The sequence below is a fragment of the Anaerostipes amylophilus genome (assembly GCF_025567365.1).
In the GTDB taxonomy this organism is placed as follows: domain Bacteria; phylum Bacillota; class Clostridia; order Lachnospirales; family Lachnospiraceae; genus Anaerostipes; species Anaerostipes amylophilus.
Genome location: NZ_JAOQJG010000005.1, coordinates 119,836 through 235,178, shown reverse-complemented (window position 1 = coordinate 235,178; position 115,343 = coordinate 119,836). Strand labels below are relative to the sequence as shown.

Annotated in this window: 107 protein-coding genes, 1 tRNA gene and 2 pseudogenes (2 of these 110 only partly in view); 87 read left to right on the top strand and 23 right to left on the bottom strand. The window is 36.9% G+C overall.

The window, feature by feature from the left end; all coding sequences use genetic code 11:
• From rpsR to OCV53_RS08905, 26 genes are all read left to right on the top strand, one after another.
• A protein-coding gene (gene rpsR, locus OCV53_RS09030) for a 30S ribosomal protein S18 (RefSeq protein WP_055197783.1) crosses the window boundary here: on the top strand, positions 1 to 142 show its 3' portion. It extends 113 nt beyond the left edge of the window; 142 of the gene's 255 nt are visible here — the last part of the coding sequence; its start codon lies off the left edge, out of view; its stop codon occupies positions 140 to 142.
• 220 nt (positions 143 to 362) lie between these two features.
• Positions 363 to 2,438, top strand: a complete 2,076-nt coding sequence (locus OCV53_RS09025) for a DHH family phosphoesterase (protein WP_055197782.1) — start codon at positions 363 to 365, stop codon at positions 2,436 to 2,438.
• 3 nt (positions 2,439 to 2,441) lie between these two features.
• Positions 2,442 to 2,885 (top strand): 50S ribosomal protein L9, encoded by a 444-nt coding sequence (gene rplI / locus OCV53_RS09020; RefSeq protein ID WP_055197781.1) that lies wholly within the window; start codon positions 2,442 to 2,444, stop codon positions 2,883 to 2,885.
• 12 nt (positions 2,886 to 2,897) lie between these two features.
• Positions 2,898 to 4,238, top strand: a complete 1,341-nt coding sequence (gene dnaB, locus OCV53_RS09015) for a replicative DNA helicase (protein ID WP_055197780.1) — start codon at positions 2,898 to 2,900, stop codon at positions 4,236 to 4,238.
• An 86-nt stretch (positions 4,239 to 4,324) separates the two neighbouring features.
• Complete coding sequence (locus tag OCV53_RS09010) at positions 4,325 to 5,035, top strand: ComF family protein (RefSeq protein ID WP_055197779.1); 711 nt, start codon at positions 4,325 to 4,327, stop codon at positions 5,033 to 5,035.
• A gap of 118 nt (positions 5,036 to 5,153) precedes the next feature.
• The gene (mutY, locus tag OCV53_RS09005; RefSeq protein WP_055197778.1) at positions 5,154 to 6,194 is read left to right on the top strand and encodes an A/G-specific adenine glycosylase; all 1,041 of its coding nucleotides are present in this window, start codon (positions 5,154 to 5,156) and stop codon (positions 6,192 to 6,194) included.
• 77 nt (positions 6,195 to 6,271) lie between these two features.
• The gene (locus OCV53_RS09000; RefSeq protein ID WP_055197777.1) at positions 6,272 to 7,066 is read left to right on the top strand and encodes a basic amino acid ABC transporter substrate-binding protein; all 795 of its coding nucleotides are present in this window, start codon (positions 6,272 to 6,274) and stop codon (positions 7,064 to 7,066) included.
• A 25-nt stretch (positions 7,067 to 7,091) separates the two neighbouring features.
• The gene (locus OCV53_RS08995) at positions 7,092 to 7,769 is read left to right on the top strand and encodes an amino acid ABC transporter permease (protein WP_055197776.1); all 678 of its coding nucleotides are present in this window, start codon (positions 7,092 to 7,094) and stop codon (positions 7,767 to 7,769) included.
• The gene (locus OCV53_RS08990) at positions 7,756 to 8,478 is read left to right on the top strand and encodes an amino acid ABC transporter ATP-binding protein (RefSeq protein ID WP_022374224.1); all 723 of its coding nucleotides are present in this window, start codon (positions 7,756 to 7,758) and stop codon (positions 8,476 to 8,478) included. Before OCV53_RS08995 ends, OCV53_RS08990 begins: the two co-directional genes overlap by 14 nt.
• Before the next feature lie 237 nt (positions 8,479 to 8,715).
• The gene (locus tag OCV53_RS08985) at positions 8,716 to 10,014 is read left to right on the top strand and encodes a diguanylate cyclase (protein ID WP_055197775.1); all 1,299 of its coding nucleotides are present in this window, start codon (positions 8,716 to 8,718) and stop codon (positions 10,012 to 10,014) included.
• 49 nt (positions 10,015 to 10,063) lie between these two features.
• Positions 10,064 to 12,073 (top strand): hybrid sensor histidine kinase/response regulator, encoded by a 2,010-nt coding sequence (locus tag OCV53_RS08980; RefSeq protein WP_055197774.1) that lies wholly within the window; start codon positions 10,064 to 10,066, stop codon positions 12,071 to 12,073.
• Positions 12,074 to 12,094: 21 nt separating this feature from the next.
• The gene (locus tag OCV53_RS08975) at positions 12,095 to 12,919 is read left to right on the top strand and encodes a substrate-binding periplasmic protein (RefSeq protein WP_055197773.1); all 825 of its coding nucleotides are present in this window, start codon (positions 12,095 to 12,097) and stop codon (positions 12,917 to 12,919) included.
• Complete coding sequence (locus OCV53_RS08970) at positions 12,909 to 15,050, top strand: response regulator (RefSeq protein WP_055197772.1); 2,142 nt, start codon at positions 12,909 to 12,911, stop codon at positions 15,048 to 15,050. The genes OCV53_RS08975 and OCV53_RS08970 overlap by 11 nt, the downstream gene beginning before the upstream one ends.
• A gap of 50 nt (positions 15,051 to 15,100) precedes the next feature.
• Positions 15,101 to 15,592 (top strand): P-loop NTPase family protein, encoded by a 492-nt coding sequence (locus OCV53_RS08965; RefSeq protein ID WP_055197771.1) that lies wholly within the window; start codon positions 15,101 to 15,103, stop codon positions 15,590 to 15,592.
• Between the two features lie 51 nt (positions 15,593 to 15,643).
• Positions 15,644 to 15,982, top strand: coding sequence for a PD-(D/E)XK nuclease domain-containing protein (locus tag OCV53_RS08960; protein ID WP_055197770.1), 339 nt, complete (start codon positions 15,644 to 15,646; stop codon positions 15,980 to 15,982).
• Positions 15,983 to 16,429: 447 nt separating this feature from the next.
• Complete coding sequence (locus tag OCV53_RS08955; RefSeq protein WP_055197769.1) at positions 16,430 to 16,741, top strand: hypothetical protein; 312 nt, start codon at positions 16,430 to 16,432, stop codon at positions 16,739 to 16,741.
• A gap of 12 nt (positions 16,742 to 16,753) precedes the next feature.
• Entirely contained in the window at positions 16,754 to 17,821 is a 1,068-nt protein-coding gene (locus OCV53_RS08950) for a V-type ATPase subunit (RefSeq protein WP_022375608.1), read from the top strand.
• Positions 17,818 to 19,767: a V-type ATP synthase subunit I gene (locus OCV53_RS08945; RefSeq protein WP_055197768.1), complete on the top strand. Its 1,950-nt coding sequence runs from the start codon at positions 17,818 to 17,820 to the stop codon at positions 19,765 to 19,767. The genes OCV53_RS08950 and OCV53_RS08945 overlap by 4 nt, the downstream gene beginning before the upstream one ends.
• 18 nt (positions 19,768 to 19,785) lie before the next feature.
• Positions 19,786 to 20,220, top strand: coding sequence for an ATP synthase subunit C (locus tag OCV53_RS08940; protein WP_055197813.1), 435 nt, complete (start codon positions 19,786 to 19,788; stop codon positions 20,218 to 20,220).
• A gap of 17 nt (positions 20,221 to 20,237) precedes the next feature.
• The gene (locus tag OCV53_RS08935) at positions 20,238 to 20,546 is read left to right on the top strand and encodes a V-type ATP synthase subunit F (protein WP_022375611.1); all 309 of its coding nucleotides are present in this window, start codon (positions 20,238 to 20,240) and stop codon (positions 20,544 to 20,546) included.
• Positions 20,547 to 20,564: 18 nt separating this feature from the next.
• Positions 20,565 to 21,161 (top strand): V-type ATP synthase subunit E, encoded by a 597-nt coding sequence (locus OCV53_RS08930; RefSeq protein WP_081020094.1) that lies wholly within the window; start codon positions 20,565 to 20,567, stop codon positions 21,159 to 21,161.
• A complete protein-coding gene (locus tag OCV53_RS08925; protein WP_055197767.1) occupies positions 21,154 to 22,920 on the top strand; it encodes a V-type ATP synthase subunit A in 1,767 nt (588 codons plus the stop codon). The genes OCV53_RS08930 and OCV53_RS08925 overlap by 8 nt, the downstream gene beginning before the upstream one ends.
• Positions 22,921 to 22,935: 15 nt before the next feature.
• Entirely contained in the window at positions 22,936 to 24,321 is a 1,386-nt protein-coding gene (locus tag OCV53_RS08920) for a V-type ATP synthase subunit B (protein WP_055197766.1), read from the top strand.
• Between the two features lie 15 nt (positions 24,322 to 24,336).
• On the top strand, positions 24,337 to 24,957 hold the full coding sequence (locus tag OCV53_RS08915) for a V-type ATP synthase subunit D (RefSeq protein WP_022375615.1): 621 nt from the start codon (positions 24,337 to 24,339) through the stop codon (positions 24,955 to 24,957).
• Positions 24,958 to 25,263: 306 nt separating this feature from the next.
• Positions 25,264 to 25,674 (top strand): sortase, encoded by a 411-nt coding sequence (locus tag OCV53_RS08910; RefSeq protein ID WP_055197765.1) that lies wholly within the window; start codon positions 25,264 to 25,266, stop codon positions 25,672 to 25,674.
• Positions 25,675 to 25,787: 113 nt separating this feature from the next.
• A complete protein-coding gene (locus tag OCV53_RS08905) occupies positions 25,788 to 26,984 on the top strand; it encodes a chloride channel protein (RefSeq protein ID WP_055197764.1) in 1,197 nt (398 codons plus the stop codon).
• A 208-nt stretch (positions 26,985 to 27,192) separates the two neighbouring features.
• Here OCV53_RS08905 and OCV53_RS08900 read toward each other — a convergent pair whose 3' ends face one another.
• Positions 27,193 to 28,077 carry a putative ABC transporter permease gene (locus tag OCV53_RS08900; RefSeq protein ID WP_055197763.1) on the bottom strand — a complete coding sequence of 295 codons (885 nt, stop codon included), beginning with the start codon at positions 28,075 to 28,077 and terminating at the stop codon, positions 27,193 to 27,195.
• A 170-nt stretch (positions 28,078 to 28,247) separates the two neighbouring features.
• Here OCV53_RS08900 and OCV53_RS08895 point away from each other — a divergent pair, with 170 nt between their 5' ends.
• The gene (locus OCV53_RS08895; RefSeq protein ID WP_055197762.1) at positions 28,248 to 28,643 is read left to right on the top strand and encodes a MerR family transcriptional regulator; all 396 of its coding nucleotides are present in this window, start codon (positions 28,248 to 28,250) and stop codon (positions 28,641 to 28,643) included.
• A gap of 116 nt (positions 28,644 to 28,759) precedes the next feature.
• Here the strand turns inward: OCV53_RS08895 and OCV53_RS08890 are convergent, their stop codons facing one another.
• A complete protein-coding gene (locus OCV53_RS08890) occupies positions 28,760 to 30,127 on the bottom strand; it encodes an MATE family efflux transporter (RefSeq protein WP_172674553.1) in 1,368 nt (455 codons plus the stop codon).
• Positions 30,128 to 30,289: 162 nt separating this feature from the next.
• On the opposite strand from OCV53_RS08890, the gene OCV53_RS08885 reads away from it, so the two are divergent.
• The 10 genes from OCV53_RS08885 to fucO all read left to right on the top strand — a co-directional run bounded on the left by OCV53_RS08885 (position 30,290) and on the right by fucO (position 41,122).
• Positions 30,290 to 31,576: a 2-hydroxyacyl-CoA dehydratase subunit D gene (locus OCV53_RS08885; protein WP_055197760.1), complete on the top strand. Its 1,287-nt coding sequence runs from the start codon at positions 30,290 to 30,292 to the stop codon at positions 31,574 to 31,576.
• Entirely contained in the window at positions 31,569 to 33,227 is a 1,659-nt protein-coding gene (locus OCV53_RS08880) for an acyl-CoA dehydratase activase (RefSeq protein ID WP_008391811.1), read from the top strand. The genes OCV53_RS08885 and OCV53_RS08880 overlap by 8 nt, the downstream gene beginning before the upstream one ends.
• A 77-nt stretch (positions 33,228 to 33,304) precedes the next feature.
• Positions 33,305 to 33,493: a homocysteine S-methyltransferase family protein gene (locus OCV53_RS08875; protein ID WP_055197759.1), complete on the top strand. Its 189-nt coding sequence runs from the start codon at positions 33,305 to 33,307 to the stop codon at positions 33,491 to 33,493.
• The gene (locus OCV53_RS08870; protein WP_055197758.1) at positions 33,463 to 33,735 is read left to right on the top strand and encodes a DUF1294 domain-containing protein; all 273 of its coding nucleotides are present in this window, start codon (positions 33,463 to 33,465) and stop codon (positions 33,733 to 33,735) included. Before OCV53_RS08875 ends, OCV53_RS08870 begins: the two co-directional genes overlap by 31 nt.
• Before the next feature lie 173 nt (positions 33,736 to 33,908).
• The gene (locus OCV53_RS08865; RefSeq protein ID WP_055197812.1) at positions 33,909 to 35,819 is read left to right on the top strand and encodes a GGDEF domain-containing protein; all 1,911 of its coding nucleotides are present in this window, start codon (positions 33,909 to 33,911) and stop codon (positions 35,817 to 35,819) included.
• A 158-nt stretch (positions 35,820 to 35,977) separates the two neighbouring features.
• Entirely contained in the window at positions 35,978 to 37,210 is a 1,233-nt protein-coding gene (locus OCV53_RS08860) for a dicarboxylate/amino acid:cation symporter (RefSeq protein WP_055197757.1), read from the top strand.
• Positions 37,211 to 37,593: 383 nt separating this feature from the next.
• On the top strand, positions 37,594 to 38,037 hold the full coding sequence (locus OCV53_RS08855; protein WP_008392176.1) for an Hsp20/alpha crystallin family protein: 444 nt from the start codon (positions 37,594 to 37,596) through the stop codon (positions 38,035 to 38,037).
• A 79-nt stretch (positions 38,038 to 38,116) separates the two neighbouring features.
• A complete protein-coding gene (locus tag OCV53_RS08850) occupies positions 38,117 to 39,133 on the top strand; it encodes a DnaJ C-terminal domain-containing protein (protein WP_055197756.1) in 1,017 nt (338 codons plus the stop codon).
• 155 nt (positions 39,134 to 39,288) lie between these two features.
• Positions 39,289 to 39,837 (top strand): TetR/AcrR family transcriptional regulator, encoded by a 549-nt coding sequence (locus OCV53_RS08845; protein WP_055197755.1) that lies wholly within the window; start codon positions 39,289 to 39,291, stop codon positions 39,835 to 39,837.
• A gap of 136 nt (positions 39,838 to 39,973) precedes the next feature.
• The gene (fucO, locus tag OCV53_RS08840; protein ID WP_055197754.1) at positions 39,974 to 41,122 is read left to right on the top strand and encodes a lactaldehyde reductase; all 1,149 of its coding nucleotides are present in this window, start codon (positions 39,974 to 39,976) and stop codon (positions 41,120 to 41,122) included.
• Between the two features lie 77 nt (positions 41,123 to 41,199).
• Here the strand turns inward: fucO and OCV53_RS08835 are convergent.
• Positions 41,200 to 41,394, bottom strand: a pseudogene (locus OCV53_RS08835) (YbjQ family protein); the annotation flags it as partial.
• A 115-nt stretch (positions 41,395 to 41,509) separates the two neighbouring features.
• On the opposite strand from OCV53_RS08835, the gene OCV53_RS08830 reads away from it, so the two are divergent.
• Positions 41,510 to 41,582, top strand: a tRNA-Gly gene (locus OCV53_RS08830).
• Between the two features lie 95 nt (positions 41,583 to 41,677).
• Here OCV53_RS08830 and OCV53_RS08825 read toward each other — a convergent pair.
• From OCV53_RS08825 to OCV53_RS08805, 5 genes are all read right to left on the bottom strand, one after another.
• A complete protein-coding gene (locus tag OCV53_RS08825; RefSeq protein ID WP_055197753.1) occupies positions 41,678 to 42,856 on the bottom strand; it encodes a tyrosine-type recombinase/integrase in 1,179 nt (392 codons plus the stop codon).
• Between the two features lie 89 nt (positions 42,857 to 42,945).
• The gene (locus OCV53_RS08820) at positions 42,946 to 44,265 is read right to left on the bottom strand and encodes an FtsK/SpoIIIE domain-containing protein (RefSeq protein ID WP_055197752.1); all 1,320 of its coding nucleotides are present in this window, start codon (positions 44,263 to 44,265) and stop codon (positions 42,946 to 42,948) included.
• Positions 44,262 to 45,233, bottom strand: a complete 972-nt coding sequence (locus OCV53_RS08815) for a hypothetical protein (RefSeq protein WP_055197751.1) — start codon at positions 45,231 to 45,233, stop codon at positions 44,262 to 44,264. The genes OCV53_RS08820 and OCV53_RS08815 overlap by 4 nt, the downstream gene beginning before the upstream one ends.
• A 110-nt stretch (positions 45,234 to 45,343) precedes the next feature.
• Positions 45,344 to 45,673, bottom strand: coding sequence for a hypothetical protein (locus tag OCV53_RS08810; protein WP_055197750.1), 330 nt, complete (start codon positions 45,671 to 45,673; stop codon positions 45,344 to 45,346).
• Between the two features lie 688 nt (positions 45,674 to 46,361).
• Positions 46,362 to 46,940 (bottom strand): hypothetical protein, encoded by a 579-nt coding sequence (locus tag OCV53_RS08805; protein ID WP_148368946.1) that lies wholly within the window; start codon positions 46,938 to 46,940, stop codon positions 46,362 to 46,364.
• Positions 46,941 to 47,406: 466 nt separating this feature from the next.
• Here OCV53_RS08805 and OCV53_RS08800 point away from each other — a divergent pair, with 466 nt between their 5' ends.
• The 5 genes from OCV53_RS08800 (at position 47,407) to OCV53_RS08780 (ending at position 50,944) form a co-directional block, all read left to right on the top strand.
• Positions 47,407 to 47,991, top strand: coding sequence for a hypothetical protein (locus OCV53_RS08800; RefSeq protein WP_055197748.1), 585 nt, complete (start codon positions 47,407 to 47,409; stop codon positions 47,989 to 47,991).
• A gap of 14 nt (positions 47,992 to 48,005) precedes the next feature.
• Complete coding sequence (locus tag OCV53_RS08795; protein ID WP_148368944.1) at positions 48,006 to 48,185, top strand: hypothetical protein; 180 nt, start codon at positions 48,006 to 48,008, stop codon at positions 48,183 to 48,185.
• A 269-nt stretch (positions 48,186 to 48,454) separates the two neighbouring features.
• Positions 48,455 to 48,772, top strand: coding sequence for a hypothetical protein (locus OCV53_RS08790; protein WP_022374570.1), 318 nt, complete (start codon positions 48,455 to 48,457; stop codon positions 48,770 to 48,772).
• Positions 48,773 to 48,917: 145 nt separating this feature from the next.
• Positions 48,918 to 49,805: a C40 family peptidase gene (locus OCV53_RS08785; RefSeq protein ID WP_242852145.1), complete on the top strand. Its 888-nt coding sequence runs from the start codon at positions 48,918 to 48,920 to the stop codon at positions 49,803 to 49,805.
• Between the two features lie 215 nt (positions 49,806 to 50,020).
• Positions 50,021 to 50,944: a C40 family peptidase gene (locus OCV53_RS08780; RefSeq protein ID WP_055197746.1), complete on the top strand. Its 924-nt coding sequence runs from the start codon at positions 50,021 to 50,023 to the stop codon at positions 50,942 to 50,944.
• 154 nt (positions 50,945 to 51,098) lie between these two features.
• On the opposite strand, the gene OCV53_RS08775 is transcribed toward OCV53_RS08780, so the two are convergent.
• A complete protein-coding gene (locus tag OCV53_RS08775; protein WP_022374573.1) occupies positions 51,099 to 52,463 on the bottom strand; it encodes an NCS2 family permease in 1,365 nt (454 codons plus the stop codon).
• Positions 52,464 to 52,874: 411 nt separating this feature from the next.
• On the opposite strand from OCV53_RS08775, the gene carB reads away from it, so the two are divergent.
• Complete coding sequence (gene carB, locus OCV53_RS08770) at positions 52,875 to 56,102, top strand: carbamoyl-phosphate synthase large subunit (protein ID WP_022374574.1); 3,228 nt, start codon at positions 52,875 to 52,877, stop codon at positions 56,100 to 56,102.
• 565 nt (positions 56,103 to 56,667) lie between these two features.
• Positions 56,668 to 57,633: a D-2-hydroxyacid dehydrogenase gene (locus tag OCV53_RS08765; RefSeq protein ID WP_055197745.1), complete on the top strand. Its 966-nt coding sequence runs from the start codon at positions 56,668 to 56,670 to the stop codon at positions 57,631 to 57,633.
• A 494-nt stretch (positions 57,634 to 58,127) separates the two neighbouring features.
• Here the strand turns inward: OCV53_RS08765 and OCV53_RS08760 are convergent, their stop codons facing one another.
• Positions 58,128 to 59,852, bottom strand: coding sequence for an ABC transporter ATP-binding protein (locus OCV53_RS08760; protein WP_022374576.1), 1,725 nt, complete (start codon positions 59,850 to 59,852; stop codon positions 58,128 to 58,130).
• Positions 59,853 to 60,548: 696 nt separating this feature from the next.
• Here OCV53_RS08760 and aroF point away from each other — a divergent pair.
• The 9 genes from aroF (at position 60,549) to OCV53_RS08715 (ending at position 71,265) form a co-directional block, all read left to right on the top strand.
• Positions 60,549 to 61,556: a 3-deoxy-7-phosphoheptulonate synthase gene (aroF, locus tag OCV53_RS08755; RefSeq protein ID WP_022374659.1), complete on the top strand. Its 1,008-nt coding sequence runs from the start codon at positions 60,549 to 60,551 to the stop codon at positions 61,554 to 61,556.
• Between the two features lie 134 nt (positions 61,557 to 61,690).
• On the top strand, positions 61,691 to 62,263 hold the full coding sequence (pth, locus tag OCV53_RS08750) for an aminoacyl-tRNA hydrolase (protein ID WP_022374660.1): 573 nt from the start codon (positions 61,691 to 61,693) through the stop codon (positions 62,261 to 62,263).
• Positions 62,264 to 62,266: 3 nt separating this feature from the next.
• Positions 62,267 to 65,788: a transcription-repair coupling factor gene (mfd, locus tag OCV53_RS08745; RefSeq protein WP_022374661.1), complete on the top strand. Its 3,522-nt coding sequence runs from the start codon at positions 62,267 to 62,269 to the stop codon at positions 65,786 to 65,788.
• A gap of 63 nt (positions 65,789 to 65,851) precedes the next feature.
• Complete coding sequence (locus tag OCV53_RS08740; protein WP_022374662.1) at positions 65,852 to 66,961, top strand: peptidylprolyl isomerase; 1,110 nt, start codon at positions 65,852 to 65,854, stop codon at positions 66,959 to 66,961.
• A 212-nt stretch (positions 66,962 to 67,173) separates the two neighbouring features.
• Positions 67,174 to 67,422, top strand: coding sequence for a Veg family protein (locus OCV53_RS08735; RefSeq protein WP_022374663.1), 249 nt, complete (start codon positions 67,174 to 67,176; stop codon positions 67,420 to 67,422).
• A gap of 66 nt (positions 67,423 to 67,488) precedes the next feature.
• Complete coding sequence (locus OCV53_RS08730) at positions 67,489 to 69,051, top strand: DUF3794 and LysM peptidoglycan-binding domain-containing protein (protein WP_022374664.1); 1,563 nt, start codon at positions 67,489 to 67,491, stop codon at positions 69,049 to 69,051.
• Between the two features lie 92 nt (positions 69,052 to 69,143).
• Entirely contained in the window at positions 69,144 to 70,010 is an 867-nt protein-coding gene (gene ispE / locus OCV53_RS08725; RefSeq protein ID WP_022374665.1) for a 4-(cytidine 5'-diphospho)-2-C-methyl-D-erythritol kinase, read from the top strand.
• Positions 70,011 to 70,084: 74 nt separating this feature from the next.
• Entirely contained in the window at positions 70,085 to 70,759 is a 675-nt protein-coding gene (locus OCV53_RS08720) for a GntR family transcriptional regulator (protein WP_055197811.1), read from the top strand.
• A 23-nt stretch (positions 70,760 to 70,782) separates the two neighbouring features.
• Positions 70,783 to 71,265: a GNAT family N-acetyltransferase gene (locus OCV53_RS08715; RefSeq protein WP_022374667.1), complete on the top strand. Its 483-nt coding sequence runs from the start codon at positions 70,783 to 70,785 to the stop codon at positions 71,263 to 71,265.
• A gap of 167 nt (positions 71,266 to 71,432) precedes the next feature.
• On the opposite strand, the gene OCV53_RS08710 is transcribed toward OCV53_RS08715, so the two are convergent.
• On the bottom strand, positions 71,433 to 73,157 hold the full coding sequence (locus tag OCV53_RS08710) for a phospho-sugar mutase (RefSeq protein WP_055197744.1): 1,725 nt from the start codon (positions 73,155 to 73,157) through the stop codon (positions 71,433 to 71,435).
• 59 nt (positions 73,158 to 73,216) lie between these two features.
• Positions 73,217 to 74,194, bottom strand: a complete 978-nt coding sequence (locus OCV53_RS08705) for a protein kinase family protein (RefSeq protein WP_055197743.1) — start codon at positions 74,192 to 74,194, stop codon at positions 73,217 to 73,219.
• A 121-nt stretch (positions 74,195 to 74,315) separates the two neighbouring features.
• On the opposite strand from OCV53_RS08705, the gene OCV53_RS08700 reads away from it, so the two are divergent.
• The 15 genes from OCV53_RS08700 (at position 74,316) to OCV53_RS08630 (ending at position 86,413) form a co-directional block, all read left to right on the top strand.
• Complete coding sequence (locus tag OCV53_RS08700; protein ID WP_022374670.1) at positions 74,316 to 74,780, top strand: hypothetical protein; 465 nt, start codon at positions 74,316 to 74,318, stop codon at positions 74,778 to 74,780.
• A 166-nt stretch (positions 74,781 to 74,946) separates the two neighbouring features.
• Complete coding sequence (locus OCV53_RS08695) at positions 74,947 to 75,858, top strand: transglutaminase-like domain-containing protein (protein ID WP_022374671.1); 912 nt, start codon at positions 74,947 to 74,949, stop codon at positions 75,856 to 75,858.
• Positions 75,859 to 75,870: 12 nt separating this feature from the next.
• Positions 75,871 to 76,911, top strand: coding sequence for a type II secretion system F family protein (locus tag OCV53_RS08690; protein WP_055197742.1), 1,041 nt, complete (start codon positions 75,871 to 75,873; stop codon positions 76,909 to 76,911).
• 12 nt (positions 76,912 to 76,923) lie between these two features.
• Entirely contained in the window at positions 76,924 to 77,259 is a 336-nt protein-coding gene (locus tag OCV53_RS08685) for a hypothetical protein (RefSeq protein ID WP_055197741.1), read from the top strand.
• A 23-nt stretch (positions 77,260 to 77,282) separates the two neighbouring features.
• Entirely contained in the window at positions 77,283 to 77,738 is a 456-nt protein-coding gene (locus OCV53_RS08680; protein WP_022374674.1) for a DUF4860 domain-containing protein, read from the top strand.
• Between the two features lie 9 nt (positions 77,739 to 77,747).
• Complete coding sequence (locus tag OCV53_RS08675) at positions 77,748 to 78,188, top strand: hypothetical protein (RefSeq protein WP_055197740.1); 441 nt, start codon at positions 77,748 to 77,750, stop codon at positions 78,186 to 78,188.
• On the top strand, positions 78,175 to 78,660 hold the full coding sequence (locus OCV53_RS08670) for a hypothetical protein (protein ID WP_055197739.1): 486 nt from the start codon (positions 78,175 to 78,177) through the stop codon (positions 78,658 to 78,660). Before OCV53_RS08675 ends, OCV53_RS08670 begins: the two co-directional genes overlap by 14 nt.
• Positions 78,661 to 78,674: 14 nt before the next feature.
• Positions 78,675 to 79,733, top strand: coding sequence for a type IV pilus twitching motility protein PilT (locus OCV53_RS08665; protein WP_055197809.1), 1,059 nt, complete (start codon positions 78,675 to 78,677; stop codon positions 79,731 to 79,733).
• A 136-nt stretch (positions 79,734 to 79,869) separates the two neighbouring features.
• A complete protein-coding gene (locus OCV53_RS08660; RefSeq protein ID WP_022374678.1) occupies positions 79,870 to 80,805 on the top strand; it encodes an anthrax toxin lethal factor-related metalloendopeptidase in 936 nt (311 codons plus the stop codon).
• Positions 80,806 to 80,886: 81 nt separating this feature from the next.
• On the top strand, positions 80,887 to 81,684 hold the full coding sequence (locus OCV53_RS08655; RefSeq protein WP_022374679.1) for an FAD binding domain-containing protein: 798 nt from the start codon (positions 80,887 to 80,889) through the stop codon (positions 81,682 to 81,684).
• A 2-nt stretch (positions 81,685 to 81,686) separates the two neighbouring features.
• Positions 81,687 to 82,160 (top strand): (2Fe-2S)-binding protein, encoded by a 474-nt coding sequence (locus tag OCV53_RS08650; protein WP_022374680.1) that lies wholly within the window; start codon positions 81,687 to 81,689, stop codon positions 82,158 to 82,160.
• The gene (locus OCV53_RS08645; RefSeq protein WP_055197738.1) at positions 82,157 to 84,442 is read left to right on the top strand and encodes a xanthine dehydrogenase family protein molybdopterin-binding subunit; all 2,286 of its coding nucleotides are present in this window, start codon (positions 82,157 to 82,159) and stop codon (positions 84,440 to 84,442) included. The genes OCV53_RS08650 and OCV53_RS08645 overlap by 4 nt, the downstream gene beginning before the upstream one ends.
• 1 nt (position 84,443) lies before the next feature.
• A complete protein-coding gene (locus tag OCV53_RS08640) occupies positions 84,444 to 85,049 on the top strand; it encodes a nucleotidyltransferase family protein (RefSeq protein ID WP_055197737.1) in 606 nt (201 codons plus the stop codon).
• A 39-nt stretch (positions 85,050 to 85,088) separates the two neighbouring features.
• A complete protein-coding gene (locus OCV53_RS08635; protein WP_055197736.1) occupies positions 85,089 to 85,664 on the top strand; it encodes a xanthine phosphoribosyltransferase in 576 nt (191 codons plus the stop codon).
• 104 nt (positions 85,665 to 85,768) lie between these two features.
• Positions 85,769 to 86,413, top strand: a complete 645-nt coding sequence (locus OCV53_RS08630) for a Crp/Fnr family transcriptional regulator (protein WP_242852144.1) — start codon at positions 85,769 to 85,771, stop codon at positions 86,411 to 86,413.
• A 153-nt stretch (positions 86,414 to 86,566) separates the two neighbouring features.
• On the opposite strand, the gene OCV53_RS08625 is transcribed toward OCV53_RS08630, so the two are convergent.
• The 3 genes from OCV53_RS08625 to bioB form a co-directional block, all read right to left on the bottom strand.
• Positions 86,567 to 87,700 carry a pyridoxal-phosphate-dependent aminotransferase family protein gene (locus tag OCV53_RS08625; protein WP_055197732.1) on the bottom strand — a complete coding sequence of 378 codons (1,134 nt, stop codon included), beginning with the start codon at positions 87,698 to 87,700 and terminating at the stop codon, positions 86,567 to 86,569.
• Between the two features lie 25 nt (positions 87,701 to 87,725).
• Entirely contained in the window at positions 87,726 to 88,247 is a 522-nt protein-coding gene (locus OCV53_RS08620; protein WP_055197730.1) for an ECF transporter S component, read from the bottom strand.
• Positions 88,248 to 88,491: 244 nt separating this feature from the next.
• Positions 88,492 to 89,445 (bottom strand): biotin synthase BioB, encoded by a 954-nt coding sequence (bioB, locus tag OCV53_RS08615; RefSeq protein ID WP_022091725.1) that lies wholly within the window; start codon positions 89,443 to 89,445, stop codon positions 88,492 to 88,494.
• Between the two features lie 191 nt (positions 89,446 to 89,636).
• Between bioB and OCV53_RS08610 the strand changes: the two genes are divergently transcribed.
• From OCV53_RS08610 to OCV53_RS08590, 5 genes and pseudogenes are all read left to right on the top strand, one after another.
• Positions 89,637 to 90,119, top strand: coding sequence for a MarR family winged helix-turn-helix transcriptional regulator (locus tag OCV53_RS08610; RefSeq protein ID WP_055197728.1), 483 nt, complete (start codon positions 89,637 to 89,639; stop codon positions 90,117 to 90,119).
• The gene (locus tag OCV53_RS08605) at positions 90,112 to 91,845 is read left to right on the top strand and encodes an ABC transporter ATP-binding protein (RefSeq protein ID WP_055197726.1); all 1,734 of its coding nucleotides are present in this window, start codon (positions 90,112 to 90,114) and stop codon (positions 91,843 to 91,845) included. The genes OCV53_RS08610 and OCV53_RS08605 overlap by 8 nt, the downstream gene beginning before the upstream one ends.
• A complete protein-coding gene (locus OCV53_RS08600) occupies positions 91,838 to 93,733 on the top strand; it encodes an ABC transporter ATP-binding protein (RefSeq protein WP_055197724.1) in 1,896 nt (631 codons plus the stop codon). The genes OCV53_RS08605 and OCV53_RS08600 overlap by 8 nt, the downstream gene beginning before the upstream one ends.
• 434 nt (positions 93,734 to 94,167) lie before the next feature.
• Positions 94,168 to 95,496: a dicarboxylate/amino acid:cation symporter gene (locus OCV53_RS08595; protein WP_022375566.1), complete on the top strand. Its 1,329-nt coding sequence runs from the start codon at positions 94,168 to 94,170 to the stop codon at positions 95,494 to 95,496.
• 135 nt (positions 95,497 to 95,631) lie between these two features.
• Positions 95,632 to 95,883: pseudogene (locus OCV53_RS08590) on the top strand (AAA family ATPase); the annotation flags it as partial.
• Between the two features lie 29 nt (positions 95,884 to 95,912).
• On the opposite strand, the gene OCV53_RS08585 reads toward OCV53_RS08590, so the two are convergent.
• From OCV53_RS08585 to OCV53_RS08575, 3 genes are all read right to left on the bottom strand, one after another.
• Positions 95,913 to 96,239 carry a PTS sugar transporter subunit IIA gene (locus tag OCV53_RS08585; protein ID WP_055197722.1) on the bottom strand — a complete coding sequence of 109 codons (327 nt, stop codon included), beginning with the start codon at positions 96,237 to 96,239 and terminating at the stop codon, positions 95,913 to 95,915.
• Positions 96,193 to 96,678, bottom strand: a complete 486-nt coding sequence (locus OCV53_RS08580; protein ID WP_055197720.1) for a PTS sugar transporter subunit IIA — start codon at positions 96,676 to 96,678, stop codon at positions 96,193 to 96,195. Before OCV53_RS08580 ends, OCV53_RS08585 begins: the two co-directional genes overlap by 47 nt.
• 87 nt (positions 96,679 to 96,765) lie before the next feature.
• Positions 96,766 to 96,873: a hypothetical protein gene (locus OCV53_RS08575; protein WP_207642837.1), complete on the bottom strand. Its 108-nt coding sequence runs from the start codon at positions 96,871 to 96,873 to the stop codon at positions 96,766 to 96,768.
• Positions 96,874 to 97,103: 230 nt separating this feature from the next.
• Between OCV53_RS08575 and OCV53_RS08570 the strand changes: the two genes are divergently transcribed.
• Together OCV53_RS08570 and OCV53_RS08565 are read left to right on the top strand one after the other, a co-directional pair.
• On the top strand, positions 97,104 to 98,672 hold the full coding sequence (locus OCV53_RS08570; RefSeq protein WP_055197717.1) for an AAA family ATPase: 1,569 nt from the start codon (positions 97,104 to 97,106) through the stop codon (positions 98,670 to 98,672).
• A 13-nt stretch (positions 98,673 to 98,685) separates the two neighbouring features.
• Entirely contained in the window at positions 98,686 to 100,359 is a 1,674-nt protein-coding gene (locus OCV53_RS08565) for a glycoside hydrolase family 13 protein (protein WP_055197716.1), read from the top strand.
• 57 nt (positions 100,360 to 100,416) lie between these two features.
• Here OCV53_RS08565 and OCV53_RS12545 read toward each other — a convergent pair whose 3' ends face one another.
• On the bottom strand, positions 100,417 to 100,623 hold the full coding sequence (locus tag OCV53_RS12545; protein ID WP_349110089.1) for an FCD domain-containing protein: 207 nt from the start codon (positions 100,621 to 100,623) through the stop codon (positions 100,417 to 100,419).
• Between OCV53_RS12545 and OCV53_RS08555 the strand changes: the two genes are divergently transcribed.
• From OCV53_RS08555 to OCV53_RS08530, 6 genes are all read left to right on the top strand, one after another.
• Complete coding sequence (locus OCV53_RS08555; protein ID WP_330654898.1) at positions 100,622 to 100,990, top strand: hypothetical protein; 369 nt, start codon at positions 100,622 to 100,624, stop codon at positions 100,988 to 100,990. The genes OCV53_RS12545 and OCV53_RS08555 overlap by 2 nt on opposite strands.
• Positions 100,991 to 101,253: 263 nt before the next feature.
• Positions 101,254 to 102,591 carry a TrkH family potassium uptake protein gene (locus OCV53_RS08550; RefSeq protein ID WP_055197714.1) on the top strand — a complete coding sequence of 446 codons (1,338 nt, stop codon included), beginning with the start codon at positions 101,254 to 101,256 and terminating at the stop codon, positions 102,589 to 102,591.
• Between the two features lie 19 nt (positions 102,592 to 102,610).
• The gene (locus tag OCV53_RS08545) at positions 102,611 to 103,258 is read left to right on the top strand and encodes a potassium channel family protein (RefSeq protein WP_022091482.1); all 648 of its coding nucleotides are present in this window, start codon (positions 102,611 to 102,613) and stop codon (positions 103,256 to 103,258) included.
• A gap of 25 nt (positions 103,259 to 103,283) precedes the next feature.
• Positions 103,284 to 103,418, top strand: a complete 135-nt coding sequence (locus tag OCV53_RS08540) for a hypothetical protein (protein WP_009204217.1) — start codon at positions 103,284 to 103,286, stop codon at positions 103,416 to 103,418.
• A 63-nt stretch (positions 103,419 to 103,481) separates the two neighbouring features.
• Positions 103,482 to 105,458 (top strand): ATP-binding protein, encoded by a 1,977-nt coding sequence (locus tag OCV53_RS08535; RefSeq protein ID WP_055197712.1) that lies wholly within the window; start codon positions 103,482 to 103,484, stop codon positions 105,456 to 105,458.
• Positions 105,451 to 106,149: a response regulator gene (locus OCV53_RS08530; protein ID WP_008392170.1), complete on the top strand. Its 699-nt coding sequence runs from the start codon at positions 105,451 to 105,453 to the stop codon at positions 106,147 to 106,149. The genes OCV53_RS08535 and OCV53_RS08530 overlap by 8 nt, the downstream gene beginning before the upstream one ends.
• 132 nt (positions 106,150 to 106,281) lie before the next feature.
• On the opposite strand, the gene sdaAA is transcribed toward OCV53_RS08530, so the two are convergent.
• The 3 genes from sdaAA to OCV53_RS08515 are packed head-to-tail and all read right to left on the bottom strand — an operon-like array spanning position 106,282 to position 109,066.
• Entirely contained in the window at positions 106,282 to 107,151 is an 870-nt protein-coding gene (gene sdaAA / locus OCV53_RS08525; RefSeq protein ID WP_055197710.1) for an L-serine ammonia-lyase, iron-sulfur-dependent, subunit alpha, read from the bottom strand.
• Between the two features lie 19 nt (positions 107,152 to 107,170).
• On the bottom strand, positions 107,171 to 107,839 hold the full coding sequence (gene sdaAB / locus OCV53_RS08520) for an L-serine ammonia-lyase, iron-sulfur-dependent subunit beta (protein WP_055197708.1): 669 nt from the start codon (positions 107,837 to 107,839) through the stop codon (positions 107,171 to 107,173).
• 3 nt (positions 107,840 to 107,842) lie between these two features.
• On the bottom strand, positions 107,843 to 109,066 hold the full coding sequence (locus tag OCV53_RS08515) for a dicarboxylate/amino acid:cation symporter (protein WP_008392174.1): 1,224 nt from the start codon (positions 109,064 to 109,066) through the stop codon (positions 107,843 to 107,845).
• Between the two features lie 172 nt (positions 109,067 to 109,238).
• Between OCV53_RS08515 and OCV53_RS08510 the strand changes: the two genes are divergently transcribed.
• The gene (locus OCV53_RS08510; RefSeq protein WP_055197705.1) at positions 109,239 to 110,114 is read left to right on the top strand and encodes a LysR family transcriptional regulator; all 876 of its coding nucleotides are present in this window, start codon (positions 109,239 to 109,241) and stop codon (positions 110,112 to 110,114) included.
• 710 nt (positions 110,115 to 110,824) lie between these two features.
• On the opposite strand, the gene ymfI is transcribed toward OCV53_RS08510, so the two are convergent.
• The gene (gene ymfI / locus OCV53_RS08505) at positions 110,825 to 111,550 is read right to left on the bottom strand and encodes an elongation factor P 5-aminopentanone reductase (RefSeq protein ID WP_022375361.1); all 726 of its coding nucleotides are present in this window, start codon (positions 111,548 to 111,550) and stop codon (positions 110,825 to 110,827) included.
• Between the two features lie 133 nt (positions 111,551 to 111,683).
• Here ymfI and OCV53_RS08500 point away from each other — a divergent pair, with 133 nt between their 5' ends.
• The 4 genes from OCV53_RS08500 to ftsX all read left to right on the top strand — a co-directional run.
• The gene (locus OCV53_RS08500; RefSeq protein ID WP_022375360.1) at positions 111,684 to 112,943 is read left to right on the top strand and encodes an LCP family protein; all 1,260 of its coding nucleotides are present in this window, start codon (positions 111,684 to 111,686) and stop codon (positions 112,941 to 112,943) included.
• A 251-nt stretch (positions 112,944 to 113,194) separates the two neighbouring features.
• Positions 113,195 to 114,280 carry a PucR family transcriptional regulator gene (locus tag OCV53_RS08495; RefSeq protein WP_022375359.1) on the top strand — a complete coding sequence of 362 codons (1,086 nt, stop codon included), beginning with the start codon at positions 113,195 to 113,197 and terminating at the stop codon, positions 114,278 to 114,280.
• Positions 114,281 to 114,287: 7 nt separating this feature from the next.
• Complete coding sequence (ftsE, locus tag OCV53_RS08490; protein ID WP_055197808.1) at positions 114,288 to 114,968, top strand: cell division ATP-binding protein FtsE; 681 nt, start codon at positions 114,288 to 114,290, stop codon at positions 114,966 to 114,968.
• Positions 114,958 to 115,343, top strand: the beginning of a protein-coding gene (ftsX, locus tag OCV53_RS08485) for a permease-like cell division protein FtsX (protein WP_055197701.1). Its footprint extends 523 nt past the window's final position; the window shows 386 of its 909 coding nt (coding positions 1-386); its start codon is at positions 114,958 to 114,960; the stop codon falls past the right edge of the window. Before ftsE ends, ftsX begins: the two co-directional genes overlap by 11 nt.

Here is a 115,343-nt window from a genome sequence, read left to right as displayed (position 1 = left end):
AACATTAAAGAAATATGTATCTGAAAGAGGAAAAATCCTTCCAAGACGTATTACTGGAACATGTGCTAAACATCAGAGAGCTGTTACAGGAGCTATTAAGAGAGCTAGACATTTAGCTTTAATGCCATATACAGCTGAATAATTTTAAGCAGATAATGAAGAGCTATATTGTGACGAATGTTGCGATATAGCTCTTTTTTCTTTATATTAAAATATATTGTTTTGTAGAAAAAACATGTCGTAATGATTAAGAAAATTGCAGAAATTGAACAAATATCTCGCTTTCGTTAAATACAATGTACAAATTCATACAATTGAGTTATAATAAAGGATAATTGTAATAACTGAATCAGGAGAAAAAAATGGACATTATGAAGAAAACAAAGATAGAACAGTATCTTCAAAGACCATTATGGGTATTGCTCATTTTGGTTTTTATAGATGTAGAGTTCTTTTTCTTGGATATTCGATGTGCAGTAATCTTAGCTGTCGTTATCATTGCATTTGCAATTTTTCAAATGGTCATTTATTCCAGAAGTAAGCAAGCAATCGTGAAAGAATGTATGAACTTTATGTTTGAACAGAGTCAGGTGCAGAATTATCTGCTTCAGCAGCTTCCAGTGCCATATGCTTTGCTTGATGGGAATGGGATGATCATTTGGTCGAACGAGGCATTTCAAAAAATTGCAGGAGATAACAGAGGAAAGTCGATTCAGCAGATTTTTAATAATCTGAATCGTAATCTGATTCCATCTGATGTCAGCCATGCGATTTCACATATTGAATACCAGAAGAAATACAAAGATGGTGACCAAGAAAAGGAACAGACGCTGTTCTATAAGGTAGAGATGAATCGTATTCGTGTGGAAGATTTCTCAGATGAGAATGATAACAGCTGTTCCAGACAGATGCTGAAAGATAATGACCTGATCGCAGCTTATTTCTTTGATCAGACACTGCTTAAGAAATATATGGAGCAGAATGAGAACCAGAGAATGGTTATTGGATTGATTTATATTGATAATTACGATGAGATCCTTGATGATATTGATGCAGTGAAACGTTCAATGTTGATCGCAGTTGCAGATCGAAAGATCAATAAATTTATCCAGAATGTTTCTGGTGTTGTGAAGAGAACAGAGAGAGATAAATATTTTGTTGTGTTTGAACAAAAATATCTGGATAAGATCAAAGAAAACAAGTTTTCAATTCTTGATGAAATCAAGACGATCAACCTTGGAAATTCTATGCATATGACATTAAGTATCAGTTTTGGAATTAATGGAAACACGTATCAGGAAAGCTACGAAGCAGCTTGTGCTGGTATGGATCTTGCTTTGGGACGTGGTGGTGATCAGGCAGTTATCAAAGATGGAGAAGATATCTCTTATTATGGTGGTAACTGTGAGGTTATGGAACGTACAACAAGAGTCAAAGCACGAGTGAAGGCACATGCATTAAAAGAATTGTTGGAATCTAAAGAGAATGTTGTGATCATGGCTCATAAGATCCCAGATCCAGATGCGATCGGTGCAGCTGTTGGGTTATACAGACTGGGACTTTCTCTGGGAAGAAAGGCACACATCGTTATGAACGAAGTGACGATTTCTGTCAGAGCAATGGTTGATGAACTGAATAAGAGCGGTATTTACGATGAAGATATGTTTATTGATAATGAACAGGCCATTGATATCACAGATGAGAATACACTTTTGATCGTTGTAGATGTAAATCATGCGAATTATACAGAATGTGAAGAATTGCTAAATCGGACTAAAACGATCGTGATCTTAGATCACCATAGAAAGAATAAAGATATGATCAGAAATCCAGTTCTTTCTTATGTAGAACCATATGCTTCTTCTACTTGTGAGTTAGTTGCAGAGATTCTTCAATATGTAGATTCTAAGCCAAAGCTGGAACCAATGGAAGCGAATGCTATGTATTATGGTATGCTTGTTGATACCGATAATTTTGTGAATAAAACAGGAGTCAGAACATTTGAGGCAGCGGCATATTTGAAACGTAATGGGGCGGATCTTACAAAGGTAAGAAAGATGTCAAGAGAGAGTATAGAAACCTACAGGATCAGAGCCAAAGCAATCAGCGAGGCAGAGATTTTGTATGGAAGATTTGCAATTGCAACACTTGTAGGAATCGGAGTGGACAGCCCTACAGTCATTGGTGCGCAAGTATCGAATGAATTGCTAGATATAGATGGAATAGAAGCGTCATTTGTTTTAACAAGTGTTCATGAGAGAGTTTATATCAGTGCAAGATCGATCGATGAAGTAAATGTCCAGAAGATCATGGAAGAATTCGGTGGTGGTGGCCATTTGACAGTTGCAGGAGCACAGCTTGTCGATGTATCATTAGATGAAGCAAAAAATATTATCCGTGAGACATTAAAATATTTGGAATCAAAAGGAGATATATAAACAATGAAAGTTATTTTATTAGAAGATGTAAAATCAGTTGGAAAAAAAGACGAAGTAGTAGAAGTTAACAACGGATATGCAAGAAATGTATTATTCCGCAAAAATTTAGGAATCGAAGCTACAAAGAAAGCTTTAAATGACTTGAAATTAAGAAAAGCAAATGATGACAAACTGGCAGCAGAAGCATTAGCAGAAGCGAAAGTTTTAGCAAAAGAGATTGAAGAAAAACAGTTAGTATTAAAGATGAAAGTCGGAGAAGGTGGAAGAACATTTGGATCTATTTCCACAAAAGAGATCGCAGCAGAAGCAAAGAAACAGTTAGGGTATGACTTAGATAAGAAGAAAATGCACTGCGAACCGATCAAGAATCTTGGATTCCATGATGTTACAATTAAAGTTCATCCACAGGTAACAGCAACATTAAGAGTCAAAGTAGAAGAAAAATAAGAGGGCATATTTATGGATGAAGCATTTATCAAGAAAGTGCAGCCAAACAGCCCAGAGGCAGAACAGTCTGTGATCGGTGCAATGATCATGGATAGAGACGCGATCGCTGATGTTATTGATATTGTAAGTGCGGATGATTTCTATCAGAAGCAGAATGGCATTTTATTTGAAGCGATGACAGAATTATATCGGGAAGGAAAGCCGGTGGATCTGGTAACGCTTCAGAATAAATTAAAGAAAAAAGATGTGCCGGAATCTATGAAATCTCTTGAATTTATCAGAGATCTTCTAGAAGCAGTCCCAACGTCTGCGAATGCGAAACAATATGCAAAGATTGTCAGTGAAAAGGCAACACTTCGTAAACTGATCAAAGTCACAGAGGACATCACAACGGAATGTTATCTCGGCAAAGATGATGTGACAGAGATTCTTGACCATACAGAGAAGAATGTGTTTGGACTTCTTCAGCAGGCAAGTGGAAGAGAAGATTTTGTACCGATTGATAAAGTCGTGTTAAATACGCTGGACGCGATCGAGGAGGCAGCAAGCTCTGAGGGACGAGTGACGGGTATTGCAACAGGATTTACAGATCTGGATTACAAATTATCTGGATTACATCCATCCGAGCTTATCATCGTGGCAGCACGTCCTGCTATGGGTAAGACAGCATTCGTATTGAATATTGCACAGAGAGCGGCAGTCAGAGATCATGTTCCAACTGCGATCTTTAGTCTGGAGATGTCAAAGGAACAGCTTGTAACCCGTATGATGGCGATGGAAGCGATGGTTGATTCTCAGTCCATCCGTACTGGTGATCTTCAGGAAACGGACTGGGAGAAGATCATGGAAAGTGCCGGAACGATCGGACGTTCTCCATTGATCATTGACGATACACCGGGTATTACAATTGCGGAGTTGCGATCTAAGTGTCGAAGATACAAACAGACACACGGACTTGATCTGATCATTATTGACTATCTGCAGCTGATGTCAGGAGGAAAACGTTCCGAATCAAGACAGCAAGAGATTTCTGAGATTTCCAGATCGTTAAAAGCACTGGCAAGAGAGATGAATGCGCCAGTGATCGCATTATCTCAGTTAAGTCGAAGAGTAGAAGAGCGAAAACCAGCCAAACCAATGTTATCTGACCTTCGTGAGTCAGGATCGATCGAGCAGGATGCCGACGTTGTAATGTTTATTTACCGTGATGAATACTATAACGAAGATTCTGAGAAGAAAGGAATCGCAGAGATCATCGTGGATAAACAGAGAAATGGTTCAACGGGTAGTGTAGAGCTTGTATGGCTAGGACAATACACTAAATTTGGAAATAAAGAAAGAGCACCACATTAATGTCTGGTGCTTTTTCTTACGCATACAACTGGATAAAATATACAATTTAAATAAAATAATACAATTCAATAAAAAGGGGGTATCTTATGTTATCATTTCTATTTCCTCCAATTTGTCCATTATGTGCAAAAGAATTGTTGGACAAAGGAGAGCATATCTGTAAATCTTGCAGTAAAAAGCAGATCTTTATCAAAGAACCGACCTGCTATTCCTGCGGAAAACCAATGAAAAATCACGAAAAAGAATACTGCAGTGACTGCAGACAACACCCGAAAAACTTTGAACGTGGAATGGGATTATGTATTTATCAGAAACCAGTCACGAATTCTTTGGCTGCGATCAAATATAAGAATGAAAGGAAATTTGCAAAATATTATCTTGAAGAGATTCAAAAAAGAAAATACAGAGATTTGTTACAGTTAAAAATAGATGTCATCATTCCTGTGCCGATCCATAGAAAAAAGAGAAGAAAAAGGGGCTTTAATCAGGCAGAAATTTTTGCAAATGGAATTGCAGAAATGTTAAACAAACCTATGTATACAAAGATTGTAGAAAGAATTCATGATACGAAACCGCAGAAACAATTAAACCCAGGAGAGAGAAAAAGCAATTTAAAGAAAGCATTTCGTGGAAATTTAAAAGAATATCAGAGAGCAGGAATGCCAAAAAGAGTGTTATTAGTAGATGATATTTATACAACAGGATCAACCGCAGAAGCGGTAACAGTAGCTTTGAAACAACTAGGAATCAGAGAGGTTTATGTATTTTGTATAGCGATCGGAAAAGGATTTTCCTGATATTTCCGTCATGGTATTTTGTAGAAAGGTCTGTTATAATGAGGTCTGGCTGATCCATGAAGATTTGAAAAAGATATGGATCAGAGGGAAGAAGATAGAGTTAGAAAGAGGCAAATAGATGGAAAATCGATATGACTTAAGTGGATCTCTGCTTCACTGGTATGATTATAATAAACGTCTGTTACCATGGAGAGAAAATAAAGATCCTTATAGAATCTGGATTTCAGAGATTATGCTGCAACAGACAAGAGTAGAAGCAGTGAAACCGTATTTTGACCGTTTTATGGAGGCATTGCCAACGGTTTATGATCTAGCCGAAGTAGAAGATGATCGACTGATGAAACTATGGGAAGGCCTTGGCTATTACAATCGTGCAAGGAATCTAAAAGCAGCAGCCCAGACGATCGTTCAAGAATATGGTGGACAACTGCCTGCAGATTATGATAAATTATTATCGCTGAAGGGCATTGGAATGTATACAGCAGGGGCGATCGGATCGATCGCATTCGAACTACAGGTTCCTGCAGTTGATGGAAATGTTCTTCGTGTGCTGGCTAGATTATGGGGAGATGACTCTGATATTCTCAAAGATAAAACAAAGAAAGATATGGGAAGAAGGATCATGGAATTTATGCCGGAAGACCGACCGGGAGATTTTAATCAGGCATTGATCGAACTGGGTGCGACAGTTTGTGTGCCAAATGGGAAACCATTATGTGATCAGTGTCCATGGGATACGGTTTGTAGAGCTTACAAAGAAGATCTTATAGACAAATTACCGGTCAAAACGCCGAAGAAGGCAAGAAAGATCGAGCATAAGACTGTATTTTTATTAGAATGCAACGATCAGATCGCAATCCATAAACGAGGAGACAAAGGATTGCTTGCCGGATTATGGGAGTTCCCGAATGAAGATAAGAAAATGGATGCCGAAGATATCAAGGAATGGATGACTGCGCATCATATGGAAGATGCCAAGGTAGAAGCAGCAGGGAAAGGAAAACATATCTTCAGTCATGTGGAATGGCACATGGAAGGAGTAAAAATTTCCTTAAAAACACCGATAGAAAGCAAAGATTACGTTTGGGTACTAAAAAAAGAACTAGAAAATACGTATGCATTGCCGTCAGCATTTGAAATATTTCGTAAGATATTGTAAAATAGAAGTTATGTATATAATTACAAACTTATAAAATCCCGTAAAGGGCAAATTCATTTTTAAAAGGAGAAAAGATTATGAAAAAGTTTTTAACAGTCGCATTAGCCGGTGTACTGGCAGCTTCTATGCTGTTCACAGGATGCAGTAAAAAAGCAGAAAGTAAAGTTCCAGATAAACTGATCGTAGGAACAAACGCAGAGTTCCCACCATTTGAATACATGAACGATAAAAAACAGCCAGAAGGTTTTGATATCGCTATGATCAAAGAAATCGGAAAACGTATGGGTAAAAAAGTTGAGATTAAAAACATGGAATTCAAATCTCTGATCGGTGCTATGGAATCTGATTCTATCAATGCGATCATTGCTGGAATGACAAAGACAGAGAAACGTGAAAAAGCTGTAGATTTCTCTGACAGCTACTATACAACAAATCAGGCGATCATCTTAAAGAAGGATAGCAAGATCACAAAATTAGCTCAGCTTGATGGAAAGAAGATTGGTGTTCAGGAAGGAACAACAGGAGATTTAATTTCATCTGGAGATAAATTTGGAGATGGTAAGAAAGCGAAAGTCCTTGTCAAAGGTGCAAAGGTAAAACGTTTTAAGAAGGGCGTTGATGCTGTCATGGATCTGAAAAATGGATCAGTTGATGCAGTAGTCATCGATGAATTAACAGCAAATGAATTTGTGAAAAAGAATGCGAAGAAGTTAAAAATAGTGATCGATTCTGCAGGATCTGAATACTATTGTATCGCACTTACAAAAGGTAATACAGCTTACAAAGAAGAGGTCAATAAACAGATTAAAGCAATTAAAGAAGATGGAACATATGATAAGCTGAAAGCTAAATATATTGATTCCAAAAACTAGAAAATAGGAAGGTAAGGTTTCAAAAATGTTAGATTCATTTTATACCGCATTTATTGAAGAACAACGTTACCTGCTATACCTCGATGGACTAAAGATGACAATTCTTGTGTCAGTCATTGCGATCATCATAGGTGTGGTACTTGGTACATTGTTAGCATTAATGCGTTTGACAGCAGAGCAGAAAGGAAAGAGTACACTTTTATCAAAAATCGCATACGTGTACATTGATATCATTCGTGGAACACCAACGTTGACACAGTTGATGATCATGTATTTCGTTATTTTAAAAGGTCAAAGTGGACTGCTTGTAGGTTCCTTAACCTTTGGTCTAAACAGTGCAGCTTATGTTGCGGAGATCATCCGTGCAGGAATTCAGGCTGTTGATCAGGGACAGATGGAAGGTGGACGTTCTCTTGGATTATCCTATGTACAGACAATGAAAGATATTATCCTGCCTCAGGCGATTAAGAACATTCTTCCTGCCCTTGGAAATGAATTTATCGTACTGGTAAAAGAAACTTCTATTTTAGGATATGTAGCGATCGTCGATCTGACAAAGGTATCAGATTTCGTAATTTCAAGAATCTTCGAAGCACTGGCACCATTGCTTGGAACAGCACTGATCTACTATGTGATCGTTAAGTTCCTGACATTAGGATTAAACGCATTAGAAAGGAGACTGAGACAAAGTGATAGACGTTAAAAATTTGCATAAATATTTCGGATCTCTGGAAGTGTTAAAAGGCATTGACTGTCATATTGACAAAGGAGAATGCGTTTGTGTGATCGGACCATCTGGATCTGGAAAGAGTACATTTTTAAGATGCTTAAACTTATTAGAGACTCCTACAAAGGGAGATATTGTCATTGATGATATGCATTTAACAGAGAAGAATTTCGATGTTGATGCAATGAGAAAACGAGTTGGAATGGTATTTCAGCATTTTAACTTATTCCCACATCTGACAATCCTTGAGAATGTTACATTAGCTCCGATCCGTCATAAGATGATGACAGAAGAACAGGCAAAAGAAAAAGCCATGGAATTGTTAAATCGTGTCGGTGTCGGTGACAAAGCTGACAATTATCCAGCACAGTTATCTGGTGGACAGAAACAGCGTGTAGCGATTGCAAGATCTCTGGCATTGTCACCAGAAGTCATGTTGTTTGACGAACCAACTTCCGCACTTGATCCAGAGATGGTTGGAGAAGTATTAGAAGTTATGAAACAGCTTGCCAAAGAAGGTATGACCATGGTTGTTGTAACTCACGAGATGGGATTTGCGAGAGAAGTGGCCAATCGTGTATTTTTCATGGATGGCGGAGGAATCCTTGAAGAAGGAACACCAGAACAGATTTTTGACCATCCACAGGAAGAACGAACAAAGACATTTTTAAGTAAAGTGTTATAAGAAGATGATGAAGGAGCAGATACTGCGATATTGTAGGATCTGCTCCTTTTTTGGTACTACCAAAGAAAAAGATTGTAAAAATCAGCATTCTCGATGGAAAACGACAAAAGTATGTGATATCATGAAAATATATGTTAATAAAGTGTATTGTTAACATAAAGGGAGTATAGATAGGGTGACGCAAGTAAAATGTATAAAAAAATAAAAGTTATTATGAATTAGGGGTGAAAGTTGTACGTGAATACAAATGTTAAGATGACCAGACAAGAGGTAGAAGAAGAGATAAAAGTACTAGAGAAAATTTTTGATGTTGTTAGAATTTTGGATGGAGAATTTTTATCTAAGATGCAAGAGAATCCCTGTGTGAGAGTACAGCTTGGAATGTGTAAATGTTATGAATTTTGGAAGAAGAATAAGCCATGTGAGAATTGCATATCAGTAAAAGCGTATACAGAGAAACGGCAGAAGACAAAACTAGAGTTTCTTGATACAGACATATATCTTGTGATCTCAAGATATATGGAAATTGATGATGAACCATGTGTTATGGAACTTGTCAGATATCTTGCGGATGATACATTAATTGATATGGATGGAAGAGATAAACTTGTCGGCAAATTAAAAGGTTATCAGGATAAATTATACAGTGATCCTTTGACGGGAATCTATAATCGAAGATATTTTGAGGATGAGATTAGAGATATGCAGAATCCTGCTGGGGTTGCAATGATCGATCTGGATGATTTTAAATTATATAATGATATTTATGGACATGATATGGGAGATCGTGTATTAAAAACCGTAGCCGATGCAATCAACCACTGCATACGAAAGACGGATAAACTGGTTCGTTATGGAGGAGATGAGTTTTTACTGATCCTTCCGAATATGGTCAGAGGCACTTTGCGTGGGAAATTACTGCAGATTCAGGAAGCAATTCAGAATGCGAAAATTCCAGAATGTTCAAGACTAAGACTGACAGCAAGTATCGGTGGTGTTTTGTCTGAGAATGAAACCATCGATGAAGCAATCGCAAGGGCAGACCATTTGATGTATAAGGCAAAAGATTATAAAGCGATAGTAGTGACCGAATGTGATAAAAAGATGCCGGATGATGAAGAAACTAAGAATAAACCAAGAATTATGATCGTAGATGATTCAGAATTTAATCGGGAAATTCTGTCAGAGATCCTGCAGGAAGACTATGAGATCGTAGAAGCGGAAAGTGGAAGAGAAGCTCTTCATAAACTGGGTGAGTATGGACTGGGAATTTCTCTGGTACTGTTAGATATTATTATGCCAGAGATGGACGGTTTTGAGGTTTTAAAACATATGACAGAAGAAGATTGGATATCAAATGTTCCAGTCATCATGATCTCAAGCGAGGATTCAGAGAATTATATCAGACGTGCCTATGAGATGGGTGTTACCGATTATATTAACCGTCCATTTGATGCAAATATCGTCTATCAGCGTGTATCAAATACAGTAAAATTATATGCAAAACAAAGAAGACTAATGGCACTGGTTACATGAACCGTGCAGAGGGAGCGTTAAACACAGAATAGATAAATGGTGAGAAAATATGAAAAAAGAATACGATGCAGACATTTTAAAGGCTTTTAGCCAAAGCTATTTTGCAGGAATTTTAGTAAATGTCGGAGAAGACCGTTATGAGGTATTGCATCTTGCTTCTTGGATGAGACATATTTCAAAGGAAGGAAGTTATACAGAATTTTTAGAAGAGATTCTGAATGATTCGATCATGCAGGATTATCAAGGACAATTAAGAGAAAAATTGGATCCTTCTTATATCAAAAAAACTTTGAATGAGGATGAACTTACAGAAATCGATCGAAGCTATTATATAGATTATAAAGTAATCAGGGAAGAACAACGCAGATGGTGTCGTGCTTCGGTTGTGATCGTGGATCTTTGCGACGATGGAAGTCCAAATCATGTACTTGTATTATTCAAAGATATTACAAAGCAAAAAGAAAAAGACATGGAATATCAGAGAACATTAAAAGAAGCTTATCAGCTGGCAGAACGTGCGAATCAAGCCAAGACGACATTTTTAAACAATATGTCACATGATATCCGAACACCAATGAATGCGATCATAGGATTTACATCACTTGCAGCAACACATATCGATGAAAAAGAACGATTGAAAGATTATTTAAGCAAGATCATGACATCAAGTAATCATTTGCTGTCATTGATCAATGATGTTCTGGATATGAGCCGGATTGAAAGTGGGAAAGTTAAAATTGAAGAAAGCCCATGTAGTATTCCTATAGTTATACACGATCTTAGGAATATTCTGCAGACAGATATCAAGGCAAAACGTCTTGATTTCTTTATAGATACAGTTGATGTGGTCGATGAGAATGTCATCTGTGACAAATTAAGACTAAATCAGATTTTATTAAATTGTATGAGTAATGCGATGAAATATACAAAGGCAGGGGGAACAGTAGGCTTTCGCATTATTCAGAAAGGGCATGCACCAGAAGGCTTTGCAGATTACGATTTTGTTGTAAAAGACAATGGAATTGGAATGAGTGAGAAATTTGCAGAACATATTTTTGAACCATTTACGAGAGAAGAAACTTCTACAGTCAGCCGAATTCCAGGTACAGGACTTGGAATGGCGATTACAAAGAATATTGTAGATATGATGGGTGGAACTATCAAAGTAAAAAGTGAATTAGGAGTGGGATCGGAGTTTACGATCTCTCTTAGATTTAAGACAACCCAGCAAAACAGCAAGAGAGGAGTTATCAAGGAATTAAATGGTTTTCGTGCATTAGTAGCAGATGACAGTATGGATAGTTGTGCTAGTGTTGAGAAGATGCTGAGAACGATCGGACTTCGTTCAGAATGGACAACGTCTGGTAAAGAAGCGATATTCAGAGCCAAATATGCATCCCAGGAAAAAGATCCATTTCAAGTTTATATCATCGACTGGCTGATGCCAGATATGAATGGGATTGAAGTGGTACGGAGAATCCGTATGGAGATCGGGGATGAAGTACCGATCATTATCTTGACAGCATATGACTGGGCAGATATCGAGCAGGAAGCAAGAGAAGCTGGAGTTACAGCATTTTGTGCGAAACCGTTGTTTGTATCAGAATTATACGATGTACTGCAGAACGCAAGCCGTCCTGTGAAGACAAAAGATAAAACCATTTTAGAAGTTGAAGCATTCAAAGGAAAAGAGATTCTGCTCGTAGAAGATGTAGAATTAAACAGGGAGATTGCTGAGACGATTCTTACAGAAGCAGGATTCCATGTTAATAGTGTCGAAGATGGAAAACAGGCAGTAGATTATATGGAATCAGAGAAAGGAAATATGATCGACCTGATTCTGATGGATGTTATGATGCCGGTCATGGATGGATACGAAGCTACACAAAAGATAAGGCAATTAGAGGATAAGACAAAAGCAGACATTCCGATCATTGCAATGACAGCGAATGCATTTGAGGAAGATGCAAAGGCTGCAATCGAAGCTGGAATGAATGCACATATGGCGAAACCTATCCGAATTGAAAGTTTGTATGAGATTATAGAACGATACTTATAGACAAATCATACGAGGTGAACTATGCATTTAAAGAAACTTATGACTGGAGTCATGGTCTTTTTTCTGTTAGGATGCTTTCTTTGCGCATGTGGAAAGACAAAAGATCAGACTAGAAAAATAATAAAGGATACGAACAAGAAGATTATTATCGGTGGAGATAACTACCCTCCATTTAACTATACGGATGAGAATGGCAATCCGGCAGGGATCGATGTAGAACTTGCCAAGGAAGCTTTTTCTCGTATGGGTTACAAACCAGTCTTTGTAAATATTGATTGGGAGAATAAGAAAAATCTTGTAGAACAAGGGAAAATAGACTGCATATGGGCGTGTTTTTCAGTGACTGGAAGAGAAAATGATTATCACTGGGCAGGGCCTTATATGCTGAGCCATGAGGTTGTCGCAGTGAACAACAGCAGCAAGATCTATAAGCTGTCCGATCTTAAGAATAAAGTCATTGCGGTTCAGTCTACAACCAAACCAGAAGAACTATTTCTAAAACAAACAGACCCCCAAATACCGAAAGTAAAACAAGTCTACAGCATGGAAAACAGAGAACTGATCTACACTTCTCTGGGCAAAGGATATGTAGACGCTATTGCAGCACATGAAATTTCAATCAGACAGTATATGTCCGATTATGAAGCAAAATACAGGATCCTTGATGAAGACATTCTTGAGACAGGGATTGGCGTTGCATTTGCAAAAAATGATCAAAGAGGAATTGAGAAAGAATTGTCAAAGACATTAAAAGCAATGGTCAAAGACGGAAGTGCCAAGAAGATTCTGAAAAAGTATGTTTCTGATGCAGAGAAATATCTGGAGGTGAGCAGCCTTGAGAAATAAAGCAGATAAAAGATTATGGACATTGAGTATCGTTGGCTGTGTGATCGTTGTTCTGACAGTTCTTTTCGTGTCTATAAAAGTGGAGACAAACAATGTCAAAAACAGAATTCATTCAACGATAGAGTACATTAGGGATCAATATTCCATGTATAACAGCTTCAATGATGCGGTTGAAGCAAAAAGCCTTGTAAGAATGGTTGAAAAAGTCCAGCAGACCGCAAGAAATTTTAAAGCAGATGATCAGGCGTTGGAAAAAGAGCATTTAAAACAATATGCAGGGGAACAAAAACTTACAGGTATCATTGTATTAAATGATAAAGATCAGCAGATTGCACAATATCATATGGGATCAAGATTTCAAAAAGTGATGGACTATGTCATGGAAAAAGAAACACTTCGTGATGTAAAAAAATATCCACAAAAATCATATATGGCAAGAATTGATCTGAAAAATGGAGGTTACATTGATCTGGCATCTTATGGAAGGATTGATGCAAAAGGAACGATCATAGGATATCAGTATATAAAAGCTGAGTATGCCAAAAACAGTGAACTCACAATCAAAAATGTGCTTGCCGGATATAAGCAGGAAAATGATGGAACGATCGTGATTACAAATGGAAATGACATCATAGCATCAAATGACAAGAAACTGATCAATACAAAGGCACAGAATAATCCTGTCGTCAATGAGATACGCAAAAGCGTGAAATCAGGACAATTTGCGGTCATCCAAAATGGCATCAAACGATATTTTACAAGTCTGGATAAGGGACGAAATTATTACATTTATATGTATGCAGAGGACAAGGATCTTGTAAAAACATTGATGAGTAACATAGGGATCGCACTTATTTTATATGGAATTTTTGTAACCATTTTAATGACGATCAAGGCAAAATCAAACCAGCAGTATGAACTCATTCAAAAACAGCGGGAAGAAGAGTATAAGAAAGAGCTGGAAAAATCAGCAAGAGAAGCAAAGAAAGCAAATATTGCAAAAACAGAGTTTTTACAGAGAATGAGTCATGATATCAGAACTCCGATCAATGGAATCCGGGGAATGGTGGAAGTCGGTGATTATTACAAAGATAATCTGGTAAAACAGGCAGAATGCCGTAAAAAGATATGGGAAGCATCTGGATTCTTGCTGGAATTGATCAATGAAGTTTTGGATATGGGAAAATTAGAATCAGAAGAAGTAATCTTAGAGGAAAGAAGTTTTAATTTTTTTGGATTATTTAAAGAGATTCGGATGGTCATTGAAAAGCAGGCAAAAGAAAGAGGAATTCAGATCGTTGTACATAAATACAGAGTGATTCACGAAAATTTGATCGGAAGTCCTTTACATGTGAAAAGAGTTGTAATGAATATTCTGACGAATGCAATTAAATATAATAAAGATAATGGAAAGATTATCATGGAATTTCAGGAGGTACAAGAAGATCAGGATACAGTTAGGATTCAATTCAAATGCAAAGATACAGGAATCGGAATGAGTGAATCCTTCCAGAAGAAGATTTACGAGCCATTTGCACAGGAAAAGGCATGGGCAAGAACCGTTTACGGCGGAACAGGGCTTGGAATGCCGATTACGAAAAGTCTTGTAGAGAAAATGGGCGGAACGATTTCATTTGAAAGTGAACAAGATGTAGGAACAACATTTGATATTGAGATTCCATTCCAGATTGATCATAATAAACAGTGTGAAGAACATAAGAAAAAAGAAGTAAAGGAAACATCAATCAAAGGTGTTAATGTATTGCTTGCAGAAGACAATGAATTAAATATGGAGATCGCAGAATTCGTGTTGGAAAGTGCAGGGGCGAAAGTGATTAAGGCATTTAATGGGAAAGAAGCGTTGGAAATCTTTAAAGCATCCGAACAGGGAGAAATTGATGTGATTTTAATGGATGTGATGATGCCGGTTATGGATGGATTAGAAGCTGCGAGATATATCAGGCGGAGCAATAAAGAAAATGCTAGAGATATTCCAATCATTGCGATGACTGCCAATGCATTTACGGAAGATCGGCGAAGAGTTTTGGAAGCAGGGATGAATGAGCATTTGGCGAAGCCGTTGGAATCTGAGGTGTTGATTGAGATGATTGCGAAGTATTGTGGGAAGTAGTAGATTACAAATAGAAAGGAGGGAAGAGCAATGACAGCCTTGAATTTGCAGTGATCACAGGGTGCCTAAGAGTCAGCAAAGAAAGCATTTTTACAGGACTTAACAATTTAGAAATCATATCAATTCTAAATGAGAATTATGCAAGATATTTTGGATTTACACAACCAGAAGTAGAAGAAATGCTGTATTATTACGGAATATCAGAGAAAAAAGAAGAATTAAAACGATGGTATGATGGCTACTTGTTTGGAAATACAGAAGTTTACAATTCATGGAGTGTCGTAAATTATATCAAAACAGCGATCACAAACCAGATTGCATTTCCAAAGCCATACTGGTCCAATACATCATCAAATAGTATTATAAAAGAACTAATTGAAACAGCAGATTCTAGTGTCAGAAAAGAAATTGAAGAATTGATCGCAGGCAAAGAAATAAAAAAACCAGCGCATGAAGATATTACCTATGCTGATATCAAAGAATCACAAGATAATTTATGGAACTTTTTATTCTTTACAGGATATCTAAAAATGACAGGTTAGCTGCTTGAAGGAAATACAGTTTATCTGAAACTGGTAATTCCAAATGAAGAAGTGAGATATATCTATCAGAATACGATACAGGAATGGTTTAAAAAGAGTGTAAGATCAAAAGATTTAAGCAGTTTGGAAGACTATGAGATTCTTTCAAACAGAGAAAGCGGAAATGGAAGACCAGATATTTTATTAAAACCTTATGATGAAAAGAAACCGGCAGTGATTCTGGAACTTAAGTATGCTGAGAAATTTACGCAGATGGAAGAGAAATGTAAAGAGGCATTAAATCAGATCGATGAAAAAGGATATGCAGATGGTTTGACCAATGAGGGATATGAAAAGATATTGAAATATGGAATCTGCTTTTGCCAGAAAAGCTGCCGTGTGTTTATATAATGATGAGAGTGTTAAAGGTATAAATTAAAAATTAAAACGAGAAAAGAGACAAGTGTGAAAAATATCAAAATCACAACTTGTCTCTTTTTAACATATTAAAAAATACATGGTATAACTCTTGCTTATTCATAAGGGGATAGAGGCGATGGGAGCATCGCCTCTTGTAAGTATTCAGATTAATGTACTACAAAAATCTATTACCAGTATACAATATTTTCGGGGGGGGTGCAAGCTTTTTTTCTGGCTATAGGAAAATTCTATAAAGCAGAAATATTTGTTGAGAGAATAAAATTTCAAGAAATGAGAGAGGCTATAACACACAACAGATCATGAAAAATTGTCGGAAAATTGTGAATAATTGCTAAATTAATGAAAAAAATCAGATAAAATACTGGTAAAAATAAACGCAAAGGACTACAATGGTTGGTATGAAAGGAGGTTTAACTGATGGAGAGAATTGCAGAGAAACTTTCAGAGATCGAAATGACAGCGCGTTCGATCGTAGATGGCGCGCAGGAACAAAAGCATCAGATGGAAATGAAAATGCAAAAGCAGCGGGATACATTTGATGCGGATATGGAAAAGGACACAAATGAGAAGATATTAAAGATTCAGTCGGATCTTGCAACAAACATGGAAAATCTTCTAAAGAAACAGGAAGAACAAAATAACAATGAAATAGAAGTTTTAAAACAAGACTTCAAAGAACATCGCAGCGAGTATGCAAGGCAGATACTAGAGCGGGTGATCAAAGTATAGGAGGCGGTGTCATTGAGAGATGTGATGCGCTACAGCGGAATTGTGACGAAAGTCGCAGCAATGCGTGCAAAGCTTTTAAAGCCGCAGGATTATGAACGGCTGGCTTCCATGAATACAGTGACAGATATTATCGAATATCTGAAACAGACGAAATCGTACGGAAAATTTATCAATCAGATGGATGAATCACTGTATCACAGAGGAAATATCGAAAAAGTTCTGATCCAGTCATTGTATGATGATTATACAAGACTTTACCGTTTCGCAGATATGCAGCAAAAAGAGTTTTTAAAGATTTTTATGAAACGCTATGAAGTTGACTTGATTCGATATTGTTTAAGGATTGTATTTAATCACAGCAATGTACCATTTGATCTAAATTACAAAAAGCCGTTTTTTGATAAGTATTCAAAGATTCGAATCGATCAGCTGGTAACGGCAAAGAATATCGACCATCTGGTTGATTATCTGAAGAATACAGAATATTACGCTCCACTTTCAAGGATCAGGGAATCAGGAGCATCGACATTAGCGGATTATGAGCTGGCATTGGATTTATATTATTTTTCCATGATGTGGAAAGCACGCAAAGGAAACTGGAACAAAAAAGATCAGGAGATGCTCACAAAAGAATTAGGAGCCAAGATCGATCTATTAAATCTTCAATGGATTTACAGGGCAAAGAAATATTACCATATGCTCGCACCAGACATTTATACATTGTTAATTCCGATTCAACATAAACTAAGCAATCAGGAATTTAAAGATCTGGTTGAAGCACCATCGGTGGAAGAATTCACAAGAAGATTAAATGAAACTTATTACGGAAAGAAATATGAGTTCGGAGAACAGGTGCAGATGGAAAGCGTGGTAAATGAATGTGTAGAACATATCCTAACGATCGCTTACAGAAACCATCCATATTCTCTGGCGAGTATACAACAATATTTATTTTTAAAGGAGGAAGAGACTTATAAGATCACCACGGCACTGGAATGTATCCGCTACGGATTATCACAACGAGAGACATTACAGTATTTGGTGAGACAACAACGACGTCAAGGAGGTAATGCATCATGATCGTAAAGATGAAATTCTTAAGCATTTCCGGTCCGAGAACTGATATTGACAGGGTAAGTGCATCTTATCTTTCCAAATACGAAATGCAGCTGGAAAATGCGATCACAGAATTGAAGACGACAGATAACCTCATGCCGTTTATGGATGTGAATCCTTACAAAGAACCGCTTTCCAAAGCGGAACAATATGTAGCGATGCTTGCACAGCCAAAAGGGGAGATGGATACCTCTCTTACGGCAGATGAGATCCTTACAATGATCCGGGATCTCAATCATGATTATCTGGATCTTAAGGCGAGAGAAGACCGGTTAAAGAAGCAGAAAGAAGAATTCTTAGAAAGGCTTCATGAACTTGAACCGTTTCAGCCTTTAGAGTTAAATTTAAAAGAAGTTTACGGTTACCAGTATATGAAAGTCAGATTTGGACGGGTAAACGTAGAGTATTATCAGAAACTTGAAAAATATTTATTTGATGATCTCAATGCGATCTTTTTGGAGGGAGTCCGGAATGAAAATTATGTGTACGGATGCTATTTTGCAGCACATAAAGAAATGGGAAAAATCGATTCAACGTTTAAATCTCTGCATTTTGAAACGATATCACTCCCAGATGATTACGAGGGAATGCCAGCAGAAATCTGCAGGAATCTAAGAAATCAGATCGATGAGATTGAAAAAGAAATTAAAAATGTCCAGAAACAGATGAAAGATTTCTTATCTGTGAAGGCAAAGAAGATCCGAGGTGCCAGATATAAGTTAGAGGAATTATCCAACAACTTTGATGTTCGTAAAATGGCAGCCTGCATGGAAAATGAAGAACAGGAAGATTACTACATTCTCTGTGGCTGGATGAGTGAAAAAGATACGCAGGCATTTATCGAAGAGACAAAAGATGATGATCGAATCACGATCATCGTCGAAGAAGGCCGAGAAAAATTCTTCGGTGATCCACCGACAAAATTACAGAACCCAAAATTCTTTAAACCGTTTGAAATGTTTATCAGAATGTATGGACTGCCATCCCATGATGAGATGGACCCAACCATTTTTGTGGCACTGACTTATACCTTTATTTTTGGAGCCATGTTTGGTGATGTTGGTCAGGGATTGTGTTTGTTTATCGGTGGGGGATTACTATATAAGATCAAGAAATGGAATCTTGCAGGAATCATTTCGATAGCTGGAATCTTCTCTACATTCTTTGGATTTATGTTCGGAAGTTTCTTTGGATTTGAAGGAACGATTATCAAGCCGATGTGGTTATCGCCAATGCATGCAATGATGAAATTACCATTTGTCGGACAGTTAAATACCGTATTTATCGTGGCGGTTGCATTTGGTATGGCACTGATCCTGCTTGCGATGGTATTTCAGATCATCAATGCAAAGAAACGAGGGGATAAAGAAAATTTATTTTTTAGTCCAAATGGAGTTGCAGGACTTGTATTTTATGGATTCCTTGTCTTAACGATCGTGCTTTATATGACAGGACACAAAACACCAGGAAATATCATGATGGTCATTTTCCTTGGAATTCCAGTCATACTGTTTTTGTTAAAGGAACCATTAGGACAGCTGGTCGAAGGAAAGAAACCAAAAGCAGAAGGCGGTGTCGGAATGTTTTTGGTACAGGGATTTTTTGAACTGTTTGAGACGATGTTAAGTTTCTTCTCCAACACAATCTCATTTGTGCGTATCGGAGCATTTGCAGTGAGCCATGCGGCAATGATGGAAGTTGTTTTGATGCTTGGAGGCATCACAGACGGGGCAGGAAATCCAAACTGGATCATCATTGTTCTTGGAAATATTATCGTGTGCGGACTGGAAGGTCTGGTTGTCGGAATTCAGGTATTACGTCTGGAATATTATGAGATGTTCAGCCGTTTCTACACGGGATCAGGAAGAGAATTCCATCCATATGACAATCATGCAGGCAAGGAAAATTAGGAGGTATCGGTTATGGTTATGACATTAGCAATCAAATTAGTGATCATCGCAGCATTAATTTTAAGTATATTTATTCCTTTTGGTTATTTTCTTCATGGAGAGAGAACAAAGAAACGTTATAAACGAAGCATTGCATTTAACGCATTTTTCTTCTTCGGAATCATTGTAATCGCCGGAGTGATGATGTTTATCACAGATCCGGTACAGGCAGCGCAGGCAAGCTCTGATGCTGGAATGAGTACAGGATTAGGATATCTGGCAGCAGCATTATCAACTGGACTTTCCTGCGTTGGTGGGGGTATCGCCGTAGCGAGTGCTGCAAGTGCAGCCTTAGGTGCGATCAGCGAAGATCCAAGTGCATTAGGTAAATCCTTGATCTTCGTAGGTCTGGCAGAAGGTGTGTGTCTGTATGGATTGATCATTTCATTTATGATCATCGGTAAACTTGGATAGATCAGGAAGTGATATTTATGAAAATGTATTTGATCAGTGATAACGTAGATACATTGACAGGAATGCGGTTAGCCGGAGTTGATGGAGTCGTGGTTCATGAGAGGGATGAACTAAAAGAAGTGATTGAAAAAGCTATGAGCGATCCAGAGATTGGGATCGTGCTTTTGACAGAGAAGTTTGGAAGAGAATTTCCAGAACTGATCGATGAGATCAAACTGGAACGCAAGATGCCGCTTCTGATCGAGATTCCTGACCGGCACGGAACTGGGCGGAAGAAAGATTTTATCACGTCTTATGTCAATGAGGCGATCGGATTGAAATTATAAGCCGGCTGTAGAAGGAAGGTGACGAATGTGACAGTAGAAGAAAAGATTTCACATATCAGGGAAGCTGCCATGGAAGAGGCGAGAGCCAGAGGAAATGAAATCATAGACCAGCATCAGAAGGCTTTGGAAAGCGTGTTCAAGACACATAAACAAGAAGCTGTGATGCAGGCAGATACGAGAATTAAGACCGAAACAGCATCGGCAAGGCAGCAGTTAAATACAGCAACATCCAAAGGACAATTAAAACTTCGAAGGCAGTTAAGCCGTGTTCAAAATGAACTGAAAAACAAGCTGTTTGAGGAGGTCCGTGAGATGACCGATGAATATATGAAAACGGAAGAATACAAAGAATTGCTCGTATCCTATATTGCCAAAGCAGCAAGATTTGCAGATGGGAATCCACTGACGATCTATATTAACAGCTCCGATCAGGATAAGAAAGAATTTCTTGAAAAACGGACAGGAATGACAGTCACAGTTAGTGAGGAAGATTTTATCGGAGGAATCCGTTCAGTCATTCCGGGAAGAAATATTTTGATCGATCACTCATTTTCGGGAGCCTTGGAGAAAGAATACGAAGAATTTACCTTTAAAGGGGGTGTGACAGGTGAGTAAGACTGGAACAATTTATGGAATCAACGGACCTGTCATTTATCTGGCTGGAAATACTGGATTTAAGATGTCAGAAATGGTTTATGTCGGCAAAGAAAAGTTAGTCGGAGAAGTCATTTCGCTGGATAAAGACCGAACAACGATACAGGTCTATGAGGAAACATCTGGGTTAAGACCGGGAGAGATCGTGGAAGCAAGCGGAGAAGCAGTATCTGTTACATTGGCTCCCGGAATCTTAGATAATATTTTTGATGGAATTGAACGCCCGCTTGAGAGAATTGCTGAAAATGCAGGTGCATTTATCACAAGAGGTATCAGTGTAGATTCGCTTGATATACAGAAGTTGTGGGATACAAAACTGGTTGTCAATGAAGGAGATGTTCTTCATGGAGGAGACATCTATGCCGAAGTGCAGGAGACAAGAGCGATCGTACACAAATGCATGGTACCTCCAGATCTTACAGGAACGGTTACCTTTGTGGCATCTGATGGAGAACATACGATCAAAGATCATATGATCACATTAAGATTAGATGATGGAACAGAGAAGATTTTAACAATGATCCAGAGATGGCCAATTAGGGTTCCAAGGCCAGTATACGATCGAATTCCGGCATGTGTGCCATTGGTCACAGGACAGAGAATACTGGATACCATGTTTCCAATCGCAAAAGGTGGAACAGCAGCGATCCCAGGCGGGTTTGGTACTGGAAAGACAATGACCCAGCACCAGATCGCCAAATGGTCCGATGCGGATATCATTATTTATATCGGATGCGGGGAACGTGGAAATGAAATGACGCAGGTATTGGAAGAATTCTCAGAATTAGTCGATCCAAAGAGTGGAAATCCATTGATGGACCGAACAACACTGATCGCTAATACGTCTAATATGCCAGTGGCAGCACGTGAAGCGTCTATTTATACAGGGCTTACACTGGCAGAATATTACCGCGATATGGGTTATGATGTCGCGATCATGGCGGATTCTACCTCAAGGTGGGCAGAAGCATTAAGAGAATTATCTGGTCGTCTGGAAGAAATGCCAGCAGAAGAAGGATTCCCGGCATATTTGGCATCGAGATTATCTGCTTTTTATGAGCGAGCTGGGATGATGCATAACTTAAATGGAACCGACGGTTCCGTAACGATCATCGGTGCGGTATCACCACAGGGAGGAGATTTTTCTGAGCCAGTAACGCAGAATACAAAGCGATTTGTCCGCTGTTTCTGGGGATTGGATAAATCGTTAGCCTACGCAAGACATTTCCCAGCGATCCACTGGCTGACAAGCTACAGTGAATATCTTACAGATCTTGGAGGCTGGTACAGAGATCATGTATCACCGAACTTTGTGGACTATCGAAACCGGCTGATGGCAATCCTGAATCAGGAAAGCAGTCTGATGGAGATCGTAAAACTGATCGGTGGAGATGTTCTCCCAGATGATCAGAAATTAACGTTAGAGATTGCAAGGGTAATTCGATTAGGATTTCTGCAGCAAAATGCATTCCACAAAGACGACACCTGCGTATCTATGGAGAAGCAATATAAAATGATGGAAGTCATTTTATATCTATACCAAAAGAGCAGAGAATTAGTGGCAAGAGGAATGCCGATGAGTGTGTTAAAAGCAGAAGGAATCTTTGAGAAAGTCATTGCGATCAAATATGATGTTCCAAATGATAATCTGCAATTACTGGATCTTTACCATAAACAGATTGATGATTTTTATGACGCAGTACTGGAAAAGAATGCATAAGGAGGCGGATAGATTATGGGAATTGAATATTTAGGCTTAAGCAGCATCAATGGTCCGCTTGTCATTCTGGAAGGGGTACAAGACGCATTTTTTGATGAGATCGTGGAATTTACGGTCGATGGAAAGACAAAGAAAATTGGAAGGATCATTGAATTATACGAAGATAAAGCAGTCATTCAGGTATTTGAGGGAACCGAAAATATGTCCCTTGACAATACAAGAACGAAACTGACCGGACATCCGATGGAAGTTTCTCTTGCACCAGATATGCTTGGAAGAACATTCAACGGGATCGGAAAACCAATTGATGGATTAGGCCCATTGATCACGGATGTAAAACGAGATGTCAATGGACTTCCGTTAAATCCAGTCCGAAGAAAATATCCAAGAAACTATATCCGCACAGGTATTTCAGCCATTGATGGATTAACAACGCTGATTCGTGGACAGAAGCTTCCTATCTTCTCAGGAAACGGATTGCCACACGATCAGTTGGCAGCACAGATCGTAAAACAGGCATCCTTAGGAGATGGTTCTGATGAGCCATTTGCGGTAGTTTTTGGAGCAATGGGTGTCAAACATGATGTTGCGGATTTCTTTCAGAAAACATTTGAGGAAAGCGGTGTTGCAGATCATGTATGTATGTTCTTAAATCTTGCAAATGACCCAGTTGTCGAACGACTGATCACACCGAAAGTAGCCTTAACGGCAGCAGAATATCTGGCATTTGACTGCAACATGCATATCTTGGTAATTCTGACCGATATGACATCATTTGCAGAAGCGATGCGTGAGGTATCTTCATCCAAAGGAGAAATTCCATCCAGAAAAGGATACCCAGGATATTTATACAGCGAACTTGCGACACTTTACGAACGTGCAGGAATTATTGAAGGAGCGGAAGGTTCTGTAACACAGCTTCCAATCCTTACAATGCCCAATGACGATATCACACATCCGATTCCTGACTTAACTGGATATATTACCGAAGGACAGATCGTACTGGATCGTAACTTAAATGGACAGTCTATTTATCCGCCGATCAGTGTCTTGCCGTCACTTTCACGTCTGATGAAAGATGGAATTGGTGAAGGATACACAAGAGAAGACCATCAGGATCTTGCAAACCAGTTATTTTCTGCCTATGCAAAGGTGGGAGAGGCAAGGAACTTAGCCTCTGTCATCGGTGAAGATGAATTATCACCGATCGATAAAAAATATCTGGAATTCGGAAAGGAATTTGAAGAACGATATATCGGTCAGGGATCAGAAGAAAATCGTTCTATGATTGAGACTTTGGATTTTGGATGGGAATTATTAAAGATTCTGCCAAGGGAAGAATTAGACCGAATCGACACGAAGATCATCGATAAATACCTGCCGAAAAAGCAGGAAAGCTAAAAAGGTGGTGAGATTATGGACCCACGAGAATTCCCAACCAAAGGAAATCTGATCGCAGCCAAGAACTCGCTTGCATTAGCAAAACAAGGCTATGATCTGATGGATAAAAAAAGGAATATTCTGATCCGTGAGCTGATGGATCTGATCGATGAGGCAAAAGATATTCAGGAAGAGATCGATACGACATTTACAAGAGCATATGCATGTCTTCAGAGAGCAAATATCCAGCATGGGATTAGTAAGGTCGAAGAACTTGCCTATACGGTTCCAATCGAGGATTCGATTCAGATTCAGACCAGAAGCATCATGGGAACGGAGATACCACATGTAAAATATGATGCACATGAAAACCAGCTGACTTATGCGATGGATGGGACATTTGAGTCAATTGATGTTGCAAGAGAAGCGTTTCGACAAGTGAAAGATCTGACAATCAAATTGTCGATGGTCGAAAATGCAGCTTATCGGCTGGCGACGAGTATTAAGAAAACACAGAAGAGAGCGAATGCGCTGAAAAATATTACGATTCCGACTTATACTGGGTTTGTTTATAAGATTTCAAATGAGTTGGAAGAGAAGGAGAGGGAGGAATTTACGAGGCTTAAGGTTATTAAGAGGATGAAGCAGAAAGGATGAGATGTATAAAATAAATAAACTAAACTAAGGGGTGAAAAACTGGGGGGGGGTGTGTACTATAATTAGTACAAAGAATAAAAAAATTTATCAATCTTGGCATAAAATAACAAAAAATCACGTATAGGTAACACAGCCTGTGTTAACGTTTTTACAAAGAAAGCAAGCGGGGGTGCTTTATATTTGGAGAGCCAAAGGAGGAAAAATGAGAGATTCTGAAAAAGTGTACTCCAAAGAAGAGTTACTAAATTATTTGTATAAATATGGAAATATCCCTGTTATATTATTTGCAAAAGATAAAGAAGGGAAATGCAGACAAAGACGATCGATGGAATCAAGTATATTGGAGTTTTGGAAGTACCGGAATTATCACTGCAGCTTCCAGTAATGTCACACTGGAGCCTGGCTGGATTAAAAATTGCACCAGGAAGATACAAAGGAAGTGTCTACAAAAGAAATATCATCATTGCAGGTCATAATTACCGAAGTCATTTCAGTCGATTAAAGACGTTGGACATCGGAAGCAAGATCTGGTTTATTGATGTAGAAGGGAATCGATTTGAATACAAAGTTTCTGATATAGAGATCATTAAAGGAACCAATGTAAAACAAATGGAAAAAGGCAAATGGGATATGACACTATTTACCTGTACCTATGGTGGCCAAAACAGAATGGCACTGCGTTGTACACTTATAAATGCAGTGGCTGGTGAAAATTGACACGATCAAAAAGATATGATATCTTAACAAAATAAGCTGATGACATCTGTGTAATGGACACAGGGGTTATCAGCTTTTTATTTTACTCTATAGAAGAAAGGAATTTATAAAAAATGGACAAGAAAAGCTATATTTTGCAGTTGTTGAAATATTTTGTTATGGCAGTGATCGTGGGGATCATCGTAGGAGCAATTGATGCCCTGTTTGGAAGAGTACTGATCGCAATCTCTGATTTTAGAACCATACATTATCAATACTTACTTCCATTCCTGCCAATTGCCGGATTAGTGATTACGGCAATGTATTATGCATTCAGTAAAGCAAGCTTAAAAGGAATGAAACTTGTCTTTGAAGCTGGACAGCAAAAAACAGATGCTATCCCATTATTATTAATTCCATTGGTAATGATCGGGACATGGTTGACGCATTTATTCGGAGGAAGTGCAGGAAGAGAAGGGGTTGCTGTCCAGATTGGAGCGACATTATCTCATGCAATCGGAAGAAAATTCAAATTTCCAGAGAATGGAAGATTAATGTTAGTGATCGGTATGGCAGCAGGATTCGGAGGTCTGTTTCAGACACCACTAAGTGCAACTTTTTTTGCCATTGAAGTGATTGTCATAGGGAAAATGGATTATGAAGCGTTACTTCCAGCGTTAGCATCCGCATATACAGCAGCATTTACATCACATAGTCTTGGATTGGAAAAGTTTTCAGTTGTAATGAAAGATACAGTAAATCTGTCAGGAACAAAGACGATTGCAGCTGTGATCTGCCTTGGGATTATTTTTGGACTGACAGGACGATTATTTTCATTCTCACTAAGCAAATTAAAAGCATTTATGGGTGAAAAGATTATGAATCAGTTTTTGAGAATCGGATTTATGGCGATTCCATTGGCGGTATTATTATTTGCTGTTCATGGATCAAGATACAGCGGACTCGGAACAAACCTGATCTCAGCAGGATTTACAGGACAGACGATCTACGGGTATGACTGGATCCTAAAATTGCTATTTACGATCTTTACATTAGCAATTGGATTTCAGGGCGGAGAAGTTACACCATTATTCTCAATCGGAACATCTCTTGGAGTAATTCTAGGTGGACTATTCGGACTGCCACCAATGTTATGTGCAGCATTAGGATATGCAGCAGTTTTTGGAAGTGCCACAAATACACTGATCGCACCGATCATGATCGGACTGGAAGTATTTGGAGGAGCTAATATGGTACTATTTGTGATTGTTTGTGCGATTGCTTATGGAGTGAATGGGGATTTGTCTATTTATGCACAGGAGAAATTATAATATTCAATAATTTCAGTTATCCAAACCACTGGGGTGCGTATAATGTCCTAATGAAATATTTCACGCTATATAAGTAACATTTTTCAACAAAATTATATTTTTATACTAAGAATACTTATCTATCAGCTTATCAATAAATAATAAATTATATGTAAAGACAGTACAAAAAGGAACTGCAAACAACTAAGCAATTCCTTTTAAAATCCAGCTATTTTTTCTTCAATTCATCTCTTCGCTTCTTCAAAATCCGGCACAACTGTCCAAATTCTCTTACATGCTCACGAGGCATCATCTTAGGGAATGCACGCAAGATACGACGAGATGTGAATGTAGGAAGCTTTGCCATGTTTTCATATCTAGTGCGAAGTTCAAATGCACGTTGCTTCATAGAATCCATACGAGCTTTGACTTCTTCAGTATTTTCCTGTTTCACTTCATCTACTTTCTCACGAATAACATCCGCACGAGCTTTCATTCGATCCTGAGCTTCCAAGCCATCCATCATACTGTCATAAATATTCTCACCGATCTGATCAGAAATATTACGCAATTCTTTCGCAATATCCTCCATAAGAGCCAGACGTTTGTTGAACTTTAAAATACCCTGAACAGTAATACAAACATCAACGAAAATCGTGATCGTTAATAATACAAGCAGGAATTTACCAAACCATACTGGAAGAAATGAAACCAGTTTATCCGTAAAAGGATAAATAAGCTTCACGATCAACACACAAGCGACACCCCAGATCGCAGAAAATAAAGGACATACATAACCGCCAATATTCAAAGGCAGCTCAGAATAATCCCACCATCTATGATGAAATAACTTCTCAAGCAGAAATCCAGTCAGCCATTCAAGAAATGTAACAAGAATGGTAGAAGTAATATAAAGTAAGATCAGATTCCCAACATAAGGTTGCAACAAAGCAACGACAACGGTCACGCCAATCCCATAGATCGGACAGATTGGACCATTTAAGAATCCACGGTTTACAAAAGAATGTTGTTTAAAAGCAGCATATGCAACTTCGGTACACCAACCAAGAAAACCATAGATAAAGAAACTAAATAAAATATCATAATAAGTCATAGAAATCTCCTTCTAAATCTTTTCAGATTAAAAGTGGTATCCAAATCATTTTAACAAATTATCATATAAAAGACCAGATATACATGAGGAGATCAGAAAAATCTTGACTTAAACCCTGCTCCAAGGATTAAAATAAACTCAGAAATAAGTAGAAAGGAGCAAGCAATACTATGACGATTAAAGAAGTAGCAGAAAAATATGATATCTCTGCAGATACCTTAAGATATTACGAAAGAGTCGGAATGATCCCAAAAGTAACGAGAAGGCCAAATGGAATCAGAGACTATCAGGAATCAGACCTGGGATGGGTAGAATTAGCCATTTGTATGAGAAGTGCAGGACTTCCAATAGAGGTTATGATCGAGTATGTAAAATTATATAAAGAAGGAGATAATACGATTCCTGCAAGATTAGAGTTATTGCAGGAGCAGATGAATGTTTTGAAAGAACAAAAAGCACAGATTGAAAGTACGGTGGAGAGATTAGCTTATAAGATATCGAAGTATGAAGAAGCCATGGAGACTGGGGTATTGGTTTGGGATGAAAGTGGAGATTGTCATGATTAGATTTTAACTTGTAAAAACAGAGGTGTATTGAGTATAAATAGAAAATTTCTATCTGTCCGAAAGATGACCAAAATTCAGAAAAATATTTAATATACTCAAAGTCTATGTTTGACCAATTACTGTCCACGGATTGCAGACAAAGCTTTCTTAAATTGAACAGAAAATAAGATTGCTGTAAATGTCACCGCAATAAAATCAGCAACTGGTTCTGCCATGTAAACAGCCGTTGTCTGATCAGCTGTGAAAATATGTGGCATGATATAAATGAGTGGAATCAAAAGCACAAACTTTCTCATAACCGCAACAACAATAGAAGAAATTGCTTTTCCAAGAGAGTTAAATGCCATCTGGCATGAAATCTGAATTCCGAACATGAACATGACTGCCATATAAACACGAAGTGCATTTTTGGTAAATGCAACTAATGCAGGATTGGAAGTAAAGATACCTGCAAATACCTGAGGAAATACCATGACAAGTACCCATAAGATCACAGAATAAGTCAAACTTGCCTTTAATAAAAGGAAGAAAGTGCTCTTTACACGATCTGCATTTTTGGCACCATAATTATAACTCATGATTGGCTGTGCACCCTGTCCAAGTCCCTGAAGAGGAAGCATTGCAAACTGCATGACACTTGTAAGGATCGTCATTGCACCAACTGCAACATCTCCACCATATCTTAATAAGGAAGAATTAAAACATACAGAGATAATGCTTTCACTTGCCTGCATGATAAATAGGGAAAGCCCAAGAGCCAGACAAGGCAGGATCACCGGAGCACTCAAAGGCATATGCTGTTTCTTGATACGAAGTGTAGATTTTGGCCCAAATAAGAAACTCAACACCCAGATACAAGAACAAGCCTGAGAAATGATCGTAGCCAGTGCAGCACCACGAACACCCATATGGCATGCAAAGATAAAAATTGGATCTAGAATAATATTGATCACAGCCCCGATCAAAACAGAATACATTCCAGTCTTTGCAAATCCCTGTGCCGTGATAAACGCATTCATTCCAAGTGTTAACTGCACAAAGATCGTACCAAGTGAATAAATATTCATATAACTAACCGCATATTCGATCGTATTTTCACTAGCTCCAAATGCCATCAAAAATGTACGGTTTCCAAAGAACATGATCAAAGTCAGGATCACAGAGATAATGATCTGCATCGTAAAACAATTTCCAAGAATATTTTCCGCAGAATCAAGATCTTTCTTACCCATCAAGATCGAAGCACGAGGGGCACCACCATTTCCAACAAGAGCGGCAAATGCCGAAATGATCATGATCAGCGGCATACAAACTCCAACTCCAGTCAGAGCTAAAGCGCCACTTCCAGGAATATGTCCAATATAAATACGGTCAATAATATTGTAAAGCATATTGATCATCTGAGCGGCCAAAGTCGGAATTGCCAGTCTTAAAAGCAGTTTCTCAATGGGTTCCGTTGCTAAAAATTCTTTATCATTATTCATAATAAAATTACCAAATCCTTTCTTAAGCATAAAAGTTCATTTTATCACAAAAATCCGTAAAATGTATACATATATATGTATTGTGCCAAATTTAATCGTTGATTTTTTGAAAAATAACAAGTAATATAGTTCTTTAGAACAAAAAAAGGACGTGAAATAAATATGCAGATCATAGAGACATACGGAAAATATATCGAGAAATGGGCAAATACAAATCCAGACAGAGCAAGAGTATTATTAAAACTTGGATGGGAAGCTCAGAACTTAAAATATAAATTTACACCAGACAAACGATTACTGCCAGCAGATAGATATCTCGCACATCTGATGATGAACACGATGCTGATGCCACTTAAGAATCCTCAGGAATGTGCGATCGTCAGTATCTTTACACCATGTGAGATCTTACACGAAGCAGGATTACATCCATATAATGTAGAAGCATTTTCCTGCTATCTTTCCGCATCAAATGCAGAACGAGCATTTTTACAGCAGGCAGAGAACACAGGAATTTCAGAAACACTATGCAGCTATCATAAGACATTTTTGGGAGCGGCACAGAAGAAGATCCTTCCAAAGCCCAAATGTATCGTATACACAAACCTTACTTGCGATGCAAATCTGCTAACATTCAAAACATTAGCAAAACTATATGATGTACCAGCATTTGCGATCGATGTACCGATGCAGCAAAATGAAGATAACGTCAAATATGTCGCAGATCAGATCAGAGATCTGAAAGTATTTTTGGAAAAATGTACTGGAAAGACGATTACAGAAGATGGACTAAAAGAACGAATGAGACGAAGCAAACGTACGATGGATAAGTTCATTGAATGTCAGAAAAAATCCGCAGATAAAGATATCAAAACAGATCTTGTCACACCGCTTTTTGCAGGAATGACAAATAATATTTTGTTGGGAACAAAAGAAGAAGAGAAATATGTGGATCAGTTATTAAAAGATATCGAAAAAGCACCAAAGAAAAAAGGAAAGAAGATCTACTGGATGCACACGATCCCATTCTGGTCAGGTGCAGTACAGGAAGCACTGGCATTTAATGAGAATGCACAGATCGCAGGATGCGAGTTAAGTCGTACATTCGAACCTGATTTTGATCCAGAAGATCCATACGATGCGATGGCGAGAAGAATGGTCTATCATGGATTAAATGGAAGTGCGGTAAGAAGAATTGAAGCCGGAATCCGCCATGCAAAAGATGTGAAAGCAGATGGAGCTGTCTGGTTTGGACACTGGGGATGTAAACATACACTTGGAGCAGCACAGCTTGCCAAGAAGAAGTTTGAAGAAGCAAGAATTCCAATGCTGTTATTAGACGGAGATGGATGTGACCGAAGCCACGGCGGAGAAGGACAGACTTCAACAAGACTAGGAGCATTTTTAGAGATGCTTGGAGCTGAAGAAATGGAAGGTGGACAAGATGAGTAAGACATATTACGTTTGTAAATATACACCAATTGAATTATTGCAGGCATTTGGCGGGGAATGTGAGAATTTAAACCAGATGCCGGAAGGATTTGATCTCGCAGATCAGATCGCACATCCAAATATCTGTGGATTTGGAAAAGCTGTCTTAGAAGCAGTTATGACTGGGAAAGTAAAAGAACTGGTTTTAGTAAACTGCTGTGATACGATCCGAAGTGTCTATGATATTCTGGAAGACAGTGGAAAACTTGATTTTTTATATATGATCGATATGCTGCACTGTGACGGAGAATGCAGCAGGGAACGAACTGTTTTACAGTTAAAAGGACTTGCAAGAGCCTATGGAGCCTACAAAGGATCTGAATTTGATCAAAAAAAATTTGTTGAAGCATTTAAAGAACCAGAAAAGCAGAAAGAACCATATATCAGTGTTCTTGGGGCAAGAATGGGAAATGAATTATATGAAATGGTCAAAGAATCCATGCCATATTCAGTGGAGAATGATACTTGTGTCAATAACCGAAGCGTCGGTGAAGTAAAGCCACCAAAGACAGATGATTTTAATGAATTAATGGAATGGTATGCGGCAGAACTTTTAGGACAGACACCTTGTATGCGTATGATGGATAACAGCGGAAGAAAACGTTTGTATAATGATCCAAACTTAAAAGGGATCATTTACCATACGGTCAAATTTTGTGATTTCTACAGTTTTGAGTATGCACAGGTAAAACAAAACATTACAGTGCCATTATTAAAGATCGAGTCAGACTATACAGTGCAGAGCAGCGGACAGTTACTGACAAGATTAGAAGCATTTGCAGAAAGCATGAATATGGACAATTTAGAAAGTGGTGAGAAGAAAATGGGAAAAGGATATTTTGCAGGAATCGACAGCGGATCTACAAGTACAGACGTTGTTATTTTGAATAAAGATGGAGAAATCGTGACAGGAATCATTCTGCCAACAGGTGCTGGAGCAGCGATGGGAGCAGAACGAGCTTTGGAAGAGGCCCTAAAACAGGCAAAACTTCAGAGAGAAGATATCGATGCTATGGTAACAACAGGATATGGAAGAACGGCAATCACCGATGGAGATAAAAGTATCACAGAGATCACATGCCATGCAAGAGGAGCACATTTCTTAAATCCAGAAGTGAGAACGGTCATTGATATCGGTGGACAGGACAGCAAGGTCATTCGTCTTGACGAAAATGGAGCGGTTGCAAACTTTGTTATGAATGATAAATGTGCAGCTGGAACCGGACGATTTTTAGAGATGATGGCAAGAACAATGGAAATGGATTTGGACCAGATGAGTGAAGCAGGACTTACATACAAAGAAGATATCACAATCTCCAGTATGTGCACGGTATTTGCAGAATCAGAAGTCGTATCCTTGATCGCGCAGAACAAAGAAACCGATGACATTGTTCACGGATTAAATAAAGCCGTTGCATCCAAAACAGCAGCTCTTGCAAAACGAGTTGGAGGAGAAGAACGCTATATGATGACAGGTGGTGTATCTAAGAATAAAGGTCTGGTAAAGACACTGGAAGAAAAACTTGGAACAACTCTTGTGATCAGTGATAAAGCTCAGTTATGCGGGGCACTTGGAGCAGCTTTATTTGCAATGGATATGGTTCAGAAGTAACAAAAGTATGCTATGATAAAGAAAAATAGCTTTGAGAGAAAAGAGTGAATCATAGATGAAAGAATACTACCGAATCGGTGAGACGGCAAGTCTGGTTTGGAAAACAGTCTGCATTATCTTTCGAAGAATATGCATATAGCTACATGAAAGCAGGAGCAAGTGCAGTCGGAGGATGCTGTACGACGGTTGCGAAACATGTGGAAGAAGTTGTGAGAGCAAAAGAGGAGACTTACAAATGCAATCGGCATATATACATTTATATCTGATCATTATAAATATTATAACATTTGCCTTATACGGCCTAGATAAATGGAGAGCGATGACAAGACAATGGCGCATCAGAGAGAAAAAACTGATCGGTTTAGTACTGATCGGCGGTTCGATAGGAGCCATGATCGGGATGACAGTCTTTCATCATAAGACAAGAAAATGGTATTTTAAATTAGGGATTCCTGGAATCTTCGTATTACAGATCATGTTTGCCATACATTTTATATTGAAATCATGATTCCCCTATGTATTTTAGAATGATATACTAAAATACATAGGGGAAAACATAAAATTTCAAGGGGAATATTAGAATTGGAGTTATAAGGCTGCCATATGTGTCTGTTGGTTATGCAAGATTTGACCCGAAGGAAACTATCATAAAAAGCAAGAAGAGAAGAAAGAGTGGGGGAAATGATTCAATATAATATGGACTTTTTGATCGCAGGATTGATATTTCTCTTGATCCTTTTTGTTCATTTTGTAAGATACAAACAATTAACAGGAATTAGTGGAAAGCTTTTCTGGATCTTTATCGTTGGAGCTGTGCTATGCAGTATTTCAGATCTGGTCAGCTGTATGTTGATCCAGAAGAGGAATCCAGCATATAATTCGCTGATCATTGGGGTTACGACATTTTTATATCTGATGGAAGTATTGATCCCATATGTGTTTTATGGGTTGATACAAATCTTGAGATATTGTGAGCATAAGATGAAAAAAAGAAATATCATGCTTGGTATGATTCCAGTCATTTTTATGGAGTCTCTTGTGATCCTTAATATCTTTCATGGGCAGTTTTTTTATTGTAATACAAATGGAGAATATTTATATGGGCCATGGTATTTGATGATATATATCTATACGTTCTTTTTTGTTGTGATAGCAATGTATAATTTCATTTTCCATCAAGATGAGTATGGGAAAAATGAACTTCGTGCTGTTTGGGAATTTGTTGTAGTTGGATTCGTATGTACAGCGATCGAGGCTGTTTATTCACAATATTTGTTGACGGAATTTGGTCTGATCATTGGTATTTTTATTATATTTTGGACACTTTATAATCCACAGACAGTTGTTGATAGTCTAACGGGCGTATTTGCCAAAGGATATTTAAATCAGTGGATTCCAGAACAGATGAAACGAGGACAGAAATTCCATGTATTACAGATCAGTATATGGAAGTTAAAACAAGTGAATAAATTATATGGAAACAGTGTAGGAGACAAGTTGCTGCTCGATGTTGCAGATGAATTAAATCAGATTACAGAGGGAAATTATATTTTTCGAATTCATGGGAATCAGTTTTTGATCTTTTCTATGAGTCAAGCAGATTATGAAAAAACAAAACAAGAAGTAATGGAGCTGTTTCAGACACCATTTGATATTGGAGATGAGATGATTGATTTTCCAGCAACGATCTGTGGAATAACAGATGCTGAAGAACTTGTGGACAATGATATGATGTTGGCATACCTTGAATATCTGATCTTGTTAAAACCAAAATCAGATAAGACAACGTTGATAGAGAATAGCGAAACAACAAGACAGGGATTCTTATATGAACAGCGTGTGAAGAAATATATGAATACTGCGATTGAGGATGATCTGTTCGAAGTATATTATCAGCCATTATATTCGGTAAAAGATGGCCATTATGTGACAATGGAGGCATTAAGTCGTTTAAAACATCCAACCTTGGGAATGATCCCGCCAGATATCTTTATTAATCTTGCAGAGAAGAATGGACAGATCATTGAACTTGGAAAACTGCAATTTCGAAGAATCTGTCGCTTTATGAAGAGTCATACGGCACTTATGAAACAGATTGGAAGCATCAAGATCAATCTTTCACCATTAGAGTTGTTGAAAACTGGATATAGTCAGGAACTGTTTAAGATCATCAATGAATTAGAACTTCCATACAGCTGGTTTCAGTTTGAAGTGACAGAAACAGTTGCAACAGAGTACAGTGAGGAATTATACAAGACAATTTCAGATTTTCGAGAAGTTGGAATCGAAATCTGTCTGGACGATTTCGGATCAGGGTATGCGAATTTGAATACTATTTTGAAATTGCCATTTTCAACAGTGAAACTTGATCGTTCTATGTTAGATGGTATTTGTGAAGACCAGCAGATCGCATTATTATACAAGAATATGGTATCGATCTTGCAGAATCTTGGGCATAAAGTTGTTGCAGAAGGTGTAGAGACACAAAAAGAAGTTGCACTATTAGAAGAATGGGGTGTAGACTTGATTCAAGGATATTATTATACAAGACCGTTAAGTAGAGATGATCTTCTTTCATTTAAAGTAAGTTAAAAAGAAGTTTTATCATGCTTTCCAAGTATAAATATATTGATTTCACAAGATGATTATGATAAAATCATCAAGGAAAAATGCAAAAAATAAGGCATTGCAATGGAGCAGTGCCTTATTTTTGAGCCTATTAAATTTTTGAGTTTAGAAAGAGAGATACTATGAAAGAAAAGAAAAAAATGTCTTTGGCAATGCAGATTTTCATTGCGTTAGTCTTAGCTATCGCAGCAGGACTTCTGATGCAGAATCATGCAACATTTGCAAACACGTATATCAAACCATTTGGAACAATCTTCCTGAATCTTGTAAAATTCATCGTCGTTCCAATCGTATTATTCTCTATTATGTGTGGAATCATTTCTATGCGTGATATCAAGAAGGTTGGATCTATCGGATTAAAAACAGTTGTATATTATATGTGTACAACAGCATTTGCGATCACGATCGGTCTGATCGGGGGAAACCTTTTTAAAGGAATGTTCCCAGTTATCGCAACAACAAACTTGTCTTATAAAATGGGAGAAACAACATCTTTAATGGATACACTTGTAAATATCTTCCCATCAAACTTTGTATCACCAATGGTTGAAGCCAATATGTTACAGGTTATCGTTATGGCGGTTTTACTTGGATTCGGAATCATCCTGATCGGAGAAGAACAGAACCATCGTCTGGTTACAGCATTTAACGATCTGAATGCAGTCTTCATGAAATGTATGGAAATGATCTTAAAATTATCACCAATCGGTGTATTTTGCTTATTATGTCCAGTAATCGCTGAAAACGGAGCAATGATCATCGGATCTTTAGCAATGGTATTATTAGCAGCATATATCTGCTATATTGTACATGCAGTTGTTGTTTACTCTATGGCAGTCAAAACAATGGGTGGATTAAGTCCATTACAGTTCTTCAAAGGAATGTTACCAGCAATCATGTTCGCATTTTCCAGTGCATCATCTGTAGGAACACTTCCGATCAACTTAGAATGTGTAGAAGAATTAGGATCAGATCGTGAGATCGCATCTTTTGTACTTCCATTAGGAGCAACGATCAATATGGACGGAACAGCCATTTATCAGGGCGTTTGTGCAATTTTCATTGCATCTTGTTACGGAATTAACTTAACGCTATCTCAGATGTTAACAGTCATTTTAACAGCAACTTTAGCATCCATCGGAACAGCAGGAGTTCCAGGAGCTGGAATGGTCATGCTGGCTATGGTATTAACATCTGTAGGACTTCCAGTAGATGGTATTGCGTTAGTTGCAGGAGTTGACCGTATTTTTGATATGGGACGTACTACTGTTAATATTACTGGAGATGCTAGTTGTAGTATTATTGTTTCTAATTTAGAGAAGCGACGTGAAGCTAAATTAGCTAAGAAATTATAATTTGTATCTTGGTCAACTGAAGTTTTTCAGTATATGATAAAAAATAAATGATCGTCTGGAAAGACAGCTAGAGAATTTTCTAATGCTGTTTTTCTAGACGATCATTTTTTATTTCATAGGAAATTTTGATGAAATCCCCTATGAAATAAAAAATTTTAAAAAAATTAGCACTCACCTCTTGACAGTGCTAATAATAGGTGTTATATTACAACTAGAGCAAGAGGGAAGGGCTTAAGAGAGAAGCCAAAGAACCGAAGGCCCAACAAGATACAACAAGTCGTATTGAGAACTTCTCAATACGCTTCACATAAAAGGCAAGTGTCAGGAATCCAAACCTGACACGCCAAAACATTATTATAAAGAAAAAGGAGAGATGACTTATGATGATGATGCCTAGTATTTTTGGAGGAAACTTATTTAATGACGACTGGATGGATTTTTCTTTCCCAGATATTGATAAAGAACTGTATGGTAAACACGCAAAGAACCTGATGAAGACAGATGTGAAGGAAAAAGACGGTAACTACGAAGTAGCGATCGACCTTCCAGGATTCAAGAAAGATGAAATTACAGCGGAACTGAAAGATGGTTATTTAACGATCAGTGCAGCCAAAGGACTTGATAAAGACGAGAAAGACAAAGAAGGTAAATACATCCGCCGTGAGCGTTATGCAGGCAATATGAGCAGAAGCTTTTATGTTGGCAAAGATATCACAGAAAAAGATATCCACGGTAAATATGAGAATGGTATTCTGATGCTGGATATTCCGAAGAAAGCTCCGGAGAAGAAAGTGGAAGAAAAGAAATTCGTCACGATTGAAGGATAAAAGAACTTTCCCCGGGATGATCAGATTCCCGGGGAATTCTTTATATCTGAGGAGAGAAAGGAAAAGAAGGTGAAACAAAATGGCAGCAAAACGTGATTTATATGAAGTTCTTGGAATCAGCAAAACTGCAGATGAGAAAGCCATCAAGAAGGCTTATCGTAAACTGGCAAAAAAATATCACCCAGATATGAATCCTGGAGATAAAACAGCAGAACAGAAATTCAAAGAAGTGACGGATGCCTATAATATTTTAAGTGATCCAGAGAAACGAAAACTGTACGATCAGTATGGCCATGCTGCCTTTGACGGAACCGGTGCAGAATCTGAATTTTATAAAAATTATCAGAACTATGGTGGAAATCATGGAGGATATCAGGAGTTCCATTTTGAAGGTGGAGATGGTGATGATATCTTTAGTGATATCTTCGGAAGTATGTTCGGAGGTAGCAACAGAAGTAAAGGATTCCATCGAAGCAGTTTCCATCAGGGTGGTTTTGGATCTTCTGGTGGATTTGGTGGCAGTGGATTCAGAAGTGGTTCATTTAAACAGAAAGGTTCTGATGCTCATGCCGATATTTCCATCAGCTTTGACGAAGCAGTAACTGGCTGTGATAAAGTCATTCATCTGCAGGATCAAAATGGTGTAACCCAGTCACTGCAGGTTCACATTCCAGCCGGAATTGATACTGGAAAAAGCGTCCGTTTAAGAGGAAAAGGTAATCCAGGAATGGGCGGTGGAGAAGCAGGAGATTTATTCCTGAAAGTAACCGTTGGTGAAAAACCAGGATTTGAACGAAAAGGAAATGATGTGTATACAACGATCAATGTTCCGTTTAGCACCGCAGTATGTGGAGGAGAAGCTGTGATCAAAACATTATATGGAAATGTTATTTGCAAGATCAAAGAAGGAACTCAGTCAGGATCTAAGATCAGACTACGTGGCAAAGGTATGCCACTGATGAAGAATCCATCCCAGAAAGGAGATCAATACGCAGTAGTTCAGATTCAAGTTCCAAGAAATGTTTCACAGCAGGCAAAAAATAAATTAAAAGAATTTGATAGTTTATGTGGTGGAAGAGGAAAAGCCGCTTATTAAGCATGAAGTTTTTTGATAATAAATAAAAAGACGATGATCTGTGATAAGAAATGCATTTTAAAAATGCAGAAAAAACAGATAATCGCCTTTTTGTCTTTCGTAAATATAAGTAATAAGGTAAAATAGAATCATATACGAAAGAAGGTGGGAATAAGATGGATGCATCAGAGAAGATGAAATATAAATTAGCAAATGGAATGAAAGAATTACTGGTACATACTCCAGTAGACAAGATCACGATCAAACAGATTGTAGATCAGTGTGATGTAACTCGTCCCACTTTTTACCGACATTTTAAAGACAAATATGATCTGATCAACTGGTATTTTGATGTGTTGGCACAGATGTCATTTAAACAGATGGGTATCAGTATGACGTTGAGGGAAGGTCTTATTAAGAAGTTTGAATTCATCAAAGGTGAAGGACAATTTTTTGCTGCAGCATTTTCAAGTGAAAGTCAGAATTGTCTGATGGAGTACGATTATCAGTGTATTTATCAGTTTTATTGTGATATCATTCACAAACAGGGCGCTGATAAAATTCCAGAGGAATTAGAATTCTTATTGAGAATGTATTGCAGAGGGTCGATTGCAATGACTGTAGAATGGGCGACAACAGGAATGAAGATGTCACCGGAACAGCTGGCAGATCAGTTGATCGAAGCGATGCCACCGAAACTTTATGATTTATTTAAAGATATATAAAGATAAGAAAATGTTACACTTTTGATAATGTGTAACATTTTTTACATTTTGCTAAATGTGTAACTTGTTTTCGTGAAAAAACAATTTTATAATAAAGATAGTTAAAAAATTGTCAAGGAAAAAAGGAGTGTACAAAATGGTAAATCGTATCGTATTAAATGAAACATCATATCACGGAGCAGGAGCAATTCAGGAAATCGCAACAGAAGCAACAAAACGTGGATTCAAAAAAGCGTTTGTCTGTTCTGATCCAGATCTTGTAAAATTCGGAGTTACAAAGAAAGTAACAGATGTCTTAGATAACGCAGGACTTGCTTATGAAGTATATTCACAGATCAAACCAAACCCAACGATCGAAAATGTACAGACAGGAGTTGCAGCATTTAAGGCAGCAGAAGCTGACTATCTGATCGCAATCGGTGGTGGATCTTCCATGGATACAGCAAAAGCTATCGGAATCATCATCAACAATCCAGAATTTGAAGATGTAAGAAGCTTGGAGGGAGTTGCAGATACTAAGAAGCCTTGTGTACCAATCATCGCAGTACCAACAACAGCCGGAACAGCAGCTGAAGTAACGATCAACTACGTAATCACAGATGTAGAAAAGAAACGTAAATTCGTATGCGTAGATCCACATGACATTCCAGTTATCGCAGTGATCGACCCAGAAATGATGTCTTCTATGCCAAAAGGATTAACAGCAGCAACAGGTATGGATGCATTAACACATGCGATCGAAGGATACACAACAAAAGCAGCATGGGAAATGACAGATATGTTCCATATCAAAGCGATCGAACTGATCTCTGAGAACTTAAGAGGAGCAGTTGAAAATACACCAGAAGGAAGAGAAGGAATGGCAATGGGACAGTACATTGCAGGAATGGGATTCTCAAACGTAGGACTTGGAATTGTACATTCTATGGCTCACGCATTAGGTGCAGTTTATGACACACCTCATGGAGTAGCTAATGCAATCTTACTTCCAACAGTTATGGAATACAATGCAGATGCAACAGGAGACAAATACAAATATATCGCAAAAGCAATGGGTGTTGAAGGTGTCGAAGATATGACACAGGAAGAATACAGAAAAGCAGCGGTTGATGCGGTTAAGAAATTATCAGCAGATGTCGGAATACCAGCAGACTTAAAAGAAATTGTAAAAGAAGAAGATTTACAGTTCTTAGCAGAATCAGCTTATGCAGATGCATGCGCACCAGGAAATCCTAAAGATGCAAGTGTAGAAGATATTATTGGATTATATAAATCTTTATTATAATTTATAGAGAGAAAATAAATAAAAAGGTATTGAATTCCAATTTAGACAGAAGAGGAATTCAGTACCTTTTTGTTAGTTTATAAGAATTTTACAGCTGTTCCATAAACAATGATCTCAGCTGCACCCTGCATAACTGCGGAAGAAGAATACCTGACATTAATAACAGCATCAGCTCCCATATTTTGAGCATCTTCGATCATTCGATCAGTTGCAAGATCTCTGGCTTCATTCATCATTTTCGTATAGGATTTTAATTCTCCACCAACGATGGATATATGTTAGTTTTATTTTACTATAGTGGATGAATTATGACAATAAAATAAAAATAGATGTTGACAAGAAAGGATAAATACGATAATATATTATCTGTTCCGAAAAAATAAATATGCGATAGTGGCGTAGTTGGTAACGCGCGACCTTGCCAAGGTCGAGACCGCGGGTTCGAGCCCCGTCTATCGCTTTCGGTTAAAAGTCTCGAAACCACGCATTTATGCGGGTTTCGGGATTTTTTCATTTCTATGTTTTCTTGCGATTTTGCATAAATTTGCATAAACTCTATAAAGCTTCCAGATATTGTAAAGAATTTTCGTTATCAATACCAATCTTTATATAATATTTTTGCGTTGTGGCAATGTCTGAATGTCCCATCAGTTTTTGTAGTTCATAGATTGACATTCCTTTTAATGCAAGTTCGGTACAAAAAGTCTTTCGTAAACAATGGATACCGCCATTACCTGAATCTAAATCAAGACGTTTCCATAATCTGCGATACTTTTGTTCAAGGATACTGGCAGTGATACGTTGACCGTCAGTGTTGACAAAAAGCCAATCTGTATGGATGTTATGTTCTTTTTGCCAATCCTTTAATAGATGTAAGACTTTCAAAGCATTTTTGGACAATGGAAGATTACGTCTTGAATTTTTGGTTTTGACATCTCCAATGATATAATCATAACCTTTGATTTTTTCGCCTTGCTCATTGCGTTTGGAATGACGACTCTCCGCACGACGAATGGAAATAATTCCTTTCTTGAAAGAAATATCAGACCATTTCCATGCGACTACCTCGCCAGCACGAGCACCAGTATAAGCATCCAGTAAGATGGCGAAAGCAGTTGAATATTTTGGAAAATCTTCAATTTCTCGAAAAAGTTCCTTTTGTAAAAGTTTAAATTCAAAGGAATTTAAAACAGATTCTTCAACATCTTTATCGTATTCTCGAACAAAATAAGAGTCAGGAATTGAAAATTCAGTCATCGGATTATTTACACGATAATCTTTGGAAACAGAACGATGAAATACCTCTTTTAAGATATTCAATATTTTTTGAGTCTGCTTACGAGTCATTTTTTTATTTACGATAGGGTAAACAAAATCTTCAATGTCGCCTAAAGAATATTGACTTATTGGTTTTTGAATAAAAGGATTATTCGCAAAATAAGTATTCCATGTACAATCCCACCTGTCACGAGTTGAATTGCTTTCTGTTCCAAATCTTAATGAGTAATAATCAAAATATAAATCTTCAAAGGTAGATTCATTTGCATGGTAATGTTTAATTACTGCTTTATCTAATGCTTGTTTAGTTGGTTTAGATAGTAGTTTACGATGATTTTTATATGCTTCATCATAAACATATACAAGATATCTTCCAGAGGTTTTATCCTTTCGCCAGTTGTGACCTTTTGTATTATAAAATTCCTCTAAAAATTTTTTTTCTGTTAAAGTTTGCATTTCTTTTTTAACAGGGTTCTCTTCAGGAATAATTATAACAGGTCTGAACAGTTGGCGAAAGTAGATTGATAAAAGTTCTTCCCTAGTTGTTATTGTTCCGTGTGCATACGACCACCGCCTTGTATGTCTGTTGTTTCATCAAAAAGGTATGCCTTGAATAATGTGCCATCTTGATTTAGAAACAATCCTTTTGAATCTGATGGAATATATATCGAGGCATCGGTATTATCAAGAATAATCTGACTTAAAACTTGGTCAGCACGTCCGCAGATTTTATAACTGATATTATTTTTTATCTGTCCACTAATGATATTAGCGTCTGGACGTTGTGTTGCAAGAATCAAATGAATTCCGAATGCTCGACCTAAACGTGCTAGACTACTTAGCTGATTTTGAATTTTTTTAATTGGCTCTTTTTCTCTCGGTGATAATCCAGTGGTATCAAGAAGTTCTGCCAATTCATCACAAGCGAATATAATTCGCTTGTGTTTGATGAGTTCATGATTGTTGTATTCAGAGATGTTTTTATAACCATTTTTGGCATATAATTTTTTCCTGTTTTCTAGTTCAGAAATGATTTCATCTAGTTTTTTTGTCGTATTTGAGATGTCAGTAACAAACATACAATGATTTTCCCAGATACGTCCAAAATCGACACCGCCTTTAAAATCTGCGATATTAACAATAAATCCGTTATTGATGCACTGCATTAGTATTAGCTTTAAAAGCAATGTCTTTCCTGAACCTGTTGCTCCACCAATGAGGATATGAGGATAATCATTTAAAGAGACATATATTTTATTAAATAAAGACTCTCCTATTAAGAGAGAGCCTTTATTTTGTGGATGATTTTCGTCATTCCAATAAATATCTTTACTATAATCAAATTTTCCATGACATGCGTTAATAATAATTTGCCGATTATTTTTTCCAATTTTAATTGAAGAAATAGAAATATTTAATATACTTTCCAACTCTTCTTTATGATTTTGCCAATATGAAAAAGGTATACCAACATTGTCAAAAATTAATTGGATTGAATTATCTATACATTCCTGCGATATCAATATAGGCGGAATGTTAGCAGAATTTTTAAATCCTATTGAGAAAAACAAATCATAGTATTTTCTGTCAAGAAATCCATCGCTGTATTTAAAAAATAAAACTAATAAAAGTAGTCCTCCAAATACTAGCATAGAAACCTTAGATTCCATCATTTTGATAGAATTATTAACGGTAACATTGATAAAAAGATTGCAAAATAACATAATGATTATATACATAAAGAATACTTTTTGCACTTTGAAATCATTTCTTAATCTTCGCATAAATGTTTGTATACGATATGCAATTCTTAAGGGGATATAATTATCCCCTAATTGTTGTTGAGTCCTGTTTTTTTGTGTCATAGCAGATACTCCTTCTTGTCATGGTCAATAATTATGGTAGATACGCCATTACGTTTGAACTCCTTAATAGATGTGATACGTCGAATAAAAGCGTTCCATGTTTCTTTATCATAAGCTTGATAATCAGCGTATTGAGCATCTAGGGGCAGATTTGACACAATATAGACATTGCTATAACATGCAATGTGGTCATTATATCTGGCCGGAAGTTGCAATGGGTAAATGTCTAATATATTGAGCATTTCCGGTAAGGAAATCTGCGAATGGTATTCTTCAAATACCAATGTATTTTGGCCATGGTAGGAATCAAATTTTGTCGAATTTAATTTGTTACCATAACTTGTGATACGGCAGATGTCAAGCGGAGAATGGTGGTCAAATATATAGTGACTTTTCCCAGCACCAGTACTACCGAAGATGTACGTGACATTTAACTCACGATTAACACGTGAGTATTTATCAGACAGTAGAGTCTCTCGCAATACATTAATATCGTTTGTTTTGAACGCATAATTTGGATTGCTAAGAATGATTTCACTCGTTGTCATGCCAGACTGAATTAACTCAATTAATTTACTCTTTTGTGGATTAGTTTCTTTCCCTTCTGCTGGGATTGTTCCCCATTCCTGAAAACTGCCTTTTATGCTAGTTTCTGCTTTTTCCGTTGATGCCCATTTTCCCTCTTTTAAGAGATAAGCATGGTTTTCGGCGCAAGTTCCGAGAGCTTTATCTAAATGACTCATTGGGAATCGCTTTTTAGCCGTTGAAAATCGGATTGGGGAGTGACTGTAAATGAATATATGCATGTGTTCAGAACCTGTTTTTGCAATCTCACGGCAGAAACAATAGTAATCTACTGTCATTAAGCCTTGCAATACAGAATGAACATATTCATTTGATAAGCCACATTGAGATGGTTTTTGAATGGTAAATAACCATTTTCGTGATTGAGAATTTGGATTCTTCATTCAATTATCACTCCTTTCTATATGTGTGATGCTACAAGCTACTTGTAACGTAAAAGGTAATACTACCTTTTACGCTAAGATAGTAGAAAGGGATTAGACATCCCTTTCTACTATCCTTTCTTGTAGGTCTGTATGTTAGTAGCCGTGGCGGATATCTCGTAAGTGCCAGTTTTCCATTGATAATAAACATGAAGTTCAAGATTTTCAAATTGGACTGGAAGTCCACCTTCATCTTCATTAAAAGGAATACGCTGGTCGCCTGCAATTTTGACAAATAGTCGTTCATATTTGCGTTGACAGAGAACGATTTCGTAACGATAACCCTCAATCTTATCTACTTTTTTTCCATCCTCATATTTATAATAAGGACGGATGCCAATGAGTATAAGTTCTGTACCTACTGTTTTGACGGCATCAATACAGACGTTCAGTATATTCATGATTACCCCCTTTCGTTTGATTGTGCTAATTGACTTGTAACTCTAACATCGATGTTGAGCTTAGTTTAACGCATATTGATTATTCATATTGAGTAAAAAAAACTTTATTTTGTATATAAATTAATACAATTTAAAAAGGCAAATTTTAAGAATTGTAGATAATAAAATAAATAAGTATGTTTGTAAAATATGAATAAGAATAGATTTGTGTTATTATTGACATGAAGAAAAATAATTTATAATAGATTATCAATTAGAAATATCGGAGGAATTGATATGGCAAAAATAAAAGAAATGATATTGGGTATAGGCATATTAAGTGCTGTGGGAGTATATAATTTTATTTAAAAAAAAGAAGCTCCTAAGTATAGTTATGAAAGAATAAAAAAATTAACGGATAAGGAATGGGAAATAGAAAGAAAAATTGTACAAGATAAGTACAGAAATCCTCAATATGATATTGATAAGAGAGTAGAATTTTGGAATATATTGAAATTATATGATAAAGTAAGAAGTGATAAGTATTGGAATGGTAAAAAGCCACAAGGACCAGCTTACCATCGGGAACATGGTTTTGGTTTATATAAACCAGATTAAGATTTAAAATTATAATAAATACAGCTATATATTAATTAAAAATATATAGCTGTATTTATATATAAAGAATATCATTTTGTTCTTGTTTCTGTTACTTTTTATTTCGGTCTCTTGGATATAATGCACCTAAATGATGAATTTGTGAATAAAGGTCAGCCTGATATAATCTTTCGTGAACGTCAGAAACTTCTAATGAATGACCAGACTTGATACAGTATTTACGCAAAAGTTTTGCAAACTCCTCACATTGATATGCATCAGATGATAAATCATATCCCCAAGCAAGATACCAGTCATATGCGTCCTCAAAAGTAAGAGAAAGTGCAATTGATAACCGAAATAGAGCCGCTGGTGTTACTTTATAATGGTCTCCATTAAATAATGCTTTTAATTTTTTATCATTTTCGTGTACAGTAGAACGTAAACAAAGAAGTTTTTTATCTTCTGTTACAATTTGATATTTCCGGTTTCCTTTTGCATTTCGTTTTAAGACAATTTTGTAATTGTGAGAAATCAAAAAGTATAATCCTATTTTTAAATTGTTTCTTTTTTCGTTTTTTATCAATGCAAGTGACTGCATTGAGTTGATTTTTTCATTAATGTTAATTAATCTTGAATTGTGTTTAGAAGCAACGTTTTGTACATAGGAAGCAAATTCTTCCATATACATATATAGTAGTAATGTTGCGATTGACAGACAGGCAGTTGATAGTTATATAAATTAAATGATATGCTAATATTAAGTATAAATTGATGTCGACAATAGAAAATTTTATCATAAAAACCTCCTTTCGTAGAGCCTGTCAAGGATTCAAGAATTTTCCTTTCTGAAAACAAAAAAGCAATCAATAATTTGATTGCTTTTTATATATATAAATATAATTTGATTCTAAAATAATAAAGTAAAAATTCTTGATTAGAAAGGCGGCAAACCCCAGCTCTCTACTGCCGACAAAGACTAATAGCATATCCTCTATCTACTAGTATCTACAGTCTAAATCATTTTGATAAAAAAATCAATACCATTAAAACAATTAGTTTTGTATATAATAATAAACAAAAAACTATTGACATAAAAAATTGGTAGGACTAATATGGTTGATGAAATAACAATCTAGCAATAGGGAGGGACATCTATGAATTTTAAATTTCAAAAGAATGTAGCAATTGTTTTATCTTCAGTTATTATTGGAACTACGGCTCTTTCAGGAGTTAATGTTTATGCTGATGAAATTACAGCAACGGAGGAAGATGTATCGTTGAATGATGATATTTTTAATGAAAATGATATCATATACGGAATAAGTACACAATCATCTGATGCAGAAACTACATTAACTAAAAGTGAAATGAGTGCATTTGCTCAAGCCTTTAATGATTCATTAAAGGAAGATAATATCAATGTGAGTAATGGCTATGGAAGAGGGGTAAAATCAAAGGCTGCAAAGATAGCAGCTAAAGCAATGTTAAAAAAACTTAAACATATAGGAGCTAAAGCATTTGAGAAGGCAATTCGAAAGGCTGCAAAAAAATTACCAAAAGCAGCAGCAGAAAAGGTTGAGAAGTATCTTACATATCAAAAAGTATCAGCAGTTCTTAATATCGCAGCTAATGCAGAGGGGACAATTACAGACGCAATTCAGCATGCATTACAAAAAGTAGGAATTCCAAAAACATTTGCAGGAATAGGAGCGAGATTAATTGTATTTGTTTTGTTTTAGGTAGGTGAAATGAATTGAAAAATAAAAAAAATAATAGATATTTAATTATAGGAATTGGTTATCTTATTTTATTTTTTATTGTTCTAACTCCAGATATTAATAATGCAGTAGGAAGAGGAATACAAGCATTATTATTTTGTATTTTAGGATATAGATGTGAGGAAAATATTAGAAGATTTATAAAAAATAGATAATAAAAGGATTTTAATCAAGCAGAGAATTTATTTGAGATATTTTCTGCTTGATTTTTTATTTTGCTAGGAGCAAAGGTTTAATTTTATAATATATTAATTGAAATTATGGTAAAATACAATAGCATAAATTTTGCATAAATCGAAAAAAGAGAACCCTGAAACCCTCCTTTTTACGTGCTTTAGCGACACGTAGGATTATTCGAGCCCCGTCTATCGCTCTTCTTACAAAGGTCTTAGAACTTAGGAGTTACCTAGGTTTTAGGGCTTTTTTGTTTTGTTATACAGTTTTAGCCAAAGTTTTTGAAAAGATAATTCAGGATAATAATAAAAATCTGAGGATTTTAAAAAAAGTTGTTGAAGAAAATATTCATCCAAAAAATAAAATATTTATTTCTGCCTCACAATATGTCGATGTGAAAAATGGATATAAGAAAAATATCAAAGCATGTATTTTTTATCAAAGCTATAATATTCAACTTTATGAAAAAGATTTATTTTTTGATGATAAAATCACAACAGGAAAAATGAAAGTACCAATGGGAATTGTCTTTATTGTTAGTAAAGATATAAAACAATTACAGAATTAGAAATATATCATAATTGTAAATACGATTTTTGCACAAATTTTGCATAAATCGGAATATTAAAAACATTACAAAAATATTACAAAAATATTTGCAAAAAATGAAAAATGTAGTATTATATATAAGAAATCAAAAAATGGGAGGAAATATGAGACATAAAATCAAAAAAATAGTGATTTCTTATATTTTGAGTATTTGCTGTATTTTATCGTTTACGATAGGAAGCTTTAAATCGCATAATGTATATGCTTCATATTCAAGATATATAACAGCAAGATCCTTAACAGTTCGTAAGAAAGCATCTATCAAAGGAAAAGTTGCAGGATATTATAAAAAAGGGACAAAAGTTACTTGCTATAGCAAGAGTGGAAACTGGACGAAAGTTAAATATGGAAGTCACAAATATTATGTATCTACGAAATATCTTTCTACAAAGAAACCATCAACGGCTACAAAAAGTAGTACATATATCCGTTATGTAACGGCAAGTTCTTTAACAGTTCGTAAAAAGGCAACAACAAGCTCAGCGAAACTGGGTTCTTATAAGAAAGGTACAAGTATTACCTGCTATGGAAATAAATCTGGATGGACAACGATAAAATATAGTGGAAAGAGTGCTTATGTAAGTTCTATTTATTTATCTTCGACTAAGCCATCTAAAACAAATTCAACAGTATCAAAAGGACGGCAGGTAGCTAACTATGCCAAACAGTTTATAGGGAATCCTTATAAATGGGGTGGAGAGAGCCTTACAAGGGGAGCAGACTGTTCTGGATTCACGATGAAAGTTTACCAGCATTTTGGATATTATCTTCCACATAGTTCTATTTCACAAAGAAGCTATGGAAAGTCTGTTTCATGGAGTAGTAAACAGGTTGGGGACTTAATCTGTTATAATGCTATCAATGGAGTTGGACATGTAGGAATTTATATTGGTAATAATAAAGTGGTTCATGCCGGAAGTACAGCAACAGGGATTCATACATCCACAGCCAATTACAGATCTGTTAATTGCGTTAGAAGAATTGTAAAATAGTTAATACATAAAATCTTAAATACAATAGATAGAGGAATCAGTGATATCAAGCAGATAACACTGATTCCTTTTTCGTTATGGGCTTATAGCCCTAGAGCAAACCACCCGTTGGACGGGTGGTCCTGATTTTGGATATTAAAAATATTAAGGAGTTATTACAAAGATATTTACAAGTTAAGAAAAGAATAGTAGAATAAGAAAGAAAAGGAGGATTTATGAAAAATAGAATAATCAAAACTACAATAACTTTTGCATTAAGCTTATGTTGTATATTTTCATTTTTAACAATTTCTAAGGCGCATGAAGTATATGCATCTTATTATAGATATGTAAATGCCAATTCACTTATTGTCCGCAAGACTGCATCATCAAAAGGTAAAGTTATGGGCTCCTACAAGAAAGGAACAAAATTAAAATGTTATAGCAAAAAGGGAGATTGGACAAGAATTAAGTATAAAAATTCTAAGTATTATGTAGCAACAAGATATCTGGCAACAAAGAAGCCAGCAGTGGCAACAACTACTACAGCTTTCAGTACAAAGACAAGTACATATACCCGCTATGTAACAGCCAGTTCTTTGACGATCAGAAAGCAGGCATCAACAAGTGCAGCTAAGGCTGGTTCTTATAAGAGAGGGACAAGCATTACATGTTATGGAAACAAATCAGGATGGACAACTGTAAAATACAGAGGAAAGTACTGTTATGTAAGTTCAGATTATTTATCAGAAACAAAACCATCCACAACAAGTAGTTCATCACAGACAACAAGTACAGCAGCAAAAGGTGAAGAAGTCGCAAAATATGCATTGAGATTTAAGGGGTTAGCATATAAATGGGGCGGAGAAAGCCTGACAAGCGGAGTTGACTGTTCTGGATTTACAATGAAGATTTATGAACATTTTGGATATTCACTTCCACATAGGTCTACAGAACAAAGATACAGTGGAACAGCTGTTTCATGGGCAAATAAACAGCCAGGAGATCTGATCTGTTATGAGATGATCAAAGGAGTCGGACATGTAGGAATCTATATCGGTAATAATCAGGTGGTTCATGCAGGAAGTACTTCAACAGGAGTTCACGTATCTGCAGCGAATTACAGAGCAGTGAATTGTGTACGAAGAATCGTAAGATAAGATTTAAGAATAAAAGAATAAGAAGAGATAATAATGGCCGTATCAGTAATAAGTTGATACGGCTATTTTTAATTTGTACGAAAATCCTATAAAGTATAAAAAGGAAATCCTGTTAATTCAGAATTTCCTTTTAAATATTAATTTATATTGTTCTCTACAGAACTGCGTATTTTAAAATAAATAATACTGCAAGTACATACATCAAAGGTGTAATCTTCTTCGCTTTTCCGCAAGCTACATTTAAGATCACATAAGAGATGATTCCAATAGAGATTCCCTCAGAGATACTATAGAATAATGGCATAGCGATGATGCAAAGGTAGGCAGGTACCGCTTCTGTCATATTATCATCTGTAAATTTGATGTCAGAGATCGCTCCGAACATTAAAAATCCAACCATGATCAGCGCTGGAGCTGTTGCAAAGGATGGGATTGCTGTAAAGATCGGTGCAAATAATGTTGAGATCAGGAATAAGAATCCTGCGACAACAGCTGTTAAACCAGTACGTCCACCAGCAGCAACACCTGAAGAAGATTCAACAAAGGTTGTAACTGTAGATGTACCAAGTACGGCACCAGATGTAGTAGCAATAGCATCAGCCATTAATGCTGGTTTGATTCCAGGAAGTTTACCTTCTTCATCAAGCATTCCAGCTTTTGTGCTGACACCAACTAAAGTTCCAAGTGTATCAAACAGATCGACAAATAAGAAGGATAATACAACGGCAATAAAGTTAAAGATTCCAACTTTGCTTAAGTCATACTGGAAACATTTACCGAATGTTTCTCCCAATTTTGAGAAGTCTGTCATTTCAAATGTAGGGAACAGGCTGTAATATTCTGCGTTGATATCTGGAACATAGATTCCTGTTACCTGACAGATCATTCCAATGATCCATGTAGCAAGGATTCCGATCAGGATAGATCCAGGTACTTTTTTGATGTAAAGAATGACTGTGATCAGTAATCCAATGACTGCGAGTAAGGAACAGATTCCAGCAGAATGGAAGTCCTTTGTAAAGTCAGTGATCGTTAATAATGTTGAGTCATTTCCAACAATAAGTTTTGCATTCTGAAGACCAATGAAAGCAATAAAGATACCGATTCCGACAGAAACACCTTTTTTTAGGTTTAATGGAATCGCATCAAAGATTGCTTCACGAACATTTGTTAAAGATAATACGATAAAGATCAGACCTTCAACAAATACAGCAAGTAAAGCAACTTGCCAGTGATATCCCATTACGCCAACAACTGTGTATGCAAGATAAGCATTTAATCCCATACCAGCAGAAAGTACAAATGGCAGGTTCGCAGTAAGCCCCATACATAATGTTCCGATAAAGGAAGCGATACATGTAGCCAATAAGACGGCAGTAGGGTCCATACCAGCTGCAGAAAGCACACTTGGGTTTACCGCAAGGATGTAAGCCATTGTCATAAATGTAGTAATACCAGCGATGACTTCAGTTTTTACGGAGGTATGATTCTCCTTCAATTTAAATAAGTTTTCCAACATAGTTTTTCCGCATGTAAAAACATACGCTCCTTTCTTTATTAAAAATCGATAAAAAAGTGACAATCTAAAAGAAAACCACCTGGGGTATGATGGTTTTCTTTTTTGAAAAGAGAGGATTAAAAATATATATGAAAAAACTATACCTGTAGGATGTTTCCTGAAATTCTTTTTTGTCTTATCTTTTAGGTTTTTCCTTGAGGTATGGTTATAGTATAGTCATTTCCATTTCGAGATTCAATATACAGAATATAAACAAATATAAATGATTTATAAAATGACATTAAGAAATTCTTATCCGCAGTGAAAAAAGGATATGAATATTCTATTTTTTACAAAAACCTCACAAAATGATTCCGATTTTGATGATTTTCTTATATAATAATAACAAAGTCTAAAGGAGGAATTATTTTTATGCCAAAGAGAACAGATATTAACAAAGTGTTGATCATTGGATCTGGACCGATCATCATCGGCCAGGCATGCGAATTTGACTATTCGGGGACACAGGCGTGTAAAGCGCTTCGTAAACTTGGATACGAGATCGTATTGGTTAACTCCAATCCAGCAACGATCATGACAGATCCGGAAACAGCTGACGTAACTTACATTGAGCCACTGAACGCAGAACGTTTAGAGGAGATCATTGCGAAGGAACGTCCAGATGCCTTACTTCCAAACTTAGGTGGGCAGTCCGGATTAAATTTATGTGAAGAGTTATATAAAAAGGGTATTTTAGATAAGTATAATGTCAAAGTAATTGGTGTACAGGTAGATAGTATTGAACGTGGAGAAGACCGTATCGAGTTCAAGAAGACAATGGATGAACTTGGAATCGAGATGGCACGAAGCGAAGTTGCTTACAGCGTGGAAGATGGGCTAAAGATCGCTGATGAGCTTGGTTATCCAGTGGTACTTCGTCCAGCTTACACAATGGGTGGAGCCGGTGGAGGACTGGTGTACAACAAAGAAGAATTAAAGACCGTTATGGCAAGAGGACTTCAGGCAAGTTTAGTTGGGCAGGTACTTGTTGAAGAATCTATTCTTGGATGGGAAGAATTAGAGTTAGAAGTAGTTCGTGATGCAGAAGGAAATATGATTACAGTCTGTTTCATCGAGAATATCGACCCATTAGGTGTTCATACAGGAGACTCTTTCTGTTCTGCACCAATGCTTACAATCTCCGAAGAATGCCAGCAGAGATTACAGGAACAGGCATACAAGATCGTAGATTCTGTACAGGTTATCGGTGGAACAAACGTTCAGTTTGCACATGATCCAGTGACAGATCGTATCATCGTGATCGAGATCAATCCAAGAACGTCAAGATCTTCAGCATTAGCATCCAAAGCAACAGGATTCCCAATCGCTTTAGTTTCCGCAATGCTTGCTGCAGGACTTACATTAAAAGATATTCCATGTGGAAAATATGGAACATTAGATAAATATGTACCAGACGGTGATTATGTCGTTATCAAGTTTGCACGCTGGGCATTTGAGAAATTCAAAGGTGTTGAAGACAAACTTGGAACACAGATGCGTGCCGTTGGTGAAGTTATGAGTATCGGTAAGACATACAAAGAAGCATTCCAGAAAGCAATCCGAAGCTTAGAGACAGGACGCTACGGGCTTGGACACGCTAAAGATTTCGATACTTTAACAAAAGAAGAATTATTAAAGAAATTAGTAACACCATCAAGCGAACGTCATTTCATCATGTACGAAGCATTAAGAAAAGGTGCTACTGTTGATGAAATCTTTGAACTGACAAAAGTAAAAACATACTTTATTGAGCAGATGAAAGAATTAGTTGAGGAAGAAGAAGCCCTTCTTGCATGCAAAGGAAACATGCCATCTGATGAAATGTTAACAGCAGCAAAGAAAGATGGATTCTCTGACAAATATTTAAGTCAGTTATTAGAAATCCCAGAAGAAGATATCAGAAATAAACGTATCTCCATCGGTGTGGAAGAAGCATGGGAAGGTGTGCATGTCAGTGGAACACCAGACAGTGCTTACTATTACTCAACATATAACGCAGAAGATAAGAATCCAGTTTCTACAGACAAGCCAAAGATCATGATCTTAGGCGGTGGACCAAACCGTATCGGACAGGGTATCGAATTTGACTACTGCTGTGTACATGCATCTCAGGCATTAAAGAAAATGGGATTTGAGACAATTATCGTAAACTGTAACCCAGAAACAGTATCTACAGACTACGATACATCTGATAAATTATATTTCGAGCCATTAACAGTCGAAGATGTATTAAGCATTTACAACAAAGAAAAACCATTAGGAGTGATCGCACAGTTTGGTGGGCAGACACCACTGAATATCGCTGCAGAACTTGAGAAAAATGGTGTGAAGATTCTTGGAACATCTCCATCTGTCATTGATCTTGCAGAAGACCGCGATCTGTTCCGTGAAATGATGGATAAATTAGAGATTCCAATGCCAGAATCAGGAATGGCAACAACGGTAGAAGAAGCATTAGAGATTGCAGGAAAGATCGGATATCCAGTGATGGTAAGACCTTCTTACGTTCTTGGTGGACGTGGAATGGAAGTTGTCTATGATGACGAAAGCATGACAGGATATATGAAAGCAGCTGTTGGTGTAACACCAGACCGCCCAATTTTGATCGACCGTTTCTTAAATCATGCAATGGAATGCGAAGCAGATGCGATCAGTGACGGAACGCACGCATTTGTACCAGCGGTAATGGAACATATCGAACTTGCAGGAGTTCATTCAGGAGATTCCGCTTGTATCCTTCCATCCGTTCATATTTCAGAAGAAAATTTAGCAACAATCAAAGAATATACAAGAAAGATCGCAGAAGAAATGCATGTCAAAGGATTGATGAACATGCAGTATGCGATCGAAGGTGGAAAAGTCTATGTATTAGAAGCAAATCCACGTGCATCCCGTACAGTACCTCTGGTATCTAAAGTATGTAACGTGAGAATGGTACCACTTGCAACACAGATCATCACATCTGAATTAACAGGAAAACCATCACCAGTACCAGAATTAAAAGAACAAAAAATTCCATACTATGGAGTCAAAGAAGCAGCCTTCCCATTCAATATGTTCCAGGAAGTAGACCCAGTTCTAGGACCAGAAATGCGTTCTACAGGTGAGGTTCTTGGATTATCCAAATCTTATGGGGAAGCTTTCTATAAAGCACAGGAAGGTGTTGGAGCGAAACTTCCTTTAGAAGGAACTGTATTGATCTCTGTAAACCGCAAGGATAAAGAAGAAGTCGTAGAAGTAGCGAAAGCATTTGATCAAGATGGATTCAAGATTCTTGCAACAAACAATACATGTAAGCTGTTAAATGAAGCAGGAATCAAAGCAGAGAAAGTCAATAAATTAAGTGAAGGAAGACCAAATATCCTTGATCTTATCACAAATGGTGATATTGATATTGTTGTAAACTCTCCAGTTGGAAAAGACAGTATTCATGATGATAGCTACTTAAGAAAAGGTGCGATCAAAGCAAAGATTCCATATTATACAACAATTGCAGCAGCGAAAGCGGCAGCAGAAGGAATTGCTTATGTAAAAGCACATGCAGATCAGAATGAAGAAGTAAATTCACTGCAGGGGTTACATGCACAGATTTCAGATTGATAAATTTAATATTTAGGAAATAAAATAAAAGAGGCATCTTCATGTGGTTATGGAGATGTTTCTTTTCTTTTTTTAATTTATAGGAAAGTTCGCCTTTGGCTCCTTCCCAAAAGAAAAATAGCCCACATAAAAGTGGGCAGAGCAAACAGATGATCATGGTTTTAGAAAATGATCCATATCCAGCAGGTCTGGGATGAAGAGTATATTTAATTTCTTCAGTGCTTTGTTGGAGATGCTCTTTTATACAGTTATATAAAGCTTCAATATTATAAACAGTATCCATTTCGTCTTCTGCCCAAACATCAAGCCGTACTTGTCTTTTCAAGGGAGAGGTTCTGCTCTCATGCTCAGATTGTGGCCGGCGTTTGACTGAAATATTTGATGCTGATAACAGATGAAAGAAGAGACTCAAATATATTGTAAAATATTTACATGGAATATATTAACAAAAAATAATTATAAATGTCAATTTATAAAAGAGAAAAACTCCGGGGGTTTTCTTTTGTTAATTAACGAGTTACAATAGAAACAATATCTAAAATCAAATAAGGAGAGCGTTAAAACAATGAAAACAAATAAAAACATTTTGGTTGTTATGCCAGTAGAAGATGAACATAAAAAAACATTAGAGAAACATGCCAAAGGAAGTCATTTTGTATATAGTTCCTACGACAAGGTAACACCAGAGATGATAAAAGAAGCCAACATTATCATCGGAAATGTAGCTCCATTTTATTTAAAGGAAGCCAAAAATCTAGAATGGTTGCAGTTAAATTCAGCAGGAGCAGACCCATATGTAAAAAAGGGTGTATTACCGGAGAATGTAATCTTAACAAATGCAACAGGAGCTTATGGCCCTGGTGTTGCAGAACACATGTTAGCAGTGCTGTTTTCACTTCAGAAGAAGTTACATCTGTATAGAGATAATCAGAACCAATGCCAATGGCATGATGAAGGGGCTGTTATGTCATTACGAGGTGGTACATTACTGATCGTTGGACTTGGGGATATTGGATTATACTTTGCAAGATTGATGAAAAATTTTGGTTATCACATTATCGGAATCAAAAGAAGACTTGGACAGGTACCACAGGATGTTGATGAACTTCATACAATGGATGATCTAGATAAATTATTGCCAGAAGCAGATGTAGTATTTTCCGTATTACCAGATTCAAAAGCTACAAGAAACATTTACAATAAACAGCGATTCAAAGAAATGAAAAATACAGCAATTCTCTTAAATGCAGGAAGAGGAAGCGCTGTCAATACAGAAGATCTATGTGAAGCACTGATTCAGGGAGAAATCTACGGGGCAGGTTTAGATGTAACAGATCCAGAACCGCTTCAGACACAGCATAAATTATGGAATATCGAAAATGTGATCATCACACCACATATTTCAGGAGATTTTCATCATCCGGCAACATTATATCGAATTGTGGATATTGCTGCGGGAAATCTGCAGAGATATATGGCGGGAGATGGACTGATGAATGTGGTGGATATGGAGACAGGATATAAATTCTGATTTCCGTCACATAAAACTGAAGTCTATCGAAACCACTATACAGAGTGTATGTTATAGGGTATTGGCTGATAAGTTTTGTATTCGTTAACAGAAGATTCAAGAGACTTATGAATACCGATTTAATGAGATGTTTGAGCTACATTCAAACTTCATATCATCTGTCTGAGAAAACCTTAATTCATATCCAATACCATTCTCCACACACATCCCCTTAAAATTCCACCGCATCGTGTTCAGTTGCTTATTTATTTTTTATCATATACTCGAAATATACAGTTGGCCAACTATAAATTAAAATTATTCAATTTCTACAAAAAAAGACCGCTCATAACGAGCGGCTACTTTTCTGAAAAGAGAGGATTAAAAATATATATGAAAAACTATGTCTTAAGTATATCAAAATCCTCAACTCATTCAATATATAAAGTATGAACAATTCTAAAGAATTTATAAACACTTCTAAACTAATTATGTTAACAGATGATAAAAATGCATTATTTGTTCATATAATAATATTTTGCATAAAGTCCACCAAAGGTGATCAATTCTTCATGTGTTCCGCGTTCTTTGATTGTTTGTCCGTCGATAACAAGAATTTCATCTGCGTTCTGAATGGTTGATAAACGGTGTGCAATTGTGATGGTTGTACGATTTTTGGAAAGTGCGTCCAGACTTTTCTGGATATGTTGTTCACTTTCGTTATCTAATGCACTGGTGGCTTCGTCTAATATTAAAATTGGTGGATTCTTTAGGAAGACTCTCGCAATGGAGATTCTTTGTTTCTGGCCGCCAGATAATCTTGTGCCTCGTTCTCCGACGAATGTATCATAGCCATCTGGTAATGTCATGATAAAGTCGTGGATATTTGCTTTTTTAGCAGCTTCGACAATTTCATCAAATGTTGCATCTGGTTTTCCGTAAGCAATATTTTCTTTCACACTGGCACCGAAGAGGTAAACATCCTGTTGGACGATACCGATGGAATTTCTAAGACTTTCTAATTTGATATTTTTAATATTCTGACCACCGATGGTAATGGAGCCGTCTGTGATATCATAAAATCTAGGAAGCAAAGAACAGATAGTTGTTTTTCCACCACCAGAAGGTCCGACAAGAGCAACGGATTTTCCAGATTTAATTGTGAAATCAATATGATTTAATACAATTTCATTGTCTTCATAACTAAATGAAACATCATGATAACAGATATCTCCATCAGGATGTTTCATATCAACAGCATCAACACAATCTGTGATCTCAGGTTCAATATCAATGATTGCCTGATAGCGGATAAAACCAGACATACCTTTCTGGATCATTTCAGTTAACTCTACAAGAATCTGAATTGGACTGATAAAGATTCCAATATATAACGCATACATCGCAAGGTCAGCGGCACTCATTTGTCCCAGAGCAATAAAATAACCTCCAGCAAGTAATGTTACAAGATACATCATTCCTTGAAAAAATGTATTTCCACTTTGGAAGCTTCCCATGGCATGATAATTATCACGTTTGGAATCTAAGAAAGCTTCATTTCCGAGGCGAAATTTCTCGCCTTCAATATCTTCGTTTGCAAAAGACTGTACAATACGGATTCCAGCGAGAGAATCTTGAAGGGATGCATTGATATCACCGATCTTTCTACGGTTATCGAGGAAAGTCGCTTGCATTCTACGGTTTTGTTTTGCACTAAAGAAGATCATAAGCAAAACGATCACAAGAAGAATGATGGCTAATTTCCACTGAATGATAAACAGGAAAATAAAAGATCCAACAATCTTTACAAGAGAGATAAACAAGTTCTCTGGTCCATGGTGGGCTGCCTCAGAAATATCAAATAGATCAGAGACAAGACGGCTCATCATCTGTCCAGTGTTATGCTGATCATAATAAGAAAAAGAAAGATTTTCATAATGATCAAAAAGTTTACGACGCATATCACGTTCCATCTGGGCACCCATGATATGTCCTTGACAGCTGACATAATATTTACAAAAAGCCTGAAAAACATAGCAGATAAATAAGATACCGCCAATCACAGGAAGTGTTTTAAGGATCGTAGAAGCATCTTTAAGAAATAAAGTTTTTGTAAGTGAACGAAGGATCTGTGGATAAGCAAGATCAACAAGGCTGATAAATGCTGCACAGATCAGATCAAAAATGAAGACTTTTTTGTAAGGTTTATAGTATTGGATGAATTTTTGAAAAGTATTCATAATAAAATAGTGACTCCTTCTTTAAAAATTTGATTGTATACAAACAACCAAAGCCTATCATACACTAATTTCTGAAAAATAAAAAGACCGCTCAATAAAATGAGCGGTTGCTTTTCTGAAAAGAGAGGATTAAAAAATATATATGAAAAACTATGTTTTAAGTATAGCAAAATCTGTGAGGCATTCAATATATAAAGTATGAACAATTCTAAAGAATTTATAAATAGTTATAAACAAAATATTGTGAGAGCTATAAAGTAAGCCGTCCTACTGTAAGGAAGTCATGAAGCAATTTGATTTTGTAGTACAGACTTCAGTAGGAATTCATGCAAGACCGAATAATAAAAATAATTTATGAATTTTATAAAAAACATCTATAAATCTATTGACACAATATCAAAATTAATGTATCGTAAAAACATCAAAATAAGGAGAACAAAGATGACAACAAGTAAGATGAACAATTGCACATTCTATTACTTTAGCTTTCAGGGTTATTATTTTTATCCTGACTATTTTTGTTGCAATGAATCATCGCCAAAGCTTATGTCACTTTAAACAGACAAAGTAAAATATTTAAGGCATGCATTCTTGCAACAGAGTGCATGCCTTTTCTTTTTCTAAAGGTACCGTAGAAAAAAGCTGCACACTTTGTATGGAACACACATATTGCATAGCCGGGAAAGGACAAAGAACATGATTATTATTTTAAAGAAACAGGCGGAAGAGGCACAGATCAATGCATTAAAGAAAGAGATGACAGACCAGGGATTAGGAATTCATGAATCTGAAGGTGTGAATACAAGAATCCTGGGATTAGTAGGAGATACTTCTATTGTAGATATGCGTCACATTATGGCAAACAGCATTGTTGAAAATGTACAGCGTATTCAGGAACCATACAAGAAAGCCAACAGAAAATTCCATCCAAATGATACAATTGTCGATGTAAGTGGAGTAAAAGTCGGAGGAGGAAATTTTCAGGTAATCGCAGGTCCATGTTCCATAGAGACAAAAGAACAGATCACAGAAGTAGCAAATGATGTGAAAAATTCCGGTGCAGGGCTTTTAAGAGGAGGAGCTTTCAAACCAAGAACTTCTCCATACTCTTTCCAGGGACTCCATGGTGACGGATTAAAATTATTATTAGAAGCAAAGAAAGCAACAGGACTTCCAGTTGTCACAGAAATCATGGATGCGAGTCACCTTCCATTATTCGAGGATGTTGACCTGATTCAGGTTGGGGCAAGAAATATGCAGAACTTTGAATTATTAAAAGAATTAGGAAAGATTGACAAACCAATCCTTTTGAAACGCGGACTTGCAGCAACAATTGAAGAGTGGCTTATGAGTGCAGAATATATTATGGCAGGAGGAAATGAAAATGTAATCCTTTGTGAAAGAGGAATCAGAACATATGAGACAGCAACAAGAAATACTTTAGATCTGTCTGCCATTCCTGTTATCAAGAAGAAATCACATCTTCCAGTAATGGTTGACCCATCTCACGCAACAGGAATCCGAGAGATGGTAGAACCACTGTCATTAGCAGCGATCGCAGCAGGAGCAGACGGACTTATGGTAGAAGTTCATAATAATCCAGCAAAAGCACTATGTGACGGACCACAGTCATTGACACCAGAGCAGTTTGACAGTTTAATGAATAAAGTAAATAAAACAAGACAGTTTTTTGAAACATTATAAATATCTTGCTGACAACAGCAAATTGGGATATACTATAGCTAAATAAAGAAAAAGATAACCCGGGAATCTAAGGATTTCCGGGTGTTTGTCAGTGTGACAAAATGACTTTGATTTAAGAAAAGGAGAAGCATTTTATGAAAGTAATCGTTGGACTGGGAAATCCAGGAAAGAAATATGATAATACAAGACACAATATTGGATTTGAAGCCCTTGATTATATTGCAGACAAAGAAGGCATAAATATAAATACAGGGAAATATAAGGCATTGATTGGAACAGGTTATATGGGAGGAGAGAAAGTTCTTCTTGTAAAACCACAGACATTTATGAACTTAAGCGGGGAAAGTCTACGTCCGATCATGGATTTTTATAAATTAGAACCAGAAGATTTTATTATCATTCATGACGATATAGATCTTGATGTCGGCAGATTACGCATCCGAAGAAAAGGAAGTGCCGGTGGCCATAATGGATTAAAAAGTATTATCAATCATTTAGGAAGCATGGATTTTCCAAGAGTGAAGATTGGTGTCGGAGAGAAACCAAAAGGATACGATCTGGCAGATTATGTGTTAGGACATTTTACAAAACAGGAACAGGCAATTTTTGCGGAACGTTTTGATGAAGTGTACGATGCCGTACAGCTGATCGTTATGGGCGACATCACAGAAGCGATGAATCGCCACAATAAGAAAAAGCAGGGATAAAAAGTGTTAAAACATATATTAAAAGATGATCCGGTATATAGACAGCTAAAAGATGGAATTGAAGACTACAGAGGTCCTATTCTGGTGTCAGGATGTACGGATACGGCTAAATGGCATCTTACAAGTCTGATCGGAAATAAAAAGAAAAAACAATTTAAGATCATTATTGTGCCAGATGAAAATAAGGCAAGACAGTGGGTGGAAGCAAGTCATTTCTTTGGAGAAAAAGCACAGTATATTCCAGCAAAAGATCCATTATTTTATACAGCAGACGTTCATGGAAATGCGATTGCAAGAGATCGTATGCTGGCGATCAAAAAGATCCTTGATGATAAATGTGGAATATTTGTTATGACGATTGATGCGGTGATGGATCAGGTTGTTCCATTAAGCGATATCAAGAATCACAAAATGACTTTCAAAACAGGAGAAACATTAGAAGAAGCAGCAATTGCTGAAGAATTTGTTGCTAGAGGCTATGAAAAAGCACCATTTGTTGAGGCGCCTGGAGAGTTTGCGGTTCGTGGAGGTATTATCGATATTTTTCCTTATACTCAGGAAAGTCCATATCGAATTGAACTTTGGGGAGATGAAATTGATTCTATCCGTAGCTTTGATAAAGAAAGTCAGAGATCGATCGAAGAAGTAGAGACGCTTACGATCTATCCGGCATCCGAGATCATTTTGAATCAGCCAAGAATCGATCATGGTCTTCGCCAGATGGAAGAAGATTACGAAAAATTAATTCAGAAATTCAAGAAAGAGAAAAAGACAGATCAGCAGTTACGTTTAAAAAAAGAAATGAATCGTGTCCGCGAGGAGTTAAGAGAACTTCATATGCTGATTGGAGTCGAAGGATATCTTCCTTATTTTTATGACAATACAGAATGTATCTTGGATTATTTTCCAAAAGAAAGTCTGATCTATTTTGATGAACCAAAACATATCAGAGAAAGAGCAGATGCATTTTATCTTGAATATTCAGAAAGTATGAAAAGTCGACTGGAAGGTGGATATCTGCTTCCAAAACAGGCACATACCGTGACAGATTATGAAAGTATTTTATATCAGATTGAGAAACATCCGATCATCAGTTACTCTGTTATTTCCACAGAGATCAATGATTTTGTTGTATCAAAAACTTTATTTATGGAGACAAAATCGATACAGTCCTACAACAATAGTTTTGAAGAACTGGTCAAAGATCTTACAAAATATCAGGAAAAAGGTTATAAGATTGTTGTTGCATCTCCATCTGTTACAAGAGCCAAACGTTTAAGTGATGATCTGAGAGAAAATGGATTGGTTGTTACCTATGATAAAGAACTGACACATGAAGTAGAAGCAGGACAGATTGTTGTGACAGCAGGAAAGCTTCTTACAGGAATTGAGTATCCAGCAGTCAAATGGGTGTTGATTTCTGAAGGAGATATTTTTAAAGGAAGAAAAGAAAAACAGCGTAGAAAAAAAGAAAAGAAAAAGCTGGGAAAAAAAATTCACAGTTTTGCGGATATCAATATCGGGGATTATGTTGTTCATGAAAAACACGGAGTCGGTATTTATCGTGGAATCGAAAAGATCACAACGGATGGGGTTGAAAAAGATTATATCAGTATTGAATATCAGGGTGGAGATAATTTATTTATTCTTGCATCAGCCTTAGATCAGATTGCAAAATATGCAAGCGCGAATGCCAGAAAGCCAAAGCTTCATAAATTAGGCGGTAATGAATGGAAGAAGACAAAGACCCGTGTTAAAGGACAGGTTAAAGATATTGCGGAAGAACTTGTACAACTATATGCTATAAGACAGGCAAAAGAAGGATATGTCTATGATAAGGACTCTGTATGGCAGAAAGAATTTGAAGAATTATTCCCATACGATGAAACACAAGATCAGTTAAATGCAATTGATGATACGAAACGTGATATGGAAAGCAAAAAGATCATGGACCGTCTGATCTGTGGAGATGTTGGTTATGGAAAGACAGAAGTAGCGATTCGTGCAGCATTTAAAGCAGTAGATAATGGAAAACAAGTGGCCTACCTTGTGCCGACAACCATTCTTGCGCAACAGCATTACAATACATTTGCCCAGAGATTTCATAATTATCCGATCACAGTTCGTATGATGTCAAGATTTTGTACTCCAAAAGAACAGAGAGAGACGATCGAAGGTTTGAAAAGTGGGACTATAGATGTTGTGATCGGAACACATCGCCTGCTTTCAAAAGACATGCAGTATAAGAATCTTGGGCTTCTCGTTATTGACGAAGAACAGCGGTTTGGAGTTACTCATAAAGAGAAGATCAAGACAATGAAAAAAGATGTCGATGTTCTTTCCTTATCAGCAACACCGATTCCAAGAACACTGCATATGAGTCTGATCGGAATCCGTGATATGAGTGTATTAGAAGAACCGCCACATGATCGAAGAGCAATACAGACTTATGTAATGGAATATAATGAAGAACTGGTGAAAGAAGCAGTTTATCGCGAAATGACTCGCGGTGGACAGGTATATTACGTGTATAATCGTGTTAATAACATTGCAGAAGTTACCGCAGAACTTCAGAAATTGCTGCCAGATGCTAAAGTTGCATTTGCTCATGGACAGATGAAGGAGAAGGAACTTGAAGAGATCATGATGGGATTTATGAATCATGAGATCGATGTTTTAGTTTCTACAACGATCATCGAGACAGGACTTGATATTCCGAATGTTAATACAATGATCATTCACGATGCAAACCAGCTTGGATTATCTCAGTTATACCAGTTAAGGGGACGTGTCGGAAGATCTAACCGAAATGCATTTGCATTTTTAATGTATAAGAAGAACACATTGCTAAAAGAAACAGCAGAAAAACGTCTTCAGGCAATTCGAGAATTTACAGATTTGGGTTCTGGATACAAGATTGCAATGAGAGATCTTGAAATCCGTGGGGCAGGAAATCTTCTCGGACAGGCACAGTCTGGCCATATGGAAGCTGTTGGATATGATCTTTATTGCAAAATGTTAAATGAAGCAGTCCTTAAATTAAAAGGAGAACTTCATGAAGAGGAGGAATTTGATACGACCCTCGATCTTGACATCAGTGCATTTATACCAGCAACTTATGTATACAATGAATATCAGAAACTGGAATTATACAAACGAATTTCTTCAATTGAATCAAAAGATGAGATGGAAGATATGACAGACGAGTTGATCGATCGTTTTGGGGAAATGCCAAAGGCAGTCTATAATCTTTTATATGTTGCATATTTAAAAGCATTAGCTCATCATGCCTACATGACAGATGTGAAACAAAAAGGAGAAAAAATCTCATTTGAAATGAAGCCAGATGCAGCAGTAGATGTAGAAAAAATACCAGAAGTATTAGAAGAGTACAAACACGAATTATCCTTTCAGGCAGGAAAGAATCCAACATTTGTATTAGATCTTTCAAAAACAAAGAAAGTAAAACAGTTGGAAAAGATTGAACATTGTGTGAACTCTCTCAATTCATTGATAATCCGATAGTTTTATGCTATAATATCGCAAGATATAAACTGAATATAATTCAAATGTGAAGGAGAAAATGAAATGAAGAAATTAGCAAAGAAGTTGCTATGTTTAACTGCAGTTCTTGCGTTAACTCTTTCTTTATTTACAGGATGTAAGAGTAAGAATGAGAAGACATTATTTGAATATGCAGGACAGAAAGTAACATTCCAGGAAGCTCATGTATATGCAAGAATCATGCAGTATCAGGCAGAAGCACAGTACGGAGCATACTTTGGAGACAGCATGTGGTCTATGCAGGTCGGAACAGACAGCAAAGGTAAGAAGATCACAATGCAGAAGTCAGTAAAAGACAGCGTTATCAGTCAGTTAAAACAGATCAAAGTTTTAGTAGCACATGCAGATGACTATAATGTCAAATTAACAAAAGCTGAGAAGAAACAGATCAAAGAAAGCGTAAATGCCTTCGCAAAAGACGAAACAGGTAAGAAAGTCATGAAGAAGACAGAAGCTGATAAAGATACGATCCAGAAACTTTACGAAGAAAGCACAATTGCAAGTAAAGTGATGCAGGCGATCACCAAGAAAGCAAATGTAACAGTATCTGATGATGAAGCTAAAACTGTCAAAGTCTACAAACTTGTTTTCACAACAAAGACAACAGACAGCAAGACAGGAAAAGAAAAAGATATGACAGCGGCTGAGAAGAAAGATCAGTTAAAGAAAGCAAAATCAGCATTAAAGATGATCAAGAAAGGCCAGAGTGTAAGTTCTGTAGCTAAGAAATTCAGCGTAAACTCTGACAATGAAGAGTCCTATACAAAAGGGAAATCAGCATTAGGAGATAAATTCGAAACAGCGGCATCTAAACTCAAGAAGAATCAGGTAAGTGGAATTGTAGAATTAGACGATGCATACGTGATCATCAAGATGTTAAATCCAAATGACAAAACAGCAGCTGCAACAAATAAATCCACATTACTGCAGGAAAAACAGCAGGCAGCATATGAGAAAATTTACAAGAAGTGGACAAAATCAGCTGACAAAGACTGGGATGATACAAAATCTGTAGATCAGGATCTGTGGAAAGAAGTTAAATTTAAATATAAAGCTACTACAGCATCTACAGCAGCAACATCTGAGTCAACTACAACAGCAACATCTTCAAGCAAAACAACTAAGAGCAAATAATCTTAGAGATTGATCGTTTTGACGTTGATTGTTAATAAGACAAGTAAAATCGGGGAATTCAAAGATGGAATTCCTCGATTTTTAGTTTAAATTTAAAACAAACGCAAAGTATATTGTATGCATAAATTTGACAAAAACTGGGCAAAATGTTATAATAGTAAAATCATTATACAGAATTTCCAGAATATTCTGTATATAAAAGAGGTGAATTTATGACACAATTAGATCTTAACAGAGTACGGCAGTCAATTAAGAATCAGATTGGCAGCAAAATCAAGATTAGTGCAAACAGAGGACGACATAAATTTGTGACAGCAGAGGGCGTGATCAAACAGACATATCCGAATATCTTTTTGGTAGAACTAGAGAATACGGAAGGTAATGACCAGAATAAAACAGTAAGTTTTAGTTATCAGGATGTGATTACAAGAGATGTCCGCATGATGCTTTTAGAAAACTAACGGGTGATGCATAGAATCCTTCTTGTCTGAATATATTTGTATATACAGACAGGGAGGAATTTTTTTATGGATTTTGAGAAAAAAGAATTTTATGGGATTGTGGCGAAAGCGAAAAAACAGATGCAGATCACGATCGATCAGGACTGTAATGTTGCAGATACAAAACCAGATATAGAAAAGATGATTCAGACAAGAGGGATGGTAAAGATACAGGAAACGGAAATGATGATCGATCGTGTCAGGATGAAAGGTGAATTCTTATTCCAGGGCCTGTATGGAACAAATGATACGGCAACATTTTTAGAATCTTTAGAATATTCACTGCCGTTTGAAGAGTATGTACATATTGATGGGGTACTTCCTTCAGATTATGTCAAAGTACAATATACGATCGATGATATCAACACGGTATTGATCAATTCAAGAAAGATCAGTATCCGTGTGCTGTTAACATTCTCATTTCAGATTACAGAAGAAATAAAAGAAGAAGGAATTACAGCGATTCATGATGAAAATGTATCTGTTTTGAAAAAAGATATTCAGGTTACGGATCTTATCGTAAATAAAAAAGATTTGGCGAGATTAAAAGAAGAGTTGATTCTCCCTGCAAATAAAGCCAATGTTTATCAGGTATTGTGGACACAGGTAGATATAGAGAATCTACAGGCAAAAATTGCAGAGCATATGATTGAGATTCAAGGATCAATGCAGGTATTTATATTGTATCTTGGGGAAGATGCACAAATGCCAGTTCAGTATGCCAGATGGGAAATCCCTGTGGATACACAGTTAGAATGCTATGAATGTGTGCCAGGAATGATCGGTAAAATAGGAATGTCACTGGGTGGGCAGCAGCTGGAGGTAAGACCAGATGAAGACGGAGAGGAGCGGATCATTTCTCTGGAAGTAACGATCGATTGTGATATCAAAATCTATGAAGACCACAAAATCAGTTATGTGGATGATGGATGCAGCATGGAGAAAACACTGATTCCAGAATATCATATGTTTGATTTTGAGACTCTGATCGGGAAAAATCAGGCGGTGATGAAATCAGGTAAACGTTTTCGGATGGAACAGGAACCAGGGAAGCTTCTGCAAGTGCTATCTGTAAAAGGCAGTGTAACGGTAGATGATGTAGAAATTACAGAACAAGGGTTGTCAGTAGAAGGTGTGTGGATGGCGGACGTTTTATATCTTTCTACGGAGGATGCAACACCTGTTATGAACAGTTCCTACATGGAGCCATTTACATTTTTTGTAGAGACAAAATATCTTAGTGGAAATGAAGATTATCAGCTGGATGTCAGGGTTGATCAGATGAGTGCGGTTCCAACAGAAGGTGGAGAAATAGAAATCAGAACAGCCATTTTGTTTGATTTTATATCTTTTCACAAGACGAGACAAAGAATTATGACGGACATGAAAGAAGAAGCACTAGACTACGAAAAGATACGAAAAATCCCTGGAATTGTAGGATATGTTGTAAAGGAGGGAGATACTTTGTGGTCTATTGCAAAAACTTATTTTACAACGGTCGAAAGTATCAGAGAACAAAATGAAGAAGTCAGTGAGATAAAACCTGGGGATAAACTTTTAATCGTAAAAGAAATAGGAATATTTCAGTAAATAAGGATTGCATTTTTTTAAGAACAATATTATAATATTCTGTATACAAGATGTGAGATAGAAACTATTTCACATAGGATAAAGGAGTGCATATGGATAATAGTATTGTTCTAAAATCATATGGGAAGATCAATCTTGGTCTAGATGTTTTAAGAAGGCGCGAAGATGGATACCATGAGGTGCGCATGATCATGCAGACGGTTGGACTTTATGATTTGCTGACGATGAAGAAGATCAAAGATGACAAGATTCAGATGACTTGTAATCTGACATTTCTTCCAACAGATGAGAGAAATCTTGTATACAAGGCAGTGAAACTCATGAAGGATAAATATCATATTAAAGATGGTGTAGAGATCAATCTAAATAAGAGAATTCCGGTAGCTGCTGGTATGGCTGGCGGAAGTTCTAACTGTGCTGCAGCATTAAAAGGTATGAATCAGCTGTTTGATCTGGGCCTGTCAATCGACGAGTTATGTGAGATAGGAGTAACACTTGGAGCAGATGTTCCTTATTGTATCTGGGGTGGAACAGCCCTTTCCGAAGGAATCGGAGAGAAGCTCTCAAGAGTTGATGCAATGCCAGAATGTTATATACTGATCGCAAAACCGGGGATCAGCGTATCGACAGCATTTGTATATCAGAATCTTAATCTTTCAGGATTGGCGAAACACCCGGATATCGATGGCATGTTAGAATGTCTGAGGACCAAAGATTTAAAAGGAATTTGTGATCGTTTGGAGAATGTTCTAGAAACAGTAACAATCAAAGAATATCCAATCATTGAGGAAGTAAAGAAACACCTGATGGATCAGGGAGCAATGGGTGCATTAATGAGCGGAAGCGGACCAACAATCTTCGCAATTTTTCAGGATAAGAAAACAGCAGATAACGCATTGAAATCATTACGAAGTATTGAGGACATAAAACAGGCCTACGTAGTAAGACCGATACGATAATGTATTTTCAAGGTAAGAAAACAGAACAGAATAAAATTGAAGATACATTGGAAAAAGCAGGAGGAGAAGAAACTATGAGCGATAAATTAAAGGTAAATATGAATGAATATCTTCCACTGAGAGATGTGGTATTTAATACACTAAGACAGGCGATCATCACAGGAGAATTTGCACCGGGAGAGCGTCTGATGGAGATCGCACTTGCTAATAGATTAGGAGTCAGCAGAACACCAGTCCGAGAAGCAATCCGTAAGCTGGAACTCGAAGGACTTGTAGTTATGATTCCAAGAAAAGGTGCAGAAGTTGCAAGGATCACAGAAAAAGATTTAAGAGATGTATTAGAAGTACGCTGTTCTCTGGAAGAACTGGCAGCAGAACTGGCAGCAGAACGAATGGATGAAGAAGGTAAAGCGAAATTAGACAAAGCATTACAGGAATTTGAAGTAGCTATCGAATCTGGAGATAATGCAGCCATCGCAGATAGCGATATGGAATTCCATGATATTATTTTTGATGCGACAGGAAATCCAAGACTGATTCAGATCATTAGCAATTTAAGAGAACAGTTTTATCGTTATCGTCTGGAATATGTTAAAGATACAGATTACCATATCGTATTATTAAATGAGCATAAAGAACTTGTGAATGCGATCGAATCTGGAAAGAAAGAAGAAGCACGTCAGATCATGAAGAAACATATCACTAATCAGGAAATGACAGTGATCCGCAACATTAAAGAAGAATATTGATCAATAAAGATGTTGGAGATATCATGAATATAAGAATAGCAACGATCAAAGATTTGGATGCAGTAACAGCTGTCGAAGCAGAATGTTTCCCACCAGCGGAAGCCGCAACAAGAGAAGAATTAGAGGAACGCTTAACATATTATGCTGATCATTTTTGGCTAATGTTTGATGGAGACAAATTAATTGCATTTGTAGATGGATTTGTAACAGATGAAGAAGATCTCACAGATGAGATGTATGCAAAGGCAGATTTACACAATGAAGATGGAGCATGGCAGATGATCTTTGGTGTAAATACAATACCTGCTTATAGAAAACATGGATATGCAGGAGAGTTGCTCAAATGCGCGATTGAAGATGCAAGAAAGCATGGAAGAAAAGGATTAGTGCTCACTTGTAAGGATCATTTGGTGCATTATTATGCCAAATTTGGATTTGAGAATGAAGGCATATCTGAGTCCGAACATGGAGGAGTAAGGTGGAATCAGATGCGGCTAAAGTTTTGATTTGATAGTCTTTCGTATATGTGATAAAAATAAGATAAGAATCAATATAAGCGATGCATTGGAATTTTGTTCAAAATATGGCAAAATTCCAATGCATCGCTTTCGGTTTCTTATTTATTTTTTATCATATACTCGAATTCTACAGTTGGCCAATATACAAATTAAAATTAAGCCTGAGCTTTCGCCCATTCAGCAAATTTAGCACTTTCAGCCTGTGCCTCATCCATGCTGGAAGCTTTTACTCCATAGTAGAATTTGATCTTAGGTTCTGTTCCTGATGGACGAACGCATACCCAAGCTCCACCTTCAAGTTCATAGTAAAGAACATTAGAAGCAGGAAGTCCTGTAGGTTCTACTTTACCACTTTCAACATCAAGGATTGTATCATTGATGTAATCACGGATCTTAACAACTTTGTATCCAGCGATATCTTTTAATGGGTTCTCACGAAGGTTAGAAAGCATAGCTTTCATCTTATCCATACCTTCTAATCCTGGGAAGTCCATAGCGGTGATGCTGTCTACGCAGTAACCGTATTTCTCGTACATATCGATCATAACATCCCATAATGTTTTACCTTTTGTTGCATAGTAAGCAGCGGCTTCACAAAGAGCAACAGTTGCAGAAACAGCATCTTTGTCTCTTGCGTATGTACCGATCAGGCATCCGTAGCTTTCTTCTAATCCAAACAGGTATGTTCCTTTACCACTCTGCTCAAATCCAAGGATTTCTTTACCAATCCATTTGAATCCTGTTAATACTTCGATTAGTTTTACATTGTAAGCTTTTGCAATCTCATCTACGAGGTTTGTTGTAACGATAGATTTAACAACAGCACCATCTGCAGGAAGAGATCCAGCCTTTTCTTTTTTCTGGCTTAATACATATTCACATAATAAAGAACCAGACATATTACCTGTTAATGGAATGTATTCTCCACTCTTCGCGTCTTTTACATATACACCTAAACGGTCAGCATCAGGGTCAGTTGCAAGAACAAGGTCAGCGTCTTTTTCTTTGGCAAGAGCAAGACCTAATGCAAATGCTTCTTTTGCTTCTGGGTTTGGATAGCTGACTGTTGGAAAGTCACCATCTGGCAGTTCCTGTTCAGGAACAACATATACATTCTTAAATCCAAGGTCATCAAGTACACGGCGCACTGGAAGGTTACCTGTTCCATGGAGAGGAGTATAGACGATCTTTAATTTTGAAGCCATCGCATCAATAGAATCATGATTGATGACCTGTTTTTCAACTTCTGCGATGTAAGCATCATCAACTTCTTTTCCGATCACTTCATATAAACCTGCTGTTACGGCATCTTCTTTGGATATTGTTTTGCAAGTTGAAATGTCAGTGATCGCATTAACTTTGGCTGTAACACCTGAAGCATGAGGATCTGTAAACTGTGCACCATCTTCCCAGTATACTTTGTATCCGTTATACTGTGGTGGGTTATGGCTGGCAGTTACGTTGATACCTGCAATACAGTCTAAATGTCTAACTGCAAATGATAATTCTGGTGTTGGGCGTAAAGATTCAAAGATGAATGCTTTAATTCCGTTAGCGGCAAGGCAGCGTGCAGCTTCATCTGCAAACTCTGGAGACATATGTCTTGAGTCAAATGCGATGGCAACACGTTTCTTGTCTGTTCCCTGCTCTAAGATATAGTCAGCTAACCCCTGTGTTGCTTTTCTTACAACATAAATATTCATACGGTTGATACCAGCACCAATGATTCCTCTAAGTCCGGCAGTTCCAAATGCTAGATTAGCATAGAAACGTTCTTTAATTTCATTTTCGTCATTCTCAATGGCTTTTAATTCCTTTTTTGTCTCTTCATCAAAATAAGGATTGGAAAGCCATTCTTGATAAGTTTCTTTGTAGTTCATAAATTACTCCTCCTTTAAGTTATAAAAATGCCTTTTGTTTAATTATACCTTAAAACGCATTAAAAAACATTATAAATTTGTAGATATTTTTCGAGAAAAATCGAGCGGAGGTCTTTTTTGTGGACAAATTCCTCTAATTTCTCGATATATCGTGGAGAAATCCAATGTTTTTTGTGTGCCATGTACTGATTTGAGATCTTCCAGAACTTTTCAGGGAATAAGAACAGTCCATAAAGGCATAATAGGTCATTTTTGGAAAGAGGAAGAAAACGGTCGTAATTTACAAGAAATGTTTCACAAAACGTAAAGTTATAATTATTTTTCTCAAGTGCTTTTTTCAGAAAATAATAGACATCAAGAATCGGATAACCATGATAAAACCGTTCAAAATGAATTGTAGCAGGGAAATCAGATGTCAGGATAATATTATGGTGGCTGTAATTTCCATGACACCACCCAGATCTCGATGGTATGGTATTGTTTAAAATTTTTATAGAATCTTCTAACTGCACCCAGAATTCTTTTGTCTGCTCCAGAAACAGATATTCAAAAATCCCTTTGTTTTTTCGTTTTCGTATGTACTGGCCAATGCTTTTTAATTCTGAATATTTCTGTTCATACTGCTTGGAAATGGAATTATATTTTCGGAGATTTTCGGATGAAAATGAAATATCAAGACAGTGATTATGAAAGCTGGCAAGATTTTGAGCAGCAGTTTTTACATCATTCAAAGAATGAATATCACATTCCGTTCCTGAAAAGGTCTTTCTTAGCACAAACGTCTCATAATACCGGTCAAATGTAAGAAAATAACCATCTTTATTTAAAAGATATTGATCGGTCTTATAAAAATGATGATCGTGCATGGCATCTGTCCATTTGGCTACGGCACAAAGCCGCTCTTCAGACAGAGAAGTCTGAGAAAGGGCATAAACATCATCTTTGCCAAAACATAAAACACAACCCCGTCCCCGCCTGGTATAAGAAACAGAAATATCATATTGATCGAGCAGCATTTGATATTTTTCGTTCAACATATATCCTCCTTCATGTTCTACCTCTAATGATATGAAGATAATAAGAGGAATATGATAGTAACTTGCTATCAAAGATTAAATAGGATATACTGAAAATATCTCAGAAAGGAGTAAATTGATTATGAGAAAAAGATTTTTATTAATTTCAACAATATTTGTACTAAGTGCATTTACATTAGCAGCCTGTGGAAAGAAGAGTCCAAGCAGCCCGGAAGCAAGCAGTGAGACAACAGAAGAAGCAACAACGGAAGAACCAACTACAGAGAATAATACAGAAGATACAACAGAGAAAGAGACACCAGTATCAACGGCAACAGAGGCAACAAAATCCTCAACAGAAGAAGTATCAACAGCATCCAAGAAAGACGAACAGGCAAAACCAAAGACAGCAACAGGAACATACAATGGATTTGCAGATACAAACTCTGTAGAAATTGAATTATCCAATGGTAATTTTGAAACATTTCTTGTAAATGACGACGATGTCAAAACAGCATTAAGCAAGAAGTCAGAAGGAAGTAAGATCACATTTACTTATGGAGCTGTAGAAGGACAGGCAAATAAGGAAATTCTTTCTGTAAAATAATAGAGATTGATGTATAAACATAAGATTTATAAGAGAAGGGTGGCAGCTCCACGTTTTTAGGAGCTGTCCCCTTTTTCTCTTATTTTGCTACATTAATCATAAAGACTACCTTCACAAATCAAAATCTGTTATACTGAAAAGACTAACAAAAACAAAGGAGCCTCAAATGAAGCATGTCAAGAAATCACTCCTGATTCTGACATGTCTGATTTTTATATTATCCCTAAATGGCTGTAAAAAGAACAAACAGCAAACGACAAATACAAGAAAAGCAGAAGTCTTAACTCCAAAAGCACCAGGAGATGAAGTGTTGGATTATGGGGAGGCAGTTGTAGATATATCGAATGTCTCACAAGGATATGTTGCGGTCAGATATAGTGGAAATGCCAGAAAGATCAGCATAGAGATTACAGGAAAGAAAGATAAAACATATAAATATTTTGTAAATAAAACAAAACAACCAGTTTATTTTCCACTGACATGTGGGAATGGAACGTATCAGATCGCTGTATATGAGAATATTCAAGGAGATGAATATAGTGCTTTGATGATGGATAGTTTTGATGTAAAATTAAAGAACAGATTTCTGCCGTTTTTATATCCAAATCAATATGTAGAGTTTACAAGTGAAACAAAAGCGGTGAAGAAAGCAAAAGAACTTGCGAAAGGAAAGGAAGATGCTCTTTCCATTGTTAAATCGATATACCATTATGTTGTTAAGAATATAAAATATGATGATGACAAAGCAAAGAATGTGCAAAAAGGTTATCTGCCATCGGTGGATGAGACATTGGAGACAAAGAAAGGGATATGTTTTGATTATGCGGCATTGATGACAGCGATGCTCAGATCGCAGGGAATTCCGACGAAGCTTGAGATTGGGTATTCTGGCAGTGTCTATCATGCTTGGATCAGTACGTGGCTTGATGAAAAAGGCTGGATAGATAATATTATCAAATTTAATGGAAAGAGTTGGGAATTGATAGATCCGACACTGGCAGCGAACAATGATAACAAAGATGATGTAAAAGAATATGTTGGAGATGGAGATCATTATGCACTCCAGTATAGTTATTAAGAAGGGACAGATATGAAGAGGAAACTTAACAATGAAGAATTGATCACGTTTTGCAGTCAGATGGCGTTGATCTTGAAATCAGGAATATCTTCGCTGGAAGGAATTTATATCATGGAAGATGGAGATGTCTCTGGGGATGGAAGAGAGATTTTAAAAGAGATACGAGAAGAAATCGAGATGTGTGGGATGCTATATCCAGCAATGAAGAAGTCAGGGGTATTTCCGGAATATGCATTGCATATGACAGAGATCGGAGAGCAGACAGGAAGACTTGATGAGACGATGGAAGCACTGGCAGCTTATTATCAGAGAGAAGAAGAAATATTTGAAGCAGTAAAAAGCGCAGTAACATATCCTGTTGCAATGCTTGGAATGATGCTTGTGATCATTATTGTATTATTTATTAAAGTAATGCCAGTGTTTGAACAGGTTTATCTTCAGCTTGGCCAGGAAATGACAGGTGTAGCACGTAATATTTTAAATATTGGAAACTGGATGAGACAATCAGCGATCATACTTTCTGTAATTGCAGTGATCGTATTAATGATCGTGTGTAGTGCAGTTTTTTCAGAAAAATTCAGGAATAAATTATTTGAAAAAATTTCAAAGATCGGATTTATGAAAAAGCTAGCTTGGAAACGGGCAAGAACGAGATTTGCAAGTGGAATGGCGATGTCTTTAAAGAGTGGGCTTGATATAGATGAAAGTCTTACACTTGCAGAAAAACTGGTAGATTATGAACTGTTAAGAAAACAGATCGCGGTGTGCAGAGAAGACATGAAAAATGGAGAATCATTTCCAAAAGCACTGAAGGAATCTCATATTTTTGGAGGAATGCAGGAACGACTAATGGTGATCGGATATGAAACTGGAGCAACTGATGAGGTGATGGAACAGTCTGCGGATCTGTATCAGAAGGAGCTTCAGGATCAGATTCAGAAAATGATCGGCATTCTGGAACCAACATTGGTTGGGATTTTATGTGTGATCGTAGGAGTTATTTTGCTGTCTGTGATGCTGCCATTAGCAGGAATCATGGCAGGGATTGGATAAGGGAGGCGTGCCTTGAAAAATCGTTTTCAAAAACAAACAAAAATAAAAAGTAAGATTGCTTTTCTGCTTCCAATCGTAATATGTCTGATCATGGCAGCAGTGTTGTGGGGAAGCAGCAACCGTATTTTTAGTGAAACTCAGAAACGCCAGGAAGAAAGCACAAAGAATGCCGTTCTCAAAGGTGCAGTACAATGCTATGCGGTAGAAGGCCGTTATCCAGAAAGCCTGTCATATCTGGAACAACATTATGGAGTCAGTTATGATAAAGACAAGTTTATAGTTTCCTACGAGATCACAGGATCAAACAGAATGCCGCAGGTAACTGTGATCGCATTGAACGAGAGGTGATATCGGTGGAGAGACAAAAACATATGGTAGATAAGATGTTTCTCATTCTTTTATTTGCGACGTTTGCAGTGTGTGCATTTACATTGATCATGGTGGGTGCAAATGTATACAGCCATACGGCATCGGCAATGAATGATAACTATGAGAAGAGAATTGATATTTCTTATGTCACAGAAAAAATAAAACAGTGGGATGAACAAAACAGTATTTCCATTGGAACATTTCATAATAAGACGGCTTTGATTCATACAGAAGTGGCAGCCGGAAGAAAATATTATACATACATTTATCAGGAGAATGGCGCTTTAAGAGAATTGATGGTTCGGGAAGGGCTTCATACAGAGAAAATGCAGGGAGAACAGATCGTGCCGGCAAAAGGATTTGAGATAAAAGAGGAAGACCAGATGTATGGTATTACGATCACAGGAGAAGATGGAAAGCAGTACCGGACTTGTGTATACAGACAGAGCAGAGAGTAAGGAGGGACTATGAGACAAAAGAGAAATGGAAGCCATTTGATCTTGATGGAATTGATGTTTGTCTTGTTTTTCTTTGCGATCTGCGGGGTGGTTCTTTTACAGATATTTGTAAAGTCACATAACATCAGTGTAAAAGCAAAAGAACTTACGGAGACAAAAAATTGTGTCACGCAGGCAGCAGAACTGTTTGAAACAGGGTATACAGATATAGAACATTATCAAGAGTATTTTCCAAAGCTTGAAGAAGATCAAGGGATTTATCAGGGATATTTTGATAAAGACTGGAAGATGACCCAAAAGAAAAACGCAGTATATAAAATGACGATCAGCTTTGATGATCAAGGATTAGACAGAAATGGGAAGATAACGATATTCAAGGCAAAGAAGCAGATATATCATTTGGAACTTTTAAAACATTTGCCAGGAGGGAAAAGTAATGAAAGATCATAGAATGCCGTTTCTTGGAATAGGAGCAGCTTCCATTGTTCTGGTTTTAACCATTGTTAGTTTATCAGTGTTTGCAACACTTACGATTTCCAGTGCAAATGGGGATTATACATTAAGTCAAAAAAATCTGGAGAGAACAACAAATTATTACAAGGCATCGAATGAAGTAAATTGCACGTTAAGCCATATTGATAAGAAACTGTGGAAGAATTATCATAAAACAAAAAATAAAAAATCTTACATGAAAAATATATCAAAAAGTTTGGTGGATTTAAAAGGTATCACGTATGATAAAACAAAACATACTATACAGTTTCAAAAGAGTATTACAAGTAAACAGCAGATTAATGTAAAGATCAGAATCTGTTATCCAGAAAAACAAAGAAACCATTGCTATGAGATATTATGTTTTAAAAACGAAGCAGTTGGTACATGGAAGAAAGATGATTCACTTCCAGTATTTCAAAGAAAATGATCAAAGGGGACAAAATGAACATAGAAGAATTTTTAACATTGGCGGCAGAGAAAGAGGCATCGGATCTATTTATTATTGCCGGATTACCTCTTACAATGAAAACAAATGGAGTAATGCACCGGATCAATGAAGAACGAATGATGCCACAGGATACGGAAGAAATGATCCGTGAGATTTATAAAATGGCAGCTGACCGCAATATTGATAAATTACTGAAAACAGGAGATGATGATTTTTCTTTTGCGATCCCAGGGTTATCAAGATTTCGTGTGAGTGCTTATAAGCAGAGAGGATCGCTCGCAGCTGTGATCCGTGTGATTGCATTTCGTCTTCCGGATTCAAAAGAAATTGGAATACCTGATCAGGTAATGAGGCTGAGTGAATTAAATAAAGGACTGGTGCTTGTAACTGGGTCGGCTGGAAGTGGAAAGTCAACGACACTTGCCTGTATGGTGGAAGAGATCAATGAGACGAAAGAAGATCATATCATTACATTAGAGGATCCGCTGGAATTTCTGCACCAGCATAAGAAAAGTATCGTAAGCCAGAGAGAAGTGAATATGGATACGGTGAATTATGTAACATCTTTACGTGCAGCATTAAGACAAAGTCCGGATGTGATCTTGCTTGGAGAGATGAGAGATTATGAAACAATACAGGTTGTTATGACCGCAGCAGAGACGGGACATCTTGTATTTTCAACACTTCATACGATTGGAGCAGCAAATACGATTGAACGTATCATTGATGTATTTCCACCAAACCAGCAAAGACAGATCACGATTCAGCTTGCATCTGTTCTGCAGGCAGTTATTTCACAGCAGTTGATTCCAAGTGTTGATGGAACACTGATCCCTGTATTTGAGATCATGGAAGTAACTCCTGCGATCCGCAATATGATCCGTGAGAATAAGGTTCATCAGATCGATGGCCTGATCTATTCATCAACGGGGAGCGGAATGATGTCTATGGACCAGTCATTAATGCAGGCATACAGAGATGGAAAGATCACGAAAGAGACAGCGGTTTTATATGCGTTAAATGCTGAAATGTTAAGTAAAAGGCTGCGTTAAATGAGATAAATCCATTGACAAAGAAAGTTGAATACTGTACGATGAAAGTGTATAGATAGACGATGTTTCAAACTTGGGGAAGTTGGAACATGAAACTAAATCAAGTATAAATAAGTATAAAGAAGGGGCGATAATTATGAAGAAGAAAGTTGCAGCAGGACTGACGTCAATTATTCTTGCAGTTGTATTAATTTTCGGCGGGGTTACATTTTATAATAACCATCAGCAGAAGAAGTTTGAGAAACAGATGGCTTCATTTGAAAGTGTTGATACAATGAAGCATCCAAAAGAATCAACAATTAAGATTGATGGTGTTGAAGTGCCATTGAGCAGTGCACCGAAAGTAACAACAAAGACAACAATCAAGAAAAGCACAAAAATTCAGAAACTAAAGAAGAAAGCTTCAAAGAGTAAAGTAACAACAATAAGGAAGACAAAGACAACAAAGAAAACAAGTCAGAGTAATTCTCAGCGTAAGGTAGTAGATACAAAGGTTATCACAACAACGAAAGATTACGATAAGAAGGGTTCCAACAAGAGAACGATTAAGACAGTTATTCAGACAACGGTTAAGACAACAACTGTACAGCTTATACAGTCAGGTTCTAAAGGAACAACTGTAAAAACTTTGGGAGCAAAGGCAGATAAGAAGATTCTTAATGCATTTGATACATTAAAGTTTAAGTTTGTGATCAATAAGAATGCATCACATACAGGAGTGTTCAGTGTAAGGAATCATAAGATTGAGATCCAGAGTGCGAAAGATTATGTATTATTACATGAACTTGGACATTTTGCAAACTTCCTTGCAGGAGATAAAGTCAGCACAAGTGAGTGGAACAAGATTTACAAAGCTGAGAAGTCAAAATATACAGGATATAACAAAGCTTATGTAACAAAGACAGCTTCTGAATATTTTGCAGAATCTTACAGAGATTATAGAGAAAATCCAACAGCGTTGAAGTCAAAACGACCAAGGACTTACCAGTTTGTTAAGAAGACGATCAATGGTATTTCTGACAGTGATGTGCAGGAAATCAAAGATACTTATGGAGAATACTGGGGATTATAAAAGCAGACCTTAGGAGTACTTTCTTGGAAAGTACTCCTTTTTTCTTGTGATAAAGAAACTAAATGTGAAAGGATGAATAGAATGTTAAAGATTAAGGAGTATGTCAAAGCAGAAAGTCTTGAACAGGCATATGAGCTGAACCAGAAGAAGACGAACTGTGTGATTGGCGGTATGTTGTGGCTTAAAATGGTCACAAGAAATGTACAAAAAGCAATTGATCTATCGGGACTTGGGCTTGATCAGATTGAAGAAGATGATGAGAAATTTTCCATAGGAGCAATGGTCACATTAAGACAGATCGAGCTTCATGAAGGATTAAATACATGGAGTCATGGAGCTGTCAAAGAAAGTGTAACACATATCGTTGGCGTACAGTTTCGTAATCTGGCTACGGTTGGCGGAAGTATTTTCGGAAAGTTTGGTTTTTCAGATGTATTAAGCTGCTTCCTTGCATTTGACAGTTATGTGGAATTACATCACGAAGGAATTATTCCACTGGAGCAGTTTGCAGTGAATAAATATCCAGATGATATTCTGGTGCGTCTGATCGTCAAGAAACATCCACAGGAAAGTGTTTATCTTTCTCATAGAAATTCGAAGACAGATTTTCCGGTTTTAACATGTGCCATTTCATTAGGAAAGGAAGAGGCTTATGCAGTTGTTGGAGCAAGACCATCAAGAGCGGTAAAAGTAAAATTATCAGATCAATGGAATGTTATGATCAAAGACGATGAAGGAAGAAGAAAGATTGCAGATGAAGTCACAGGACAGCTTAATTTTGGAAGTAACATGCGAGGAAGTGCGGATTATAGAAGACATTTATCAGAAGTCCTTATAAGAAGGGGATTGGCACAGTTAGAAGAAAGGAGGGAAAATTAGTCATGAATATTACATTTACATTAAATGGAAAGAAAATAAGCAGACAGATTGAGGCAGATACTCTCCTGATCGATCTTGTAAGAGATCTTGGATGTTACAGTGTGAAACGTGGATGTGAGACATCAAACTGTGGATTATGTACAGTATTTATGGATGATCAGCCAATTCTTTCATGTTCCATTCTTGCAGCAAGAGTCGATGGGCATAAGATTGATACATTAGAAGGGTTGCAGGAAGAAGCAGCAGAGTTTGGAGCATTTATTGCAAATCAGGGAGCAGAACAGTGTGGATTCTGTAATCCAGGAATGATCATGAATGCGATCGCATTGTTCAGAGAGATTCCTGATCCAACAGAAGAAGAGATCAAAGAATATTTAGCAGGAAATCTGTGCAGATGTTCAGGATACGAAGGACAGCTTCGAGGAATCTTAAACTTTTTAGAATACAAGAAAAATAAAAATGGAGGTGCCGAATGAAAGTAGTCAATCAGCCAGTTATGAAGAAAGACGCAATGGCACTTGTGACAGGAAAACCTGTATTTACAGATGATAAGGCACCAAAAGACTGCTTGATCGTAAAATTACTCCGAAGTCCATATGCCAATGCGATGATCAAATCGATCAATACCCAATTTGCTATGAAAGTGCCGGGAATCGAGGCAATTTATACATGGGAAGACGTGCCACAGGAACGTTTCACGATGGCAGGACAGACTTATCCAGAGTTAAGTCCATATGATAGACAGATCTTAGATCAGCACGTCCGATATGTTGGAGATCCAGTTGCGATCGTTGCGGGTGAGAATGAGAAGTGTGTAGATCAGGCAATTAAGATGTTGCGTGTAGAATATGATGTACTGCCTGCAAACTTAGATCCACGGAAAGCAATGGATGAGGGTACACCATTAGTGCATCCAGAAGATAACTGGAAAGCTTTATGCAATATTGGAGCAGATAATAAGAAAAATCTGTGCGCTACAGAAGAAACCCATGAGGGAGATGTTGATGCAGTATTGGAAGATTGTGATGTTGTTGTAGAACACACATATCATACAAAAGCCAACCAGCAGGCGATGATGGAGACTTTTAGAACGTATTGCTTTATTGATGAATACGGAAGATTAAATGTCGTAAGTTCCACACAGATCGTATTCCATGTACGAAGAATCTTGGCAAATGCATTATGTATTCCAAAATCAAAGATTCGAGTATCCAAACCTAGGATCGGTGGTGGATTTGGTGCAAAACAGAGTGCGATTTCAGAAGTATATCCAGCATTTGTCACATGGATGACAAAGAAACCATCTAAGATCATTTTTTCAAGAGTAGAATCCCAGATTGCATCTTCTCCACGTCATGAGATGGAAGTGACAGTTCGTGTCGGGGCAAATAAGAATGGAAAGATTCGTGCGATTGATGTGTATACACTGTCTAATACAGGAGCTTATGGAGAACATGGACCGACAACCGTTGGATTGTCTGGACATAAATCTATTCCTTTATACAGAGATCTGGAGGCACATCGTTTTGCATATGATGTTGTGTATACAAACCGTATGTCAGCAGGTGCATATCGTGGATATGGTGCAACGCAAGGTATTTTTGCACTGGAATCTGCAGTGAGTGAACTGGCAGCGAAGATTGGCATGGATCCAACAAAGATCCGTGAGATGAATATGGTTCGTGAAGGCGATGTTATGCCTGCATATTATGGAGAGACAGCAAATAGTTGTGCTTTAGACCGATGTCTGGCTCGTGCCAAGGAAATGCTCAAATGGGATGAGAAATATCCATGCAAGGATATGGGAAATGGAAAAGTCCGAAGTGTTGGAGTTTCTATGGCAATGCAGGGATCTGGTATTTCGGGAGTTGACGTTGGATCTGCAACGATCAAATTAAATGACGATGGACTGTATACACTTTCTATTGCAGCAGCAGATATGGGAACTGGATGTGACACGATCTTAGCACAGATGGCAGCAGAATGTCTGGAATGTTCAATTGATGATATCATGGTCAGTGGAGCAGACACTGATACATCACCATATGATTCTGGATCTTATGCATCAAGTTCTACCTACGTTACTGGAAAAGCAGTAGAACGTGCGTGTGAAAAATTAAAAGGACGTATTTTAAATAAAGCAGCTCAAATGATGGAAATTGATTCTGCGGATAATCTGGAATTTGATGGTAAAAAAGTAAGCGATCCAGAGAGTGGAAAAGAAATTTCATTAGTTGATATTTCAACAGCATCTATGGTCAACAATAATGAAACATTCCAGGTGACAGAAACAAATAGTTCCCCAGTATCACCACCTCCATTCATGGTCGGAATGGTTGAAATCGAGCTTGATAAAGAAACAGGACATATCGAGATCTTAGATTACGTTGCAGTTGTAGACTGTGGAACACCTGTGAATCCAAATCTTGCAAGAGTACAGGTAGAAGGCGGACTTGGACAGGGAATCGGAATGGCATTATATGAAGGCGTTGATTATACTTTGAATGGATATGTGAAGCAGAATTCTTTCATGCAGTATAAAGTGCCATCACGAGTGGATGTTGGAAAACTTCGCGTAGAATTCGAAAGCAGCTATGAACCAACTGGACCATTTGGAGCAAAATCGATCGGAGAGATTGTTATCAATACACCATCTCCAGCAATAGCAGATGCAGTATTTAATGCGACAGGATTGTGGATTCGTGAATTGCCGATCACAAGTGAAAAAATTGCAATGGGTCTGATGGAACAAAAATAGGATGAAAACAGCAGTTATTTATCTGGCATCAGGAAATAGCAAACGTTTTGGCTATGAAAATAAATTATTAAAAAATATCCAAACCAAACCGATGTACCGTTATGGTTTGGACAGACTGATCGATATATGCAAAGAAAAGGAAGAGTTTGAAGTTATTGTTATCACGCAGTATCAGGAAATTATGAAACAGATACAATATGATTCGGTAACGACAGTATTTTGTAAGGAAAGCCAATATGGGATTTCATGGTCGATCAAAGCAGGAATCAAAGCAGCTAAAGATGCAGATTTCTATACATTTTTTGTAGCAGATCAGCCCAATATGAAAAGAGAGACGATCGAAAGATTTCTCTCTTTTATGGCAGAAGGACGTTATGAACTTGGATGTGTCAGGACAGAAGAAGAACTTGGCAATCCAGTATGGTTTTCAAAGAAATATAAAAAAGAGCTTTTATCTTTAACAGGTGATTGCGGTGGTAAAAAAATTCTAAAAAAACATATAGAAAATGCCAGATTTTTCAAGGTTCTGGAAGAATCTGAACTTTGTGATATAGATTTTCCAAAAGAAATGCAAGCAATGCTTGCAAAGCAAGGCAAAAGTAGTTAAAATATTATTTAAAATACAAAAGAGCGTGGAGGCCAAGCAATGGAGCTATTAAAAGAGAGAATCCGAAAAGATGGAGTCGTAAAAGAAGGAAATGTCTTGAAAGTAGACCGTTTTTTAAATCACCAGATGGATGTAAAATTATTCCGTGAAATTGGAAAAGAATTAAAAAAACGTTTTGAAGGTGAAAATATTAATAAAATTCTTACAATTGAAGCATCAGGAATTGGAATTGCATGTATAGCAGCAGAAATTTTTGACGTACCAGTCGTATTTGCAAAGAAAACACAGACAAAGAATATTGCTGGAGATGTATACACAACAAAAGTAGAGTCATACACACACGGAAGAGTTTATGATATCATTGTATCTAAAGAATTTTTAGGAGAGGGAGATCGAGTTTTACTGATCGATGATTTCCTTGCGAATGGTAAAGCCTTAGAAGGACTGGCAAAATTAGTCAAAGACTCTGGAGCAGAACTAGTCGGAGCCGGAGTTGTAATCGAGAAAGGATTCCAGCCAGGTGGAGATTTCTTGAGAAAACAGACACACTTAGAATCCCTTGCAATTGTCGATTCAATGGATGAGAAAACAGGAGAGATCACATTCCGCGAATAATAATTGGATAGAATAATTATCAAATGAGAATATAATATACAGAGAGTCGTTAGTTGATACGGCTCTTTGTTTTATTATAATCGAAATAAGCGAGGAAGATGAAAATGAAAATACCTACATCAGCACTTTTTGCAGGAGTTGGAACACACGATCTTGATTCTATGATGAGTTGTCTTTCTGCAAAAGAGCGAAATTACAAGAAAAATGAATTTATATTTCATACAGGAGATAAAGTTACCCAGATTGGTATGGTTCTGGAAGGAACAGTTCACATGATGAAAGAAGATGTTTGGGGGAATGTCATGATCTTAGGAGAAGCATGCCCTGGAGACTTATTTGGAGAAGTCTATGCCTGTGCAGGAGTCAAACATTTAGAAGTCGGTGTTGTCGCAAAAACAGATGTAAAAGTGTTATTTTTAGATATTCAGAAAGTACTGACAGTATGTTCAAATGGCTGTGAATTTCATTCTAAGATCATAAGAAATTTATTATCATCTATAGCGGAAAGAACATTAGAAATGACAAGAAAAGTAGAGCATATGTCACAGAGATCATTGAGGGATAAAGTATTGTCTTATTTATCATCAGAAGCTGTGCGTGCTGGAAGTAAGGAATTTACAATACCATTTAATCGACAGCAACTGGCAGAGTATTTGTCAGTAGATCGAAGCGCATTATCAGCAGAACTTGGTAAGATGAGAGATGAAGGAATGTTGGAATTCTGGAAGAATCAGTTTAAGTTGAAATAGTGATTTGTGAGGGTAGGCTTTCGTATATGTGACAAAAATAAGACAAGAATCAATATTTAAAACAACTGGTGGCAACACGCACTTAAAATCTGCTAATCGTTGCCACCTCATATACTCGAAATCTACAGTTGGCCAACTCAACAAATTAAAAATCTACAATTTATCATGAAAACTCTTCAACAAAGATTTCTCACTCTTCCATCCCAAATACCGCAAAGTTTCCTCAAGGCCACTCATAACTTCAAGCATATCTCCTACATTTGCGCTTGCACCCATGTGTCCGATTCGGATGACTTTTCCTGCCAGATCTCCAAATGATCCTGCTAACATGATATGATGCTCTTCTCTCATTCTTTTGAGAATATCATCGGCTGTCATTCCTTCTGGTACGTCGAAGACGGTAACGGTATCTGAAAATCCACTTTCTAAATGCAGCTTGATTCCGAATTCTTTTAATGCTTCTCTTGTTGCATTTGCAATCTTTGCATGTCGTTTGATCAGGTCTTTATCTGCTGCAATATTGTCAATTGCGGCTTTTAATCCATAGATATCACTGATCGGCATTGTATATGGGAACCATAGGTTTTTGTAGTAGTCTTTGAATATTGTCAGATTGCAGTAAAATGATGCAATTGGTGTTTTTCTGTTTTCCATTGCTGCTTTTGCTTCATCACTGATTGTTACAAATGTAAGTCCTGGAGGAGCTGAAACGGCTTTTTGAGATCCACCGCATAAAATATCAATTTGTGCTTTATCAACATCAACTTCATTTCCAAACATTCCTGATACAGAATCTGTGACAGTCATAATTCCATAGGATTTTAATAGTGGGCAGATTTTATGAATATCATTTAACATTCCGCTTGGTGTATCACAATGAACAATTGTTGCGTATTTAAAATCATGATCTTTCTTGAGGTATGCATCTAATTCATTTACATCAAAAGCATTTTTATAATCTTTTGTATACATTACAGCTGTTCCACCATACATAGATACGAAATCCGCAAATCCTGCTCCATAAATTCCATTGTCAAGAATTAGTACTCGATCTCCTGATTCTGTCATGGATGCACATGCTGCTTCTAATCCAAGAATTCCTTCTCCGCTTAGGATCAGAGTCTCATTTTTTGTATGAAGTAATTTACTGATCAATTCACAGGTTTCTTTATATTCATCATAAAACTGTGGATCTAGATCGGCATTTGTTGTTGAGATGCTTCTTGCAAGTCTCACATTCTCAGGAACCTGAACAGGTCCTGGTGTCATGATCTTATATTTGCTCATATTTGCCACTCACTTTCTTTTTTATTTATGCAAACTGTGTAATTCCAATTTTCTTAACCGCAATCTCGATTGGTTCGATCACGATCAGGACAATAACAGCTGCAACTGCAATCTGTACGACATTTCCTGGTACAGAAGTGATCGGTGCAACAAAGTTTCCATAAAGGATGATCTCTGCGATATAATAACCAACGATCTTAATCACAAATGCTGCAAAGATTGCTGCAACTTTCCATCCATACTGGTCATGTTTTTCTGTTATTGCTCCAACAACATATCCCATAATACCTACAATAATAAATGTAAATGGGGCCCATGCTGTCCATCCAGATAACAGATCAAATAATCCCATTCCAACACCACCAGCAATTGCTCCTGTTTTCTTCCCAAATAAGATCGCCATGATAAATAATGGTACATTTCCTAAATGAATCAGACCTCCATTTGCTGCGATCGGTAATCTTACATTAACAAATGCAGTAAACACATAAGTTAAGGCAACTGCCATTGCTGTAACTGCAATAAATTGTACTTTATTTTCTTTCATTTTATTTTCCTCACTTTCTGTTTCCTTTGATCATATATAGTTTTTTAAGTACGCGGCGTTCCTTTATTGTGTTATAATTTATCGAAAAATTGGCATTTTTAAAATAGCCAGTTTTTTGATTTTTGACAGTGCCAGTTTTTGCATAACAATGTAATGTTTACGTTGGGAGTTTTTTTATTTACTAAACATTTTGATAAATTGGTGTTCTTAAAGACCTTTAATCTTCTGTTAGCGAGTACAAAAATTAGTCAGATTCAACTTCGCACGTAAATCCTGCATCCGTAATCGTCTTGATCGTATCTTGAATTCCCTGTCCATCTGCAGTCAGATATCCTGAAGCAAAGATAGAATTCACAACGGTCAATAATTCTTTTTCCCTTCCTTTAAAATAAATTTCACGTCCAGCGGCACAGCGGATATCAGATGTTGGAACCAGTAATCTTGCCAGACATAATACTTTCAGGCAGTATTCTGGTGTCAAATTTGAAGTATCTCTATCCTGCAGAGGTGTTCCTTTGATCGGAATTAAGAAGTTGATCGGAAGTGCTTCTGGATTGATTTCTTTCAGATCCAATAACATATCAACAACATCTTCCTTACTCTCGCCCATACCAATGATACCACCGCTGCAGATTTCAAATCCAAGGTCCTGTAACATATGAATATTGTTTACACGCTGTTCGTATGTATGTGTTGTACAGATATTTGGATAATTGGAACGGCTTGTATTTAAGTTATGGTTGATACGGTCTAATCCAGCTTCTTTTAACATTAAGGCCTGCTTCTTTGTTAAAAATCCGATAGAGCAGCATAAATGTGTACCCTCTTCTTTCATCTTACGAATTTTAGAAGCAAGTTCTTCAATCTCATCATCGCTGAATTTCATACCGCTTAATCCAATGCAATGACGGGATAATTTATGATCATGGACAAATGTGTTATCTCCATATAATTTTTCATCATCGACCCATTTATATTTTTCAATATCTGCATGGGAACGACAGGATTGCGCGCAGTAAGCACAGTTCTGGGAGCAGTTTCCGCTTCTGGCATTTGTTAAAAGATGAATGCTTACATGATTCCCTTTATATTTTTTACGAAGTGCACCGGCACGTTCGATTAGTTCATTTAATTGTTCATCAGGTGTATTTAAGATGGCGATTGCTTCTTCACGGGTTAAATTTTGCTCTGAATTCATATGATATGTACCTTCCTTTGTTTAAATTCAAAATATCTTATTAAACTGAACTTTAGCATGAATAAAATTTATTGTCAACAAAATGAATTACTATAGTTAACAATTAAATAATGGTTGACATTAAATATCAATCTCTGTATAATACTAAAAAGTTAGGAAGCTAACCATTTTGAAAAGAAAGGGATGAGTGAATGCAGGATATAAATGATAAGATCAATAACATGCACATGGGAAAACTGATCCATATGTTATCACATGAGATGAAGAGGAATCAGCCAATTGATAAAGTGATCAAGGCTGATCTTACCATCATGCAGAAACATATTTTAAAGTTTATTTTATTAGAAACAATGCATAAAGATCTTTATCAAAAAGACATTGAAGAAGAATTTCAGATCCGCAAATCAACTGTGACAGGATATGTACAGTTGATGGAGAAGAATGGATATCTGACAAGAGAAAGTGTCAAAGGAGATGCTAGAAAGAAGCGGCTGATACCAACAGAGAAAGCCGAAGGATTAAGACAGGCAATCTTGGAAGATATTAAGCTTAGTGAAAAAAGAATGGAAAAAGGCATTCCTGAGGAAGATGTCATAACATGCAAACATGTTTTATATCAGGTATTACAAAATCTTATAGAAAAACACAAGGAGGAAGGAAAGAAAGATGAATAAGACCCTATTAAAATCAGTCCGAGAATACAAAAAACAATCCATACTTGCTCCAATCCTGGTAATTCTTGAGGTACTGATGGAAGTTTTGATTCCGATGGAGATGGCAAATATCATTGATATCGGAATGACAAGTGGAGATTTACATTATATTATCCAGCGAGGAGTGATCCTGGTTGCTATGGCAATGTTATCCCTGTTTTTCGGGATTTCAGCTGGAAATATGGCAGCCGTTGCAGGTGCTGGATATGCAAAGAACTTAAGACATGATATTTTCTACAAAGTGCAGGAATTCTCATTTAAGAATATTGACCACTTTGCGACATCAGGACTTGTCACACGTATGACAACTGATATCACGAATATTCAGATGGCATATATGATGAGTATCCGTCTGCTTGCCAGAGCACCGATCATGGTAGTTTTATCATGGGTAATGACATTAAAATATAGTGTGACTGTAGCGGTATTGTTCTTGATCGTCATTCCATTATTAGGTGGAACATTGATCTTTATCGCAAAGAAAGCACATCCACATTTTATCAAAGTATTTGATGAATACGATATTTTAAATAATTCCGTACAGGAAAATGTAAATGCATCTCGTGTGGTAAAAGCATTTGTACGTGAAGATTATGAAATCAATAAATTCCATGGAATTTCTAAGTATGTATACAAACTGTTTACAAAAGCAGAAAAGATTGTTGCATGGAACTCACCAGTTATGCAGTTTACAATGTATGTCGTTGTTCTGCTGTTAGTTGCGATCGGTGGAACAGGAATCATCCATGGAACAATGGGAACTGGAGAATTAACAAGTATTATCGTATACGCACTACAGATCATTGGTTCTTTGATGATGGTAACATTCGTATTCGTTATGATCATGATCGCAGAAGCATCCACAGATCGTATCACAGAAGTCTTAGAAGAAGTCCCAGAGATGCAGGATAAAGCAGATGCGGCAACAGAAGTCAAAGATGGAGAGATCATCTTTGATCATGTGAATTTCAGCTATGCAGGAGAAGGCGGAAATCTTTCATTAAAAGATGTCAATCTTCATATTAAATCAGGACAGACGATCGGTATCATCGGTGGAACAGGTAGTGCAAAATCTACATTAGTTCAGCTGATCCCAAGACTTTACGATGTCACAGAAGGATGTGTCAAAGTCGGTGGAGTCGATGTTCGTGATTATAACTTAGAAGCATTAAGAGATCAGGTATCCATGGTGCTTCAGAAAAATGTATTATTTACAGGAACTATATATGATAATATCCGCTGGGGTGATGAAAATGCATCCGATGAAGAAGTTCAGAGAATGTGTAAATTAGCACAGGCAGATGGATTCGTTAATGAATTCCCAGCTGGATACAATACACAGATCGTACAGGGTGGAAACAATGTTTCTGGTGGACAGAAACAGAGATTATGTATCGCAAGAGCGTTATTAAAGAAACCTAAGATCTTAATCTTAGATGATTCTACAAGTGCAGTAGATACAAAGACAGATGCATTGATCCGTAAAGCATTTAGAGAAGAAATTCCAAATACTACAAAGATCATCATTGCACAGAGAGTATCTTCGATTGAAGATGCAGATCAGATCATCGTATTAGATGATGGTAAGATCTCAGGTATTGGAACATCTGAAGAGTTATTAAAGACAAATGATATTTACAGAGAAGTCTATGAATCACAAGTGAAAGGAGGAGAAGACGATGAGTAAAGGATCAAAGAGAGAAAAGGTGCTTAACAAAAATATATTAAAGACAGCAAAACGTCTTTTAAGATATGTAACAGATACTTATAAATTGCAGATCATCATTGTATTTATCTGTATTTTCATTAGTGCAGCAGCTTCCGTATCTGTATCCTTGTCCTTAAAATTCATGTTGGATGATTTTATCCTTCCATTAGTTGGACAGAGTAATCCAGATTTTACAAACTTCTATCATGCAATGATCGTTCTTGGATGTATTTTTGCAGCAGGTGTGATCGCAACATTTGTCTACACAAGAATGATGGTATTCATTGGACAGGGTGTCTTAAAACGTGTCAGAGATGATATGTTTGAACATATGCAGACATTACCAATCCGCTATTTTGACCAAAATACAAATGGTTCTATCATGAGTTTATACACAAATGATACAGACACCTTAAGACAGATGATCAGTCAGGCGATTCCTCAAGCAATGATGGCATTTTTCACGATCATCGTAACATTTATTTCAATGGTAGCATTAAGCCCAGTGTTAACGATTCTTGCAGTTGTTGTTATCGGAATCATGATCGCAGTCACAAAAGCGATCGGCGGAAACAGTGGAAAATATTTTGTCCGTCAGCAGAAATCTTTAGCTGATGTGACAGGATTTATCGAAGAGCGAATGAACGGACAGAGAGTTGTCAAAGTCTTTAACCACGAACGCAAATCCGAAGAAGAATTTGACCAGTTAAATGAAGCTTTATTTGAAAGTGCTGCAAATGCCAACAAATATGCAAACATCATGGGGCCGGTTGTAGGAAATATCGGAAACCTTCAGTTTGTATTAACAGCTGTTTTAGGTGGAGTATTAGCCATTGAAGGAATTGGAGGAATCACATTAGGTGTTATGGCATCATACCTTCAGTTTACAAAGAGTTTCACACAGCCATTTATGCAGGTAGCTCAGCAGTTCAACTCCATCGTTATGGCACTGGCAGGTGCAGAAAGAATCTTTGCACTGATCGACGAAGAACCTGAAACAGATGAAGGATATGTAAGATTAGTAAATGCGAAGAAAGATGAAAATGGAAATATCATCGAATGTAAAGAAAGAACAGGAATGTGGGCATGGAAACATCCACACTCTGCAGATGGATCTGTAACTTACACAGAATTAACAGGAGATGTAAGATTTGAAGATGTAACATTTGGTTACAACGAAGACAAAACAATTCTTCATGACATCAGTTTGTTTGCAAAACCAGGACAGAAACTGGCATTTGTAGGATCCACAGGAGCCGGAAAAACAACGATCACAAACCTGATCAACCGCTTCTATGATATTCAGGACGGAAAGATCCGCTATGACGGAATCAACATCAAGAAGATCAAGAAAGACGACTTAAGACGTTCCTTGGGAATCGTATTACAGGATACACACCTCTTTACAGGAACAATCAAAGACAACATTCGTTATGGAAACTTAGATGCAACAGATGAAGAAATCTATGGAGCAGCAAAATTAGCTCATGCAGACCAGTTCATTCAAATGCTTCCAGACGGTTACGATACAGTGATCAGCGGAGACGGAGAAGGCTTATCTCAGGGGCAGAGACAGTTACTCTCTATTGCCAGAGCAGCAGTTGCTAACCCACCAGTACTGATCTTAGACGAAGCAACATCAAGTATTGATACACGAACAGAAAGTATCGTACAGAGAGGAATGGATAACTTGATGAAAGGCAGAACTGTATTTGTGATCGCTCATAGATTATCTACGATCCGAAATAGTGATGCAATTATTGTACTTGAACATGGTAAGATCATTGAACGTGGAGATCATGAAGATCTGATCAAGAATAAGGGAACTTATTATCAGTTGTATACTGGTAAGCTTGAATTGTCTTAGAATAAAAAAAGACCGCTCACATAATGTGAACGGATACTTTTCTGAAAAGAGAGGATTAAAAAATATATATGAAAAACTATGTCTTAAGTATAGCAAAATTCCTGGTTCATTCAATGTATAAATTATGAATAATTCTAAAGAATTTATAAAGAGTTGCAAAAATTATTATAAATATGTAAAGATAAAGTGAAAGAACGATTAGAAAGAATGATCTATCTTGCAGACGATCGAAATGTAGCTGCAAAATTTTTAAATGGAAAGAGTGTTGTGAGTGATAAAGATGGAAAATAAATAATGTATGATTTTAAATTATGATTGTACAAAAAAAGAAGCATTAAATATTGTTGACACATTCCTTAGGAAATGCTATTATACGAATAATTCCTATTGAAAAACTATGAAAAGAAAAAACGAATGAGAGGATGTGTAACAAAATGAGCATTAACACAACAGATTTTGCCGCACTAGCAGTCACAGTTGTTCTGTTTGCAGTAATTTACTATTTAGATTATAAGAAAGGCGTAGACTTCGGACTTTTAACATTATTAGCAACAGTCTTTGGAATCGCAGTTGGTCTGGGATTCGGAAATCATTTTACATATGTTGAAATTTTCGGACGTATTTATACAAACGTATTAACAGCACTCGTTGTACCAATGCTGTTATTTAGTATCATTGCAAGTATCACAAACTTAAGTGAATCTATTCACTTAAAGAAGATCGGTGGAAAATCAATCTTCTTCTTGATCTTAAATACAGCAATCGCAAGTACGATCACAGTGATCGTAGCAGTCATCTTAAATGTTGGTGATGGATTTGCTTATAAAGTAGCAGATGGATATCAGAAAGTTGAAGTACCATCAGTAGTTGATACGATCGTAAACCTATTCCCAAGTAACTTTGCAACAAACTGGAGTGAAGGACAGATCATACCAATCGTTGTATTTGCGATCATCATTGCATTATCTTACAATGCAATTTCAAAAGATAATGAATCAGTCAAACCATTTAAAGCATTTATTGATGCAGGAAATCAGGTCATTGGACAGGCGATTGACTGGATCATTGGATTTACACCATATGCCGTATTATCTTTCTTAGCAAGAGCCGTTGGAAGAAGCAGCGTGGCAGAATTACTTCCATTATTAAGTACATTAGTATTATCTTATATCTTATGTGCAGTTCAGTCATTTGGTGTAGAAGGGCTTTTAGTCAAATTTGTAGCAAAATTAAGCCCAATCAAGTTCTTCAAAGGAATCGCACCAGCTCAGTATGTAGCATTTACAACACAGAGCAGTGTTGGTACAATTCCAGTCACATTAAGACAGTTAAAAGAAGCACTTGGAGTTGATGCAGACGTTGCATCCTTTACAGCAGGTCTTGGAGCTAATGTTGGAATGCCAGCATGTGCAGGAATCTGGCCAGCATTAACAGCAGTATTCAGTGTTCATATGTTAGGATACCATTATGGAATTGCACAGTATGCATTCTTAATCCTGATCACATTAGTTGTATCCGTAGGAACAGTCGGAGTTCCAGGAACAGCAACCATTACATCAACAGCCGTATTTGCAGCACTTGGATTACCAATCGAATTAGTTGTCGTATTCGCACCAATCTCAACGATCGTTGACATGGCAAGAACAATGACAAACGTAACAGGAGCAGCAACAGCAGCCGTTATCACAGCAGCGACAGAAGGACTGGTTGACGAAGAAGTTTATAATTCAGATAAATCTAAACATGTTGCAGTAAATAACTAGGATAGAAACAATTCTATATATAAACACTTCATGTAATCAATATAAGTTGAGGCAGCTAAAATTTCGTGCTATCATAATCAATATAGATATTTATGATAGTACGAAATTTTTTGTTGTTTAAAGGGTGGTGTAATAATAGGCAGATTTGTTAATCCAGATAATAGTGCGTTCCAAGCAGCACTGAATTCCAGAATTTATGTAGACAAAACAGGATTAATTGCATGTATGAATGAAGTTCTGGATTCTACAGATGCGTATATTTGTAACAGCCGCCCAAGGCGTTTTGGAAAATCCTATACAGCGAATATGCTTGCAGCGTATTATAGCAAAGAAGCATCTTCAGAAGAGATGTTTTCTGACTTAGAGATAGGAAAAACAGAAGACTTTGTTTTTTTCTATTAGATTTTGTTGCCATATTATATAACCTCCTTTTCGATTAGTTTTAAGATTTCTAGAGCTTCATCGGCAGAAGCAGCATTCATAAAGCTTTCTTTCCATGCATTTCTCATAATATTTTTACTAAGTTCAGAGATGATACGCATATGAAGATTAGAACCAGATTCTTTTGGAACTCCGATCATAAAAATATGTTTGACCATTTCGCCATTTCCATCCCAATTCATTGCATGAGATAATTTTGCATAAGCGACAAATGGAGTTTTTACAGCATCTGTTTTTGCATGAGGAATTGCAGTATCATATCCGATAAAAGTACTGATCGTATTTTCTCCGCTTTCCTTCATGGAAAGAAGAAAGATCAATTGTGCGGGTTCTCCATCCCAGTCGATCGGATGAATCAGATGTTTGTCCGATTTCCTCACGTTTCATAATATAATGGAAGAAGTCGTCTGGAATGTCATAATTCTGGACCGCATTTTCACACATGTGTTCAAGGATTTCATTTTTATCATCAGAAGAAGATCCCAATACCATATTTTTATGAAAATATTCTATAAAACGACTGCTTCTGGTATCGGTGATTGCCTGATTTACCTGATGAATAAAGCTTGTTTCAAAAAATGTTGATGTTCGAATGATCGGGATCGGAACAGGAATATCGATCGGAACGGTCGTAAGGATATAATCAACATTTGAAAAATCATATAATTCCAGAGAATGGTGGTTTGTTACTCCAACGACATCAAGATAGTTCCCAAAATTTTCTTTTACTTGATACGCCAATAATTCGGAACTGGCTTTTCCGCTTCCACATACAATGAGGACTTGTTCTTTTCGATTTCATTAACAATTGATAATAAAAGATCGATATCAGGGCTTGTACCCAGTTCTTTTTTCACATTCCTGTTCTAATGCTTCCTGAGACATATAAGTATGAGCGATTCCTGCTGTACATGTGCTAACTGCTACGATTTTCATAATTCAATTCCTTTCTCTGACAATCGTCAGTATGACAAGTTTAAGATATCAGACATTCCGCGAAATGTTTTCTGTTGTTTTTGATGCTTTTATTATAACCATGGGAAAATAGATTGAAAAGACTATTTGTTACCACAATGAATGTGGAAAGAAAGCCTTGTAGGAAAAATTGCATTATCTTATAATAAAAGAAAAGTTTGCAATAGGTTTAGTCAAGGAGGTGTATCCGTATGGGAAATTATCTAAATCCAGGAAATGAAAAGTTCAGAAGAATGATCCAGTCTGAAATCTATGTAGATAAAACTGGAATGATAAAATATACGAATTCCGTACTTGATACAGCACAAAATTATGTCTGCGTCAGCCGCCCAAGAAGATTTGGAAAATCTATGGCTGCGAATATGTTGACAGCTTATTATAGTCGTGGATGTGATTCAAAAAAATTATTTCATAGTTTTGAAATTGCAAAAGATAAAGACTTTGAAAAATACCTGAATCAATACAATACGATATTCTTAAATATGCAGGAATTTCTAAGCCGAAGTTATAATGTAGAAAAATTGATCGAACGTGTAAAGAAACTCGTGATCAGAGATTTAAAAATGGAATATCCAGAAGTTGATTACTTTGATGATACAGATCTAATCGAGTCTATGCAGGATGTTTATGCACAAACGCAATGCCCATTTGTTGTGATCATTGATGAATGGGATTGTATTTTTAGAGAATATAAAAAAGATAAAGAAGCGCAGGAAAAATATTTAGATTTTTTAAGAGATCTTTTAAAAGACAAAGCATGTATTTATCTATCTTATATGACAGGAATTTTACCAATTAAAAAATATGGAACTCATTCAGCACTGAATATGTTTGATGAATTTTCCATGATCAATCCGGGACCATTAGCATGTTATGTTGGATTTACAGAGAAAGAAGTCGAAAAACTCTGCAAACAGTATGGAATGGACATGGAAGAAGTCAAGAACTGGTATGATGGCTATTCGTTTGATGGAGTGCCTTCCGTGTATAGTCCAAGATCAGTTGTAAACAGTATGAGATTTCAGAAGATATCAAATTATTGGAATCAGACAGAGACTTTTGAGGCGTTGCAAGTTTATATCGATATGAATTTTGAACATTTAAAAGATGATGTTTTAAGTATGATCGCTGGGGAAAGTGTAGCAGTTAACACTGAAAGTTTTACAAATGATATGGAAACATTCCGCACAGAAGATGATGTGTTGACACTGCTGATCCATCTGGGATATCTTGCATATGATGATAAAACAAAAACAGTTAAGATACCAAACAGCGAGATTCGGGCAGAATATGTAAATACAGTTTCAGTATCAGACTGGGGATCTGTATCAAAAGCACTAAAAGATTCTGCAGATACATTAAATGCAATCTGGCAAGGCAGAGAAGAACAGGTAGCGAAAGTGATTGAACAGGCACATTTTGAGACATCACATATCCAGTATAATGATGAAAATGCATTGAGTTATACAATCTCATTAGCATTATATGCAGCAAGGAATTTCTATACGATTCATAGAGAACTGGCAGGTGGAAAAGGATTTGCTGATTTGGTATTTATTCCGAAGAAACAATTTGCAGAAAAACCAGCATTGGTTGTTGAATTGAAATGGGATAAGGGTGCAGAAGGTGCGATCAAGCAGATCAAAGATAAAAAGTATTTTGAGAGTTTGGAAGAATATAAAAATAATATGTTATTGGTTGGTATTAATTATGATAGGGAAACAAAAACACATGAGTGTAAAATAGAGAAATTAAAATAAAAAGGAATCAAACATGAAGAAAAAATGGTGGCACAATAAAATCGCATATCAGATCTATCCCAAAAGCTTTTTAGACACCAATGGAGATGGAATCGGTGATATTGAAGGAATTATCAACAAACTAGACTATCTAAAAGACCTTGGAATCGATATTTTGTGGATATCTCCGATGTATCAGTCTCCAATGGTGGATAACGGTTACGATATCTCTGATTATTATGCGATCGATCCGATGTTTGGAACGATGGAAGATATGAAACGTTTGATTGATGAGGCAAAGAAAAGAGACATGTATCTTTTGATGGATCTGGTTGTAAACCATTGTTCCAGCCAACATGAATGGTTTCAAAAAGCAATGGCAGATCCAGATGGAGAATATGGAACCTATTTTTATATCAAAGAGGGGAAAAATGGACAGCCACCAACAAATTGGAGATCGTATTTTGGCGGCAGTGTATGGGAGAAAGTCCCAGGATATGAGAATAAGTTTTATCTGCATTCCTTTGCAAAGGAACAGCCAGACCTAAATTGGGAAAAAGAAGTTGTCAGAGAGAAGATTTATGAGATGATCTGTTGGTGGATGGATCAGGGACTTGCAGGTTTTAGGATTGATGCGATCATGAATATCAAGAAAGACCTGACATGGAGTGACTTAGAACCAGATGGTCCGGACGGACTCGCAGATGTATATAAAGTAGCTGGAAAAGTTAAAGGAATCGGAGATTTTCTTCTGGAAATGAAACATCGTTGTTTTGAACCATACGATGCATTAACTGTTGGAGAAGCAATGTTTGTCAAAGAAGAAATTCTTCCACAATTTATCGGAGATCAAGGATATTTTTCCACAATTTTTGCATTTGAGCCATGTCATGCATATCGAAAAGGGAAAAACTATATGGATTATGACTGGCCGCAGCCATTTGATGACTGGAAAAAAGAAACATTTCATAACCAAAAGATCATCGAAAAGGCAGGATTTGAAGCGAACATTATCGAAAATCATGACCAGCCAAGAGGAGCGAGCCTGTTCATTCCAGAAGAAGATTATGGATTTTATAGCCTGTCAGCACTTGCAATGATCATGCTTTGTCAGAGGGGATTACCATTTCTATATCAAGGACAGGAAATTGGAATGAGTAACCGCAGATGGGAATATGCAGAGTTTAATGATCTGGAAACGATTAACCAGTATCATATTGCACGGGAAGCTGGAATGTCAGAAGAACAGGCATTGAAAATAGCAAGTCATCATAGCAGAGATAATGCGAGAACGCCAATGCAGTGGAATCACGATGAAAATGCAGGATTTTCAACAGAGAAACCTTGGATGCCAGTGAATGAAAATTATAAGATCGTTAATGTCAAAGATGAAGAAAAAGAATATGGATCTATTTTAAATTTCTATAAAAGACTCATCGCATTTCGAAAATCAGGAGAATATAATGAGATATTGACATATGGTGATTTTAAGCCAATGTATGAGGAAGAATACCATATTTTTGCATATAGCAGATCGTATGGAGATCAGAAGCTTGTGTTAATCTGTAATTTTAGCTCTGAGGGAAAAAGCGTAGAATTGCTAGAAGATTATGAAAGTGTTGTATTTGTAAATTATGAACAGACAACAGTGATTGGAAACCGATTGCAAATGAAGCCTTATGAATGTGTGGTTTATGAAAAAAGATGAAAATAAAAATTCCTGAGAGCAATAAAAATAAAGTTGTTCTCAGGAATTTTTGCTTCCCTAGATTGTGGAAGTGGAAATCACCTTTCTGTTATAAACAAGATGTAGATACATTGCATCCTGTGCTCTCAAAGGGTCATGCGCGGCAATCGCCTGTGCAATTTCTCTATGAGATTCAATTGTCTCATTGTGCAGACGGTTACCTGTTGTTTCTACATTTAGAAGTACTCTCTGGGATTGGGAGGAAGCAAGAGATTTCTGTACGATGTGTCTTCCATATATTGATGTTTTATTTGGAATTGAACCATATCATTTATGGAAAGATGAACAGGATCATCAGACAGGAGATGTAAAAGACGGAGTTCCATTTCAACCAGATTTCAAACAGCAGGATGAGGTGTTTCATGGATTTGTAAAACGTTATCCAAATATTAAATGTATTGCAAGACATGTCAGATATGCACATAGCTGCAGTGAAAATAGTCTGATGGCATATCTTTGGTATGATGGAAAAACTTATGAAAGCCAGAAGTTAAGATTTCACATCTTAGACCGTGTCGGTGGAGGAGATGCATTTGTCAGTGGAATCATTTATGCATTGATGGAAGCTGGATGGTTAAAGGAGATCTTGTGAAAGCAGGAGATTTTGATAAGATTCAAGAGTTAACAAAAGAAGCAAAAGAATTAGCAAAAAGCATTCGATAAAACATTGTAATGCACTCCATATATCGTATAGAAGAAAAGGAGCTAGTATCAAAAAACGATACCAGCTCCTTTTTCTTTATACAATCTTAATACAAGAGAACATATCCTTACACTATCTTTTTATCATAAAAGATATAATGATGATAAGATCAAAAGGTCATAAAATAATTTGAAAAAGAGGTAAGATCATATATGCCATGGAAGATTCATAAAAAAAGACATTTAACATCATTTCAGGTGATCATATTAGGGTTCGCAGGAGTGATCCTTTTTGGAGCATTGATCCTGATGCTGCCAATTTCATCGGTTCAAGGAATTATAACACCATTTCATAAAGCATTATTTACGTCAACTTCTGCAGTATGTGTGACAGGGCTTGCAGTCGTGGATACTGGAAGTTACTGGTCCGTTTTTGGACAGACAGTGATCATGTTTCTGATACAGATCGGAGGTCTGGGAGTTATAACAACAGCAACAGCCGTATTTATATTATCAGGAAGAAAAATATCGATTATGCAGCGAAGCACGATGCAAAATGCGATCTCTGCACCGAAAGTAGGAGGGATCGTTCGATTGATGAGTTTTATTTTAAAAGGAACTTTATTGATTGAATTGATCGGTGCGTTATTCATGATGCCTGTTTTCTGTCATGATTTTGGATTACGGGGGATCTGGATGTCGATCTTTCATTCTGTATCAGCCTTTTGTAATGCAGGATTTGATCTTCTTGGAACAAAAGGGCATCCATTTGTATCATTGACATCATATGCGGTAAATCCAGTGATCAACATTGTGATCATGTTACTGATCGTCATTGGTGGAATTGGATTTTTTACATGGGAAGACATTTATCTTCATAAATTTCGGTTCAAACATTACCATATGCAGAGCAAGATTATTCTAACTACAACATTATGTTTGATCTTGTTACCAGCTGTTTTCTTTTTCTTTCAGGATTATGGAAATCTATCAGGGATTCACAGGTTGCTTGCATCATTGTTTCAAGCTGTGACACCGAGAACTGCAGGATTTAATACGACAGATCTTTCGATGCTGACAGGAGCATCAAAGGCAATGATGATTTTATTGATGTTGATCGGAGGTTCACCAAGTTCTACAGCAGGAGGTATGAAAACAACAACATTTGCTCTGTTACTTTTAAATGTACTGGCGACCTTTCAAAGTTGTGATGATGTGACAGCATTTGGAAGAAGAATCGATACTAGTGTGATAAAAAATGCAACAACGATCGCAATGATGTATTTTATCTTGTTTTTTGCAGGCGGAATGACGATCAGTGTGTATGAGGGACTGCCGCTTTCAAGCTGTCTGTTTGAAGCAGCATCTGCAGTTGGAACCGTAGGTTTAACATTAGGAATCACACCAAAACTTCATATTCTGTCACAGATCATTTTGATCATACTGATGTATCTGGGACGTGTTGGCGGTTTGACGCTGATCTATGCAGTATTTTCAGATAAAAATAAACGAAAAGCAAGACTACCACTTGATAAGATCATAGTGGGATAAAAGAAAGAGGGAATTGATGATGAAGAATATTTTATTGATCGGACTTGGACGTTTTGGAAAACATATAGCGATACAGTCAAGTCAGCTTGGACATGAGATCATGGCAGTTGATCTGGATGAGGAAAGAGTGAATGATGCACTTCCATATGTTACGAATGCACAGATCGGGGACAGTACGAATGAGGAATTTTTAAAATCTCTGGGGATTGCAAATTATGATATCTGTTTTGTTACGATCGGTGGGAATTTCCAAAATTCGTTGGAAACCACCTGTCTGTTAAAAGAACTTGGAGGCAAAATGGTTATTTCCAGAGCTGAACGAGATGTACAGGAAAAATTCCTCTTACGAAATGGAGCCGATAAGGTAGTCTATCCAGAAAAAATGGTGGCAAAATGGGCAACGATCCGTTATACCGATGATCATATTCTTGATTATATGGAAGTCGATGCCTCACATGCGATTTTTGAGGTAGAGGTTCCGAAGGAATGGATCGGAAAGACAGTGGGAAAACTTGATATTAGAAAAAAATATGATATTAACATTATGGCAGTAAAAGATGATGGAAAAGTAAGTATGGCGATATCTGCGGATACCTGTTTTAAGGAAGATGTTACATTATTGGTATTAGGAGAATATAAAGCGATCAAAAAGTGTTTTTGTATCTGATGTCATGAAAAAGAGATGAGAGCTTATGTCAGACTTCATTTTAGCATTGGCGGTAATACTGATGTTTGCATTTGTGTTATTCTTTTTGAAAAAAGTAAATTATTTTCTTGGAGAAAATCGGAAAGTAATTGACAGGGAGCAAGATGATGACGATGATTGATGTGTTTATGGATTATTATTGACGATCATGATATAATGCATCCGATAAGGAAAGGGGGCCAAGATGAGCACAGGAGAATTTGTAGAGCTGAACACAGAAAACGAACACATTCTTGTTTGTCTTTCTTCTTCACCATCGAATGAAAAGATCATACGTACAGCAGCAAAAATGGCAAGAGATATGCGGGCACGTTTTACGGCATTGTATGTACAGACAGGAAAAAGAGAAAGAGAATCGGACAAAAGAAGACTGGAAGCTCATGTACAATTTGCAAAGGAATCTGGTGCGGAAATCGTAATGACACATGGGGAAAATGTTCCGGTACAGATCGCGGAATATGCACATTTATCAAATGTCACAAAAATCGTGATCGGACAAAGTAGTGCAAAGAGAAATCACTTTTTCAGCAAACAGACATTAACAGAAAAGTTGATCGAGGCTGTTCCTGATATTGATATCCACATTATTCCAGATGCGATGAACTTAGATAATTATCGAAAACCGCATGGAGCGGTTTATGTAGGAAAGCCTACGATGAAAGACAGTTTATTAACATTATTTATATTTGCAGTTTGTACGTTGATCGGTCTATTCATCCAGAAACTTCAATTTACAGATACAAACATCGTTACAATTTATATTTTGGGTGTTTTATTAACGTCAATCCTTACAGATGGATATTTATACAGCATTGGAGGTTCTGTCTTAAGTGTATTTTTGTTCTGCTTTTTCCTTACGGAACCAAGAATGTCATTTCGGACGTATGCAGTTGGATATCCGGTAACTTTTGTGATCATGTTAATATCTTCTGTCATTACTGGAACACTTGCAGCAAAATTAAAAACACATGCAAGGCTTTCAGCACAATCTGCATTTCGTACACAGATTTTATTTGACACAGACCGGTTACTTCAAAAAGCAAAAAACGATACGGATATTTTAAGTATTACATGTACACAGCTTATCAAATTATTAGACCGCAGTATTGTGGCATATGTTGTGGAAGGCGATGAATTGTCAGCACCACATATATTTTCGAATAAAAAGAAAGAACAGACAGAAGATTTATTGACAAGCAGGGAGCAGGAGATCGCAAAATGGGTGTATGAAAATAAGCAGCGTGCTGGAGCAACGACCGAACGTTTTAAAGATGCACAGTGTCTATACCTTGCCATTTGTATTGAGGATAATGTGTATGGTGTGATCGCAATACCAGTTGACGAATATACATTAGATTCCTTCGAATATAGTATCTTACTTTCTGTGATCAATGAATGTGCACTTGCCATGGAAAATAAAAAGAATATCATGGAGAAAGAAAAAATCTCCGTTCTTGCCAAAAATGAACAGTTAAGAGCAGATCTGCTTCGTGCGATCTCACATGATCTAAGGACACCACTTTGTTCCATTTCTGGGAATGCAGACATGCTGTTAAATAGTGGAGAACGTCTTGATGATATAACAAAACATCAGATTTATACAGATATTTATGATGATTCAGAATGGCTGATCAATATCGTTGAAAATTTATTATCGATCACAAGATTAAATGATGGAAGATTAAAACTGAAATTTACAGATCAATTATTAGATGAGGTGATCGCGGAATCATTACGGCATATCAGCAGGAAACATGAAGAGTATCAGATCATTACAGAATGCGATGAATTGATACTTGCACATATGGATGTGCGGCTGATCCTGCAAGTGTTGATCAATCTGGTCGATAATGCAATTAAATATACACCGAAAGGATCTACAATCCGCATTTGTGCCATGAATGAAAATGGAAAAGCAAAGATTCAAGTAGAAGATAACGGCCCTGGAATTTGTGATGAAATGAAGCCGCATATATTTGAAATGTTTTATACAGGGAAAAATACGATCGCAGACAGCCATCGAAGTCTTGGTTTAGGTTTGGCACTTTGCCGTTCGATCATAGAGGTGCATAACGGGAAACTGGTGTTGGAGGACAATACACCACATGGTTGTATTTTTTCTTTTACACTGCCATTAAGTGAGGTTACATTAAATGAATAAAGCATTAATTTTAGTCGTGGAGGATGACCGGCCGATCCGTAATCTGATCGTGACAACATTAAAAACACATGATTATAAATATATTACAGCAGAAAATGGAAGTTCAGCTATTTTAGAGGCATCTTCTCATAAACCAGAGATCATTTTATTAGATCTTGGATTGCCTGATATGGAAGGTGTGGATGTGATCAAAAAAGTAAGAACATGGTCTAACGTACCAATTATCGTTATCAGTGCAAGAAGTGAAGATGTAGATAAAATAGAAGCACTGGATGCAGGAGCAGATGATTATATCACAAAACCATTTTCAGTTGATGAACTGCTTGCAAGGATCAGGGTTACACAGCGCCGATTAGCATTGATCCAGTCAGGCGAGGAACAAGAACAAGCAGTCTTTGTAAATGGAGAGTTAAAGATCGACTATACAGCAGGATCTACATATTTAAAAGATAAAGAACTGCATTTAACACCAATCGAATATAAATTATTATGTTTGCTGTCTCATAATGTTGGAAAAGTATTGACTCACACTTATATTACGCAACAGATCTGGGGCAGTTCACTGGAAAATGATGTTGCATCACTTAGAGTGTTTATGGCAACATTACGGAAGAAATTACAGCCAGATAAAGATGGCATGCAGTATATACAGACACATATAGGTATTGGATATCGGATGCTTAAGATATAGTAAATAAAGAGTGTCTGCATCATTAAGTGATGCAGACACTCTTTTAGATTCCAATATATGAAAACGCCCAAAAGAGGCAAAAAAGAGATTGATTTATTACCTACTATTTAAAAATGTGTTCTGAAGGAATTTTTACGCACAACCTCCGCATGCGGCACATGCAGAAGGAGTTGCAGCGCAGCCTCCCTGGGCGGTTTCTCTTAGTTCAGCTGGCAGTCGTTTACCAACGATATACATTGCGTTTAACATTTCGTCAAACGGGATGAGCTGATGGATTCCAGATAAAGAAATCTCAGCTGCGATGATCGCATTTGCAACACCTGCGGCATTACGGTTCTGGCATGGATATTCCACCAACCCGCCAACGGGGTCACAAACAAGACCTAACATATTCATTAAAACGGTAGAGGCAGCTCCAAGACATTGTTCTGGATCACCGCCAAGCAGTTCGACAGTGGCAGAAGCAGCCATCGCAGAAGCAACACCGACTTCCGCCTGACATCCGCCGACAGCACCTGCAACCGTTGCATTTCTCATAGCAAGATATCCGATCGCACTGGCATTAAACAGTGCCTGAATGATCTGTTCATCATCTAATTTATGAACTTCCTGAAGCCCAAGTAAAAGTCCAGGAACGATTCCGGCAGACCCTGCGGTTGGGGATGCTACGATCAACCCCATGGATGCATTCGTCTCAAGAGTCGCCATCGCATAGATCATACTTTTTTCTAACAGATCACCACAGATTCCAATTCCAGAATGATACCGGGAAGCAATCTTCTTTGCCTCGCCACCGATCAGTCCACCCATGGAACGAACTGGTTCTTTGATCGGAGTAAAAGCAGCATTTTTCATGATCTCAAGAACTCTTGCCATTGCATCATGAACTGTATCAGCTTCTTTTTCTCCTTCTATGATCTCGCGCTGTCTCATAACTTCGGAGATTGGAAGATCATGTTTTTTACATAATTCAAGTAATTCAATTGCGTTTTTAAAATCCATAACGTTTCAATTCTCCTTTCTATAGTTGAATGATCATAACATCTGAGACATTTGGACTTTTTTTGATCTCGTCTGCGATGTTTTCAGGAAGAAGACCATCGGATTCAACGATAGAATAAGCGGTATTTCCTTTAGATTCTCTGAAAAGACGCATAAAAGCGATATTAACATCCTGATCACTTAGACATTTTGTGATATAAGTAACGACGCCAGGTTTATCTTTCTGAATCACGATCAAGGTACTGTATTCTCCAGTAAAATCGACTTCTACATCATTGATACGGCAGATCCTGGCTTTTCCACCGCCTAAAGATTCCCCACGGATCATGATGCGATCTCCGTTTTCATTTGTCATTAAGATATCCACTGTATTTGGATGGACATCAGTTTCTATTTCATTTGGTACAAAAGAGAAATCAAGTCCAATGTCTTTTGCAATCTCGAAAGAATCACGGATTCTCATATCATCGGTTCCAAATCCCATGATTCCACCTAATAAGGCACGATCCGTTCCGTGTCCATGATAGGTTTTTGCAAAAGATCCATAGAGTGTAAATTGAACTTTTTTCAGTGTACCATTTAACATTTTTCTTGCGAGAAATGCGATCCTTGCAGCTCCAGCTGTGTGGGAGCTTGAGGGACCGATCATATTTGGCCCCATAACATCAAATGCACTGATAAAAGACATAAATTAAGCCTCCACTGTATCTTCTTTTAAGATAAATTTCTTGTAAATAGAATCTACGACGATTCCGATCGCATTATCTCCGGAAATGTTACATGCAGTTCCGAAGGAATCCTGTGTGATATAAAGTGCGACCATTAAAGCACAGATTGGTCCGTTTGTATCTCCTGCTGTTGTACCAAATACCATGTAAAGGAAAGGCAATGCAGTCATGATAGATCCACCTGGAGCTCCAGGAGAAGCGACCATTGCAACACCAAGTGTCATAATAAATGGAATAACAGTTGCAAGGCTGATCGGTAACTGATTCATCAAACATACAGCAGTTGCACATGCTGTGATCGTGATCATAGAACCTGCCATGTGGATATTGGCACAAAGAGGCACTACAAAGTTACGGATCTGAGCACTGACACCGTCATTCTTTGCACATTCCAGATTGACAGGAATTGTAGCAGCAGAAGACTGAGTTCCTAAAGCTGTAGTATAACCAGGAACCTGATTTTTAATAAGAGAGAAAGGATTCTTTTTGCTGACAGAACCTGCAATTATAAACTGGATTGTGATACATACAAAGTGCATGATGATCACTACAAGGAATACTTTCCATAAGATTCCAAGGATTGCAAATGTTTTTCCTGATTTCGTCATATCAGTAAATGTACCGCAGATATATAATGGCAATAAAGGAATGATCGTTTTGTGCAGTACTTTATCGATGATCGTTGAGAAATCGCTCATTCCGTTGTAAAGGCTGTTTCCGATCTCTTTACTTTTCATTGTGGATAAGCATAATCCTAAAATGAAAGCAAGAACAACAGCAGATAATGTATCAAACAGCGGTGTGATCGTCAGTGAAAAATAAGGTTTCAGTGACGCATCAGCAGTCGCAGCAATCTGATCTAATGCCCCAGAAGTCATAAAGTGTGGGAACAGATTGGATGATACAAGGTAAGAAGCTGTACCAGCAAGTAAAGTTGAACCATAAGCAAGAGCAACGGTAATTAAAAGCAGCTGTCCAGCACCCTGTGACAGATCAGCGATTCCCATGGTTACATAAGCAAGGATCATCAGTGGAATGATGAATTTTAAGTAGGTACTGAAGAATCCAGACAGTGTTACAACAAAGCGGCAGAATCCAGTTGGAAGGAACTGTCCAAACAGGATACCAATAATGATGGCAATAATGAGTTTTGGTACCAGACCAAGTTTAAATTTTTTCTTTTCCATTTTTAATTACTCCTCTAAAAGCATAATCACATATCATCGTAGTTTGTTTAATGTGCACAAAAAATGTTTGACGTCTTTATGTTTGTATTGTATCATCCACATATAGATGAATCAAATTCATAGATTTAATAATAACATTGAAAATTATTCATAATAGTACAAAGGAGAAAAAATGGAATTCCGTCAGATACAGACATTTATGCAGATATCACAAGTAAAAAACTTCTCGAAAGCCGCAGAATTACTGGGCTATTCGCAATCAGCAGTCACTGTTCAGATCCGTCAGTTAGAGACAGAATTAGGAGTCAGGTTATTCGACCGAACAGGGAAAAAAGTGACACTGACACCAAGCGGAAAAGAATTTTGGATCCATGCAAATAAGATCATTGATGAAATGTATAAGGCAAAAGATGCAATGAATGATACTGCAGAGTTAAAAAATCCATTACATATCGGAACGATCGAATCCCTTTGTACGGTAAAATTGCCAGAGATTGTAGAAAAATTTCGCAATGAACATCCACAAGTAAGGATCCAAATAACGATTGATTCACCAGAAAAGTTGATTCAGATGATGGAGCATAATGAACTCGATGTCATTTATATTCTGGATACACCAAGATGGGATAAAAACTGGGTAAAAGTCTTAGAGGAAGCCGAGCCTGTGATCTTTGTATCTGCACCAAATTATAAATTCGCAGGGGAAAAGGATATCAAAGTAGAAGAAATATTGAATGCACCATTATATCTGACCGAACGAAATGCCAATTACAGACAGGCATTAGAACAGGAATTATCCTTGCGAAAACAGACGTTATCACCGGTTCTTGAATGCAGTGATACCGCATTTATCAAGAAAATGCTAAAGACAGGAAAAGGACTTTCCTATCTGCCATTATTTGTCGTAGAAAAAGATATCAAAGAAGGGAAAATTGCCAAATTAGATGTCAAAGATATTGATATTACGATGTATCGTCAGGTGTTTTATCATGCGAATAAATATATGACGAAAGAGATGGAGAAATTTGTGGAGTATTGTAAATTCTGATTTGTAGATAGTGTTGCATGTATGAGTCAGAAAGAAGATAAGAAGAAATATTTATAAGAAAAAAGGATGACACTCCGCATTTTTGAAAGCGTTTTTTACAAATCGCTGATCCGCGCCTGTTCCTTCGATAACTCCCTCGCTACGAGCTAAAATACCCGCAGCTACGGTCAAACAATCGACCACAGGGCGTCAAACCACTACACAGTGTGTATGTTAAACGGTATTGGTTGATAAGTTTTGGATTCGTTAACAGAAGTTAAAAGAGATCAAATAACACCGATTGAACTAAATCGCTGTGCGATGGCCTGCCAAGAATGAAGCGGGATACCAGACTTCCTCAGCTTCTTTCGATGAAACTGTGCCGGAAACTTTTAAACTGCAGGCAGTATATTTCGAAGCTTCGGGGAAAATCTTGTGAATTGTCCATTCTATAGACTTCTGGTATATGATAAAAAATAAATAAGCAACCGAAAGCGATGCATTGGAATTTTGCCATATTTTGAATAAATTCGCAGCCCAATTGGACGAATGTCTGAGCTTCAAAGATTTTTGTCTTAGACAAAACTCCAGAGCGAGTTTTCGTAGGAAATTGGGCGGATCAGCGATTTGTTCAAAATATGAGCAAAAATTCCACCTCATCGCTTTCGGTTGCTTATTTATTTTTTATCATATACTCGAATTCTACAGTTGGCCAACTATTAACTTAAAATTTAATACCATCCTCCAGAAAAAGTAACAATCTGCCCAGTCATATAACCAGGTGCTTCTGCCACATGATAAACCATTTGTGCCGCCTCTTTCGGGCTGGCAATATAATCTGCCGGGATCTCATCTTTGATCATAGCCAGATCTTCTTCATCAAATTCTGCATTCATTTCCGTATCGATCATTCCAAAAGCAATGGCGTTCACCTGAATATTACTAGCAGCAACTTCTTTTGCTAAAGCCTTTGTAAATGCATTGATTCCACCTTTTGTAGTAGAATATAAAACTTCGCAGGATGCACCTGCTTCGCCCCAGATGGAAGAAATATTGATGATTTTTCCTTTATGATAATGAAGCATGTGTGGAATGATATTTTTACAAGTTGTAAATACGGAAGTTAAATTTGTGTTGATCATTAAATTCCAGTCATCGATGGTTGCATCTGTGAACAGTCCAACTTGGGAAATGCCAGCATTGTTTACAAGACAGTCAATTTTTGGAAAGACTTTCAGAGATTCCGTGATCATTTTATCAACAAACAAAGGATTGCTGATATCACCGCAAAAAGACAGGCAGGATACAGAATGAGAAAGGATTTCTGTTTTTAATGAATCAAGTTTTTCAGGGTGACGGAATCCATGGATAATGACATTCCAGCCCTGAGATGCAAAATATAAGGCGGTTTCACGGCCGATTCCGCGGGAACTTCCGGTGATCAGTACAGTTTTCATTGGTATACCTCGTTTCGTTTATAAATCTAGTGTTTTAAGAAAATATTAAGACGATTATAACATAGAGGATTGTTGAAATAAATCGAATAATTTGATATACTTAACGAAGTTTATACACGGAAGGAGCAGAAAGATGGCGAAGAAGAAAAAGAAGAATAAGCTTGGTGCGAAAGCGATATTTGCCAGAATTCTTGTAGTGATACTGGTGACAGCCATCGGTGGAGTTGCAAGTTTTTTTGGATTTAAGACATATTTTGCAAGTAAATTCAAAAAAGATAAGAAAGCTGAGATTGCAAAGCAGTTAAAAGAAGAAAGTAAAGAAAAGGTAGACGTTGGAATGATCCAGACAGGAAATTCCATCGTGATCCGAATTTATCATAATAGAAACCAAGAGATGATTTTTGTTCCATTACGTCAGGATATGACATTAAAACTTACAAAGAGCGGTAAGAAGGCGGTAAAGGAAACTCTTGGAACAAATGTAAGCGAGGCGACGGTTGCAGATGTTATCAAAGCAACGAAGGAAGACGGAGCTTTGATGAAAAAACAGGTGGAGAATACACTTGGAATTACAATTAATTCTTATGAATTGTTATCACGCAAGAAGTTTGTAACATTGATAAATAAGGCGGGGGACATTAAAGTAGAATTTGATCAGGCAATGTCTTATACTGATTCCACAGACAAATATGTTACATTGAATGAGGGTGAGAACAGTCTGAATGGAACAGCTGTTTATTCACTGATGAGTGAAACTGATATTTTTGAAGACAAGAACCAGCAGGCAGAACTTACAGGTGAGATTTGTGTAGCTGTTGCTGCTGCATTGAACGATAAATCGTTATCTGAATATAAAGAATATGCACAGGAATATTTTGATGCAGTTGATTCTGATGGGTCTTATGAAAATGTAGAAAGCTATCTTAAGAGAATTCGCCAGATTAAAGATAAGAATCTAAACTTCAAAGTGTTAGATGGAACAGAAAGTAATGGAAAGTTCAAACTGGATACAGATGAAGCCAAGAGAGTTTTTGATGAGATGTTATCTGAAGATGGAGATTTAAGTTCTGCATTAAGTTCAAGTACAACAGAAGCAAAGAAAACAACAGAAAGTTCGTCATCATCCAAGAATATTTCTATTGAGATCCAAAATTCAACATCAATTTCCGGATTAGCTGGAAGATGGAAAGATAAACTGTCAAGTGATGGATATACAGTGGGTTCTGTTAAAACATACAGAGAGGGATCACTGACACATACGAAGATCATTGTTGAAGACAAGTCTTTAGGACAGGATTTAAAGAGTTATTTTAAGAATCCAGAATATACAGTTGGAACAGTAAGCAGCGGTGCAAGAATCTGTATTATTGTTGGAACGGAAGATGAAATTTAGTAAATAAGGTATAATATAAAAGAGATGTTTTGAAGAAAGATAGCTTCGAAACATCTCTTTTTTACGATAAAACAGGAATTTACTGCAATGAGACACAGGAGTTTGCTTAAAGTTTGTATGTTTTTTGCTAAAAATTTGTATAAAATCCACAATATCATGTAAAAATTACTAAATTTTTCTTTTTTTTTTGGTTAAAATGCTGTATAGTAAAAGAAAAGGTTGAACGGCAAATATGAAAGGTTAATAAAAGGATGATTTCAAATCAGATATTAAAAGAGACAATTAGTGGAATGAAAGAAGTGACTGGAATCGATCTGTGTATTTTAGATCTGTCCGGTCGTATCGTAGTAACAACAATGGAGGTTCAGGAATCTTTGACAGAACATGCTACAGAATTTGCAGAGTCTATGGCAGAGAGTCAGGTAATCGATGGTTTTCAGTATTTTAAGATCTTCGATGAACAGAGATTGGAATATATTCTTCTTGTGAATGGAATGAGCGAGAATGCGTATACGATTGGTAAACTGGCGGTGATGCAGATTCAGAACCTGTTGACAGCGTACAAAGAACGCCTGGATAAGGAGAACTTTGTAAAGAATTTGTTAAGAGATAATTTATTATTAGTTGATATTTATAATCGCTCTAAGAAGCTTCATATTGAAGTTGAGCAGAGAAGGGTAGCATTTCTGATTCAGGCAGAATATGAGAAGGATCAGAATCTGTTAGAAGCTATGAAAGAAGTTGAGACAGATGGAGATACTGATTTTATTACAGCAGTGGATGAGAAGAGTATTGTATATGTGACACCAGTCAATGGAGAAGAAGGCCAGACAGAATTCCTAGCACATGCCAGGGAGATTGTGAAGGGCTTGAATGAATATGGTATCAAGGAAGTGAAGATTGCCATTGGTAACATTGCAGAGACGATCAAAGATGTTTCAAGATCATATAAGGAAGCACAGATCGCACTGGAAGTCAGTAAGATTTTCTATGAAGATGCTCAGGTGATCGCATACAATCAGCTTGGAATTGGAAGACTGATTTATCAGCTGCCTCTTCCATTATGCAAGATGTTTATCAGGGAAGTTTTTGGAGATTATTCTCCAGATTCTATTGATGCAGAGACATTAACGACGATCGACAAATTTTTTGAGAATAACCTGAATGTATCCGAGACATCCAGACAGTTATTTATTCATCGTAATACATTAGTATATCGTCTGGACAAGATTCAGAAGAATACGAATCTGGACTTAAGAAACTTTGAAGATGCCATTGCATTTAAAATAGCACTGATGGTAGTCAAATATATGAAACATATGGACACAATGGATTAGAATTATGATGATCACATTAAAGAATGTAACGAAGGAATATGATAAAGAGAATACAGGACTTACCAATGTATCACTTGATGTAGAGAAGGGCGAGTTTGTATTTATCGTTGGCAAAAGTGGTTCAGGAAAGACGACACTTATGAAGCTTTTGCAGAAAGAACTTGAACCAACAAGTGGTCAGATCATAGTTAATGGACAGAATTATAAAGAATTAAAACGCAAGGAACTTCCGAAACTTCGAAGGCAGATGGGAATGGTATTTCAGGATTTCCGTCTGCTTAAGGATCGGACCATCTTTGAGAATGTGGCTTTTGCGCAGAAAGTTGTAGAGGCTCCAAACCGCTATATCAAGCGTCAAGTGGAGAATATGCTTGACATGGTAGGACTCAAAGATCGTATGAAAGCATTTCCGAATGAATTATCAGGAGGAGAACAACAAAGGGTAGCGATTGCCAGAGCACTTGTCAATCATCCGGTATTACTGCTGGCAGACGAACCAACAGGGAATCTTGACCCTGTGACGGCAAGGGAAATCATGGAACTTTTGTCAGAGATCAATAAGAAAGGAACAACAGTATTGGTTGTTACACATAATCGTGAACTTGTGAATGAGATGGGAAAACGAGTTATCCAGATCGAAGATGGACAGATACAGCAGGATGAAGCTAGGGGGTTCTATGATATTTAGAAGATTTTTGTATGGAATTAAGGAAGGCACAAGAAATATTTTCAGGAATAAGATGTTTTCACTGGCATCACTTGGAACGATCATTGCTTGTGTCTTTTTGCTTGGAACTTTTTTATCAGTTGCATTAAATGTCAGATCAACGATGCAACAGATGGAACAATCGGTTGGAATTTCTGTTTTTTTTGATGAGGGAATTTCAAAAGAAAGAAAAAATGAGATTGGAAAAGAAATACGTCAAAAAGAAGATATTGCTACGATGAGGTATGTATCAGCAGAAGAAGCATGGGAAATCTATAAGAAGGATGTATTTCAGGGAAATGAAGAACTTTTAGAAGGATTTGAAGGAAACAACCCATTAAAAGAATCTGATTCCTA

What these genes read in the sequence shown, in the direction of transcription:
- OCV53_RS09025 (WP_055197782.1), top strand. Translation starts at nt 363, where the DNA reads ATGGACATTATGAAGAAAACAAAGATAGAACAGTATCTTCAAAGACCA.
- rplI (WP_055197781.1), top strand. Translation starts at nt 2,442, where the DNA reads ATGAAAGTTATTTTATTAGAAGATGTAAAATCAGTTGGAAAAAAAGAC.
- dnaB (WP_055197780.1), top strand. Translation starts at nt 2,898, where the DNA reads ATGGATGAAGCATTTATCAAGAAAGTGCAGCCAAACAGCCCAGAGGCA.
- OCV53_RS09010 (WP_055197779.1), top strand. Translation starts at nt 4,325, where the DNA reads ATGTTATCATTTCTATTTCCTCCAATTTGTCCATTATGTGCAAAAGAA.
- mutY (WP_055197778.1), top strand. Translation starts at nt 5,154, where the DNA reads ATGGAAAATCGATATGACTTAAGTGGATCTCTGCTTCACTGGTATGAT.
- OCV53_RS09000 (WP_055197777.1), top strand. Translation starts at nt 6,272, where the DNA reads ATGAAAAAGTTTTTAACAGTCGCATTAGCCGGTGTACTGGCAGCTTCT.
- OCV53_RS08995 (WP_055197776.1), top strand. Translation starts at nt 7,092, where the DNA reads ATGTTAGATTCATTTTATACCGCATTTATTGAAGAACAACGTTACCTG.
- OCV53_RS08980 (WP_055197774.1), top strand. Translation starts at nt 10,064, where the DNA reads ATGAAAAAAGAATACGATGCAGACATTTTAAAGGCTTTTAGCCAAAGC.
- OCV53_RS08975 (WP_055197773.1), top strand. Translation starts at nt 12,095, where the DNA reads ATGCATTTAAAGAAACTTATGACTGGAGTCATGGTCTTTTTTCTGTTA.
- OCV53_RS08955 (WP_055197769.1), top strand. Translation starts at nt 16,430, where the DNA reads ATGGAGAGAATTGCAGAGAAACTTTCAGAGATCGAAATGACAGCGCGT.
- OCV53_RS08945 (WP_055197768.1), top strand. Translation starts at nt 17,818, where the DNA reads ATGATCGTAAAGATGAAATTCTTAAGCATTTCCGGTCCGAGAACTGAT.
- OCV53_RS08940 (WP_055197813.1), top strand. Translation starts at nt 19,786, where the DNA reads ATGACATTAGCAATCAAATTAGTGATCATCGCAGCATTAATTTTAAGT.
- OCV53_RS08935 (WP_022375611.1), top strand. Translation starts at nt 20,238, where the DNA reads ATGAAAATGTATTTGATCAGTGATAACGTAGATACATTGACAGGAATG.
- OCV53_RS08920 (WP_055197766.1), top strand. Translation starts at nt 22,936, where the DNA reads ATGGGAATTGAATATTTAGGCTTAAGCAGCATCAATGGTCCGCTTGTC.
- OCV53_RS08915 (WP_022375615.1), top strand. Translation starts at nt 24,337, where the DNA reads ATGGACCCACGAGAATTCCCAACCAAAGGAAATCTGATCGCAGCCAAG.
- OCV53_RS08910 (WP_055197765.1), top strand. Translation starts at nt 25,264, where the DNA reads ATGCAGACAAAGACGATCGATGGAATCAAGTATATTGGAGTTTTGGAA.
- OCV53_RS08905 (WP_055197764.1), top strand. Translation starts at nt 25,788, where the DNA reads ATGGACAAGAAAAGCTATATTTTGCAGTTGTTGAAATATTTTGTTATG.
- OCV53_RS08900 (WP_055197763.1), bottom strand. Translation starts at nt 28,077, where the DNA reads ATGACTTATTATGATATTTTATTTAGTTTCTTTATCTATGGTTTTCTT.
- OCV53_RS08895 (WP_055197762.1), top strand. Translation starts at nt 28,248, where the DNA reads ATGACGATTAAAGAAGTAGCAGAAAAATATGATATCTCTGCAGATACC.
- OCV53_RS08890 (WP_172674553.1), bottom strand. Translation starts at nt 30,127, where the DNA reads ATGAATAATGATAAAGAATTTTTAGCAACGGAACCCATTGAGAAACTG.
- OCV53_RS08885 (WP_055197760.1), top strand. Translation starts at nt 30,290, where the DNA reads ATGCAGATCATAGAGACATACGGAAAATATATCGAGAAATGGGCAAAT.
- OCV53_RS08880 (WP_008391811.1), top strand. Translation starts at nt 31,569, where the DNA reads ATGAGTAAGACATATTACGTTTGTAAATATACACCAATTGAATTATTG.
- OCV53_RS08870 (WP_055197758.1), top strand. Translation starts at nt 33,463, where the DNA reads ATGCAATCGGCATATATACATTTATATCTGATCATTATAAATATTATA.
- OCV53_RS08865 (WP_055197812.1), top strand. Translation starts at nt 33,909, where the DNA reads ATGATTCAATATAATATGGACTTTTTGATCGCAGGATTGATATTTCTC.
- OCV53_RS08860 (WP_055197757.1), top strand. Translation starts at nt 35,978, where the DNA reads ATGAAAGAAAAGAAAAAAATGTCTTTGGCAATGCAGATTTTCATTGCG.
- OCV53_RS08855 (WP_008392176.1), top strand. Translation starts at nt 37,594, where the DNA reads ATGATGATGCCTAGTATTTTTGGAGGAAACTTATTTAATGACGACTGG.
- OCV53_RS08850 (WP_055197756.1), top strand. Translation starts at nt 38,117, where the DNA reads ATGGCAGCAAAACGTGATTTATATGAAGTTCTTGGAATCAGCAAAACT.
- OCV53_RS08845 (WP_055197755.1), top strand. Translation starts at nt 39,289, where the DNA reads ATGGATGCATCAGAGAAGATGAAATATAAATTAGCAAATGGAATGAAA.
- fucO (WP_055197754.1), top strand. Translation starts at nt 39,974, where the DNA reads ATGGTAAATCGTATCGTATTAAATGAAACATCATATCACGGAGCAGGA.
- OCV53_RS08825 (WP_055197753.1), bottom strand. Translation starts at nt 42,856, where the DNA reads ATGCAAACTTTAACAGAAAAAAAATTTTTAGAGGAATTTTATAATACA.
- OCV53_RS08820 (WP_055197752.1), bottom strand. Translation starts at nt 44,265, where the DNA reads ATGACACAAAAAAACAGGACTCAACAACAATTAGGGGATAATTATATC.
- OCV53_RS08815 (WP_055197751.1), bottom strand. Translation starts at nt 45,233, where the DNA reads ATGAAGAATCCAAATTCTCAATCACGAAAATGGTTATTTACCATTCAA.
- OCV53_RS08810 (WP_055197750.1), bottom strand. Translation starts at nt 45,673, where the DNA reads ATGAATATACTGAACGTCTGTATTGATGCCGTCAAAACAGTAGGTACA.
- OCV53_RS08805 (WP_148368946.1), bottom strand. Translation starts at nt 46,940, where the DNA reads ATGTATATGGAAGAATTTGCTTCCTATGTACAAAACGTTGCTTCTAAA.
- OCV53_RS08800 (WP_055197748.1), top strand. Translation starts at nt 47,407, where the DNA reads ATGAATTTTAAATTTCAAAAGAATGTAGCAATTGTTTTATCTTCAGTT.
- OCV53_RS08785 (WP_242852145.1), top strand. Translation starts at nt 48,918, where the DNA reads ATGAGACATAAAATCAAAAAAATAGTGATTTCTTATATTTTGAGTATT.
- OCV53_RS08780 (WP_055197746.1), top strand. Translation starts at nt 50,021, where the DNA reads ATGAAAAATAGAATAATCAAAACTACAATAACTTTTGCATTAAGCTTA.
- OCV53_RS08775 (WP_022374573.1), bottom strand. Translation starts at nt 52,463, where the DNA reads ATGTTGGAAAACTTATTTAAATTGAAGGAGAATCATACCTCCGTAAAA.
- carB (WP_022374574.1), top strand. Translation starts at nt 52,875, where the DNA reads ATGCCAAAGAGAACAGATATTAACAAAGTGTTGATCATTGGATCTGGA.
- OCV53_RS08765 (WP_055197745.1), top strand. Translation starts at nt 56,668, where the DNA reads ATGAAAACAAATAAAAACATTTTGGTTGTTATGCCAGTAGAAGATGAA.
- OCV53_RS08760 (WP_022374576.1), bottom strand. Translation starts at nt 59,852, where the DNA reads ATGAATACTTTTCAAAAATTCATCCAATACTATAAACCTTACAAAAAA.
- aroF (WP_022374659.1), top strand. Translation starts at nt 60,549, where the DNA reads ATGATTATTATTTTAAAGAAACAGGCGGAAGAGGCACAGATCAATGCA.
- pth (WP_022374660.1), top strand. Translation starts at nt 61,691, where the DNA reads ATGAAAGTAATCGTTGGACTGGGAAATCCAGGAAAGAAATATGATAAT.
- OCV53_RS08740 (WP_022374662.1), top strand. Translation starts at nt 65,852, where the DNA reads ATGAAGAAATTAGCAAAGAAGTTGCTATGTTTAACTGCAGTTCTTGCG.
- OCV53_RS08735 (WP_022374663.1), top strand. Translation starts at nt 67,174, where the DNA reads ATGACACAATTAGATCTTAACAGAGTACGGCAGTCAATTAAGAATCAG.
- OCV53_RS08730 (WP_022374664.1), top strand. Translation starts at nt 67,489, where the DNA reads ATGGATTTTGAGAAAAAAGAATTTTATGGGATTGTGGCGAAAGCGAAA.
- ispE (WP_022374665.1), top strand. Translation starts at nt 69,144, where the DNA reads ATGGATAATAGTATTGTTCTAAAATCATATGGGAAGATCAATCTTGGT.
- OCV53_RS08720 (WP_055197811.1), top strand. Translation starts at nt 70,085, where the DNA reads ATGAGCGATAAATTAAAGGTAAATATGAATGAATATCTTCCACTGAGA.
- OCV53_RS08715 (WP_022374667.1), top strand. Translation starts at nt 70,783, where the DNA reads ATGAATATAAGAATAGCAACGATCAAAGATTTGGATGCAGTAACAGCT.
- OCV53_RS08710 (WP_055197744.1), bottom strand. Translation starts at nt 73,157, where the DNA reads ATGAACTACAAAGAAACTTATCAAGAATGGCTTTCCAATCCTTATTTT.
- OCV53_RS08705 (WP_055197743.1), bottom strand. Translation starts at nt 74,194, where the DNA reads ATGTTGAACGAAAAATATCAAATGCTGCTCGATCAATATGATATTTCT.
- OCV53_RS08700 (WP_022374670.1), top strand. Translation starts at nt 74,316, where the DNA reads ATGAGAAAAAGATTTTTATTAATTTCAACAATATTTGTACTAAGTGCA.
- OCV53_RS08695 (WP_022374671.1), top strand. Translation starts at nt 74,947, where the DNA reads ATGAAGCATGTCAAGAAATCACTCCTGATTCTGACATGTCTGATTTTT.
- OCV53_RS08690 (WP_055197742.1), top strand. Translation starts at nt 75,871, where the DNA reads ATGAAGAGGAAACTTAACAATGAAGAATTGATCACGTTTTGCAGTCAG.
- OCV53_RS08680 (WP_022374674.1), top strand. Translation starts at nt 77,283, where the DNA reads ATGGTAGATAAGATGTTTCTCATTCTTTTATTTGCGACGTTTGCAGTG.
- OCV53_RS08675 (WP_055197740.1), top strand. Translation starts at nt 77,748, where the DNA reads ATGAGACAAAAGAGAAATGGAAGCCATTTGATCTTGATGGAATTGATG.
- OCV53_RS08670 (WP_055197739.1), top strand. Translation starts at nt 78,175, where the DNA reads ATGAAAGATCATAGAATGCCGTTTCTTGGAATAGGAGCAGCTTCCATT.
- OCV53_RS08665 (WP_055197809.1), top strand. Translation starts at nt 78,675, where the DNA reads ATGAACATAGAAGAATTTTTAACATTGGCGGCAGAGAAAGAGGCATCG.
- OCV53_RS08660 (WP_022374678.1), top strand. Translation starts at nt 79,870, where the DNA reads ATGAAGAAGAAAGTTGCAGCAGGACTGACGTCAATTATTCTTGCAGTT.
- OCV53_RS08655 (WP_022374679.1), top strand. Translation starts at nt 80,887, where the DNA reads ATGTTAAAGATTAAGGAGTATGTCAAAGCAGAAAGTCTTGAACAGGCA.
- OCV53_RS08650 (WP_022374680.1), top strand. Translation starts at nt 81,687, where the DNA reads ATGAATATTACATTTACATTAAATGGAAAGAAAATAAGCAGACAGATT.
- OCV53_RS08645 (WP_055197738.1), top strand. Translation starts at nt 82,157, where the DNA reads ATGAAAGTAGTCAATCAGCCAGTTATGAAGAAAGACGCAATGGCACTT.
- OCV53_RS08640 (WP_055197737.1), top strand. Translation starts at nt 84,444, where the DNA reads ATGAAAACAGCAGTTATTTATCTGGCATCAGGAAATAGCAAACGTTTT.
- OCV53_RS08635 (WP_055197736.1), top strand. Translation starts at nt 85,089, where the DNA reads ATGGAGCTATTAAAAGAGAGAATCCGAAAAGATGGAGTCGTAAAAGAA.
- OCV53_RS08630 (WP_242852144.1), top strand. Translation starts at nt 85,769, where the DNA reads ATGAAAATACCTACATCAGCACTTTTTGCAGGAGTTGGAACACACGAT.
- OCV53_RS08625 (WP_055197732.1), bottom strand. Translation starts at nt 87,700, where the DNA reads ATGAGCAAATATAAGATCATGACACCAGGACCTGTTCAGGTTCCTGAG.
- OCV53_RS08620 (WP_055197730.1), bottom strand. Translation starts at nt 88,247, where the DNA reads ATGAAAGAAAATAAAGTACAATTTATTGCAGTTACAGCAATGGCAGTT.
- bioB (WP_022091725.1), bottom strand. Translation starts at nt 89,445, where the DNA reads ATGAATTCAGAGCAAAATTTAACCCGTGAAGAAGCAATCGCCATCTTA.
- OCV53_RS08610 (WP_055197728.1), top strand. Translation starts at nt 89,637, where the DNA reads ATGCAGGATATAAATGATAAGATCAATAACATGCACATGGGAAAACTG.
- OCV53_RS08605 (WP_055197726.1), top strand. Translation starts at nt 90,112, where the DNA reads ATGAATAAGACCCTATTAAAATCAGTCCGAGAATACAAAAAACAATCC.
- OCV53_RS08600 (WP_055197724.1), top strand. Translation starts at nt 91,838, where the DNA reads ATGAGTAAAGGATCAAAGAGAGAAAAGGTGCTTAACAAAAATATATTA.
- OCV53_RS08595 (WP_022375566.1), top strand. Translation starts at nt 94,168, where the DNA reads ATGAGCATTAACACAACAGATTTTGCCGCACTAGCAGTCACAGTTGTT.
- OCV53_RS08585 (WP_055197722.1), bottom strand. Translation starts at nt 96,239, where the DNA reads ATGAAGGAAAGCGGAGAAAATACGATCAGTACTTTTATCGGATATGAT.
- OCV53_RS08575 (WP_207642837.1), bottom strand. Translation starts at nt 96,873, where the DNA reads ATGAAAATCGTAGCAGTTAGCACATGTACAGCAGGAATCGCTCATACT.
- OCV53_RS08570 (WP_055197717.1), top strand. Translation starts at nt 97,104, where the DNA reads ATGGGAAATTATCTAAATCCAGGAAATGAAAAGTTCAGAAGAATGATC.
- OCV53_RS08565 (WP_055197716.1), top strand. Translation starts at nt 98,686, where the DNA reads ATGAAGAAAAAATGGTGGCACAATAAAATCGCATATCAGATCTATCCC.
- OCV53_RS08555 (WP_330654898.1), top strand. Translation starts at nt 100,622, where the DNA reads ATGTGTCTTCCATATATTGATGTTTTATTTGGAATTGAACCATATCAT.
- OCV53_RS08550 (WP_055197714.1), top strand. Translation starts at nt 101,254, where the DNA reads ATGCCATGGAAGATTCATAAAAAAAGACATTTAACATCATTTCAGGTG.
- OCV53_RS08545 (WP_022091482.1), top strand. Translation starts at nt 102,611, where the DNA reads ATGAAGAATATTTTATTGATCGGACTTGGACGTTTTGGAAAACATATA.
- OCV53_RS08540 (WP_009204217.1), top strand. Translation starts at nt 103,284, where the DNA reads ATGTCAGACTTCATTTTAGCATTGGCGGTAATACTGATGTTTGCATTT.
- OCV53_RS08535 (WP_055197712.1), top strand. Translation starts at nt 103,482, where the DNA reads ATGAGCACAGGAGAATTTGTAGAGCTGAACACAGAAAACGAACACATT.
- OCV53_RS08530 (WP_008392170.1), top strand. Translation starts at nt 105,451, where the DNA reads ATGAATAAAGCATTAATTTTAGTCGTGGAGGATGACCGGCCGATCCGT.
- sdaAA (WP_055197710.1), bottom strand. Translation starts at nt 107,151, where the DNA reads ATGGATTTTAAAAACGCAATTGAATTACTTGAATTATGTAAAAAACAT.
- sdaAB (WP_055197708.1), bottom strand. Translation starts at nt 107,839, where the DNA reads ATGTCTTTTATCAGTGCATTTGATGTTATGGGGCCAAATATGATCGGT.
- OCV53_RS08515 (WP_008392174.1), bottom strand. Translation starts at nt 109,066, where the DNA reads ATGGAAAAGAAAAAATTTAAACTTGGTCTGGTACCAAAACTCATTATT.
- OCV53_RS08510 (WP_055197705.1), top strand. Translation starts at nt 109,239, where the DNA reads ATGGAATTCCGTCAGATACAGACATTTATGCAGATATCACAAGTAAAA.
- ymfI (WP_022375361.1), bottom strand. Translation starts at nt 111,550, where the DNA reads ATGAAAACTGTACTGATCACCGGAAGTTCCCGCGGAATCGGCCGTGAA.
- OCV53_RS08500 (WP_022375360.1), top strand. Translation starts at nt 111,684, where the DNA reads ATGGCGAAGAAGAAAAAGAAGAATAAGCTTGGTGCGAAAGCGATATTT.
- OCV53_RS08495 (WP_022375359.1), top strand. Translation starts at nt 113,195, where the DNA reads ATGATTTCAAATCAGATATTAAAAGAGACAATTAGTGGAATGAAAGAA.
- ftsE (WP_055197808.1), top strand. Translation starts at nt 114,288, where the DNA reads ATGATCACATTAAAGAATGTAACGAAGGAATATGATAAAGAGAATACA.